Genomic DNA, 115,343 nt, shown 5'->3' on the forward strand with positions numbered 1-115,343 from the left:
AACAGGAAGTACAGGAGCAACAGGTTCACAGGGAATAACAGGGGCGACAGGAGTCCAAGGCGTAACAGGAAGCACAGGAGCGACTGGCGCAAGAGGGACTACAGGTGTTACTGGAACAACAGGTCCAAGTGGTTCAGGTTTGATGGAAGTTTTCCTCTCTACAGATCAATCAGTTGGTAATAATGATTTTCTTGGTACTGGTAATTCGTCAGCTTCATTCGTGAGAAGTTCAATTGTTATTCCTGAAAATGCTACAATTAGAAGCTTAACATTGAATATTCGCGACCATGCTCTCATCGCAGGTCAAACCGCTTCAGCACAAATATTTATCAGCACAAATTGCGGATTTACTAGCGTTGCTACAGGTATCATTGCGAGCGTATCAGGTCCAAATTCATCTACAACACCCAATTGTTGTGCAAAAGTGATTGCAAATTACCCAGTTAATAGTTGTACACTTCTTTCTGTACAAGTAAGTACAACGGGAGGAGCATTTTCAAACGGTGTTTCAGCAACGATACTTTTTAATACAGTTTAATTAAGCGTTTTAACTTTTGAGTTTTGGAGGGGAAGTTAATAAGGGAAAATATGCAATTTATTATTCTGGTTGATTGTTGCCAATAGGACATCCTTTACATCAATGTTATAAGTTGATAGTTGGTCTTTTAACCAACTCTCGGTTAGCGTTGTTTTATTCAACTCATGGTAATCAATTTTTCCCTCTTTAATAAGAACCGTGGGAAGAAAAAAAGGATTAGACTGTACACTTATATCTGCTCGTGTTGGTGTTTGGTAGGGTGTATGCAAAAAACTAGAGATCGATCCGTCTGGTTCCCATAAAGCGAGTGCTACATTTTGAACTTCTTCAATTTTTTCTTTTCTTAACTCTGATAAAAGTAAATCAACAGATATTCTAGCCTTTTGTAAGTTGGCGCTAATAATTTGCCCATTTTTAATCAGGGGAATCGGCGGGGAGTCTATCAAATGACGAAAGGCAACCCATTTTAGGCTCAAAAAAACACCGATGAGGTAGAGCGCAACTAAAACGGCCATGGTAATCATGGAACCCTTCATTCCTAAACCTTCACCAGATAAGGGATGTGCGATAATATTCCCAAGTGTGATAGCCATTGCAAAATCCAGCATTCTTAACTAAGAAATAGAGCGCTGTCCCATAATTTTTGTTGCGAAAAGTAGGAAGAAAAAAGCGACAATGGCTCGGAGAATCCATTGAGTAGCAGTAAGTGATTCTTGACTATGAAAAAATTCCACAGCGACACATCTCCTTTTTTCTTATTGTTTCCTTCCGTTACATGATTATGCGGATCTTCTGGATTGAAACGAAATAGACTTGTAAAAATATGTTCAAAACGATATTGTTAAAATAAAAAAGCTATTATTTAGTAATTTTAAGAAAATCAGGAGAATATCTATGCAAACAAAATTACAAAATATTCTTATCGACATACAAGAGAAGGTTAATTTTTCAGGAACGGTGCTAGTGGAAAATCAGGAGAAGGTTGCCTTAGTCAGCCAAAGTTTTGGCTATGCGAATCGCTCAGAACAAATCGACAATCATGCCAAAACTCGTTTTGGCATTGCCTCTGGCTGTAAAATTTTTACTGCAGTCGCTATTTGTCAGCTTATCGAAAAAGGGAAGATAGCATTTGATACGAAATTATGCGATTGTCTGCCTCAACTATTTAAGCACTTCGATGAGCAAGTAACCATCGCTCATCTGCTAACACATACGTCAGGAATACCCGATTATTTTGATGAGGAAGAAATGGAGAATTTTGAAGCGTTATGGGTTGAAAATCCGATGTACCAGCTTCGAACATTGCGAGATTTTTTACCATTATTTCAGAATCGTCCAATGAAGTATAAAGTTGGTGAGCGATTTCACTATAATAATGCAGGATATATTGTATTAGGGTTAATTGTAGAGAATGCAACTGGTATGGATTTTTCCGCTTACATTCAACAACATCTTTTCGATCGGGTGAATATGACGGAATCAGGCTATTTTTCGTTAGATTCTTTGCCAGCTAATACAGCATTAGGGTACATAGACAACCCAGATGGAACTTGGAAAACAAATATTTATTCTTTACCTGTAAAAGGGGGTTCCGATGGGGGAGCATTCGTAACAGGGAAGGATATGGCAAAGTTCTGGAGTGCACTTATGAATTTCGAACTTTTAAATGAAGAGTTAACGAATCAACTGCTAATGCCTCATGTCGAACTGAATGAAAATGATAGTTATGGCTATGGTGTATGGATTAAGAAGAATAGTGAACAAGCAATATTAAAATACCATGTGATGGGGTATGATCCTGGCGTGTGCTTTCATTCAGCCTATTATCCTGCTTCTTCCATCAAAGTTGTCGTATGTTCCAATAAATCTAAGGGCGCTCTTGATATGATGAAAGGAATAGAGGCTATCCTATAAAAGAATAAGGCTTGTCTGTGAAAAAGATTACAGGCAAGCCTATTGCTAGTTATTAAGTAATGCCACCATGTATATTACAATAATACTCGATCTCAATAATATGAGGTGAGGATACACCATTATATGAATAGTAACCACCGATTGCAATATTGTAAGCACTGCCATGATCTTTAATGGAAGGGTCATACCCCGTTTGCGTCCAGTAGCCTTTACCCTGTTCAATTTTAGAAGACAAGGAATGCATAACCGAAAATAACTGTCTTCCACCAGGAATGTCCATGCTTAGTTGGGTGTCAAATGAACCATCAACACGAATGATTGTTCGATGTGCCCCCATATGTAATTCAACGAATTTTGGTACTTTAACTGGAGAAAAAACTTCCTTATTATCGGCCACGACATAAGAAGTGTCTATTCTGCCTTTTAACATGTCTTCAAAATCTTTTAATTCAAGCCAATAATTTGCTGAAAATGTTGTAATGGGATCTAGCTTAAAGCCTGTACCATATTCTTCATTTAGTTTATTGACAATAGCCGAATATTCTTTATAGTAGTATTCTTTCTGTGGTAGCGTTAAAACTAATGGAACAGGTGCCATGACAGATTCCATTGCTATTATTTGTTTATCTACTGATGTAGATAGTGGTGAGGCTGCTTTGTCATCCTTTTCACAGCCTGTTAGGAAGATGGCTCCTACTACAATGCTTGTCAACAAATATCTTTTCAACACCTTCACCTCCCAAAAATGAATAAAATCTATTATACCATACATAAATATGTATAATTTCGTTTTTTTTGGTAAAATGATAATTTCCTAGTATATTGTAGATAGAACAACGATTAAGCAAGTGTAAGGGGCGGTATAGTGGCAATTTTAAAAGATGATTCGAGTCATCCGAGTTGTGAGGTAGAGCTAGATATTTTAATGGTGAACGAGGAAAGTGTAAAGTTTCGTATTGAATTTCGCTTTGGGCCAGCTTTCCCAGCGATAAATACTGAGATTTATTGTTTAAAAAGAGATTTCCTTCAATTATTAGAAGACATAACACAATTGGAGCCTGCTTATTTAAGTATGCTGGAGCCGCATGATCCTGGCCTATGCATCTATCATATCCCTCATTATGGTGAATATTTTTTTCCTGGATACGGTATCTTTCAAATTCCTGAAGAGGAGAGGGAGGAAGCAGAGCAACGTTATAAATTAGTGTTTGTACTAGATGCTTATGAGAAGAATCATCATGGTGCAAGAGAATGTGGGCCTGCATTATGTATTATTGTGAAGATGGAACAAATCCGAGTCTTCATTACCACTTTGCGAGAACAAGTAAAGAAATTCAAAAGTAAAAGGTGATACAACGGTCATTCATTCTCTTCTACAACGATGCTATAGGATAGGTTGAGACGATCACATACCCAATTTTTAAATAGATGATCAATTTGTTTTTTTATTTCATCGCTAGGTAATTGCTCATTAATCCCTAATTGTTCAAACGAAAATGTTTCCTGAATTTGATCGGTATATTTCGTATTAAAGGTAAACGTAATGAGTTTAGACACGTTGATTTTCCTCCGTTTTCTAGCGTGTACATTTATGAGCCAATTATTAGAAATTGAATGTCGTTGATATTTGTAAATAAATTTTTTATCTTTGGGTAAAAAGAATAGAAAATGCTGTCGGCTGAATCATCATGAATAGAGACAGTGTAAGTAGCATAATTTTCTAGCAATTGTTTTAACGGTTAGATTATTTGTTCATTCGGTGTTTCAGCTTTTGTTCTTTTGCTAGTTCAAGAGTGATTGCTGCCGTCATATTTAGTATATCTAATTGTCAAAAGGTAATGTAACAAGTATGAAATTTATAAAGTATTTTTGTTAAAATTTAGTATAAACTTTTGTGCATGTAGGTGCAATAGTTACCATTAAGGAGCAGTATACTTCTGTTTTCTTCTCTTCTTTTGCTTATAGGTAAGATAAGAAGTTTTTAAGGAGGCATAACTTCCAATTGCTGCATAGCCATAAAACCAGCCCATGAATAGTCCTGCAAGAAGATTATGTCGGTGGCTGATGAAAATAGAAATGAATAAGCCGACAACTAGTGCAATGGTTGGAACCCAAAAAGGCTTTATATGACACATTTTCTTAATGAGTTGGGTAATCATCATAACTACAGGGACTGCAACGACGGCATCCCCAAAATTTGTATGTATGAGTGGAAAGTGTTCCATTCTGTTCACCTCTCATTGACTATTTTGAACTTATTGTGGACATATAGGGAAATTTTATACAGTAGTGTAGTGTGCAACATTGGGGATTTGTAGAGAGAGTGTATAGATAGCTCTGGTAGACTTACACTGTCGGGATGCACAAGCAAACTAACACGCACAAAAAGGACAGGGCAACTAGCCTTGTCCTTTTAACAAAGTGGCATCAAATGGAAATAGGGATTGCAATAGCTAGTTGACAAATGTAAAATTTGATTAATAAATCTACAATAAAAGAGGTATATGATGTTTCCAATTTTACATACTGAACGATTAGTGTTAAGGGAATTGACGAGTTCTGATGGACAAGTTCTTCTTGCGTGCTTTTCGAATCCTGAAGTTTTGCGCCATTATGGACAACAACCTTTAACCAGCTTAGTTCAAGTGCAGCAAATCATTCAAAATTTTGCCAACAATTTTGCCGAAAAACGTGGTATTAAATGGGGCATTGCATTAAAGGATCAAGAAGGAATTATTGGTACAATCGGCTTTCAAGAGTGGTCAATAGAGCATCGAAGAGCGGAAATCAGCTACGCCCTTTTTCCTGAATATTGGGGAAATGGCTATGCTCAGGAAGCTGTTAAACGAGCTATTTCCTATGGTTTTGAAGAAATGGATTTAGTACGTATTGGAGCCATTGTATTTAAAGAAAATGAAGCTTCCAATCTACTATTGCAAAAAATAGGCTTCGAACAAGAAGGATTATTAAAAAAATATATGCATCAACATAATGTGCCCCATGATACTTATATATACTCACTTATAAAATAATAGGGAGACCAGATTCCTATGAGGACATCTGGTCATTTTTTTATTGTTTCTGTAAAAGTTTTTCGACCTGGATTGATTTTGGCTACATCCACATCAATTTTACTAATTGAATCCTCTGATAATGGGATTTTTCCATCTTTCTCAAGCTTTTTCCAAGCCTTGACGTTATCGCGGTAGAGATATTCTGACAATCGATAGATATCCACATCTAATTTTAGACCTTCTTTATAGGTTTCCTGAATTTCCTTTTTCACTTCTTTTACAATAAGCTCTCTCAGCTCCTGTTCGGTTACTTTTCCTTTAAAACCATTGATGGTCGCATTGATTCTCAATTTGACTTCAAATGTAACAGCCTCTTGTTTGACAAGTGGTTCCACATCGACATGTATTTTCTCAATACTGACCGTTAGTTCTTCCTGGTCACTTGTGTTTAATTGAAAGGTAATCTCCCCACGATTTGTATAGTTATGCATCCATTGACTGCCGCGAGCCGCAGTGTCTTGCACGAACCCCTTAAAGCCATCTTTCGATAGGACACCAACCCCTGAAAAATAGGTTTCCTCAACTTGCTCCTCATCTGTTTCCCAATCGTCTTTAATGGACACATAAGGAATTGTTACTTCATAACTTGGCTCATTTAAGCCAATGACAACATCTCTTAAGTCTTTTGGTTCGATAAATGTTTCTTGTTCTGTTGGGTTGATTGGGTTACTTAATTTTGATGAGGATAACGAATTTCTTAAGATTGGTGTGACAAGCAATATGTCTTCAACTGGGTTTTTTGTACAATACACCCAGATTTGATACCTAGTATCACGAAAGCGTATGAATGTATCGATGACAGGAATAATGTGTTCATTTTCCATAGCCTGCTCTGAAAAAATCATATATCGCATATGCCCCCAAAAAATTTCTTGATCCGAGGAGCGATATAATTTGTAAATTGCCTCTTCTATTGTTTTACCAGTGGCACGTCCTACTTCAGCAGGCGCCACCGTTGCGCTAGGTTGTATAGATTTCGCGACATCAGCGAAATTAATCACTTGTAAATAGACAATATACTCGTCGTTTTCGTAGTCTACACCTACTGCATTTATATAGTACATTCTTTGCGGCTCCGTAATATCCCAGCATCCTGCGAGTAATGTCGTCAATCCGATGATCAATAAAAATTTGAAATAAGTTTTCATGGTTTCTCCACTCGAATTGCTCTTCAGTTGTATTTTATAGTGTTAGCTTAGACAAAAGATGGCTTTTTTATAAAGTGCTAGCTGAGGAAATAGTATTTGGAAAATTATATCCAATGAAACAATTTTCAGGTATGATGAGGCAAGGAGGGGAGAACGGTGACTAGTATTTCATATTGGCTAATTAATACATTTACGAATGAGCTATATAAAGGGAATCCTGCAGCAATATGTCTATTAGATGAAGAAGTTTCTGAGGAGACCATGCAAAAAATTGCACAGGAGATACCTGTCCCGACAACAGCCTTTATTGAAAAAAGACAGGTTGAATTTACGCTGAAATGGTTTACGCCAAATAGGCAAATACCCATTTGTGGTCACGGCACCCTTGCTAGTGCCTTTGTCCTTTGGCAACAAGGAATTGTGCCAAAGGAGCACACAATTACATTTCATACAGCAAGTGGTCCTTTACATGCCAAGTGGCAACATGAACGAGTGGAAATCGCCATCAAAACGTATCCAATTGCTGAAATGGAATGTCCTTCAGCATTGGAGGACTGGTTAGGATGTAAGCCCATCTTTGTAGGGAGGACCGAATTGGATTATATCGTGGAAGTAGGCAATGAAGACCTAATTGTACAGTTTGAACCTGACTTTTCTGCGATGAAGCAGTTTCCTGTTCGAGGTATATGTCTAACTAGTCAAGCGAAGGAAGAAGACATCGATATCGTATCTCGCTTTTTTTCTCCAGCACAAGGCATTGATGAGGATCAGGTAAATGGATCAAGTCATGGCGCACTAGGCCCTTATTGGTGTGAGAAATTATCTAAACAACAACTTGTCAGCAAGCAGCTTTCTAAACGTGGAGGTGTAATCTATGTGGCTCCTCATCACAACAAGGTATTGATCGCAGGCGCAGCAGTTACAGCATTGCAAGGAGAATTAAACATCTAGATACGGTTTAGAAGGAGATTTGTATTCAAAGTATACAGTTCGTTTTCTATATTTCGCCTTATTTTGGTAACTGCTAAAAAGTGAGAAAAAAATTCGAAATTTGTTGTAACCTTTTTCAATGTTAAACGACTACTCTATTAGTAGAATACAAAAGAACTAAAGCAAGTAGTAACATTCACTTTTCACAAAATGACCAGGGCTCAATTTTGAGTGCCTGGTTATTTTGTTGCCATAATAAAAAGAGGGCACGCACATATGGCATGCCCTCTTCCATTTTATTCGCTCAGCATAGCTTTTAATGTTCGTTTTTGCCAGCCTAGCTTGAAGTATGCATATTGCATAATGAAGTGGACGCAGAAGGTGATTGGATAGGCTAACCAAACGCCATTTAGTTCTAGTGACGTATGGTGAGATAATAGGAACGCTAATGGTACCTGTACAACCCAAATCGTAATGACTAAGAAGATAGTTGGCCATAATACGACACCAGTGGCACGCATTGTAGCAGAAACAGTTTGTGTGTGTCCGAAAATTAAATAGCTCCAAAAGGCGATATATAAATAATTCTTGGCAATAAGCACAGTCTCATGTGAATCGATAAAGAAAGCCAAAATAGGCTCTGCAAACAGATACATAATGAGTATGATCGCGCCACCTAGAAGATAATTAATGCGCACACCCATTTGACGGATTTTTTTAATCATCTCTGTAGAATTAGCCCCTAACGCCTGTGCTACAAAGACAGATGTTGCAATGGCAATACTCATTGCTGGGACTTGTGCATAGCTAGCTACCTGATTGACAACGCCATAAGCGGCAGTAGCATCCGAACCATAGCCATTCACAAAGCCAATAACGGCAATTTCGGCTACTGAAATGGCAACCATGCTAATACTGGATGGAATGGCTAGCTTTAATAAGGACGATAAAATATCTTTCTTTAATTTAAAATGCTGTAAGATTGTTTTATCAAAACGTAGTAAATGCTTTGTCTTATGCAAATAGGCTAACAACAGAATCATTGTCACCAGGTTTGATAACACAGAAGCATAGGCAGCCCCATTTAAGCCGAACGCAGGCAACCCCAACCATCCGAATACTAAAGGGGGGAGGAAGGCGATATTTAACACAACACTAATTACTAAAAATAGAAAAGGTGTTTTGGAATCGCCGACTCCTCGCATAAAGGTTGTATACACCAAATACCAAAACATAATCGGTAACGTGAAGAAAAGTATTTGGGCATAACTAATACTCATGTCTAAAATATTCGCAGGTGTCTGCATAAAACGTAAAATCCATTCGATGAAAAAGCCACCAAAAATCGCGACAGCGATGGATAAAATAGTTGTAAAGGCGAGTGTTACACCAACAACCTCTTTCATTTTGGCATGATTACCAGCCCCAAATGTTTGCCCGACTAAAATAGAGCTTCCTGAACCAATGCCAATTGCAAAGGCCATTAAAAAGAAGAAAAATGGAAAAAATGCCGAAATGGCTGCTAGGGCATCGACCCCTAAATTGCGTCCGACGATAAACATAGCAAAAACTTGGCCAACAGATTGCAGCACATTCGCTAGCATCACGGGAATTAAGAAATTTAAAAAAGCTTTGCGTAGCTGTTGATCATCCTGTAACATTTGTTCGTTCATCATTAAGTTCCTCTTGAGTTTTAATAACCCATTTCTTTTAAGATTCTTGAAAGTGTGCGTAGGCGTTCACCAATTAGCTCACCATCATTATTAAGTGCTTGCTGAAAAAGCTGAATATCCTCTTTAATCTGTTCATTTTCTGTGCAAACTTCCACTGTCATGGCATCTCCCTGTAAGCCTACACGATTAATTACAGGGTTTTCTTCATCATATAAATGCTCATGACGATAAGCCTCCTTAAAATAAAGTTCCGTTTCACACACTAAAATAGCGAGATCAAGTACGCGGTGTAGGGGAAGTTCTTCTGATTGGCGAGACCACTTGCCACCTGTATGCCGCCAAACCTTCGCAGAAATATCAACCTTTCCTCGATCATTCCATTGTGCCAGACCAAGGGAAAGCCCTTGTGCATCTGTTTGATAAGCCGTGCGCCCATCAATATTGGCATAATTTTCTGCCACGATGACAGGTTTATGTTTTAAATGTGTTGGAATTTTCATGTATCCGTACTCCTTATCATTTCGAATTTAGTAATTTAGTAAATTACTGCTTTAGTAAATTTAACATTAAACGTTTCTATAAGTCAATCCAAAAGAGCAAAGTTTGAACCCTTTCTTTTAAGACCAGCTAAAGATGGGCTTAGAGTAAGGGATTCATTACAATAAACGTTCAAAATCTGCCGTGGTTTTTACAAAATAGTAAGTTATAATTTATAGAAGTATGATTGATTGGAGAGAAATAGGATGGAAACAGCTAAATATCACCGAATGGTTTATACACGTATATGTGAAAATTTACAAAAATGGGATAATAGTGACTTTGTTAGAGAAGACGAGCTCTATTCATTTTTACATACGTTAAAAGGCACCGCTGGATCAATCGGTTTACATGAATTAACGTCGATTGCTCGTGAAAAGCTAGAGCTTTTGAATGAAGATAGTAACAAGCAATGGACCCAATCAGAATGGAAAAAGTTTCTTGCTCCATTTATTGAAAGCGTTCATTTTTATAAAGAAAATGATTCAATGACACAACATATGGAACATCCTACAACCATCATTAAAAATCCAGCAAAACAAGATTTTATTCTGATAATAGATGATGATGTTGTATTTATTTCCTATTTAAAAAATGTTTTAGAGAAAAAGGGCTACTCTGTCATTGCAGCTCATAATGGTAAACGAGGATTAGCGTTAATTTATGAATTGCAACCATCCATCGTATTTCTAGATATCATGCTTCCAGATTCTAATGGCTTTTCTATTTTAGACAATATTAAAAAGACGAAAAAAGAGCTCATGTTTGTGACAGTGATTAGTAGTAATGATTGTAAAGAAAATCGTATTCGCACATTGGAAATGGGTGCTATGGATTTTATGGCAAAGCCCATTGATGAAGAGCTATTAATCGCTTATGTTTCCAATCGCTTAGCCTATAAAAGAGAATTAGAACAGGCTATCGTCATTGACGAATTAACCCAAATTTATAATCGTAAATTTATGGAATCGCAAATGAAGCTTTTCATTAAACACCATCAGCAAAACAAAGAACATTTTTCAATTGCGATTATCGATTTAGATTATTTTAAAAAAGTAAATGATACATATGGTCACCTAGTGGGGGATGAGGTGCTTAAGGGTTTCGCTTCATTGGTGAAGGAGCTAAAAGGAGCTGAAGAAATTGCTTGTCGCTATGGTGGAGAAGAATTTGTAATTTTAATGCCTCGTACAACTAAAAAAGAGGCATTTATTTTTATTGAAAAACTTCGTACCTCCATGGAGAAAAAGACATTTACAGCAAATGGAACTAGCTTCCATGTTACATTTTCGAGTGGAATTGCGGAAGCCACTTCTACTAATTTACATCCTAAAAAGATGCTAGAAGAGGCAGATCAAGCACTTTATACGGCCAAGCAATTAGGGAGAAATCAAACGATCATCTTTGATAACGTAGCTGCTGTGGAGAAAAGAAAGGTGAAAATTAAGATCGTTGTCATTGATGATGTGTATATTATTCGTGATCTGATTACCAATCATTTTAAGCATTTGGAGGAAAATGACGATTATAGGATTGAAACATTATCATTTCCTGATGGCATTAGTTTTCTGGAATCCAATTGGTATGACCCTGCATGCAAATACATTATCTTATTAGATTGGATATTGCCGCAAATGGACGGCATCGAGGTGCTGAGTAAGATAAGAGAGCAGCATGCTTCAAGTAATGTAATCGTCTCCATGCTAACTTCACGTGTGGGGGAAGAATACGTCATGAAGGCTTTCATTAATGGGGCGGATGATTATATTGTGAAGCCGTTTAATGTGGCTGAAGTATCGGAACGTATTGTTCGTTTAATTCATCAAATGTTTCTTTAATGGGAAAGGGAGAAAAAGACAGGATGGCTAGAATTTTAGTAGTAGATGATGAAGAAATATTACGCATGTTAATACGTGAAACATTAGAAGATTTAGAATTTGATATTGATGAGGCAGAGGATGGCGAAGAAGCCCTAAAAAAAATGATGGAAAGCTCCTATGATTTAATGATACTCGACTATATGATGCCGAATTTAACAGGAATTGAGGTGATCGAGCTTCTCCCACAAGAGATTAAAATGTCGATGCCTATTCTCATGCTGACAGCAAAATCACAGGAAAGTGATCGTCAAAAGGTATTTGACTTAGGGGTAGATTACTTTATGTCCAAACCGTTTAGTCCCATTAAGCTAATGAACCTGGTGGAGGACATCTTAAATGATTAAGTCGACACCCTTGCTGAATAAAAGTATACGCAGCCAATTCTTTAAAATGCTGCTTTTTCTAGTTGTTAGCTTTTTAATCATCATTGCTGCCTTTCTTGTCGTAGTTAATGCAAGTCAAAATGCCTTACAGCAGAAGAGAGAGCAAATGTATGAAAAATCAATGCTTGTGGATGAATTGGAAGAAAATTTTAATGGCATATTTTTTCGAGCAAGGGGCTACTATGCCTTTCAAAATGAGCAGGAATTAAAGCTATTGTATGAAAATTTGGAGAAGTTCGAAGTTCTATTACAGCAGTTTTCGCAACTGGATTTAACGGAAGAAGAACGAGGGCTCTATAATGAGCTAGTTGATTTTCATTATAATTATAAAACGGTTACTCTCCCAAAAGGGTTAAGCTTTGCGAAGATGGGGGATTATGAGGCTTTGCGAGAGCTTTCGAATAGTGGCGCAAATGACCTTGTCAATAAATTTATTGCCTATACAAAATCCTATAAGAAAAAAACAGACCACTCCTTAAACCAAATTTTTAGCAAGACAGTGGAGCAGGGGCAATTATTTACTTTTATTTCGCTCATGATTAGCGGTCTCATTTTACTATTTGTTGGGGTCATTTTACGAAGAGTGCTGAATAATATGATTCGACCAATTGAACAATTAACACTTGCGACAAACGCTTTGGCGTCAGGGAAATCTATTGATTTAGGTAATCTTGTACAAAAGGAGGATGAGTTAGGCATTCTAGCGAACTCATTTCTTAAAATGATACTCTCCATTCAGGATAAGGAAGAGGTACTGACTACTCAAAATGAGGAGCTTTTAGCGCAGCAGGACGAGCTTCAAGAAAATCAGCTACAATTACAAAATTCATTAAATTATTTAGAAAAGTATAATCAATTAAATCATGTACTAACCTTTACGTTAAATAAACAGAAACTAATCGATAATCTCCATAATTATTTAAACGACATTTATCAATATGATACGAGTGTGCTGTATTGGATGGAGGGCAATGTTTATGCGACAAAAGGTTTATCACACCAATCTGCTGCAGCCCTAGTTGAAAATTTTGGCATGGATAAACAAGCACGATTAAAGCAGGAAAAATCCTTTGTTATTACACGTCAATTGACAGCAAATGAAAAAGGAATTGCACAAGAGTCTTATTATGCCTATGACTTGTATTCTTCCGTGTTTAATTCTAAACGGGAGCTAGTCGCTATTTTAATGGCGACACGAGAGGGGCATCCCCATAATGATCGGGATATAGATAGTTTAAACGGATTATTAAATCGTGTGTCCATCGCATTTGAACGTATTCTTATGTATGAAGAGGTAGAAAAATCGAGGACGTTAAATCAAACGATTATTGATAATGTCAACGAAGGAATCCAGTTAGTTTCTGCTACAGGCGATACCGTTCTTATCAATAGAGCGCTATGTGGTATTGTCAACCTCCTTAACTTGACAACAGAATCAAGTATCCCTAAAAAGGATTGGCTACAGCATTTTCAAAAATGTAGTGCCCAACCTGATGAATTAATTGAATTTTTAGAGGCATCTATTATGGAGAGCTTTGAGGAGACACGAAAATGCCGCTATTGTATGACGGCTGAACATGAAATCTTTGTCGAGGTGTATGCAACTTGTCTTTTTGATGGACAGGAAAAAGTAGGCACCATTTTTGTGCATCGTGATATTACAAGAGAATATGAAGTAGATCAAATGAAATCGGAATTAGTGAGTACGGTAAGTCATGAACTGCGAACGCCTTTATCGAGCGTACTTGGCTTTACAGAGCTTCTGTTAACGAAAAATATAAAACCCGAACGACAAAATAAATATATCGATACAATTCATAGAGAAGCGGTACGACTAACCAATCTTATAAATGACTTCTTGGATTTACAGCGAATGGAGTCAGGCAAGCAGCAATATAACATGGAGACACTACAATTAAATGAAATAGCCTTTGAAATTGTCAATCGCTTCCGACATGAGCAAAAGCATAATGTCCATCTAATTGATAAAGCAAGAGAGGTCTATGTCAATGCAGATCAAGATAGACTCGTCCAATTATTTATTAATTTAATAGGAAATGCGATTAAATTTTCTCCACAAGGTGGGGATGTGGAGATTTTGTTAGAAAACAAAAATAATAGCATCCAAGTGAGTATAAAAGATGAGGGGATTGGCATATCTAAACAGGATATTGCTCAGTTGTTCCAAAAATTCAAACGAATCGATAATAGTTTAAGACGTAAAATAGGAGGAACTGGACTGGGTCTTTCCATTTGTAGAGAAATCATCTTAAAGCATGAGGGAGAAATATGGATAGAGTCAGAAGAGGGACAAGGTACTACTGTGTACTTTACTTTACCACTCGCAAATAACACTATCACCTTCGATGAAGAGGATGTAATGGAGGATAGCAACGGCTTAAACATTATGCTTGTTGAGGATGACTTAAGCTTAGCTCTATTGTTGTCTGAAGAGCTAAAAAGCAAGGGCTTTACCGTGATTCATCATCATGACCCAAAAAAAGCTTTTGAAGATACACTCAATACGCCTTTACTTGGTATTGTGATTGACATAATGCTGGGCGAAGAAATGAGCGGCTGGGATTTAGTCCGTGCACTAAGGGAAAGAGAGCATACAAAAGAGATACCGATTATTATATCCTCAGCATTAGATGAGGTAAAAGAAATGGTGGACCAATTTCAAATTAAAAAATACTTAACCAAACCATATCCACCTGAAGAAATATCAAAACTGTTTGTGAAATAATAGGATAGCTTGATTCATTGTCCGTAGCATTATATTGTAAGGAAAATGTGAGCAGTAGCTTAAATTCATAAAAACTATAATAGGTGAAGCCAAAGCGTATGTCGAAAGTTGCCCCATTCAACCAGGCATTAACCGAGTCTCTATCAATTCATTTTTGAAGGCGAACAACTTAAAACTAGAAAAATAAGTTTCGTGAATTTTTCTTCAAAAATGTGTAACCTTTGCCAAGCTGGCACGACTACTGTACTAGTAGAATACAAAACACTAAAGCAAACTAGTAGGTTTCACTTTTCACAAAAAGACCAGGGCTCAAATTTTTTGAGAACACCTGGTCTTTTTGCGTGCTGGCAACAAAGTGGAAGTAATGCTAAAATAAGATAAATACTTTAGAATTTTCATGAAATTTAATCAAAATCACGCATAGAAATTTGAAAAAAATGAAATCCCCCATCGTTTTTTCAACTAGGCGTAAAAAGGAGTTCAGACATGCAGGTTCGTCCAATTTAAAAATCTCCCAAGAAAAAATAAAATCTTAATTTTGGGGGATAAAACGTGTTTAAAAACCGATCTTTTTTACTTTTATTGACAGGTCAATCTTTAGCGGATATTGGTGATATTCTCTATATAGTAAGCGTGATTAGTATAATTTATCGTTTCACCAACTCGGCGATTGCTACTTCCTTCGTACCGTTTATTATTACTACTTGTATGTTGATTTCCAGTCTGCTAACACCTCTTATTACGACAAAAGTGTCGTTGAATCAATTGCTAACTATTTCTCAAGGCTTTAAAACCGCTGTCATTTTGGGCCTTGCCTTGTATGTACAATGGGTAGGCGACCAGCCGATGATTGGCTTTGTGTTTTTATTGATTGCGATGGTTGCGTTTTTGGATGGTTGTGCCAATCCTATTCGTCAATCCTTGCTGCCTCATTATGTGGAAGAAAAGGATTTATTGCGAGCAAATAGTATTGCAGAAACGGTTATCCAATCCATTCAGGTGGGTTCTTGGTTTGTTGGCAGTTCCTTGCTGCTTCTCTTTACAACCTCACAGCTTATATGGGGCGTTGTCGTCCTGTTTTTCATGGCAACATTGCTTTTAAAGCTTTTACCAGATGTGGCACGTATGGAACGTCCACAAAAAAAGAAATGGGTGTTATTTATGCAAGGGTGGCAATCCATCCATCAAACACCTGTACTAAAGGTAGCTGCACGAATGGATTTACTGGAATCAATGGCAGGTGCAGTGTGGGTCGCAGCGATTTTACTTGTTTTTGTAGAAGAAGCATTGCAGGCTTCTTCTCAATGGTGGGGTTATCTCAACGGCATTTTTTTTATTGGCATGATTATAGGGAGTATGATTTGTTTAAAATGGACCAAATTTATTGAGCGTAAGAAAGCTATATTCATAAGTGGAGGTGCGCTGTTGTCCGCTATTTTTACATTATTCTTTGCGGTTAGTATCACACCATTGATGGCTTTACTCTGTTCTTTGCTGATTGGCTTATGTGGACAATTAAAAAACATTCCACAGCAAACCATCATTCAAACAAGTGTCTCAAAGGAGAAATTACCAACGGTGTATACATCGTTGAATGTCATTGTGACAGGGGTATTCGGCCTTTCATCTTTAATGATGGGCATGTTGTCAGAATGGTATGGGATACGAGTTGTTTTTTTGCTTTCAGCTAGTATGCTACTTCTCGTAAGTGTGATTGCCTATAAAAATAAAACATCATTCACGTAAGAAAGAGTAGCCCTTACTTTTAGAGTAGGGGCTATTTTTTATAAAAAGTTCATATCCTGTTAGTTGATAGTATGGTAAAATATACAAATATTTGTATATTTTAAAAGGAGAGTTAGTATGAATCGTAAAAAAATAAGTTTCATTATCTCTGCACTTATCATAGCAATCTTTATTGGTGTGGTATTAAAAAATGTTTTTTTCCAAGCATCTCTTACACCATCTATGACTGTTTTGGAGGATGGCACCAAACAAATTAATTATGAAACTGCTTTAACAAAGCTAGATCAATCCTCCACAACGTTTGAAGCATATAAGGGCAAAATAGTAGTAGTGAATTTTTGGGCGTCCTGGTGTGGGCCTTGTCAACAGGAAGCACCTGAACTAGAGGCATTCTATCAACAAAAATCAAAGGATGTCGAGCTGCTAGCCATCAATGCCACAGCCTATGATAGCTATAAGAAGGCGGCAGCATTTAAGGATACTTATGCTTTATCATTTCCTATCTTCCTAGACGAAGAGGGAGTACTACAGAAAACGTTTGAAGTGGTGAATTATCCTAGTACCTTTATCTTTGATAAAGAAGGAAAATTACAGCACAGCGTGAAAGGCGAACTCACTCAACAACAATTAATACAATTGATTGATGATCTCTAAGAACAAAATAAGTCTTATAGACAATATATTTAGAAAAATGAAACTTTTTCTAAAAAGATGCGTAGAAGTAGCTAAAGAAAAAAGGAAGGGGCTCCTTTAATGCCACGGAAACACATGATTATTATCATCATTGCATGGATTGTAGAAATATCGTTGACGTACTGGGTTGCCACAATATTCTCTGTGCGATTTATCGAAGTGATGTTTTTCACGGGCATTGCCTTTACCTTAGGAACGTTTTACTTTTCGAGTAGCGGTGGAGCGATGTCAAGGCTTTATACATCCCAAGTGAGTGCACAAACAGGGATCATTCATGAGCGAGAACGGTTCAAGGTTAAACTTGGGCCCGTATTTATAGCGTCACTGATATTTTTCCTTATTGGATTGGTATTCTTTATTTTACTTGTAACAGGCATTATTCCACCACAAAAGGTGTGAAAGTTATTGGCTTCCACCTGCAAAAAATCAAGATGGCTAGGTGCTCATTTTGATTTTTTTGCGTTGTATAGAATTTGTAGAGTGCGATATTATAAAATAGGCTTCGATAATTGTATTTTTACAATTACAAAGGAATAAAAAGGTAACTATTATACTATAATTACCCTTCGTTATTAGTAATTTGTCATGCAAAATATGTATATCTATGGAGGTATACAAGATGTTAAAGGAGCTATCAAACCGCAGTGCCCCAAAATCGAAACCAACAAAATAGAGAGAAGAGTAGACCTCAAGAACCTGACGTTCAGTATAATGCTATGCTAGAGATTCAAACAATGGAAAGTAGCATAAAAAGATACATAACAGTGCATGGTGATCACTTGAATGCAGCTGAATATCATTCTTTACTGCAAATGATTAAGAGTTTAGAGGAATTGAAAACAGCGATTAAAGAGGTCTCATTAGATTAGGCACATTCTTTTAAATTGGATGATCTGACAATACGGTTTGTCAGATCATCCTAGGAATTAATCCACCGGTAATAAGTAAAAGTGAAGTTTTGACCATTCATTTCAAATGATTCTCCGCTTCTATCCAATTGTTTAAAACCGTTTTTTTCTAATACTTTTTGAGAGGCTATATTGTTTGTTGTTGTTTGTGCCTCAATGATGAGCATGCCTTGCTGGCGCATAAGGTCTAATATTAATTCTAAGGCTGTATGGGCAACCCCTTTCCCACTAAATTCTTGTCCTACTCTATAACCGATATGGCCTAATCGTTGATCCTTATCAATATCGATTACATTGATTCTTCCTATAATTTCTTCAAGTTCATTTTTTATTAGATAGAAATAGGATAGCTGTTGTGCTTGTTCCTCTAAAAGCATGTCATTTTTTCTTATGAAATTTGGTAATTCGTAATAGTCATCCCCTCGACTTGGGACTGTTTTTTCAAAATAGGCCCTATTTTTAACCTCAAATGCATATAAGTTTTCAAAATCACCCTGTGTTAATGTTTCTAATCGAATTTTCATGGCATCTCCAATCAATTTTGGTTTTTCTTTCATTATACCTGTAGTCTAGGGTTAATCTCACCAGTTTTTTGATTGTTCAGATTTTGTAGATGTGTGGATAGACATGAGTACTGGTTTGCTTTTTCAGCCATCCACTAAAAAAGGACCGTCATTAAAAAGACCCACTTCCTGTCGGGTTTAGTGAATTAAATAGTGAGCGGACAAGTAAATTAGTAGAGGCATTGAGATTTTTTAAGAGAGTCCAGTAATTTTCAAAATGTGGAAGCACTTGTTCTACTAGAAAATGAACTTAGGTTGGTTCAAGTCTACCTCTATATACAGTAGGAGCGTTTTGGCAAGCGTATTCAGGTTGTATGGCAACTAAAGTCGGAGACAACTGTCCTCATCCCATCACTGACTAACCAGCCATTAATTGAAAATGCATTAAAGCATGGAATGTTAAAGCGTTCTGACGGGGGAACGATACATATTCGTATTATCAATTTTGATACCCATCTCGAAATCACCGAAGCGGATAATCGTTGGAATGGATGAAGACAATTGGCAAAACTACTGCAGCCTCAAGAACGCTCATCCAGCAGTAATCAATATCCATATAAGATTGCAACACCATTATGGGCAAGGTTTACGTATGACAAGCAAGCTTCACGAAGGAACGGTGTTTCACTTGTGGTAGTAGCAAAAAACATCTACATCATAAGATGCATTGCCTCTCGATGAGTTTTAAGAGGTGGAATGCATCTTTTATTATTTGCAAGTTTGAAAAATAGAAATTTAGAGCACAGCCTGAGGCGTCTTCGTTTTAAAATGTGTGAATAAGTAGCATCCCAAAATCACGATGATTCCCCCAATGCCTTGCAGCCAGCTTAGCTGTTCACCGATAAATAAAAAGGCGAGCAATGCTGTGAAAATAGGATTAAAGTTTAGAAAAATACCAGAGGTTGTGGCACCTAATTGTTGAACGCCAATATTCCAAAATACCATACAAACTACTGTAGAGATGACCCCTGTATAAAGAAGCGAAAGGATGAAGGAGGAGTCGATTTCGGAGAAGGTAAAATCCGTAATTGTGAATGGGACTAGGATGAGTACCCCAAACAAACCTGCATACAATGTCGCCATTAACGGAGAGGTTGTTTGCATAGCCCACTTACTACATACAGAATAAAGTCCCCATACGCAAACGGCTGCCACCATCCATAAATCTCCTGTATTCAATTGGAAGTGCCATAACAGCTGCCAATCTCCTTTCGAAAGGACAAGAAAAACACCAATTAAAGAGAGTACCATCGCCAGAAGTTGCAAGCCATTTATTTTTTCTTTCAGAAAGGCGAAGGAAAAAAGTGCGATGGACATGGTATTCATTGTAGAAATAAGACCAGCATTCGTGGATGTTGTTCGTTCCAACGCTAAAAATTGAAATATATTAAATAAGGCAACACCTGTAATGCCCATCAGGAATAATGGCACAAGAGCGGCTTTAGCAGGAACCAATCTCTTCTCTTTCCACCAAACTAACGGTAGCAGGACGATCACTGCGATCAGCCATCTGACCAACGTTAAGGTCATTGGAGAGGCATGAGCCACTAGCGTCTTAGCCACAACAAAATTGCCTCCCCATAGTAAGCTCGTGACAAGCATTAAGCCCATATAAAATTTAACCACAGTATAGGTACACTCCTTTTGCTTTTATGTATAATAAGAATCATAGCACTATTAGTGATTTATCAGTATAATATTTTGTATAATTGAATAAAATCAAAATAATCGAAAGTTATTTAATGAATATCAAAATAATATTTTGATATTCATTAAAAACTTCCTTGTCTAAAAATAATCAAAAGAGGAGAAAACAATGGAGGATATAAAAAATAAAGGATTAGATAATGTCGATCTGCAAATATTAGCGATTTTGCAGCGAGAGGTTCAGATTAGCAATGCGGAATTAGCTAGACGGGTGAATTTGTCCCCACCAGCAACCCATACAAGGGTGAAACGTCTAGAAAATGAAGGCTATATTGATCAACAAGTCGCAATTTTAAATCAGGAGAAACTAGGGTTTGATTTATTGTGCTATATATTTATGAGCACAAATATTCATCAGGAGAAGGAAATAGAGGAGTTAGAAAACAGCTTGAAAACAATGACCGAAATTATGGAATGTCATTGCTTAACAGGTGCCTATGATTATTTGTTAAAGGTCGTAATTCGAGACCGCCAAGACTTAGATCAATTTATTCGAAAATTAAATAAGCTTGGCGTTTCTAGAATTCAAACGAATTTATCCTTACGAGAAATTAAATATTCTACAGTGTTACCGATCGAAGAAAAACAGCAAGTCTGAGTAAGCTAACTCAGGCTTGCTGTTTTTTACTCATGATAGGTAAGCAGCCGCTCCAAATGAGTAGAGAAGCGCTCGAAAAAGGTAAGCAGCCGCTCTAAATGAGTAGCACTCCGCTCACGAGGGATTATCCCAGCTCCAAATAAAGAGATCACATGTGCAAAAATATACAACCGACAAGTCGCTTATAGTTGACATGCAACCATAGAGTTGCCTATAATCGAGCTATGAATTGGGATAAAGACGCTGTTTTTAAAGCACTAGGGGACTCGACTCGGAGACTTATATTAGATGAACTGGCTGAGTGTGATGAGATGACGTTGTATGAATTGACGGTGCGTCTTCTAATGAAACATGAACTTTCCATTTCGAGGCAGGGGATTGCTAAGCATCTGTCTGTCTTAGAGAGTGCTGGACTCGTCCTATCACAGCGAAAGGGAAAATATCGAGTCATTCTTTTCAATAAGGAACCACTTAAAGATTTACTGAAAGGATGGGTAGAGTAAAGTTTACGTGTGAAGGATGCTTCTTAAACGACTAAAAAGGAGGAAAAGCAATTGAATATTATTGTCAACAGTATCTTTGTACATGATCAGGAAAAGGCACTGGCATTTTATACGGAAAAGCTAGGGTTTGTAAAAAAGGAGGATGTCCCAGTAGGAAAACATAGATGGCTAACGCTTGTGTCGCCTGATGATTTAGAGGGCACTGAGCTATTACTTGAGCCAGATGAGCATCCTGCAGCAAAGGACTATCAAAGGAGGATTTTCGCTGAAGGCATTCCAGCAACAATGTTTGGAGTTGCTGATTTAGAAAAGGAGTATAGCCGTTTATTGGAGAAAGGCGTTGAATTTACACTTAAGCCGACAAAAGCGGGAGAAGTCACAATAGCAGTTTTTAATGATACATGTGGCAACCTTATTCAGATTATACAAAAACAGTGTAGAAAAGCGTGTTTGATAAAAAATATCAAAACACGCTTTTCTCATTACTCAGCCATTACCCAACCTTTATCATCGTTCAAAACGTTTAGATTTTCTTTTGGCTGCGCATTTACGGTCTGTTCTTTGGCTTCTGCTTCCTCGCTGGGCGGAGCTTCTTCCGACGAACAAGCAGATAAAAGGAATAGTAGCGCTATACTTAATGATAGGAATTTCTGCATGAGGCAAACCTCCATCAATCAATCGTTGGTATGAATATTTTGCACATCTTTTTACAGAATATGTTGTGTATAGCTGCCATTAATAATTTTTTTAAGCGACTGTATTACTAATTATTTTGCTAAAGCCATTATTATATGCACTATTAATCAGCTGCTGTATTGACTTCACTGCATGCTCAGAGAAAATATACCAGTTATCGCCATCGAAATCATGGAGTAAATACTCAGGATAGCCTTGTAATAATTCCTCTGGGAAAGGTTGATTTAATGTATAGATATCATATTGTTGAACACTGTTTTGATCATAGCTCATAAAATCAAATTGACCAAGCTTGTAATAAGATCCAGGAGTTTCTAGATTGAGGTGCCAATAATAATCTTTCGGAGCCTCTACTTTGTCGCCTTTCTTTTCTTGGAAAATTTTGAAAAGTGCTTGGTGATAGGCATTGCCCTTGATGTCCTGAATGACACCACCCATTGTCATATGGTATTCATAGCGTAGTACTTTGATTTTTTCATCTTCAATTAGCAATGGTTCAGTCGTAATATTCACTGTGCCATCATTATAATGCACTTGGCTGCCGAATGTTTCAGCAATAAAGCGAATTGGTACATAGGTGCGATTGTTTTTCATGTATGGTTGTACATCCAATTGCTCTTTTTGACCATTTTTAATGACTGTTCGGTTATTAAGATTCAATTTAATGGTTGTTTGATCCATTGAAAGGGTGATTTGTGAATCCTGCCAATGAACTTGCGCACCAAGATTTTCACTGATCACTCGTAATGGCACCATTGTTCGATTGTTTTTTTGCTCGGGTGCTGTATCAGATTTTACCACAACATCGTCGATTTTGATTTGTGTCGTTGCGGCATCAGCAGGTGTTGCTACAAATAATGTAGATGTTAAAAATAGCCCTGTAAAAAATTTTTTCATGGTATATAACCTCCTTATACTTTAACACTTACCACCATCGGAAATTTTACCATAATATTCTTATGTATATAATAAAAACTTTACTATTTTTTCTTTTGGCTGGAAAAGGTTGTGTAATATTGGACTTGTTTTTGCAGTGTGTCATTTAGATTAAAACCATCGTGTTGCTAGATATCAAAGTAAAGAAGTTGAAATACAAATTATACAAAGTCACCACCGCTATTAGCAACTTTTTGACAGCGTATATTCTGTATTTGTTCTCGAATACTAATGCTGAAAGGAGGTTTTTTAAATGAAGTTTTTGACATGGGGCATTGTTGGTGCAGCATTATTTGCTGTGATGAAAGGCTACGGAAAATCGAATCAAGGACAAAAGGATAGCTTTCAACAAACAACCACACCTGTACAATTAGTTGCCAATGCGAATCCGCTGACAGCCAATACACCGAAACAGTAGAACAAAAGCTTATAGATTATAGGGATCTATAAGCTTGCTATAATTTTACATAAATATCCTATCATTGGTATAATAAATTGCGAGAAAAGGGGTGTATAGATGCTTCATTTTACAAACTATCATGACGATGATTTAGAAGAAATTCTGCAATTATTTTACGAAACCGTACATAGTGTAAACGCAAAAGATTATTCACAGGCCCAATTGGAGGCTTGGGCACCGTTAGCCATACAGCCAGTTAAAGTAGCGACTTGGCAAAAGACTTTAAGACATAATAAGACCTATGTCGCACGGAAGCATCATCAAATTGTTGGCTTTGGGGATATGACAATGGAGGGGTATTTAGATCGACTTTATGTCCATAAGGATTTTCAAGGACAGGGGATTGCATCAGCCATCGTAGATTTACTAGAAGCAGACGCAAGAAAACTTGCCCTTACCCATATTTACACGGATGCTAGTCTTACAGCGAGACCATTTTTTGAACGGAAAGGATACCAAATCATGCAAACACAAACAGTCGAGCGACAGGGCATATCGTTAATGAACGTTAGCATGGTTAAATTATTTCCTGATGAAAAGGACGGATGAAAAGGATGAATTGTGTAAAGGGTTTTATCGTATTAATGATGTTATGCTTCATACTTAGTGCCTGTGCACAAACAGAAAAGCCTTCTCATGAGAAACCAGATGTAGAAAATATCACGGTTTCATTCGAACATCCTGAAACAAAGCAACCATTTAAAATTATTCATGCTTATGAGCTTTTTCAAAACTATACGGAAAAGGTAGAAAGTGACCCAGATCGTTCGCCATTGGACATCTATCGAGAAGAGGTTGTTGATCCAGTTTATAGTGCATGTTTTGAGAATGGTGAATATATAAACTTGGCTGAGTTGGTGCTAAACATAACGCCTAAACAAATAAAAGATAATCAATTATTAAGTGAAAATATTGAAAGGGAAGCAACGGAAAGGAGCATTAAAGAAGCTCTTTTCAAAGCTTCTGATTTTCTTCCTACAAAAAATGAAACAACCGTATGTGTTTTTCCTGCTACAGATGTAGGGATTGGCATGGTGGCTATAGGGTCAGGTAAAATAACTGTTCTATACAATAAATATTATAATGATGAATATATAAGATATACAATACCTCATGAATATCATCATAGTGTTTTGACTGAAAACCGCCCAAGAACTGAAGGAACCGTATTGGACCATATGGTGTTTGAAGGAAAAGCAGTTATGTTTGAAAAATTAGTCAATCCCGAAATGGATTTAAGGAAAATTGATTTCAATTCCAAAGACTTTTATTGGTCAAAAATTGTAGGAGATCTCGAAAAGAGGGACTTGAATCGTGCATCTGAAATCAATTTAGGTGGAAATGGTTTACCCTATGAATATGGCTACAGTGAGGGCTATAAAATGGTAAAATCCTATCTGGATTTGCATCCCAATGTATCGATAGAGGAATGGACCGCCTTAAGTCCGAAAGAAATTTTTGACAAAGGCAACTATCTTGAAAACTACCAATAAACAAGTAAGCAACAGACCCAGTATCAAACTCGGTCTGTTGCTTCGTTTAGGCATCGATAAATGGTTAAAATCGCTTGTAAATGCATACCTTCATGAAAGATGGTGCGTAACAGTACTTGTTCAATGGTTTGCATACCCATATCAATAGGAGGGAATTCCTCTGACAATCGATGGCCATACTGTTCCTTTAATTGTTCAGGCTGCTGAGCTAAATACTTCTTTAATTCCTCGAAGGATGGCGTTTCGTCGTCAAAATGCTTTGGCGATGTACCAAAGCCAAACCATTTCTTGAGAGCTTCTAAATCTGTATCCTTTTCCTTTGTTAATGCCTCTATCCATAAATATTGATCGAGATAAACATGACCCATATTCCAGCGAATATTATTATGAAATCCAGCTGGGATGATGTTCGCTTTTTCTTCTGATACATGCTCGAGTAAGTGAAGCAGCTCGCCACGATAATTGGCTAGCTGCTGAAATAGATTTTCTTGACGTTGATTCAAATGTAACCCTCCTTTTTAATATTATTGGCTATTAAAACTCCATTTTCCTGCAAAAAAAGAAGAACACTTTTTGTGTTCTTCTCCAATTTATCTACTTTGTGTCTGTAATGCTAAACGGACACCGAGACCGATATAAACGAAGCCAACTGTCTTTTCGAGCCAGCGTGAGCTACCGCTTGTTTTTGTAAAGATTTTTTCGCCAATGAAGCTTGTAATTACTGCGAGTATGATTGTATATAAAGCACTCATCACGACAAATGTTATACCGAGTGTTAGCAATTGGCTTGTGACAGATTGCTCGTTATGCTGAACAAATTGCGGTAGGAAGGCTAGGAAAAACAGTGCCGTCTTTGGATTGAGGATTTCTGCTAAAAAGCCTTGACGGAATGAAGTACTAGCAGGACTTTGTTCAACAGTCGGTTGCTCAATTTTCTTTGGCTTTGTGAGGAGCATCTGAATGCCTAAGTAAACAAGGTATGCCACGCCAATATATTTCACCACTTCAAAGGCAGTGGCTGATTTCATTAAAATAGCAGAGAGACCTAAAACAGCCGCTAATGTATGAACCAAGTCACCAAGACCGATACCTAAAGCTGTATAAATACCATTCTTTTTTCCGCTTTTTAATGTTTGTGTAATGGTAATAATAACTGCAGGACCTGGAATTAAAAATAATAAAAGAACTATTGCGATAAAAGATAACATGCGAAACCATCCTATTCTAATAAACTAATCATTCTAGGGTGAATGCATGGAATATTATATTCTAGCTATTGTGTGGCTGTCGATAAAGAAATATTGAAAAAATAATGAAAAATAATTCAGAAAACTAATGAATAATACTTATTAAATTTTATTACCTAGTACTAATATTTAGTGTTAGAATAAGATTATAAAAAATACGTTGGAGGAATTCATATGTTAACAAGTCAACAATTACAAGCTATTTTGCCACACCGATATCCATTTCTTTTGGTAGACCGTATTGTGGAGTTAGAAGAGGGCAAGCGCGCAATGGGGTTGAAAAATGTAACGATTAATGAAGAGTTTTTTAAAGGTCATTTTCCACAGTATCCTGTGATGCCAGGTGTGCTAATTGTTGAAGCATTAGCACAGGTTAGTGCAGTGATTATGCTGACAAAGGCTGGGAATGAGGGAAGATTAGGTTTATTGGCAGGAATCGATCATTGTCGCTTTAAAAAGCAAGTAAAGCCTGGTGATCAGCTACATCTAGAAGTGGAGATTACGCGTGTGAAGGGCGCTGTTGGGAAAGGCAGAGGGATTGCAATGGTAGATGGAGAAATAGTTTGCGAGACGGATCTTGTTTTCGCTTTTGGATCTTAGAAAATGGAGGTTCTCGGTTAAATTACACATTTATGCTTTATATCGCCGTTTGTATCATGCAAATAGCGCTATTAGCGAATATTACGATTGCTAAAGGCGCTTGGAATGGGGTGACAATGTGGCTTTGTACTGTAGTTTTTGTTTTCGCAACAGCTATTTTTGGATTAAGTAGAGCGCGGCAAAAAGACACTCAAAAATAAACGACTTTGCTTCAATTCGTACTACACGGCTCTCTTTCCTTCATATAGTAAATAGAGTGAAAGTTTTAATATGAGAGGGTGAGGAGGTTTGAGGGTCGCTTTTATAGAACATAAAGAAGAACAGCTACAGCCAGAGCAAGCGTTGGCGCACGATTTCTGTGATCAATTTGTGCAAAAGATGCATAAAAATATATTGCATAAAAAGCTTGATGAGGATGTGTATCAGTCCTATTTTGTTATCCTTCAGCAACAATATACAAGGCAAGAGCTGCGATTTATTGTCCATCTGTTAAAGGTACAGGCAAGTGAGATAATACGCATGAAGCCCATGTTTATTACCATGAGTGGTGTTATTTTATCCGTGTTTACATTGCTTGCTACAACCATGAATAGCAAACTCATGATCGGCATGTCGCTTGTCCAAATCGTTGCATTAGCCGTCTTGAGTTTTAATGTCGCCATTATATGGATTTCCTTTAAAATTGAAATCGAACATAAGCGGGTGCAGGAAGTGATTGCATTATTAGATTATTACGTAACAATTGTTTCAGAAGGGAGTGACCTTCGTGCAAAAGACAGTTGAACAATTACATTATTGGCTTATAAAAGTACCAGAAGTATTTCGTGTGATGACGGAAGCGGAAATAACACAACGACCTGCTCCAAAAAAATGGTCCAAAAAAGAAGTAATCGGTCATTTATGTGATTCGGCTATTGTCAATCTTGAACGATTTCTTCAAATTCAGAATGAAGCTTCACCCTATGTAGTGACTACATACGACCAAGTACAATGGGTCGCGTTACAGGGCTATCAGGAATTACCAATAGAAGATATTTTAATGTTGTGGACAAGCATCAACAAAAAAATCATGTATGTACTGAACCACCTTGATGAAGAGACATTGGCCCAGCCATGTGTGTTGAATCAACAACAAAGGACATTGGGATGGTTGATAGAGGAGTATATGCAACATCTGGCACATCATATCCACCACCAAATTTTAATGAATGAATGTGAAACATAAGCATTTTTTTAGGAAATCCTCAAATAATAAAGTACGAAAATAATTATTTGGGGACGTGAAAATGTGAAAAAGTTTTTATTGCTTTTACTACCACTTAGTCTAATCACGGTATCGCTTTTTTATGTAAAAGTGAGTTCTTCTGAAAATAAAGGAAGAAAGTATTATGAGGAAGCAGGTCAAATTCTTTGGGAAATTCAGACAGATGAAAAAATCATTGCCTTAACATTTGATGATGGGCCACATCCCAAATATACAGCGGATATCCTTGATGTATTGGAAAAATATAATGCAAAAGCAACCTTTTTTATTGTCGGTCAAAATGCAGAAAAAAATCCTGAGCTGATTACAAGAATGTACGAAGAAGGACATGAATTGGCCAATCATACCTATACACACCCTTTAAGAACAAATGTTACCAATTTAATGAAAGAAATACAGCAAACAGATGAAGTGATTGCAGGGATTACAGGCTATCAGCCAACATTATTTAGACCAGTTGAAGGACAATATACCGATGCGATGATTGATGCAATTTCAAAAAAAGGCTATAAGGTTGTTATGTGGTCTTGGCATTTAGATACGCTTGACTGGAAAAGCCCAGGTGTTCATCGCATCGTGAATACCGTTTTAAAAGGTGTGAAAGCAGGCAATATTGTCCTATTTCATGACGGTGGGGGAAATCGAGCACAAACGGTTCAGGCAATGGAACAAATCATACCGGAGCTTGAAAAACAGGGCTATCAGTTTGTGACGGTTTCTGAATTATTGGAAATCCAAAGGACACATAAGAAAATGGAAAAAAAACAGTAGTGTTGAAGCAGAAACGTCTTCAACACTTTTCTTTATGTAAAGGTTATTTAAACATTTTTTTGATGTGTTTAAGCTCAGCAATTAAATAATCAATTTGTTTCTGCATATTATCTATTTTAACTGTTTGATGCCCATTTCCATTGCCATTATTCGTTTGAGAAGAATCATTGTTCGCGTTTTGGAGCGCTTCTAATGCGAGTCCCGCTGCAATGGTTTGTAAACCATCCCCTAATGTTGAAATGGCTGTGCCAATATAGGATAGCTTAGCCGCATAAATTTCTATGGATTCATTGCCTTGGCTCGGTTTATTATTTCTCCCCATTGTTTTTCCTCCTTACATTTGTCATTACTTGCATCATATGCGACAACAAGTGAAAAGGCGATTCCGATGATCGTTGAATGATTCACTAAAAATGGTAAAATTAGTACAATCAACGGATGGGGGGACTAGCATTGACACACCATGTAGAGCTGATTGAAATGAATAGTGAGCTGTTAGAGGGGAAGGGCAGCTTTTGTTTACGAAGCAAGAAAAAAACAGAGGGCTATCAGAACAAAAACAAATGGCTTAATCAACAATTTGAAAAGGGCTTACATTACATACAAGTACTTGAAAATCAAAAACAAGTAGGTTTTATAGAATATACAGACGCGGAATACTCTTCAAGAGTTGTACATGCAGATGGCTATGTGGTGATTCACTGTTTATGGGTAAGTGCAGTGGGTAAGGGCTATGGTACACAATTACTGAAGAGGTGCTTAAAGGATGCCAAGGAACGTGGGAAAAAGGGAGTGGTGGTCATTACAAATGACCAAACTTCCTGGACGCCAAGCAAGGATTTATTTTTACAGCATCAGTTTCAGCATATGGCAACAGCACTCAATGATTTTGAATTATGGGCCTTTCCATTTCATGAAAGCGTTGAACGGCCATACTTTCCTGATAATTGGCAGGAACGATTAACGAGATTTCCTCATTTAACGATTTTACGTTCCTTTCAATGTCCATATGTAGACGTCGCCACGGAAAATATTCAATTAGCTGCCGAAAAATTAGGATTGCAGCCAGTGCTGGTGGATCTTCAAACGAGAGAAGAGCTGATGGAGAAATCACCGACACCATATGGTATTTTTTCAGTAGTTTATAAAGGACAATTGATTGCCTTTCATCGATTAACCGTGCATTCCGTATATAAAAAACTGCAAAAACTCATGAATAATTTCTGATAGGATGCAACTTTTTTGGACACTGGCACGTTATATTCTTATAGCATTTCTATGATTCTTTGAGTTTTTTGTTGACTGCTACTAGGAAATGAGTAAAATTAAAAGGCAGTACCATAATATGCCTAAACTTAGTAGTATGATGGCTGAATAGGTGCTGGAATGCTAGTTATAATGAAGCATGATCGGACAAGGTCTGTCATGAAATTTTGACAGTCTTTTTCTTTTCGTCTTCTGGATAACCTGTTAAGATGGTAGTAGTGTGACAACAAGTTAGTGTAAATGAGAGTGGTGACAATCAAGATGGATGAACAGAAAAAAGAAAGTACAGAACAGCAGCAGGAGCCGACTCCAGCTGAAATAAAGCCGGCAGGACAATTTATACAACTGAAACCGTTTAAATTTATCATGCTAATGTTCTTTACAATTCTTATTACGGCAGGTTTAACAATATTTGCGTTAACCTTTGGTGATAAGAAAGTAGTAGAAGTGAAAGTTCCGATTGAACGAGAGGAATTTACAAAATTATATGAAGCATTTGATTTACTGAAAAATAACTATTACCAAGATATTGACGATGAAAAAGTGGTCGATGGTGCGATCAATGGTATGTTTGATGCATTAGGCGATCCTTATTCCGATTTCATGGTAAAGGAAGAAGCGGATCAATTTAATTCTGGCTTATCTTCAAGCTTCCAAGGAATTGGTGCAGAAATCCAAGAACGTAATGGTTATATTACAGTTGTGTCACCTATCAAAAATTCTCCTGCTGAAAAGGCAGGCTTATTACCAAAAGATATTATCTTAACAGTTGATGGGAAAAGTATTCAGGGCTTAAGTGCAACAGAGGCAGTTGCACTGATTCGTGGCGAAAAAGGAACACCCGTAAAATTAACGGTAAAACGTGGCGAAAATACGGAACCTATTCAAATGACGATTGTTCGTGATGACATCCCAGTCGAAACCGTTTATGGTGAAATGCTGGATGGCAATATTGCCCATATTCAAGTTACATCATTTAGTGAACAAACTGCCCAAGAGCTTGAAAAAATCCTTACTGAGTATGAAGGCAAAGGAATGAAGGGCATTGTATTAGATTTACGTCAAAATCCTGGTGGCTACCTAAAGGCTGCAGTCGATATCTCTAATTTCTTTGTACCAGAAGGAAAGGCGATTGTGCAGGTACAAGAAAAAGATGCGGAGCCTCAAATTACAAATGCCATTGCAGGTAAAAAATATAACCTACCGATTACAGTACTAGTTGATAGTGGCAGTGCTTCAGCCTCTGAGATTTTGGCAGGAGCATTAAAAGAGTCAGTTGGTGCTAAAGTTGTTGGTGAAACATCATTCGGTAAAGGAACTGTCCAAAATGTTACACCATTAAAAGACGGCTCTAATTTGAAATTTACGACAGGTAAATGGTTAACACCGAAGGGCAACTGGATTAATGAAAAAGGAATTGAGCCTGATGTCAAAGTTGCGTATCCATCCTATGCCTCTTTACCATACTTGAATGCCTCTTTAGAAATGAAGACAGGCCTACAATCTGACTCTGTGAAAGCAGCAGAGGAGATGCTTCAGGTGCTAGGGTATGAGCCTGGTGAAGTAGATGGGATCTTTGATGACAATACCGCACAGGCAGTAGAAAAACTACAAGCAGCGAACAACCTTGAAGAAACAGGCATTCTAACAGGTAATACAACGTATGCTTTAATGGATGCATTACGTGCAAAAATGAAAGCAGATGATCCTCAGTTACTAAAAGCGAAAGAGCTTCTTGTAGGAACAGCCGAAAAAACAGAGGAAACAACAAACTAACAATGTAGCTGTCGCAACAGTTGTCTTTCACGGCATCTGCGACAGCTTTTTTTATGGGAGGAACTAATATGAAAGATGTGTACCTATTTAGTGGCTTTTTAGGGAGTGGCAAAACATCCATGCTGACAGATGTCATTCGCCAGCTAAAAGAAAAGAAATTAAAGCCTGCTGTTATTATGAATGAGCTCGGGAAGCTGCCATTTGACTCGCAGGCAGTGGAAAAGGATATCCCGCTAAAGGAGATGCTAGAGGGCTGTATTTGCTGTTCGGGTGCTGAAAAAACAGAGGCACAAATTCAATCTCTTCTATTAGATAGTGATTTTGATGTGCTCATTATCGAAACAACAGGTGCAGCACATCCTGTAGAAGCTTTGGATGCCGTTTTTTCACCGCTTTTTGCAGATCAGCTCAATGTGAAAGGCATTATCACGGTGGCGGATTCTAAGCTCTGGCTACACCGTGATACATTAACACCACAAGTGCGCTCTTTATTTCTGGAGCAAATTCGCCATGCACATCTATTGTTAGCAAATAAAACAGACTTATTAACAGAGGCAGAGCAAGGTCAGGTCGTCTATGAACTACAGGGCTTGAACCCTCATGCCTTTATATTGCAAACGACAAATGGACGCGTACCACTCAGCTTATTAGAGGGGCTGAAGGCAACAACACAGGTCGATAAAGCAGATATAGTTAAAGCGCCAATAGCCTCAATGCAGCTGGGCTCTCGCTTAGTAGATTTTACAGATCAGGAATTTACACAGGAGCAGTTTGAAGATTGGGTGCGTGCATTACCTGAAACGATTTATCGTATGAAAGGCTATGTACCAATTAAGGGCATCAAAAACCCAATGTTGTTCCAATATGCTTATGGAATGGTGCAATGGCTCCCAGAATATATAAAAATGCCAGCAAAACTTGTTATTATTGGAGAGAATGTTAGTGCTTTACCTATTATTGGGGCGAATTGAAGAATAAAGCAACCAGTGAATTTCTGCACGTGAACAACCTGTGTAGCTTTACACAGGTTGTTTTATTTTTATGTAAATGAAATGTAACGCTCTTGTAACACAATTGTAATATTAGGCTAACATGAGGCTACGACACTAGCCATCTCTAGGGTGATGCAAAGAAAATAATGAAGAAAGGCGATTAAAAAATGAGTGTATAAAACATACATTTTTTATTCATATCAGCTGTTTATTTTCTAAAATATTTAAGAGTTTAGGAGGGGTGTCAACCCTCTTTCAAACGTAAGTATTTCATAGATTGGTGAAACCTGCTAAAAAATAACGCGAAAAAAACGTGATTTTTCGCGCATTTTCTTCTTCGTTGGCGTAGTTAGCAGATGTTGGTAAGATTTTAATGAAAATCATCCCTTACGATTAGTGGCAGAGAAGGAGGAATTGCAAACATGAAAAAAACACTAACTGCAATTTGTGCAACATTTCTTTTAGCAGCTCCAATTCAAATAGCTTCTGCTGCTGCAAATACAACAGAGGGGAATTCCGTACAGCAATCAACAAACTGTAATGTTTATTATTATAAATGGTCAAACAATAATCATAAGTGGACGATTAAACTTCCACAGGCATCTACACCATCTAATGAGACGCCAACAACAAATAATACAACACCAACAAAGCCAAATAATAATCAATCATCACAAAATGAAAAGCCAGCAACACCACCAACTACTTCAACACCATCAACAACAACTTCAGATGTGGACGCATTTGAACAAGAAGTAGTAAAATTAACAAACGCTGAGCGTACAAAAGCTGGTTTATCACCACTTCAAACAGATGCAAAATTAATGGCTGCAGCTCGTGAAAAATCACAAGATATGCAAACAAATAAATATTTCTCACATACGAGCCCAACATTTGGTTCACCATTTGATCGTATGAAAGCTTTAGGTATCGCTTATAAAGCTGCAGGTGAAAACATTGCTCAAGGTCAACGTTCACCACAAGAAGTAGTACAAGCGTGGATGGACTCACCAGGACACCGTGCGAACATTTTAAACGGTAAATTTACACACATCGGTGTAGGTTATGTGAAATCAGGTAACTACTGGACACAACAATTTATCCAAAAATAATCATTTATTAATAGAAAGATGCTCTATAAGTCTATAAAGGCTTATAGAGCATCTTTTTTTATTGAATTAATGGTAAAATTTGATGAGAAAGGGAGGATAGAATTGAAACAATATAGCATAGCAATGGCGATTTTCTCATTAGCCGTGTCGTTTTTAATAGGAAGCTGGCTCATCGCCACTAGTTTAAAAGAGCAGCCAAAGGAATCCGTGCAACACCAGCTATTGTCACAACAAGAGGCAGCTGATTATTTAGGAATCAGTGTAGTGGAAGTGCTAAAATTAACAGAAGTGCCAGACGGATCTAATAGTTACATAAGCGAAATCCCTCATGTAAAGGTAGGGGACAAAGTCTATTATCCAAAGCAAGCCATTGATCGCTGGCTATTGGATATGGAATTAATCGTAGTACCTTAAGAAAAACATATGAACTATTTCTTTGGATAGGGGCATCACTTAATAAAAAAGAGCGCTCCCTCCAGCGAAAAACGGTCGATGAGACTTTTCTTTCTCTTTTATAAATAGTAGTTTTTAAACTGTATTTTGGGGGAATTGATAAATAAGTAGTGGGTAAAAAGTAGGGAGAGGTGAGATGGATGAAAAAGCCGAATCTATTAAAGCAGTTTTTTACAAAAGAAGAAAGACCGCATACGTTTGCGCTGGCAACAGCTCAAGACCATCGTTTATTTTCATATGCCATGTCCTTTGCCAAGTATCACCCCGATATGATGATTGTGTTTTCGGCAGATGGCGAAATTATTTACGTCAATCAAGAAGCACTCTATGAGCTATTACAATATCGACCTAGTCATGCAGAAGATTTCAAGAAAATTCTGACTGATGTAGATTATAAACGATTAAAAAGAGCGTTCAATCGAACATTACGAGGAAAGTCGGTCAAGATTGATATTGGAAAACTACAGCATCAAGGACAAAACCTAAGCCTCGTACTGACGTTTATACCAATCAAAAATGATGACAATCAGGCGGAGGGGCTCTATTTAATCATTGAAGATATGTCCACGTATTCAGCCATGAAGCATCAGTTAATGCTACATGAGAAGCATTTAAATTACGCCCAGCATATTGCGGCAGTTGGGAGCTGGGAGTATTTTATTCAGCATGACAAACTGTTTTGCTCAGATAACTTTTATCATATTTTTGGCTTTGCACGTTCAGATAACGATGGTATTGATCACGTTTTCCAGTTCATTCATCCAGATGATTATGAAAGGACATATGATGCATTTAATCATGCTCGAAAAGGGACTAATTTTGACAGTGACTTCCGAATTTATCACGGTAAAACCAATGAACTGCGTTTTCTACAGGCAGCCGCCGAAGTCATATGGAAGGATGACAAGCCCTTTAAGATGATTGGGGTTGTCAAAGACGAAACGGCTTTCAAACTACTTGAGAAAACACTAAATGATACATTAGCCAACTATCATTCTATCTTTGACAATTTAGATGCAGGGATTTGGATGCGAGATTCCATTCGTGGCAATATGCTGTTCGCCTCTAAAGGGTTGGAAGGAATTCTTGGTATTCCATTAGCTAAGCTTTATGATGACTCAGAAGTATGGATTAATATGATTCATCCTGCACATCGTGAGGAGGTATTAGCGTATACTGATCATCTCGCTTCAGGCAAAAGCTATCAAGTGATTTATCGTATCCTAACGGGGGAGAATCAGACAAAGTGGTTGCTGGAGCAAATTGTGCCGAGACTAGATCAGCAAGGGGAGGTCAACCATATTTTCGGCTTAGTAACTGATATTACAAAGGAGATTGAACGAGAAAAGAAGCTTAATTATTTAGTGTATTATGATGAATTGACAGGTTTACCAAATCGCTTGAGCTTACATGATAAAGTTGATACCTTATGCTTAGCTGGCGAACCCTTCGCACTATTATATATTTCGATTAACCGCTTTCATATCTTAAATAATGCGCTAGGTACGAAAATCGGTGATGAGCTTCTGCGCACGGTGACTAACTACTTTTCAACACTAACAGATGATCACAGTTACATGGCACGTTTAGACAATCAGCATTTTATCATTGTCATTAAAAAATATGTGAGCAAGCAACATATTTACGCGCTGGCTAGCCGTATACTGAAAACCTTTGATACACCTTTTTCGATAAAAGACTATCGCTTGCACCTATCTGCTAGCATTGGTATTGCTTTTTACCCAGAGGAGGGCTTAACGAGAAACATTTTATTAGAAAATGCATATTCAGCTTTATGCTATGCCCAACAGCAGGGAAGGAATCGTTTTCATATTTATGCCTTTACAGAGGATATTACTTCCTATAAACAGTATGTGTTAGACCGAGATATGCGACAAGCCATGTTAAATGAGGAATTCGAATTATATTTCCAACCATTGGTGGAGCCGCAAAAGGGGGTTATCAACGGTGCAGAAGCGTTAATTCGTTGGCATCATAAAGAATGGGGCCTTGTGTCACCTGGTGAATTTATTCCATTAGCGGAAGAAAACCATATGATTCACATCATTACAGATTGGGTGATTAAAAAAGCATGTGCGTTGTTACAGCACTGGAAGCAGCAAGGGCATGTGCTGCGAACAATTAGTATTAAGATATCGCCAATCCGTCTGATGAAAAAGGGCTTTATTCAGTTTGTCCAAGAGCAATTACAGGTAAATTCGATTGACGCTCATTATATACAGTTCGAGATTAGCGAAAGTACCATCTTAAAAAATAGTACAAGTGTGATGACCGTTCTTAAAGAATTACAAGACATCGGTGTCAAAATTGCTATTGGTGATTTTGGAACAGGCTACTCATCCTTAGAATCATTGCGAACATTCCAACCAACGACACTCCATATCTATGAAGCGTTTATCCGTGAAATTCGTCATGACCGTCCGATTGAAAATGGACTCATTTCAGCAACGATTTATTTAGCCAAAATGCTTGGTATTCAGGTTGTGGCAAAAGGAGTTGAAAGTTACGAACAATTTATCTTTTTAAAGCAGCAACAATGTGATTATTTGCAAGGTAGTATTTATACGAAGGCTGTTCCCGCGAAAGCTTTTGAAAAAATGCTGGCACAAGGCATTTTAACACCACAAAAAGCGATTGTTCATAAAAAACCTGTGGTGGAGCGACGCAAATATTATCGTTTTCAATTCCCGGCCTATGTGAAGGGCTTCATGACAATTATCGAAATGAATGAGCAAAAAATTAATATCGGTCATACCCCGATCATCATTGAAAATATTAGCTTAGGCGGCATGAAGATTCGCTCTTCTTTGAAGCTACCCGTTAATCAAACGATGAAATTTAAATTTAGCTTTATTTTAATGAATCAATCATTTAACCTAGAGGGTACTTTTAGATGGACCTTAGAAGAAAAATACCAAATCTATTCTTATGGCGTCGCCTTTAATTTGACGCAGGAGGATGAAGGAAAATTAGCCCCGATCATCAATCGAATGACAGCCTTGCATAATCACCATGAAAAAATAGAGGGAACGCCCTTTATGTATGAGGATATTGAAGCTTATTTTAAAAAATAGCTGATCATGAAGATGCCCAAATGTTCTAGAGGGCATCTTTTTTTCATGGCGTGGAATCACACGAACTAAGCGTTTGAAATACACGAAAAATGCTTATACTCTCCAGTAGAGGAGGCGTTTTATGGATAAAGTGGAGTATATGATCAAAAGCCTACAAAAAGCATTCTACCATTCCTCGGATTTGACCGTCAGACAAATAGATTGGCATGAAGGGGACACGGCTATTTTATGCTTTTACGCTTCTCTTGTTGATGCGAAGGAAGTCCAAAAAATACTGGATACCATTTATGCACGTTTAGATACAGAAAAACCTTTTTGGAGTGAAACCCTACTTACAACACTCGATAATTTTGCGCTACCGCAAGCGATTGAACGGGTTTGCCAAGGTGAAACGCTCGTGATTTTGCCTGATACGGGAAAAATGCTGACGTTAGCGATTACCAATGAAGTTCGTCGTAATCTTGAGGAGCCAAACAATGAACATATTCTGCGAGGCTCCCATGAAGGTCTTGTGGAGCGGGCGGATACCAATTTAACATTGATACGAAAGCGAGTGAATAATCCCGCTCTTGTGGTCAAATCTTTTACAATTGGACAACAAACTAACACTAAAGCTTATTATCTCTATATGGATGGGGTTATACGGCCTGAAACCTTACAAGAGATGGAAAAGCGGATTGCAGACATTAAAATCGACTATTTTTATAGTATTGGCCAGTTAAGTGATGCACTAGAGGATTCCGTGTTATCGCCATTTCCACAATTGTTAAATACAGAGCATCCAGATCGTGTGGTAGCCCACTTAGTGGAGGGTAAAATTGTGGTCATGACCAATATTTCGCCGTCTGCCTTGATTGGCCCTGTGACATTTTTCTCTTTCTATCAAACACCTGATGACTATAATAGTCGGGTAGTGGTTGGCTCTTTTTATAAAATAGTGCGTTTACTGTCGTTTGTAACGGCGGTTTTTTTACCAGCATTTTATATTGCTGTGATTAGCTTTCACTTTGAGGTATTACCCTTAGAATTAAGTAATCAAGTAAAAAATGATGTTAATGATATACCTTATCGACCGTTAATTGAAGCACTGATACTTGAGATTATTATGGAGCTCATTCGAGAATCAAGTATTCGTTTACCACAATCAGTAGGGCAAACGATTGGGATCGTAGGGGGATTAGTGATAGGAGATGCCATTGTAAGTGCGGGACTCGTGTCGAACTTAATGGTCATTGTTGTCGCCTTAACGGCCATTTCAAGCTATGTTGTCCCGTCCGTTGAATTGAATAGCACGATTCGCATGATCCGTTTTCCGTTTATGCTACTTGCCTCATTATTTGGGTTTTTAGGCATTGTGGTAGGAGTTGTCATCCTATTAATTCATTTAATTAGTTTAACGTCATTGAAACAGCCGTATTTTTCACCTATCGTACCATTTCAACCGAAAGCTGTTTATAAAATTTTTTTACGCTGGCCATTTATTAGACCGACAGTCCAAGTTACTTCCTTTCAACCACCGAAGGATGAAAAGGGAAAAAATGAGGATACACCATGAATTTTTCTCTATCAAAGGCACAATTTTTTTTACTACTCTTTATCATTCAGACAGGTGTTGTCTACATTGCCTTTCAAACACCGTTAATCATATACAGTCAACATAGTGCATGGTATGTCTTCTTCCTTGCTAGCATCTTCCATTACGGCTTGCTGTTATTTTTTGAACGCTATTATCAATTTTTCTTTTTAAATGGGTTCTTTCGCTGGGTCTATCTGATCTATTGGTTATTAATAACAGCTGTATTAATTGCCTATATGGGGTATGTTCTGGCCTCATGGGTCTTGCCCCGAACACCTGAATGGATTGTTGTCATGATGATTGTAGGGCTATCTTTGTATGCCAATTTAGTTAGACCAGAAACCATCATCAATATTGGTGTCATGCTAATTCCTATCATTTTCCTCTTTGTCATTTTTTTAATGCTGGCTATTCCAGATTTAACATGGAGTAATCTTTTTCCAGTTGAGTGGAACAATACTAGGCAAATCATGGCGGGCATGATTCATAGCATGTATGCCTTTTTTGGGATTGAAATGTACCTCCTTTATCGTCCATTTCTCAAACAGGATTTACAGGTGAAGGGAAAGCCCTTATTGATTTATCAACTCGTCATTTTTTTCTTTTATTTTATTTCGGTTGTCTTTACACAAATGTTCTTTGCTTTGGAGGAGGTTCAACTAATACCAGAGCCTATTATGTATATTTTAAAATCACAGGAAGTGAATTTTGTAAAACGGCTGGATATTTTTTTCATCTATATTTGGCTTTCTTGGTCCATTGTTACGGTCATGATCTACGGTTTGTCCCTTCGTGTGCTTTATTTGTCAAAAAAACGGAAGCATCCGAAACGAAGTATTGTTTTTTTTCATCTTCTCTTAGCCATCCTGCCGCTATTTGTCATGCAATTTCAGCGCATTGAGTTTATCAAAAATTCTATACACTACGTACTCATTGTGTTTACGATTCTACTACCAATGATGATAATTTGTTGGAATAAATGGAGGGGAAAACGTGTATCGTAAAGGGATTATGCTCCTCTTGTCTATGTTACTTTTAGCTGGCTGTTGGGATGAACGACTTTATAAAAACGCTTCCGTTGTGACGCTCGTTGGGGTGGACGGATATATAGGGGCATACAAGGGATATTATGCCTATCCGAATACAGCAGCTCAGCAAAATGAAGTGATTGAAGCGGACGGCATTTCACCAAGAGATGTACGGAATCAAGCCAATTTAAAAGTAGAACAAACACTTGATTTATCTGAGTTATCGACCATCCTTGTATCGGACCAAACGGTAAGAGAGCCTCTTTATGATATTTTGGATATTTATTTTCGTGATCCCCAAAACCCGATTTCGATAAAAATTGCTGTAACAGAAGGGGATGTCAAGCCGTTTATAGAGCTAACAAAGGATTTAGCAGGGGGGGCAGGAGGCTATTATGAACGTTTTATGGAAAGCACAGAGGAAAATACAATTTTTCCGAAATTAGATTTACAGACGGTTGGCTCCATGCTATTTGAACAGACAATTGATATAGCACTTCCGTATATTCAGTTAAGTGAGGATAAAAAGCATGCTGTTGCGGCAGGTGTCGCTTTGTTCTCAGGTCAAACGTTTACGGGTACAATATTAACACCAAAACAATCTCTCACGATGCTTCTCTTAATGAATCAACCTAGCAAACAAGCGCGGATGAGCTATATGTGGAAGCATGATGGAAAATCGATGCCAATCACGGCTGATGTTATTCATATCAAGCGTCAATGGACGGTGAATGAGGAATTAAAAAGAATAGACATGGATTATCTCATAGAGGTAGAAATTGAGGAATTTGCACATGACCATTTATATAAAGACCCCGTTTTCAAGGAGGTTCAGCAGTTGATTCAAGATCATGTGCAGGCAGAGTTTGAGGAGGTTTTGCGGATTCTTCAAGGTCAGCAATCGGATACGTTGGGGATTGGTCGATATATTCGTGCTTATCACCCCAAAATGTTTCAGAAGGATTGGCATGCTGTCTATGCATCCTTACAGCTAGTGCCGTCTGTTCAAGTGAAAATCATTCGCACAGGTGTTTTACGCTAAAAAAATCGCCTTTCTCAAGTTAGAGAAAAGCGATTTTTTGTTGTTAAACAGTGACTCTTTTTTGAACAACCAATAGACGAATTAAAAGAGTAATTGCGCCCATTGTTAAACCTGCCACAAGGCCAATCCAATAGCCAAATGGGCCGAAATCCGTATGTGTGGCAAGGGTATACCCAACTGGCAAGCCAATTACCCAATAAGATATAATGGCCATGATAAACGTGATCATAACATCTTTATAGCCTCTCAATGCGCCTTGTACTGGTGCTTGTATTGCATCAGATAGCTGGAAAATGGCTGCGTAGACTAAAAATTGTACGGCATACTCAAGTACCATCTGATCTGTCGTATACATATGTGCTACAGGTTCACGTAAAATAAACAAGATGCAAGCTGATATAAAGCTAAATAAAATGGCTGTGCCGACACATAGATAACTATACATACGAGCATCTCGCATGCGACCAGCGCCGATCTCAAAACCTACTAATATTGTGACACCCATAGAAATACTGAGCGGAACCATGTATAACAGAGAAGTGAAATTGATGGCAATCTGATGGGCTGCTATGATTTCTGTGCTAAAATTACTCATCATCATGGTCACAGCAGAAAAAATACTTGTTTCTGCAAATAGGGAAATACCGATCGGAACCCCAATCAATAAAATTTCCTTCCATCGAAGCCATTCAAGCTTAGGCCAATCATGAAACAGACGGAATCGTTCGAACGGTACTCGTTTAGCGATGATCCATACTGTAATCATGAATATTAGCCAGTACGTTATTGCTGTCGCTACACCAGCTCCGACGCCGCCAAGCTCAGGCGCACCAAATTTGCCGAAAATAAAGATATAGTTCAGCACGATATTAATGGGTGTTGTCATTAAGGTAATGATCATCGTGACCCGTGTCTGACCAAGGGCGTCAATAAAGCAACGCATAACAAAAAATAAGAAAAGTGGCAAAAGACCCGCACACATCGCATAGATGTAGCCTTTTGCAATGCTATGTACAGCAGACTCTAAGTTCATCTTACTAAGTATCCAATCAATGCCAAAGAAGAGTCCTGTAAAAATAAGGATCGCCAGCAATATGGCGACATAAATGCCTTGCTGGACTGCCTTTTTTGCATCCATCTCTTTTTTCGCTCCCACAAGCTGTGAGACAATTGGCGTAATAGCTAGGAGTATACCTGAAAGTCCAGTATAAATCGGCATCCAGATAGAGGAACCAATCGAAACACCTGCTAAATCAACCGTCCCGTAACGACTGGACATTAAAATATCAAAAAATGAAATAAGATAAATAGCTACCTGTGTCACTAAAATAGGGACAATCATTTTTAAGAGTAGCACGTATTTTTCCTTAATTGTGGATGTTTGATACATATTTTCTACTTCCTTCATGAACATAATGAACAAGTATAGCATATGTAAAGAGAGAAAAGCTGAAATTTTCATGCTTCATCTATATCTTTTCGTCAGCATATAGTAAAATAGAACACTGTAAACAAAAAGTAGTGCTAACTACAATGGTTTTTAAGGAATAGGAGAATTTGTGTGAAACAACAAACAATCATTTTAACCGGTGGTGGGACAGCTGGCCATGTATCGTTAAATCAGGCGATACTCCCGTCTTTACTAGAACTTGGTTATGATGTCCACTATATTGGCTCAGAGCAAGGTATTGAAAAAGAATTAATTGGCGACGCGTTCCCCGATGTTCCGTTTTATGGCATTGCGAGTGGTAAATTGCGTCGTTATTTCTCCATGAAAAATTTTACAGATCCATTTAAAGTGCTTGCTGGAATGATGCAGGCTTTTCGTATTATTAAAAAAGTGAAGCCACAGGTTGTCTTTTCAAAGGGAGGGTTTGTCTCTGTACCCGTTGTGATGGCAGCGAAATTAGCAGGTGTGCCAGTCGTCATCCATGAATCTGATGTAACACCTGGTCTTGCTAATAAAATAGCCTTACCTTTTGCTTCGCATGTATTCACAATTTTTGAAGAAACTCTGAAGCATTTACCTCAAGAGAAGGCTACTTGCACAGGCTCCATTATTCGTCCTGAGTTATTTGAGGGAGAAAGAGCAAGGGGGCTAGCTTTCTGCGGCTTTTCTACTTTAAAGCCTGTTTTACTTGTTATGGGAGGGAGTTTAGGCTCTGTTGTCTTAAATGAGGCACTACGTAAAAACTTACCAGAGCTCCTCAAGCAATTTCACATCATTCATTTATGTGGGAAGGGGAATTATGATGAAGCACTGGAGGCAATGCCAGGCTACAAGCAATTTGAGTATGTGACAACTGAGTTACCTGATTTATTGCATGCTGCAGACTTTATTGTGTCACGAGCAGGCTCTAACTCCATTTTTGAATTTTTAGCGCTTCACAAGCCGATGCTATTAGTACCTCTCTCAGCGCAAAAAAGCCGTGGAGATCAAATTCTAAATGCCAACTTGTTTAAAAAACAAGGTTACGCAGAAGTGTTACAGGAAGACGAGTTGACAAAGGAATCTTTTATGAAGTCTGTTCATACACTAACAGAGCGTAAAGTGGAAATGGTGGAGACAATGGCAAAAACGCAAAAACCAAAAACACCAGATGAAATGGCGTCATTAATTTTACGGTACAAGAAATAAGTGCTATTTGAAAAAAGAAAAGAAGCTATGAGGTAGGTCGAAATGACAAAACCTTATAGCTTCTCTTTTATATATACACACTACATTGCTTGCTCTTCGCCTTCTTGCATTTGATGTGCAGTTGTTAGGTAGAATAAATCTTTTGGAATTTTAAATAAATTAAATTGTGCCTCACCGCTATTAACCTGCGCTAATAATGTTGGATGACTTTCATTGGCACTCACCACATAGGGAAGCTTTAAAGCAGCACGCTGTGATTTTAAATTTTCAACACGTATACGGAGAAAGACCGTATGAAAATTATAGTCAAAAAATAACTCGTTCAAAAATAACATTTTTGCTTTTTGATTATAACCTTTACCTTGGTAAGGGAGTCCAATCCACGTTCCTAGAAAGCCTGCACCGTCCTCCACATCGTGAATACTAATGGTGCCGATTGGTTGACCCCAATCATCAGTTATGGTCCTCGAGATAGCGAGTCCTCTCGCTTCCTCTTCAATCAGTTGTTTTGTCATAAACCAATATTCATCAGCGGATGTGGCTTTTTGACGGACAAAAGGGAATACAGAAGGGTGTGATAATAGCTCATAAAGCTCTGTACATTCATGCAGGTCTCGATGTTTAAGCATACGAAACGCCTCCTTTACTAGGGTAGTTAAAACAATTCCGTTGAAGCATAAAGAAGAAAACTAAAATTCGTACTGGAATTAAAACCCAAAGAACTAGACGTTATAACTATGATATTCCATAATCTCCCGCTGTCTTACTGATTTCGACCATACCGAAAAAAGGCTAGTTTTTTAAATATAATATAACATATAATCTGCTTGATGCAATCATTTTGCTCGTATAAAAACAAAATTTGAGTTTAATAGTCAGTAAATTCTGATAAATGAAATGTGATTATCCATAATATTGTTGTTTTTTAGCATTAAGTCTAACCTATCAATTTTATCTAATATTAATCATTTATCTGCATCTTTAGTAGTATTGTTGGCTTGTTATAATAGGTAATATATCAAATATTATCCTTAAAAGGATATAATTTTTATGATTCTAGAAAGGTAATTTTTTATTTTTATGTTATAATAGTAGTATTATTTTCAATCTAACAACACATACATACGAACATTTCTATCATGATGGCAATGGCTTTTCTGGAGGTGACAGCATGGAGTATATTTTAAGCGAAGATTTCTTTAACTCATTATTTATTGGCAAGGATTTTGTTTTTCTCGTGAAAAAAGTAGGGGACGATTATCAATATATTCGCTTAAATCAAGCAGCTCAGGATCTGTTATCGAATGAGGCGATTGGCAAAATGATTTCGACCGTTACCTCAAAGCGTAATTTTTTGATCATTCAGAAAAATTACCATGAGGCCATTAGAGAACATAAACAGGTTGACTATGTAGATTATGCATATGTTCAGTCGGAGGTTCGTAAATATGAAACATCCGTCAGACCGTTGAAATATAAGAACGAAGACTATATTTTAGCCATCACGAAGGAAATACTTTATGACCGCAGTATTGAAGATAAATTTTTATTTATGCGGTCCATGTTTGACCATGCCTTTTTCTCAACAGTCATTTTATCGGCTGAAGGAATGATATACGAAGTGAATTCAAGCTTTATGGAAGATTTTCAATTAGATAATGAAACCGTCAAACAGAAAATGTTTGTGGATTTACCGATTATTCCAAAGGAAGAAGTTGAACAAATAAAAATTTGTTTGCAAAAAGCTGCAAGAGGGGAAAACGTTGGCGAGAAGTTTATTAAATTGCATACATTGGACCAGCAGGAACGCATGTATTTACTGTCACTATCACCAGTGATGCAGGGTGATAATTCCTTTGCCATATTTCTTATCATGCAAGATTTTACACAATTTACTTTACAAAAAGCAGAATTACGCTCGAAGTCTCACGGGCTAGAAGTATTTAAATCTGCACTAAATTCAGCTACAGCCATTGCTGTATTAGATCATAATTGTAACATTACCGAAGTGAGTGAGATGTTTTTACAGGCTTCTGGCTACACGGCGGAGGAGTTAATCGGTCAGCCCTACGCATTGATTGAACCACGATTCCGTGGGCAAGACCTTTTTCAAATAATTGAAGATAAGCTGGACACGATGGGAATGTGGCGTGGAGAACTTTGCTATCGAACGAAATATCATGCCGATTACTGGGTAGAAACTACCATCGTTCCATTAAAAGATGAGTTTGGTCAAATCGAACAAATTTTAACCATTAACTATGATATTACGGATAAGAAAAGAATGTTCACAGAATTAAAAAATATTGAACGTACTTTCAGACTCATCACAGAAAATACAAATGATTTAATTGTGATTACAAATGAGGATGGCATCATTATTTATGCTTCCCCGTCCTATGGTATTTATTTAGGTTATGAAAATGTAGAGCTACAAGGACAGTTTTACAGTGACATTATTGATCGAGAAAGTAAAGGCGAATGGCAAACATTCTTGAATAATTATACAGGGCAAACAGATTCACAGTTTGAGCTTTTACTGAAGGCGAAAGATGGAACACCGATATGGACAGAAGGAAATGTCACGGTTGTGCACGACCCTGAACGTGAAAAAGTTTCTCAAATTATGATGGTGTCTCGTGAAATTACACATCGCAAAGAAAGGGAAAATGATTTGCTGTATTTAGCCTATCACGACGCTTTAACACAGCTACCTAATCGGCGTTTTTTAGAAAAGGAGTTTCCTAAAATCCTAGCAAAAGCAAATGAAAATCAAACCTGTGTGGCGATGCTCTATATAGATGGTGATGATTTTAAAGAAGTAAATGATCGCTTTGGCCATGAGACGGGCGATGCGTTTATTCAGCGATTCGGCAGTTCCTTGAACAAAACAGTTCGAAGCCATGATATGGTTATTCGAATAGGTGGCGATGAATTTATTGTCATCTTAACTGGCTTAACAAGAGATCAGGAAAAAAGACATCATCAAATTATGCATATTATTCGACGGATTCGCGATGAATTAGCAGAAGGCTGGATGATAGAGGACCATCTTTTTACACCAACTGCTTCAATTGGCATTGCCTATTACCCAGACCATGCTCGAACATTGGATGAGCTAATGGATTTAGCTGACCAAGCATTATATAAATCAAAAGAGTCGGGGAAAAACAACCTCTCCATTTCAGATATACACTAAAAAGTCTGTCCACAAGGTTTTCCTTGTGAGACAGACTTTTTATTTGATGTTATGCTATAACAGTATAGGGATAAAAATCCTACATCGTTATTTTGGAATAGAAGGTGATATGATGCCTAAGAAGATATTGTTGGTAGAAGATGAAAAGCATATCGCTCGCTTTGTCGAACTTGAATTACAACACGAAGGCTATGAAGTAAAAACTGCCTTTGATGGTCGAGAAGGATTGGCTTTGGCAACATCGGAAAATTTTGATGTACTTTTACTGGATGTGATGTTACCAAGTATTAATGGGATTGAGATTTGCCGTCGCATCCGAACACAATCACAAGTACCGATCATTTTATTAACGGCACGAGATGCTGTGATGGATCGTGTAGCAGGACTCGATGCAGGGGCTGATGACTATATCGTCAAACCTTTTGCGATTGAAGAGCTGCTGGCTAGGATACGGACGATTTTACGTCGTGTCACGCCAGAGCAGACAAGCAGTGAATCTTTATGCCTACGGGATATTGAAATAGATGTAGCTGCCTATGAAGTTTTCGTTCAGGGGAATAAACTTGATCTAACAAAGACAGAATATGACTTATTGAAACTATTAATTGAGCACAAAAATAGAGTATGTACACGAGAGCATATTTTAACATCCGTTTGGGGCTATGATACGGATATCGAGACCAACGTGGTAGATGTTTATATCAGACATTTACGTACAAAGCTCCCTGGGGCGATGAATGATTATATTGAAACCGTTCGCGGTGTTGGGTATGTGATGCGAGAATGAATAAGTTAAGAAATTATTTACGTCAGCAGTCCCTGCAAAAAAAATGGATGCTGACCTCAAGCAGTGTCATCTTTATTAGCTTTACGATTATTTGTGTAGTCGTCTATGTTTCTCTGCATACATGGTTATTAAATGATGAGGAGAGTAAGGTCAATCGGACAAGTAAGGATATCATCTCTTTTTTAGAGTCCCAAGGTCCTACAATTACCATTCAGCAAATTCAGCAAAATACAGGCTTGCTCAAATCGATTGCTGATCGTGATGAGACGGTCCGAATATTTAATGCTGATGGGGTGGATATTTTACGAATCAATGATACCTCTGCTGCAGCACCACTTAATTCGTTGCAAGAAATTTTTGAGATGACCATTGATAAGCAGGATGTGCTGGTCATCAATGAACCGATTCGGATGGGCTTTTTCCAAGGCTATATTCAGGTGATTCATCCGTTAACTAGTTTTCAATCTCTCATGCATTATCTTTTGACAGCCATGCTGATTGCAGGGTTAGGAGCCTTAGTGTTATCTGGCTCTATTGGCTATTATCTAGCGAACTATTTAATGAAGCCACTACACGAATTGCGTGCATCCATGAAAACTGTGATGGATCAAGGATTTAAGGAGCCTATACAGCTAACCTATACATCACATGACGAAATTGGTGATTTACTGAAGATGTATAATGCCATGATGAATGAGCTGCAAATCTCATTTACCCAGCAGCAGCAATTTGTCGCCGATGCTTCTCATGAGCTGCGTACACCGATTCAAGCAATTGAAGGGCATCTTTCTCTTTTAAAAAGATGGGGCAAACATGATCCTGCCATATTAGAGGAATCCATTGATACCTCCTTAACAGAAATTGCTCGTATGCGCAAAATGATTGAGGAATTATTAGAGCTTGCACGGCGTGAGGAAAAAGATGAAACAAGTGAGGCCAATGCATTAGTGGTCATCGAAGCAGTGATGGATGAGGTAAAGCTTGTTCATCCACAAGCGCGAATATCGCTGTCGAAACATGGTGAAATTGGTCCGTTATTTATCACCGAAAATGCACTAAGTCAAATCGTTCGTAATATAATAGAGAATGCCATTCGTTATTGTGAAAAAATTCCTGAGATACAAATTTCTATTTCTGTTGCTGGAAATTATGCATGTTTAGAAATTACTGATAATGGTATAGGAATAGCACAAGACAATATTCCGTTTATCTTTGATCGTTTTTATCGAGTGGATGAAGCAAGAAATCGCCAAATTGGTGGAACAGGCTTAGGGCTTAGTATTTCGAAGATGTTACTTGAAAAATACAATGCCACAGTAGAAGTCAAGAGTGAGGTTAATATTGGAACCGTTTTCTCGCTGAAAATCCCGCTAAAATATTAAGAAAAATACACGCTTTATTTCATTATTCTATCCTTTGCGAAAAAAATTGCTTAATTTGCTAAAAAGAGTTGTATTTTTTGTGAAGAGTAGTAAGATTGAGATGGAAAAAACGTTCTTTAAAATATGGAAAAGTAGTGAGAAACATTCTTTTAAAGAACGGCTAAATATTATATAATTAATTGCAATTTAATTAATGGAACTGCCGAAAGGCAAAATTTGGAGGTCATTTTTCATGTCGAACAACGTTACAACTGTAAGTTCTCCATGGTCAGCTTTCTCTGGTCCTAACCTAGGATATGTGATGGAGCAATACGACTTATTCTTACAGTCTCCTGAAGAAGTAGAACCGGAGTTAGTTTCTTTATTCCAACAATTTGGTGCACCAGTAGTAGTAGAAGGTGAAGTAGCTGTAGCTAGTCATACAGCAGCGGCTCCTGCTGGCGATTACAAAAAAGTGTTAGCCGCTGTAAAACTAGCAGATGCAATTCGTTCACGCGGTCATTTAGCAGCAGATATCTATCCTCTGAAAAACCGTGAACTACAAACAGCTCAAATTGAAGAAAGCGCGTTCAACTTAAGCGCTGCAGATTTAGCTGAAATTCCTGCAGCAATCTTCTTCAAAGATGTGCCAGCAAACGTGAAAAATGGTAAGGATGCAATCGACTATTTAAAAGCTATTTATACAGATAAAGTAGCATTTGAATATGGTCACGTAGTAGCTACTGAAGAACGTGATTGGATTCAAGCGCAAATCGAATCAGGCTCATTCAAACAAGCATTATCTGCGGATGAGAAGAAAGCCTTATTAGATCGTTTAACTCGCGTTGAAAATTTCGAGAAATTTATTCATAAAACTTTTGTAGGACAAAAGCGTTTCTCAGGTGAGGGCTTAGATACGCAAATCGTTCTATTTGATGAAATTATTAAAACGGCAGAAGCAAAAAATGTGGAAAACGTACGTATTGGTATGGCACACCGTGGTCGCTTAAACGTTTTAACACACATTTTAAATAAACCTTATGACATGATGTTCTCTGATTTTGCACATGTTTCCAATGATTTATTTATGCCAGAGCATGGCCGCCTTGAAATTACAAAAGGTTGGACAGGTGATGTGAAATACCACATGGGTGCTTCTTACAACCGTGAATCCGGTATGAATGTGAAATTGGCTTACAACCCATCTCACTTAGAAGTGGGCAATCCAGTAGTACTTGGTGCTACTCGTGCAACACAAGATGATACATCTAAACCAGGGCAACCTATTTTTGACCGTACAAAGGGCTTAGGCATTCTTGTACACGGTGATGCTGCATTCCCAGGTCAAGGGATTGTAACAGAAGTGTTAAACTTCGCTAAAACAGAAGGCTTTACAACAGGTGGAACAATCCATATTATCGCAAACAATATGATTGGATTCACAACAGAACATTATGATTCTCGTTCTTCTGTGTATTCTTCTGACCCTGCAAAAGGCTATGAAGTACCAGTAATCCATGTCAACGCAGATAGCCCAGAGGCAGTAGTGCAAGTTGGACGTTTTGCGGCAAACTACCGTCAAACATTTGGCAAAGACATTATTGTGGACTTAGTAGGTTACCGTCGCCATGGTCATAATGAAACAGATGACCCAACAGTGACAAACCCAGAAACATACAAATTAGTGTCTAAACATGAAACAGTGCGTGCATTATATGGTGCACAATTAGTGGCAGAAGGTCTTGTAACTGCTGATGATGTAGCTGCACTAGATACAGCTATCTATGCAGAAATGCAAGCAGCCTATGACCACGTCAAAGAAATGGCAGAAAAAGATGATCATCATCATTTAGAAATGCCAGAAGAATTAAAAGTAGAGTTCCCACAAATTGATACAGCAGTAGGTGCGGAACGTTTAGAAAAAATCAATGAAGAGCTTTTAGTGTTTGAAGAAAACTTTGAACCACAGAAAAAGCTTGGTAAAATCTTAGAAAAACGCCGTGATGCTTATGCGTCTGCAAAAGTTGACTGGGGTCATGCTGAAACTTTAGCGTATGCAACGATTATTCAAGATGGCACACCAGTACGCTTTACAGGTCAAGATGCACAACGTGGTACATTCTCTCAACGTCACTTAGTACTGCATGATAAAAACAATGGCAATGTCTTCACACCACTACACCATATTTCTGGTGCGAACGCATCCTTTACAGTACACAACTCTCCACTGACTGAAGCTGGGGTGGTAGGCTTTGAGTATGGTTACAACCTAGAAAATAGCCATGTACTAACAGTATGGGAAGCACAATTCGGTGACTTTGCGAATATGGCACAAGTGATGTTTGATAACTTTATTTCAGGGGCACGCTCAAAATGGGGTCAAAAATCTGGTCTAGTTATCCTTTTACCTCATGGTTATGAAGGTCAAGGTCCAGAGCACTCTTCAAGCCGTATGGAACGCTATTTACAAATGTCAGCTGAAAATAACTGGTTTGTAGCGAACTGTTCAAATGCAGGAAACTACTACCACTTATTACGCCGTCAAGCAGCATTATTAGGTACAGAAGGGGTACGTCCACTTGTAGTCGTATCACCAAAATCATTATTACGTCACCCATTAGCTGCGGCGAATGCTGAGCAATTAGCAAATGGTTCATTCCAAGAAGTGATTGAACAACCAGGCTTAGGGGCTAAACCAGAAGCTGTAGAGCGTATCGTTTTAGGTACAGGTAAAGTGATGATCGACTTAGCAGAGCGCGTGAAAGACGGCGAAGGCTTCGATCACCTACACATTATTCGTGTAGAACAACTTTACCCATTCCCAAAAGAGCAAGTAGCTGGTATCATTGCTAAGTATCCTAATGCAAAAGAGATTGTTTGGGTACAAGAAGAACCTAAAAACCAAGGCTCATGGAATTATGCATTAGAAACATTATATGAACTTTCAGAAGGTAAAAAACTTCGCTATGTAGGCCGTCCTGCAATGAGCTCAACTTCTGAAGGGGATGCAGATTCTCATAAAGCAGCACAAGCAGCTCTTATTGAAGAAGCGGTTGCTGAGCCAGTAAAGGTTAAATAACATATATCAATTTTTGAAACCGGGCTACTTGCCCTTAAGCAGTAGCCCTTCTATGTGCGTCATGCACGTTAATCAAAGGAGGAAATGAAAGTGGCTGAAATTAAAGTCCCTGAATTAGCAGAATCGATTACAGAAGGTAGTATCGCACAGTGGGTAAAAAAAGTGGGCGATCGCGTTGAAAAAGGTGAATTCATCGTTGAACTTGAAACAGATAAAGTAAACGCTGAGATCATTTCTGAAGAAGCAGGTGTATTAACACAAATTTTAGCTGAAGAAGGCGATACTGTACTAGTTGGTCAAGTTATCGCAGTAGTAGAAGCAGGCGAAGGCGCAGCAGCAGCTCCAGCAGCGGCAGCACCAACTGAGGCAGCACCTGCACCAGCAGCGCCACAAGCAGCACCTGCACCAGTTGCAGCAGCTCCAGTAGTAGAAGAAACTTCTGGTGAGCGTGTAGTTGCATCTCCAGCAGCACGTCGTCTTGCACGTGAAAAAGGTATTGACCTTGCAGCGGTATCTCCAGTAGATCCACAAGGACGTGTACGTGTACAAGATGTAGCAGCTCATGGTACAGCACCAGCTGTAGCACCAGCAGCAGCACCTACATCCGTAGCAACTTCAGGTGGCCCAGTAGTATTCACACCAGCAGCTAATTCTGACCGTGTAACAATTGAAAAAATGAGCCGTCGTCGCCAAACAATTGCAAAACGTTTATTAGAAGTTAAACAATCAACAGCAATGTTAACAACATTCAACGAAATTGACATGACAAACATCATGGCACTTCGTAAACGTAAACAAGAAGAGTTTGTAAAAGCAAACGACATCAAACTTGGTTTCATGTCATTCTTCACTAAAGCTGTTGTTGCAGCACTGAAAAAATACCCATACGTAAACGCTCAAATCTCTGGCGATGAAATTCATTTAAATAACTTCTTTGATATCGGTATTGCTGTATCGACTGAAGAAGGTTTAGTCGTACCAGTTGTACGCGATGCAAATAGCAAAAACTTTGCAGAAATCGAAAAAGATATTGCTAACTTAGCGACAAAAGCTCGTGATAAAAAATTAGGCTTAAATGACATGGCTGGTGGATCATTCACAATCACAAATGGTGGTGTATTCGGTTCATTAATGTCAACACCAATTATGAACGGTACGCAAGCTGGTATTTTAGGTATGCACTCAATTGTAAACCGTCCAGTTGCAGTAAATGGTGAAGTTCAAATCCGTCCAATGATGTATGTAGCACTTTCATACGATCACCGTATCATCGATGGTAAAGATTCTGTAGGATTCTTAAAAACAGTTAAAGAATTAATCGAAAATCCTGAAGATTTATTATTAAATTCATAATTCCATTAAACCCTGCGAACAATGTTCAGCAGGGTTTTTTGTATGACGAAAGGTATTGACCGATTCTATGCTTGAAAGAGTACGAATGGTACATCGTTTAGAGGAGCAAAGAAAGAAAAAAACGCAACTTTTCTCATATATAGAACATACTCTATAATAAATATTTGTTGTAATTTTCAGAAATATCAATAAAAGTTCAACGATTTAAAGTGGAAGCAGAACGCACAATATCCTAATATTGTCATTAGTCAGAAAAATGTTAAAATCGTCTTGACGAACATATTAGTTTTATAGTAGTATCTAAATATCAATTAAATAAACAAACCTCACGAATTGTTACCAGTGAGGTAGAGGCGCGGTATTTATTAGTTCATTGTTGAGTAAAAGCAAGCGAAGACGCAATGAAGAAGGAAATATCGCCGAAGTATAAAAGGAGCTCGTACTTTTATACTGGGTCTGCAGTGAATAAGTGCAGGACTGTCCTAGTAAATGGATTTCCAGATTTACTAGGTTGTGCTATCTCGGAAACATGGAAATTATAGTGAGGATTTGGGCAACTGTCATAAAAGGTAAGACCTAAGTTCAATAAACTTAGGTCTTTTTTAGTACAGTTGTCTTATTTTTTTACAGAAAAGGGGAGTTTTTCATGAAAAGAAAATGGTTGTTAGTAATGATCTCTATCATGACGGCAATTGTGCTAGCTGCATGTGGCACAAGTGACAAAAAAGAGGGCGGTTCAAGTGATGCTGGAACTGACAAAGAAGAAGGTGGCGGTGAATTCCGAATTGGAATGGAGGCTGGCTACCCACCGTTCAACTGGACACAGCAAGACGATGCAAATGGCGCAGTGAAAATTGCGGATAATGCAGAGTACGCAGGTGGCTATGATGTACAAATGGCAAAGAAAATCGCTGAAGGTCTAGGCAAAGAGTTAGTCATTGTTAAAATGGAGTGGGACGGTTTAGTTCCAGCGCTACAATCAAACAAAATTGATGCAATTATTGCAGGTATGTCACCAACAGAAGAACGTAAGAAAACAATTGATTTTACAGAAAACTATTATACTTCTGATTTTGTTATGGTTATTAAAAAAGGTAGCAAATATGAAGGCGCAAAATCGATTCAAGACTTCTCAGGTGCTAAAATTACATCACAATTAAATACATCAAACTACACAGTTATCGATCAAATTAAAGGCGTAGAAAAGCAAACAGCAATGGAGAGCTTCCCAGCAATGCGTGTGGCGTTAGAAGCAGGTAAAATTGATGGCTATGTAGCTGAACGTCCAGAGGGCATTTCCGCTTCTGCTGCCAACGATAAATTCACCTATGTAGCATTTGAAGAAGGCTTTGATACAGACCTATCAAATACTTCAATTGCTGTAGGCTTACGTAAAGATGACGCAAATCGTGAAAAAATCAATGAAATCCTAAAAGGCATTTCAGAAGATGATCGTCAAGCGATTATGGAAGAAGCTATTTCTCAACAACCCGCAGCACAATAATGACATGGCACGGACTAGCAATTAGTCCGTGCATGATCATTTCATCATTATCAAAATGAGAACCTCTCTACATAATGATAATGTCCTAGCGTGACAGATCATAGAATGGTAGAAAGAGCTAGGACACAAAAGAAATAAGCGAGCAAGATGACATTGTTAGGAGGAACATCATGAGTCTTGAATGGATACTTTCAATTATTGAAAACAACTGGCAAATGTTTTTACGAGGTGCGTATTATACGTTACTGATTTCGAGTATTAGTACAATTATTGGTGCATTTATCGGATTTTTCATCGGAATTATGCATACGATTCCAGTTCGTAAAAAAGGTGTGAAATTTTATAGCTTAAAGCTCATTAATTTTATGCTAACATGCTATGTTGAATTTTTCCGTGGTACACCAATGATTGTACAAGCTATGGTTGTCTACTACGGATTAGATATCGCATTCGGTATCGATATGCACTTTATTACAGCAGGTATTTTAGTCGTTTCCCTCAATACTGGGGCATATATGGCAGAAATTGTTCGTGGCGGTATTGTATCCATTGATAATGGTCAATACGAGGCAGCATCAGCAATTGGCATGAACCACTTCCAAATTATGCTTCATGTTGTCTTACCACAAGTAGCGCGTAATGTTTTACCAGCGACAGGTAACCAATTAATCATGAATATTAAAGATACAGCCGTATTAAATGTCATTGGAGTAACGGAATTATTCTTCCAAACAAAATCAATTTCGGGTAACAACTTCCGTTATTTCGAATCATTCTTCGTTGCATGTGTTCTTTATTTCATCATGACATTTACCGCATCTCGCATCCTTCTGTATGTTGAAAAACGTCTAGATGGTCCTGATGCCTATCAAAAAGAACAAAAAGAAGCCGTATAGGGGGACGCACAAATGGCAGTCATTAAAATCGAGCATTTAAGTAAATCATTTGGACGTAACCAAGTGTTAAAAGATGTGAATTTCCAAGTGGAAAAAGGGGAGGTAGTTTGTTTAATTGGCTCCTCTGGCTCTGGTAAATCCACATTGCTTCGTTGCATAAATTTATTAGAAACGCCAAGTGGCGGTCAAATTATTTATAAAGGGGAAGACATCCTAGATGAAAAGCACAATATTCAAGAATATCGCACACATTTAGGCATGGTGTTCCAGCAGTTCAATTTATTTAACAACCACAATGTCATAAGTAATTGCACAGTGGGCCAAATCAAAGTGTTAAAACGTTCGAAAAAAGAAGCAGAAGAAACGGCGCTTAAATATTTGAAAATCGTTGGCATGGATCAATATGTGAATGCCAAGCCCCGTCAACTCTCAGGCGGACAAAAGCAGCGTGTGGCCATCGCTCGTGCCTTATCAATGAATCCTGATGTAATGCTATTCGATGAGCCAACATCCGCATTAGACCCAGAAATGGTGGGTGAGGTATTAAAGGTAATGCGTCAGCTAGCAAACGAGGGCAATACGATGCTCATCGTGACACATGAGATGGAATTTGCCAAAGAAGTAGCAGATCGTGTTGTCTTTATGGATAAAGGTGTAATTGTGGAAGAAGGCCCTCCAGCACAAGTATTAGTCAATCCACAACATGAACGTACGAAGGAATTTTTAAAGCGTACATTAAAATAAGCACAAAAAAGTGAGTCCAACCTGTTGGACTCACTTATTTTCTAGAATTCCATTCTGCATAAAGTACAAAGCAGATTGCGAATGCTACAGCAATGATAAAAAACCATTGCGGTACACCACCAAAACTCATCATAACACCTCAAATATTCATTTTTTTTGGATAGAATAGGTATAGTATTTCTTTTTTCTCCACAAAAGACCAAAAATATTATAAAATAAGCAATAGACATTAGCTTTTGCTAGTAAAGAGAGGTAGAGAGAATATGTTACATTTAAAATGGAAAGATGCGCCAACATTACGAACGGTTACTTGCAAACATACAAATGCATCGAAATACTTAGTATCAAACGTATTAACAGTAGGAAAAGAGTATGAAGTGAAAAATGAAACAGAAGAGTTCGTTTTTATCATCGACAACACAGGTAATGTCGGTGGCTACTATAAAGATTATTTTGAATAAAAACAAACAGGGTGGTTCAGAACATTTGCTGAGCCACCCATTTTTTTGTTAATCTCGCTGATAGCTGCTAGCACCCGCCACATCCTGTAGCTGTTGTTTCTCTTGTTCAGTTGCGGTATGCAGGGCAAAGACATCTTTAATTGCTGTTTGCAGCTCTTGCTGTGTTTCTTTAAACTTCGAAACTTGCTGTTCAAACGTGGGACTTGAGAAGCGATCATGAGCCCTTGATAATCGCTCCTCTAAACGTGCATAATGATGATCCATATGCATCGATAGCATCATCGCCAGTTGGTTTTTCCAGAGCGGAATCAAGGTAACGATAGAAAACTCAATTTTTTCAGCTAATGTTTGATTGGCCTGCTGAATCATACGGATTTGAGGAGCTGTTTGCAGAGCGACTTGCTGTGATACTTGTAAATCATAAATACGTTGATCGAGTCTTTCGATTTGAGCAGCAAAGTCATTTAATTGCTGGATCGCAAGTGGCTGTTTGGTAGCTTGGACACTCGTTATTTGTGCAGGTAGCTCTACCTCAATGGCTTGCTGCTTTTTCATTTGTCCTGCGGCAATCGCCGTTGCCAATTCCTCAAAAAATCCTCGATTATGGGCATAAAGCGCCTCTAAGTTTTCAACATCTTTTATCAGCTGAAGCTGTGCACGTTCTAGCTGAACGCCAATGCGTTCCACCTGTATACTAATACGTTCAAATTCTGTGAGTGTTTGCTTCACATTAGGCTCGGTTTTGCCAAAGATTTTTTTGAAAAAGGTTTGCTTTTTTGGTTCCAAAGCAGTTGGATCTACTCGATCTAACGTCTGCATTAAAGAATCCAGCATTTGACCAATTTTAGTGACATCCTTTTGCTTTACTTGAGCAAGCATGCGGTCGGCAAATTGAGACAGAGCTCGCTGTGAATCTTGCCCAAGGGACAGCAATGATTCAAAATCAGTCAAATCGATTTGACTGGCATACAGTAATGCACGACTTTGTGCAAGAGGCGATAGCGTTTCATAAGTCGCCATCGCCTCGTTTTGCGGAGTTGTTTCTAAATAGGATTGGACTAGTGGAGAAAGCCCTGGTATGGTATTTAGTTGAAATGCGTGTTCGTTTGCTGTCATTTATCATCGCCTCGCCAGTCCAATTGTTCTCTACGTCTAAGATTGGAACGATTTGCGAATTCAATCTCCATTTGCAGATGATCGATATCATTTGCAAGCGCATCCTTCAAATCAATTTGAATTGTGTCATTCAAATCAGTTAGGGTTTCACGTGTTTTGGATAAAGTTAATTGAATTTCCTTATCCTTCACTGGCTGCTTGGAAAGCATTGTATATTTATCCGTTAATTCTACAGCAGAAGGTAAGTGTGCATAGAAAAATGGTTCCACATTATAAAATTTACGTGGGTCTGTCTTGACGATTTTGACGATATTTTTGGAGATACGCGTCATTTCAAGTAGTTGTTTAAACGCTGAAACAGAACGTACACGTAAATAGTTTTGACTCAATGTTTGAATATGCTTATTAGCTGTTAATACTTGTGTTTCAATGTGTTTGAATTCTTCTTTTGTGATGCCTGCTATTTGCATGACTTTCTTTTTTTGTCTATGTTTCAGCAACGCTGTACTCGTCGCATAGGAACCCGCAAACAGTAAACCACCAAGGAAGAATCCAGGATTTGCCGCAATTGCTGCGATAGAAACAGTTGTGAGCGAAATAAGAAAGCTGGCACTATGTCTAGAGAAAAACTGTCCGACACTAAGCATTGTTTCATCCTCCTTGCTTTTCAATATGTCTATCTTCTTATACGAAATAATCGACATAAAGTTTCATTGAAAATTAATCCCTTACATAAATTTTACTGCTATTTGTGAACTTTCTCAATGATAATACATAGAATAAGTGAGTTGTTTCGATGAATAAGTCGGTTTTGTTATCCTAAGGAGCCATTCTGGCATCGGAATGAGCGATTTTTTGCATCTCGGTCACTGAATAGAGGAGCGTAATTTGATTCAAGAGCGGCTTCTGCCTCAAAGCGAGCGGTTAAGTGAGATCCATGAGCGGCTCCAACTCGAAAAGGAGCGGTTTATTTTCTAAGAAGAGCATCTTCATCCAAAATGAATGAGTCTTGTATGAAACTTTTTCCAAATGAATTCGTAACTGATACAAAGGGGGATATAGGATGACGAAAATTTTTCTGGTGTCTATTACAAAAAATAGGGATGAACCAGTAAGTGAACAGAAAGTGAAAGAAAAAGTCTTTGAGAAAAAATCAAAATTAAAAGCCTATTTAAACAAAGAAGGCTATATGAAGGAATCTAAAAATCAATATGTGAAAATCACTGATGAATCAATATTAGTTGCTGCCATTCAAAAAATAAAAATCAAAAAATGACGATAGGTCATGTTCTTAAGAGCATGACTTTTTTGATTTCAATAACTAGGAGAGGAGGCATCATTCAAAGAACCCATAGCCCAGTGTCAGCTCTCTAGAAAAACGGCTTCCAATTTGAATCTTTTTCGTCTTTTTCGTTTGGTTTTCTTACAAACGCAATACATCGTTCTTCGCATGCACCAAATATATTAAAATTTTTCTGTGCTTGCCTTAAGGATAGCGTATTAGCTCCACCTCCAAAGTCATAATCATAAAATTGAACGCCGTCATCTTCCCAAAAACAAATTTCACATATCTCGTATGTACCTGGTGGTTTTCCTTTCATTGTCTTATATCCGCAACAAGGACAAGTAAATTTCATTATAATCACTCCCAAATATTTTTCGATAATTTTATCATACTTCCTTTATGACAAAATGCAGTGTTAAGATTAAAAATTGTTGAACCCCTCTCTAAAACAACACTACAAAAAAGCCAGACATTAAACAATGTCTGACTCCATACGTATATAGCCTTTTAAATCATCGTATAATTCTAAAGAAAATGAATTGGAATCGGCTTGGGGACTAACGCCTTTTTGTACAAAAAGGAGAAATTCATTGAGTGCCTTTTCTGAGCCCTCCACTTCCACCTCAATTTGCTCTGCGTCATTCAATCGACAGTATCCTTTTAACCCTAATTCAATAGCTTTTTGCTTGATGAAGAATCGGTAGCCTGTGCCATAGACATCACCAAAAAATTTTATACTTGCTCGTTTGTTCAAGGGAATACCTCCTACTTAATAGAGGAGAGGGGCGAACCTCTCCTTTTATTGCATGACACGTTCTTTTTCTAAATAGGCAATTAAGTTATTAATGTGATAAAGTACATGCTTAGATGCCTCATCGACTTCTTTTAGATGAACATCAGCTTGTTCGATATAACCCGCTTTATGGGCTTCAGCCGCAAGCTTCGCTGATTCATGGACGCGTAAATGATAGCCATCTAATTCATGATAGTCCTGTAAATGACCGAAACGTTCGACTGTACGAGGCGCAGTGTACCATTTGCCAAGTCGACAGTCTCTATGAGAAGAAACATCGCTTGGATCAACGTTTTCTAGGCCAAGGAACATGTTATAAATGCGCCATTTCCATAAAATATGATCCGCCTTCGATAATTGTAGTAGGGCAATAGATGAAAGCTGTACATTATTGTTAGCAATAAGATCATTACGGAAACGGTTAATTTCTTTCCCTAATAAATGAATATCGCTGGATGTATTATGACTATAATCACGAATATCTTCCTGCAAGCTTGAAATTTCAATCATTCTTGCTGAAACTTCATCAATCGCGGCTGCTTGTTCCTGGGAAATGGCAGCCGTATTTGTCACATCTAAATTAATACCCTCAATCGCTTGAACAATGGCATTTAATAATGGTAACGAATCTTTTGCTTCAACGGTTGCTTCTTTAATAATAGCTGTCGTATCGGTAATTGAGTTAGAAACATCATTCGAATAACTCTTTAAATGATGAACATTTGCGGATACTTCACTTAGCGCAGCTACCGTGTTTTCAGCAAGCTTTCGTACTTCCTGTGCAACGACCGCAAAGCCTTTCCCATGTTCACCTGCACGCGCTGCTTCAATGGAGGCATTAAGTGCGAGTAGATTCGTTTGATCGGCGATTTGATTGATTAATGTGACAACCTGCTCAATATCATTTACCCTTTTTTGTAATTCCGAAAATGAGTCAACAATGGATGTAAAGGTCTCTTCTGTTTTAAAAATCTCCGATAGGGCATGCTCAATAGCGTTTTTACCTTTTGTAGCATGGTCAACAGATTCAGTTGTTTTCTCTGATATATGAGAAGACATGCGTGCAACCTCATTGATAGAAGCTGCAATCTGTTCTGTTGCAGCAGTAGAGGATTGAATTTCTTCATTTTGCTTATCTAGGCTAAAAACTAAATCTTTCATGTACATAATTTTGGCATTGACATCCATTAAAGAAGATACTTCTCCTACCACATTTTCAATAATGCGTTCTGTTAACACTTCCACTAATAATTCTTGATCGACATTGACAGCGGATTGGAATGATTTCATATATTGAAATGCTTTATTTGGCTTGATACCAAAATTGTATAAAATATATGTAGTAATATAGAAGGCAAATTGGTTGAAGACAACAATTAATTTACCAGGCTCGTATTGATGCTTGCGGAATAGATTGAAAAATTTGACAGTTTCATCTACATAATGATCATCACGAGTTGCTAAGAAAAACTGTGTTAAGTATTGATTAATATTTTCTTCACTAATGATTAATTGAGAGGTAGGGGATATCTCGCTTAAATAATGATGAAAAATGGCATTCATGGAAGGGGTAATGTCTTTGAGCTTTTGATAGAGTGCCTTTAAGTGCTCCTCATCTTGTGAAGTGAAATGATTGAATGCCAGTGTTTGGTAAAATCGGCCTGTTGCATGTAAATCTGTACCACGTTTGAGTAGTTCTTCTAGCTCTGCTTTAGGTCGAATACTTGAAAACATAAAAATACCTCCAAAAAGTATGTATAATAAGGTAATAATAGCATAATTCAGGTGGTTTTAATAGACATTTCAATTGTGTTTGCTAAAATGAAACTATCTTATGACAGCAAGGAATGGGCAAATATGTATACAATTATTTACATGAAAGCGGACTATGAGCCTTGGTGGAAATTTGAAGGCTGGGAAGCTTATATTCAAACTGAAGATACATTTGACACGAAGGAGCTCTTTGAACGTGCATTACAGCAAAAATTAGCGCATTTTCGTTCCTCTTACGATAATGAGGCAACGAAAGAGGAGCAGTATTGGGCTTTTTGGTCTGAGGATGAAAGCTTTTACTGTGAGGCTTGCGATGATGATGCACAAGTATATCATGGAATAATTGCGTGTAAAATAGAAGAGAAGTAAAAAAATTTTGAAAAAAAGTAAAAAAGATTTTTTCTTTATTTGACAAAATTATGGATGGCAGTTATACTTAACTTAACAATTTAATTGCTTCACCGGAAACATGAATTCACATATTACAAAAAGTGATCGCGTTAGTTCGGTACTCTTTGTAATATGTGAATTTTTTTCAATCGCTGAAGAAATTACATATTGTTCACTTTTATTTTTTGGAGGTTTTCTTAAATGAAACAAGGTACAGTAAAATGGTTTAACTCAGAAAAAGGTTTTGGATTCATCGAAGTTGAAGGTGAAAACGACGTATTCGTACACTTCTCAGCTATCCAAGGCGAAGGTTTCAAAACTCTTGACGAAGGTCAAAAAGTGGAATTCGAAGTTGTAGATGGCAACCGCGGACCACAAGCTGCTAACGTAACTAAACTTTAATTCTCAGTAATTAAAATTACTTTCGTTAAACCCAAGACATCCTATGCAAATAGGATGTCTTTTTTGTATCATTTGCAAGTTTAAGGATTACAAACCCTATTTTAGGTTAAATATATAGTAGTGGCGGATAGCCATGCAAAAGTAAAGGATAGCGCTATAAAAGCAGCGGATAGCCATGTGAAACTGGAGGATAGCTGCACAAAAGTAGCGGATAACCCCATAAAATGGAGGGTAGCCCCGCCAAAATAGCGCATAGCTGTAAAGAAGGAGGCAGATGAATGTGAATAATGAAGAAAAATTGCCTGAAGAACAGGAGCAAAAGGATTTTTATCAGAAACTACGTACAAAATTAGTAGCTTTCCTTGGGTCGAAAAAGGGAAAAAGTAACAAGTTTACTCCGTATTTAATGTTTGTGCCTGATTTATTTCATTTGTTAATTAAAACAGTAACCGATGCGGGTGTAGATAAAAAGAGTCGTGCATTAATTGGGGCATCCATTGCGTATTTTGTATTACCGATGGATTTAATGCCAGAAGGACTGCTAGGCTTTGGTGGCTATTTAGATGATGTTGTACTAGCAACTTTTGTGGTAAATACCATTATTAATAAGTTGGGTCCAGATGTAGTGGAAAAGCATTGGACAGGGGATGACAAGCTTTTACATGTGCTACAAAAGGTTGCAGAAGTGAGTGATGAGGTTGTCAGTAAAATTCCTGTAAAATCGCCAATTGCTCAGTTCGTCAAGCAAGAAAGTAAAGATAAATAATAATATTATGTAAACCTAAGACGCCCTATAAAAATGAACCTGCTTATTACAGGTTCATTTTTTATTGCTCTTCTAATAAATTTCGGAGTTGTTGTACAGGTACAAATAGGCCAACATTTCCAATGGGCTCATATTTCATCGTGGCAAAGATAACCCCAATGACCTCGCCATGTTGATCGATTACAGGGCTACCACTATTGCCCCGATAAACAGGAGCTTTTAGCATCCTAACTGGCTCCTGCCAATCTTCTAATTGAATGGCTTCTAGCAATGTTCCTTCATTAGCGATGCCGGTGAAAGCAAGTGGATTTCCAATAAAATAGACATGTTCATTAACAGTGTAAGGTGGATCTTCTGCAAGAGGTAGATAGGGAAGTTGCTCAGCTTGCACCTGTACAAAGGCTAAATCTACGGCTGGATAGCTCTCGATTAATGTTGCTTCCATCAGTCCCTCATCAGGAAAGACGACTGATAATGTTGTGGCATGTTCGACAACATGGGCGTTGGTGACAATCAGACCATCTGGTGAGATGGCAAAACCAGTGCCTTTACTGGAGCCTGTTGAAATTTCAACGACTGCCTTTTTATAGGTTTGTATATCTTCTTGTGCAGAGAGCCGCGTTGAAACCTTGATAAATTCAAGCGCAGGTATGGAGTAGATTTGAAAAATGAGGGCAAATGTATTGAAAAACAGCACTAGTGCCATACCCCACACGATCCAGCGTACAAGAGGCTTTTGTTTTTTTTGCTTTTTTCCATAAATGCGTTCTTCTCGCGCCTGTGCTAATGCTTTTTGCTGTTCCTCGAGTACAAGTTCAATAAATTCTTCTTCCGTTAATTCATCTTGCTTTGGTGTTGCATTATGTATATCACTCATTGATTGGCCTCCTTTGCTAAAAAACAGACGCCCAAGCAGGACGCCTCTTTTCTTTCAATTATTCTATTTTTTGCAAGGTTGATGTCACAACAAATGGCTCATCTTGCTCTGTTTCCATCGTATCCTCTTTGCGAATTAGACCAATGTCCTTTGCAAAATATTTGGTTGTGGTCATTTGATCTTCAGAGCGACTTAGCTGGATGACATCTTGATAGACCGTTGTACCAGTATCAACAGTAGCGGTCGTTGATTCAATGGTCCAACCTTGAAAGCTTGTCCCGACTTGTAAAGGCTTTTGAAGTACGGTTTCCAGGACAGGATAAGAAGCTGCCTCAGCTGCACTTGGCATGCTTGGATTACTGTCAACAGGTTCTCGATAGACAAGATCAATACTTGTATCCGTTATGCGGTAGATTTTTAATAGTGTCACACCACCATTATCCTCTATTTGTACGATATGCTGTGTATCGAGGTAGGTAGTTTTTAGTGTGAAGCTAGCAAATTCATTTCCTTCCCCTTGAAAAGAAGCAACAGATCCATCAGGTGGAAAATAGGAGAGAAGTGACGTTTGATCTTGTTCCACTGCTTGCTTGTCTTCCACAGATGGTGTTGGAGCTGGCACAGGCTCTTCCTGAACTTCTTCACGACAGCCAGCCAGTAAAAATACTACAGAAAGTACTAGAACAGGGTATCTCATGGGCACACTCCTTCGCTATTTTCTTTCATTATACGTGAACGAGGAGTGTTATACGAATAATATGAGATTATATAAATAATATTATTATGTAAACTATTTAATGAAAACTTGTAACAGCATGGAAAATTATCTATGATAGAAATGAAGTGAAAAAATGGGGGGCAAAGACATGTATAGACATGTAGATGATTTCTTACAAGAATGGTCAAATGCATCAAACGGGACACTACAGGTATTACAGGCTTTAACAGATGACAAGCTTCAACAAAGCATTGTAGAGGGTCACAGTACACTTGGTTGGTTAGGCTGGCATTTAGTTGGAGCAGCAGGATATTTTAGCTATCTAGCAGGGTTAAAAGTACCAATGATTCGTCAAGAAGATCCTGTGCCAACGACTGCGGCTGAGATCGTGACAGCCTATGAAAGCGTAGCAAATGGTATTAAAGAGGAAGTGGCTAAGCTTTCGAATGAAGAGTTACTAGAGGTAGTAACAGGCTTTAAAGCGCCGATGCCAAAAGGGGCTTTATTACGTGTATTAATTGACCATCAAACACATCATCGTGGACAAATGACGGTCCTACTACGTCAAGCAGGTTTACCAGTACCTGGCGTGATGGGACCAACAAAGGAAATGCAATAATTACGCGAGCAGCAGATAAACGATTTATCTGCTGCATTTTTTAGATTGACACTTACCTACTAGTAAGTTAGTATAAAGCCATGACAAATAGAAAAATGCAAATTATAGAATTAACATTGAAGAATATTCAGGAAAAAGGATTCACATCATTTAGTTATGAGCATTTAGCAAAGGAGCTTGGCGTCACGAAAGCCAGTATTCACTATCATTTCGAGAAGAAGGGAGACTTAGGGATTGCTGTTTGCGAAAGAATTCAACAAGGATTAGAGAGAACTTTTACATTGATGAAGGAGTCCACTTTGCCAGCTGAGGAAAAGCCATTTGCCTTTATTATGCAGCGAATAAAATTTCTAGAGCAAGACGGCATTTGCCCTATATCAGCTTTACAGGCGGATTATCAAGAATTACCGCAACCAATGCAAGAAAAGCTTCAGCAGCTTAGTCAAATGGAAATCGATGTCTTTGTTGAGCTATTGAAAGATGCTAAACAACAAGGCGCACTCCAAGCTACTAATGATTTGGAGGCTCTAGCTGTATTACTTATTTCAAGTACGAAAGGGGCATTACAATATAAACGTGTTGTAGGAGAAGCGTTCTTTCAAAAGATGCTGGAGCAATTAAAGGAACTGTTAAAGTAAGACATGATACGAGAAGGAGCGATGTGCATGGTACGAAGAGTCGTTGTTACTGGATATGGTGTTGTTTCCCCGTTAGGTAATTCGGTATCAGCCTTATGGGAGAATATTAAGGCAGGAAAATCAGGGATTCAAAAAATTCAAGGGGAGGCATTCAGCGGCATTAATACGCAAATTGCTGGGACGAGTAAGGATTTCGATGCAACGCTGTATATGGATAAAAAAGAAATCAGTAAATATGATCTATTTGTGCAATATGCTGTTGCCGCTGCCCAGCAAGCTCTGACACAAGCCAATTTAAATATGGAACAGGTAGATAAGGAGCGTTTAGGCGTTTACATCGGCTCTGGCATTGGGGGCATTGAAACGATTTTAGAAAATCATCAAGCGATGCTCAATCAAGGGCCTAGGAAGGTGTCACCATTTATGGTGCCGATGATGATTAGCAATATGGCTGCAGGAATACTAGCAATCAAAACGGGCTTTAAAGGACCAAGCTTTTCACCTGTTTCTGCCTGTGCGACAGGAAACCAGGCGATTGGAGAAGCTTTCTTAGCGATTCGACATGGCTATGCGGATGGCATTTTAGCAGGCGGAGCGGAGGCACCGATCAATCCACTTAGCTTTGCAGGATTCTCCCGCATGAAAGCCATGTCCACTAGGAATGAAGAGCCAACAAAGGCCAGTCGACCATTCGATAGCGAGCGGGATGGCTTTGTCATGTCTGAAGGAGCTGGCATTATATTCCTAGAGGAGTATGAACACGCCAAACAAAGGGGTGCTACGATTCTGGGTGAGATTGTTGGCTATGGTGTGACAACAGATGCTTATCATATTACAGCTCCTGATTTTACGGGTGCTGCCAATGCCATGAAGCTGGCATTAAAAATGGGTGCTATCGATGGGGCAGCTATCGATTATATCAACGCACACGGCACAAGTACTCCAGAGGGAGATAAATCTGAAACAAAGGCTATTAAACACGTTTTTGGTGACCATGCCTATCAACTAAAGGTTAGCTCCACAAAATCGATGACAGGACATCTCTTTGGCGCGGCCGGTGGAATTGAAGCCATTATTACATTGAAAAGTATAATGGATGGCATTATTCCACCAACCATCAATTATGAAACACCAGATCCCGAATGTGATTTAAACTATGTTCCTAATGAGGCGCTTCATCAAGACGTTAACTTTGCGCTATCGAATGGGTTTGGCTTTGGTGGTCATAATGCTGTGCTAGCATTTAAAAAATTTGAGGAATAAGGCATTAGCTACTAGCTAAAAAGAGTGGTATGAATTTAATTGTTCATACCATTTTTTACGTTTGTTTTATCAACTTGAAAAGAGAAGAGGGAACTTAAGCTATTGCAAGTCAATAAGTTTTCCTTATGATAAATAGCTAGAAATTCGTATTATAACTTATAGTTAGAGTATGGTAAATTCAAAGGAAAAGGGGGATAAATGATGCGAATCTTTGATGCACACTTTCATATCATTGACTTTAATTTTCCGATTATCGAAAATCAAGGTTATACGCCACCAAGCTATGTAGTAGAGGGTTATCAAAAGGACACAGTGAGTCTCCAGATAGCGGGGGGCGCCATTGTATCAGAATCTTTTCAAGGATTTGACCAAGCCTATCTTTTAAAAGCATTGAAACAACTTGGTCCCACGTTTTGTGGGGTAACGCAATTACCTAATACGGTCACGGATGATGAAATTATACATTTACATAACAATGGGGTACGGGCATTACGCTTTAATAGTAGACGAGGTGGTTCAGAGGATTTATCACAGCTAGAAACCTTTGCACGACGGGTTTATGATTTGGTGGGCTGGCATAGTGAATTATATATCGATGCGAAGGAAATACCGGAGATAGCCTCGACAATTGAAGCATTACCAGCCATCTCCATCGATCATTTAGGGTTGTCGGAAGAAGGGCTGCCACATTTATTAAAGCTTGTTGATAAGGGAGTACGTGTCAAGGCGACTGGCTTTGGTCGTGTGGAGCTGGATGTGAAGCATGCTTTACAAGCGATTTATAATGCTAATCCAGATGCCCTCATGTTTGGAACAGATTGCCCGTCTACAAGAGCTAAACGACCTTTTAATTATGGGGATGTGGAATTGATTCAACAGCTATTTGATCAACAGGCTGCTGATAAAATCCTCTACAAGAATGCGCTGCAATGGTATTTTCAGCGTTGAATATAAAAAAGAATCCATGTTGGCATGAAAATGGATTCTTTTTTAATTATGACGGTACTAAGCATTTCGATAGTTGGCAAACATTATTTCATTATAATACTGATCTAATTGAGGCATACCCAGCTCTTTTGCGATCATTAGCTCAGCCTCTCGGTCATATGCTACTCTAATAAATTGGATGGCATTGTTTGACTGTGTTCCATCTAGAATGGCATAGGAAGCAGAAGTTAGGTCAAGTGAATTACCAACACTCCCTACATTACAAAGAATTCCTTGTTTATATGTATGTAAAAAAGTTGTATGGATATCGCCATAGAACACAATATCAGGATGTTTCTTGTAATGGCTTGAATTGGTTACTGCCGTATTCTCAAACATAGATAAACGCTTTTCAAGTGGATGATTTGGTAGGATACGTTCAAATTCACTTCTTGGAGACGCATGGAAAAATCTTATGAGCTGTTCATTTAATTCAAGATCAATATGGAAGGGTAATGACCCGAGATATTGATAGTCTTTTGCTGTTAATCGATCTTTAAACCATTGGAGAAAATCATTGTCAGTAGGGGATTGAATAAATACGTCCCAATTGCCTCGTACGACTTGTTCACAATTCTGTTGGATAAGTTCTATACAGGCAGAACCTTGAGGGCCCTTGCCGATTAAATCACCTAAACAAAAAATTCTGTCAATCTTTCTTAAGCGAATGTCTTTTAATACGGCCTCTAATGCCGTTTTATTCCCATGAATATCTGATATAATTGCAATTTTCTTCACGAAGATTACCCCCTCATTAATGCTATACTATATAATTCAATAAAAATCCTTTTAATCCTTTAAAAACCATATAAACACTAAAGACAAAAAAATCCTCTACCCACTATGGGTAGAGGATTTTTGTAAAGCTTAGCTTAAGCCTTGGCTATCTTTCCACTCTAGGAATTCATCATATGTTAACTGCTTATCTAAAATAGAGCCGTCTTCACGGATTTCGATGACACGGTTAGCAATTGTTTGGATGAACTGATGGTCATGTGATGTGAAAATCATTGCGCCTTTGAAACGAATTAAGCCCTCGTTCAATGCTTGAATAGATTCAAGGTCAAGGTGGTTCGTAGGTTCATCTAATAAAATAACATTTGCTGTCGCAAGCATCATTTTCGATAGCATACAACGTACCTTTTCGCCCCCAGAAAGAACAGCAGGGGATTTCTTCACTTCTTCACCAGAGAACAGCATACGTCCTAGGAAACCACGTAGGAAGCTTTCTGTTTCATCGTCTGGAGAATATTGACGTAACCATTCTACTAATGTTTTTTCAGAACCTTCGAAGTACTTGTCATGATCGTTTTCGAAGTAGCTTTGAGATGTCGTTACACCCCATTTAAATGTGCCAGCATCCGCTTCTTTTTCTTCCATTAAAATATCAAGAAGTGCTGTTTTCGCCATTGGGCTACCAAGTAAAACAATTTTATCTTCTTTGTTCATCGAGAAGCGCATGTCCTTGAATAGCGTTTCGCCTTCATGACTTGCTGTTAGACCGTCTACTGTTAGGACATCGTTCCCAATTTCACGGCCGATTTGGAAGTTGATGAATGGATATTTACGGCTTGATGGCTTAATATCATCCAGTTCAATTTTATCCAGCATTTTTTTACGAGATGTTGCTTGCTTCGATTTAGAAGCATTGGCAGAGAAACGTGCGATAAACGCTTGTAATTCTTTAATTTTCTCTTCTTTTTTCGCATTTTGATCTTGTGCCATTTTTTGTGCTAATTGAGAAGATTCATACCAGAAATCATAGTTCCCTACATATAATTGGATTTTAGAGAAGTCCAAATCCGCAATATGTGTACATACTTTATTTAAGAAGTGACGGTCATGGGATACAACAATAACTGTATTCTCAAAGTTAATCAGGAACTCTTCCAGCCACTGAATTGCCTTTAAGTCAAGGTGGTTGGTAGGCTCATCGAGTAATAGTACATCAGGCTGACCAAACAGTGCCTGTGCCAGTAATACTTTAACTTTGTCAGAACCTTCAAGATCGCCCATTAGCATGTAATGAAGATCATCGGAGATACCTAAACCGTTTAATAGTGTAGCCGCTTCTGAATCAGCTTCCCAACCGTTTAGCTCTGCAAATTCACCTTCTAACTCTGCAGCACGCATGCCATCCTCATCTGAGAAATCTTCCTTTGCATAGATAGCGTCTTTTTCTGTTTTCACGTCATATAGGCGTTTATTCCCCATAATAACTGTGTCGAGCACTGTATGCTCATCGTATTCGAAGTGGTTTTGTTTCAGGACAGATAAACGTTCGTCCTTACCCATCGATACATTTCCTTCCTGCGCTTCGATTTCACCAGAAAGGATTTTTAAAAATGTTGATTTACCAGCACCATTTGCCCCAATTAAACCGTAGCAATTGCCTGGTGTGAATTTTATATTTACGTCTTCAAATAGTTTACGATCGCCATAGCGAAGACCTACATTACTAACTTGAATCATGCAAGTTCCTCCTTTTTTTCACAATGGCTCTAGTATAGCATGAAATATGTTCCATAGTCTATAAACATTATTAAATCAAGGTTTGGCGTTCTTTCCACATTTTTTGTTAAACATAAACTGAATAAAGATACAATAAAAAATTTAAATTTGGTGTAACTTTCTTTGAGAGTGAGGCGTCTATATTGTAGTGTGATTAACTATTTTTGAAAAAGAATAGAAAAATGACATCATTTACCACGGGGATTTTAGTTGCTTATTCACAAAGGTTTCGTCTAAAATGATTCTGACTGTTTATATATCAAGTAAATCATCACTGGTGCCCACAAGCCCATCCCCGTTTTGAATGCCAGCTATTCGTGGCTCTTTCATTTATACTAGATAGATGTTGCTAAAGTTAGACTAAAAACATCACAATCCTCATAAATGATTTCATTCATTTATCTTAATGATAATTTCATATAAGAATGCTGTAAGCTAAAGAATTATTCGTTTGTGGTAATGATATGCTATGCCTGCGTTCAACTAGGACATTCAGCCCTTGTGGCGGGAATGATGATTAAATAAACACATCGATGGAAATTTTAACAATTGGAGGTATATTATGGGTAAGGGCTTATTATGGACAGCCACTTGTGTAATAGTAGTTTTAGTTGGGTTTGGTAGCTACTATTTTATTAAAGAAATAACAAACTCTATGGCATACGATAAATTAGTAGATGAGTATAAAAAGCCAGAACCAATTGAACATATAGAGGAAGAATATGATGTTATTGTCATCGGTGGTGAGCCAGAGGGAGTGGCTGCGGCTGTGGCTGCTGCTCGAAATGGTGCGAAAACATTGCTGGTCGAAAAACGACAAGAGTTAGGTGGATTATTTACATATGGTATGCTGAATTTCCTCGACATTCCTCGTGATGGCCATAACAACTCGATTAGTGAGGGAATATTTAAGGAATGGCATGAGCTTGTTAGAGGGAATGACGCTTTTGGCATTGTAGGTGCTAAGGCAGCCTTTAAAAAGCTAATCGATGAAGAGCCCAACTTAACGTTATCCGTGCAAACCGAGGTTGTGAAAGCAAATGTCAAACAACAACAATTAACGTCTGTGGAATTAAAAAATGAGTACGGTACATATGTTGTGACGGGGAAATCATTCATAGATGCTACACAGGATGCTGATTTTGCTGCCTTGTCGGGCGTTCCTTTCTTTGTGGGCGGAGAAGATATTGGCATAAAGGATAAGCGTATGGCTGTGACTTTAATGCTACATTTAAAAAATGTCAATTGGGATGAAGTCAAAAAAGCGGCTAATTCCGGTGTATTTGGCGGTGCTAATTTAAATCATACGGTGATGTGGGGCTTTACAAAGCTACATGATGAATACAAGCCATTACAAGAGGGTACAAGATTACGAGGGTTAAACTTAGCTCGTGTAGATGATGAATATTTCATCAATGCCTTACAGATTTTTGGTATTGATGGCTTGAATGAATCCTCAAAACAAGCGGCGATTGTCGCTGGGAAGAAAGAAACGTTACACATTCTAAAATATTTACAAACAAACTTCCCAGGGTTTGAAAAGGCTGAAATTGTCAGCTATCCAGAAGAACTCTACGTCCGAGAAACGAGACATATTTGGGCAGAGTATCAATTACCAATGGCAGACCTGTGGAAAAATAGTGATCAGTGGGATAGCATTGGCATTGCTTCTTATCCAGTCGATGTGCAAGCGCAAACGCCTCATGATTATGGCTATGTGATCGCTGCACCAAAGCAATATGCTATTCCTTTCCGGTCTTTAGTACCGAAGGATATTGATGGCTTACTGGTTGTCGGACGCTCTGCTGGTTATTCATCACTTGCAGCTGGTAGTGCACGTATTGTTCCAACAGGGATGGTGACAGGTGAAGCGGCTGGGACTGCGGCTGCTCTTGCACAGAAGCACGATGTAACTTTTAGAGACATGAGTAAGGATAAATCATTAATCGCTACATTACGAAAGCAATTAGCTAAACAAGGTGCCTATGTTGATTCATTTTCAATTGAGTATCCATATCAAGGAGAATGGTATGATGAAGCCATTCAAACCCTCATTAATTACGGCCTTGTTGTGGGCGGCTATGATAATGACCTAAAAGTAGACAGTAAGGCGACGAAAATAAAGTTTGCTAAAATGTTAAAAGAGAGCATGCTACGTGCTGGTGGAGAAAGTGCAGCAGGAATGAAGGACCAGCTCGAAATTGTCATCAATAAAGTTTATAATCAAGGCGATGAAGCTATTGAGCGAGATGAGTTAGCTCAATATTTGGCTGACGTCCTCATCGGTGAATCCAATGCGACTAGCTGGGATACATTGGTAGAAAAAGGAATTGTCACGGAGAAAGTAGCGAAGAAAGTCTCTGATAATAAGAAATTAAAATTAAAAGAGATGTATGCGATTATGGCTGATGTGATTCATTATGTAGAAAAAAAACGTTCCTCCTTGTGAGGAGCGTTTTTTGCTGAAACGGCAACGTAAAAAAGGGTTGACGCCAATTAGAAAGTCCTGTAATATATGTCAAAATCATAAAAAATTCGATGAAAAAGAGAGTAATTGATGGAATGACTGGCAAGCGAGTTAGGGATGGTGGGAGCCTAATGCAGGAACCATGAATGAAGCGCACTTTGGAGAAGATTCTCGAACAAATAGTAGAGAATAGCGGGGCGTCACCTCGTTAACAATGGAAAGTGGTCATGTGACATGGCAACTAGAGTGGTACCACGGGATTATGATGCTCTCGTCTCTAATTATAGAGGCGAGGGCTTTTTTATTTGAACAGGAGGAGGAGCAAAATGAATCAACAAATCGCCGACAGTATAGCAGTCACATTAAAGCAGCAAATAATAGGAGAGGACATATTGTCATTATTAGAAAAGCCCAAAAGCTTGGAGCTAGGGGACGTAGCCTTTCCATGCTTTACTCTAGCAAAAGTGTGGAAAAAATCACCACAGAGTATCGCAGCACAGATAGCAAGTCAATTAAATCATGACAGTATCGAGCGTGTGCAAGCTGTTGGTGGCTATGTCAATATTTTTCTTGATCAACAAAAGGTGACGCAACAGGTGTTACGCAAGATTCTGCGCGACAAGCAACAATATGGTACTACGCCAACAAAGATGGGAACGGTCGTCTTGGATTTTTCCTCTCCTAATATCGCCAAGCCTTTCTCGATGGGACATTTACGTTCAACGGTCATCGGTAATGCCTTAGCAAATATTGCAGAAAAAAATGGCTATCAAGCCATTCGTATCAATCATTTAGGGGACTGGGGTACACAATTTGGCAAGCTTATTGTTGCTTATCAGCTTTGGGGTGATAAACAAGCTATTTCAGCGTCACCAATAGAGGAGTTATTAAAGATTTATGTGAAGTTTCATGAAGAGGCCGAGCAAGACCCAACGCTCAATGAACAGGCTCGTGCCGCCTTTAAAGCATTGGAGGACGGTAATGAAGAGGCACAGGCATTATGGCAATGGTTCCGAGATGTGTCATTCATAGAATTTCAAACAATATATGAGCTATTAGGAATTCATTTTGATGCCTTTATAGGTGAAGCCTTTTACAATGACAAAATGCCGTCCGTTGTAACAGAATTAAAAGAAAAAGGCCTCCTTGTGGAATCAGAAGGTGCGTATGTTGTGGAGATGGAGGAGATGCCTCCATGTTTAATAACGAAAACGGATGGAGCCACGCTTTATGCGACGCGTGATTTAGCAGCAGCCCTGTATCGCCAACAGCACTACCAGCCCCAAAAGATGTTCTACGTTGTTGGCAATGAGCAGTCCCTCCACTTTAAACAACTTTTTCAGGTCATCGAAAAAATGGGCTATCCTTGGGCAAAGAATCTGCAACATGTGTCATTTGGCATGATGCTGAAGGATGGCAAAAAAATGTCGACTCGTAAAGGTAAAGTGGTGTTATTAGCTGATGTACTAGCAGAAGCTATAACGACGGCACAGCGTAATATGGAGCAGAAAAACCCTTCTCTACCTAACAAAGAGCAAGTCGCAAAGCAAGTGGGGGTTGGAGCGGTAATTTTTAATGATTTAAAATCCCATCGTCTCAACGATATTGAATTTTCAATCGAGCAAATGATGAATTTTGAAGGCGAAACAGGGCCATATGTACAGTATACATATGCACGTATTTGCTCTATTTTAGATAAAAAGAAAGCTCCGACTCAAGATATGCTATTCAAATCTTTAGGAGAGCAGGCTTGGCCGATTATTTTATTACTAGAACAGTTTCCTAAAACGGTAGCTATGGCTTTTGAGCAGGCTGATCCGTCCCAAATAGCGAAATATGCCTTACAACTGGCACGTTTATTTAATAAATATTATGCACAGTACAAAATATTAGTAGAAGATGAACAGCAAGCATCCCGTCTTGCATTATGTCAGAGTGTTGCTATTGTTTTAAAAGAGTCATTAGCCTTATTAGGTATTGAATCACCTGAAAATATGTAAGAAGCCTTAGCCATGTAAAGGGTAAACTGTCCAATCATTGACCAACCATCGAAAACATGATAAAAGGATAGAGGAATCCATGCAAGCTTTTCATAAATGAAGGCTGCGTAATAACAGAGGGGATCAAACAATTGGCTAAAAAACATTGGACATTATCACTCACCTTCGTGGTCATTAGTATATTTTTTGTCGCTCTTAATATGAGGCCAGCTGTCACGGGAATAGGACCGCTTTTTAATGTCCTCATGACATCCTTACAAGTCTCGAATACAAGCATGAGCTTTCTCACAGCTATCCCCGTTTTTTGTATGGGATTATTCGCACCTTTGGCTGTCCCGCTTCAGCGAAAAATGGGCACGAAATCAGCTATCACCCTTTTAGTGGCCATCCTTGTCGTCGCGAATGGGCTACGCTTTTTCCAAGCAAGCTATCTCTTGCTCATCGTGACAAGCTTTGCGGCAGGCTTAGCGATTGCAATGATTGGTCCTATCCTAAATGCTTATATTAAGAAAAAGTTTCCAGAACGCTTTACGACAATAGTCGGTATCTATTCATTCGGTATAGGCGTAGGGGCAACTTTAAGTGCAGCCTTAACCGTGACTTTTTATCAGAGTTTTAGTAATAGCTGGACAATCGCCCTTGGTATGTGGTCAATCCTTGCTATAGTTGCTCTCGTTATCTGGCTAGCGGCAATTCCATCCGAACACAACGAGCAGCTCCAACAAGTAACTACGTCAGAAGAAGTCCGTAATCCGTGGACATCTAGACGTGCCTGGGTAATTTTACTGTACTTTGGTTTACAAACATCACTCTTTTTCTCAATCATGTCATGGCTTACACCGCTATTGCAGGATAAAGGCCTGTCATTAGAGGCATCCAGTGCTATGCTAACAATTATGTCTATTGTACAAATGATAGGGAATATGGCGGTACCAATTCTCATGGAAAAATGGCCAAGTCGAATGGCCTGGCTACTAGTGTTTAGCTTTGTCGGCGTGATTGGATTTATGCTACTATGGCTGACAGCGGGTATTTACCTATGGCTGGCTGTTTTATTAATTGGCATTGTGCTAAGCGGGCTATTTCCAATCGGACTATTGCTGCCTCTTGATGAAGCCAAAAATGATCAGGAGGCCACTAGTTGGTCATCTATGGTGCTGGCAGGTGGCTTTATGGTAAGTGCCATTATCCCCATTCTAATAGGCATTTGCTATGACCTAACGGGCAACCATACATGGACGTATCTGATCTTTGTATTATTAATGCTCGGCATTCTAGTAACGACAGGACTATTAAGAAAAAAATGATTGTAAGAGACATGTGTGAGGTTGCACATGTCTTTTTATGTGAAAATTATTTTGAGGGTATAATATCCTTCCATCCTCACAGCAAATTTTGTCTTCCATCAATATTAATGGGTAGAAAGAAATGACTTTAGGGAAGTTGCTGCATTTTTCTAATATTAATTTTCCAATAATAATATTATGTAAACTTGAAACATTACTAGTCCTTGATTATGATAGAGAAGAGAGAATGTAGAATAGAAAGTTTTGGTGAAGGTATGTATAAAAAAGTGCTCATTTTAGGAGCGGCAGCTTTTCTGGTAGCAGGCTGTGACAGTCAAATAGGGACAGGATGGTTTCAAAATAAAAAGGCAGAGGTGGAAACAGAGGGAGCTGTGACGAAGCAACAGGAAAAAATTGTCCCAGAGGTCAAAGTGATTGGAGAGTATGGTGTTGGAGCAGGCATTATTATCAGGCAGCAGGATGATCAACTGTATATTTTAACGAATGGCGCACTAGTGGCTTCCAAACCAACTGCCCTCGTTCAATTTGGTCAGGACAAGCTGGTAGCAGCGACTATTCATGTCATGTCAACAGCCTATAATATGGCCCTGCTACGAGTAACCTATAAAGCGGATGTGCAAGTGCCTAATTTATATGAAGGTGAGCTAAATCAACTGGCTGTTTATGTGAATGGCTTACCCCATACAATTCAAAAATACCAAGATAAAGTAGCGGCTTATTATATAAAAGCGGAACAATCGATACCACTAGGAAGCCCTGTCATGGAGGCTGAAAACGGAGCCATTGTCGGGTTATATGTTAATCGACAACAGCAAGGAGCATCGCAGCCATACATATTGCCTATAAAGGAATTCCAAGCATCCATCGATGAATGGATTGAGGAGGGCATGACAGCCAGTGTACGACTTTCCCAATCGAAAAACTTATACCCCTATATTGAACAAGGGGATAAAGAAGCTGTACAGCAAGCAATCGAACAATATGGAGAAAATATATTTGCGTATAATACCGATGAAATTATGCTATTTTTAGATATGTTTCACAAGTATTTAAAGGGGGCTGTGACAACCCAGGATGCAAGTGTTTTGAAACCGATTGTCGGGACAGAGGCTATACAGGAAACCTTGGCTAGTATGGTTGCCTATTATGCTTCCAAGCAAGCCAAAATTCATTTCTCAGACACGGATATTCAGGCAATTCGTGTAGAGGGACAGCGTCTTATCGTACAGGCTAAAACGGAATATATCCTGACGAATGCTGCTGGACAAGAGGCACTTGCCTACTCCAACATGTTGTATGAGTTAGAAAAAAATGAACAGGGCGAGTACAAGCTACTTGGTCTCACAAACAAGGAGTGAATTTTGCATGGAGCAAGCTAGACAAATGCTACAGCATCATTTTGGCTATGATACCTTTCGCCAAGGACAAGCCCAGATTATTGAACAAACATTACGAGGGCAGTCAAGTCTTTGTGTCATGCCAACAGGTGGAGGGAAATCTATTTGCTATCAAATTCCAGCGCTAATGCTTGAGGGGTTAACCATCGTGATTTCGCCACTGATTTCACTGATGCAAGATCAGGTGGAGGCTTTACGTACAGCAAATATTCCAGCAGCCTATATTAATAGTACGCTGACGGCACAGGAAGTGGATGAAACCATGCAGCTTGCTAGTGCGGGTTATTTAAAGCTCCTCTATATTGCACCTGAACGACTGGAAAGTACTACGTTTCTTCAAGCATTGTCGTATTTATCTGTCCCATTACTTGCGATTGACGAGGCTCATTGTATATCGCAATGGGGGCATGATTTTAGACCAAGCTATCGTTCGATCCACAAGCTTTTTACGCTATGGCCCCAAAAACCCACTGTTTTAGCGCTGACAGCTACTGCAACGCCAACGGTTTGTGATGATATTCGTCAATTGTTAGCGATTGATGAGCAGGCAACGGTCATGACAGGCTTTTCACGTGAGAATTTGGCACTTTCGGTGTTAATTGGTGAAAATAAAGAACGCTATGTAAAAAATTATGTACAACAAAATAAACAGGAAGTGGGCATCATTTATGCAGCTACTCGAAAAGCTGTGGATGCCATTTATGATGTGCTGAGTCGCTCTGGTGAAGACGTTGCGAAATATCATGCAGGTTTATCAGAGAATTTAAGAATGGCTGAGCAGGAGCGGTTTTTAAAAGATGAGGCACGTATCATGGTGGCAACGAATGCTTTTGGTATGGGTATTGATAAAAGTAATGTGCGCTTTGTGTTGCATTATCAAATGCCTCGTAATATGGAGAGCTATTACCAGGAAGCGGGCCGTGCTGGCCGAGATGGCCTGCCAAGTGCTTGTATTTTATTGTATGCTTCAGGGGACGTTCAAACACAGCGTTTTCTTATCGAACAGTCACAGGATGAGGCTCGTATTACACAGGAGCTAGCTAAACTACAAACAATGGTCGATTATTGCCATACTGAGGGCTGCCTACAGAATGCGATTTTAGCGTATTTTGGAGAAGTTGAGGAGGAGCCATGTGGGCGTTGTAGTAACTGTATTGACGGGCGAGCAGTGACAGATGTGACAGAGGATGCGCAAAAGGTGCTGGCCTGTGTTGTGCGTATGGGACAAAAATTCGGGAAGACCATGGTGGCACAGGTGCTAATTGGCTCTAAAAATCAAAAGATCGCTGAATTTGGCTTTGCCCGTTTATCGACCTATGGCATTTTAAAAGGACAATACACCTCAAAGGATGTCTCCAACTTTATCGAATTTTTAATTGCAGAGGGCTTGCTGGCCGTGAAGCACGGTACATTCCCTACAATTTATGTATCTGCTGAAGGCAAGGAAGTGCTGCTTGGCAATCGACAGGTCATGCGTAAGGAAGCTGTCACAGTGAAGAAGCTGGTGGATAATGATCCATTATTTGAACACTTACGGGTATTACGCAAAGAGATTGCCGACGAAGAAAAGGTCCCACCATTTGTTGTATTTTCTGATAAAACGTTACGTGAATTATGTGATAAGAGACCAACTGTACTGGAGGATTTACGACAGGTGAGTGGTATAGGCGAAGTAAAATATGAGAAGTATGGTCAACGCTTCTTTGACGCACTACAATCGTTTTTAGAAGCCTCTGTTTAATAAATTTGTTGCTATTGTATAAAAGAGAGGTGTCCCACAAGCTGGAGACACCTCTTTTATATTATTTTTCCCAATGCTTTGCAATGAACGTATCACGCCCAGAAACGGCACGGTCTTGCTGATAGTGTGCTGTCTCTTTTTTATAATAATCCTGGTGATAATCCTCTGCTGGATAAAAGCGTTCAGCATCGCGAATTTTGGTTACAATAGGTTTATCAAAGCGTCCGCTATTGGCAAGCTTTTCTTTCGATGCCTCTGCGATTTGCTTTTGCTCATCTGTATAGGTAAAGATTGCTGTAGTATAGGATTCACCACGGTCATGGAACTGTCCATACGCATCCGTCGGGTCAATTTGCATCCAATAAATATCAAGGAGCTGCTCATAACTAAAAATAGCAGGGTCGAATTCGATTTCGACTACTTCTAAATGACCTGACGTTCCTTTTTTGACATCTTCATAGGTTGGGTTTTCTAAGTGGCCACCCATATAGCCTGAAGTGACTTTATGTATACCGTCCCACTCGACAAATGGCTTGACCATACACCAAAAACAGCCGCCAGCAAATGTCGCTTTTTCTATCATTTGAATCATCCTTTCTTTTGTGAAAATATTATAGCATTGTTTTACGCCAAACTGTGCAAATGGGTGTAAAATAACGTTTAGATAGAAAAACATGGAATAGATCCTTTTTATAATGAAACTTTCTAGCTAATCAATCGTTACATTAACTATATCAAAATAGAGGAGTTAGTTGTTATGGAAGAGCAAGATTATACGAGACGCTCCCAACGTCCTAAAAAGCGTCGATTACGTAAAGGGAGAGCATTTTTTACACTATTACTATTGTGTATCATTGTGATTGTCGGCTATTCGGTCATGCAATATCGCAGCGGGCTTGAGCTAGCCAACGACACCAAAGTTGCACAGGAAGATTTTACGGGTGATAGCATCAAAGGGGATATCGAAAACTATTTGATTTTAGGGGTCGATACACGTGGAGAGGAAAAATCACGGACTGATACAATGATGGTATTATCCTGGAATAAAGCAAACAACGACATTAAACTCGTATCCTTTATGCGCGATATTTACGCGGATATTCCAGGCTATCAATCCTATAAGCTTAATACAGCTTACTACCTAGACGGTGTTCAGCTATTAAAGGATACATTGACAAATATGTTTGGCCTACCGATTCATCACTATGCACTAATTGATTTTAAAAACTTTGAATCCTTAGTGGATATTTTAGCGCCAAATGGTGTGGAAATGGATGTTGAAAAGGACATGTCTGAAAATATTGGGGTAGAGTTAAAGCAAGGTGTTCATCGTTTAAATGGACAGGAGTTACTAGGTTATGCGCGTTTCCGTCATGATGCAGAAGGAGATTTTGGGCGTGTTGCACGTCAGCAAAAAGTGATTGAGGCATTAAAAACAGAGTTATTAACGCCTACGAATATGTTGCATTTACCAAAATTTGTTGGTGCGGCACAGGGCTATATCACAACAGATTATTCATCTACTGAGGAAATGCAGCAAGTACTTAAATTGCTATCAAAGGGCAAGGTAAACATTGAGAAAGCAACCATCCCTATCGAGGGTAGCTATCAATTCCAAAACTTTAGCCATGCGGGCGATTCTATTGTCATCGATGTGGAGCAAAACAAAGCCTTTTTAAGTAATTTTTTAGGTATTTCACTAGAGTGATGTTTCGCAAAAACCAGCATTATCCTGTAATATAAAGGGAGAGCATTTGGATTGGGGTGGATATATGGAAAAAGAGAGACCAAAAGAGCGTTCAAGCCTGTTAGCAACCAAGTTTATTCGTTTTTTAGGTGGTAGAAACCTATTATTTACACTGGTAATTTTATTACTGGTGGCATGTGTTATTTTTATGTTTAATCAAGTTTCCTTTATCTTTACCCCGCTACAAGTTTTATTTGAAGTAGTCATTTTACCAGGGGTACTAGCCGTCATTGGTTACTATTTATTACGCCCACTGCTGGCGATTCTAGTACGATGGCGCATTCCAAGAATATGGGGTATTTTAATCCTCTATATTGCGGTCATTGGTGTCATTACGTTACTTGTTGTGCTAGTCTATCCGTTTTTACGCGATCAGTTCACGAATTTAGCACAGGAATTCCCAGAGTACTTCATGGCATTTACACAAAACATTGTAGAATTCCTAAATCATTCACGTTTTAATGAGTACTTAGATAAAATTAGTTTTAATTTTGATGAAGTTTTGAATAACTTCACAACGGATATGGTAAAAACAGTGAAGGATATGGCGACCAATGTAGCACAGGGTGTGGCATCTGGTATTACCGGCTTCCTTTCAACGTTAACAGGTATTGTGCTATCACTTGTAACGGTGCCATTCATCCTGTTTTATTTACTAAAAGAGGGCGAAAAATTACCGAAATTTATGCTGAAAGTGTGCCCACCACGTATGCGTAAAGAGGTAACTGACATTTTCCATGACATGGACAAGCAAATTAGTTCGTACATACAGGGACAGATTTTAGTATCCATGTGTATTGGGGCAATGGTAACGATTGGCTTCTTAATTATTGGCATGAAGTATGCTTTATTGCTCGGCTTCCTTGCCATGATTACAAGTGTGGTGCCCTATTTAGGACCCGTTATTGCGATCACACCAGCAGTAATTATCGCTCTTGTTACATCACCATTGATGCTCATTAAGCTGGCAATTGTATGGACAATTGTTCAGTTAATCGAAGGAAAGTTCATTTCACCGCAAATTATGGGTAAATCACTCAGTATTCACCCGATTACGATTATCTTTGTACTATTAACGGCAGGCTCGTTATTTGGTGTCCCAGGCGTTATTTTAGGGATTCCGGGCTATGCAATCTTTAAGGTACTTGTCACGCATTTATTCAAGCTCTTTAAGCAGCGCTATAATCGCTACGAAGATGACGTTCATCAAAAATATGATATCTAATAAACGACCAGCTACTGCTAGCAACGCAGTAGCTGGTTTTTGCTGTAGAAAACGGCATTATGCTATTCTAGTAGTAGAGTCAAAGCAAGGGGGAAAAGGAAATGGCATACATACCGATTAATTTTCAAGAGAAACTGGCTAAATTTCAAGAGCATTGGTCTCCAAAGGTCATTGCTGAAATGAATGATTATCAATTCAAACTCGTCAAAGTTCAGGGGGATTTTGTTTGGCATAAGCATGAGGATACGGATGAGGTATTTATCGTCCTTGAGGGGCAATTAATCATCGAATTCCGAGATGGCCAGGTAAGCTTGCGTGCAGGAGAGATGTTTGTTGTCCCACGCAATGTGGAACATAAACCCTTTGCAGCTTCGGAGTGTAAAATTCTCCTTGTAGAGCCAATGGGTGTCGTGAATACAGGTGAGGAGCAATCAGAGCTTACCGCTGAAAATGATGTGTGGATTTAACCATCATAGAAAAACCCTTCCAACAAAATGTTAGAAGGGTTTTTACATTGACTAATTATTGCTTTGCTAATAATTGTACTTTTGCTAAGCGATCCACGGCTTCTTGCAGAAGTTCCTTTGGTTGAACTAATGCTAAACGTAAATAGCCTTGTCCTGCTGTACCAAATACGGTTCCTGGAACTGTGACAACGCCTACTTGTTCAATCAATTGAAAGGCTAATTCTGTGCAATCGATAGCATAGGGATATTTAGCCCATACGAACATTCCACCATCAGAGGGTGCGGCTTCCCAGCCTAAAGCTTGTAAGCCATTCATCAGCGTTTTATGGCGCTCTGAGAAAGTGGCACGTAAGCTTTCCGTAATTTCCTCTGCGTTATCCAGTGCTACGACAGCCGCATCCTGAATAGGCTCGAAAATACCGAAATCTAAATTTGATTTTAATTGCTTAATAACAGCGATCATTTCTGCATTTCCTGCGATATAGGCAATACGCGTTCCAGCAAGGCTAAAGCTTTTAGAGAGGGAGTTAATCTCCATACCGACCTCTTTTGCTCCTGGTGCAGCTAGGAAGCTAATAGGGCCATCTCCCGTAAAATAGAACTCTGAATAGGCAGCATCATGGAGGACGATGATATTATACTTTTTAGCAAAGGCGATGACTTTTTCAAAGTATGCTAATGACGGCATCGCTGGTACAGGATTTCCTGGTAAGTTTAAAATCAATAACTTTGCTTTCTGTGCAATTTCTTCTGGTACAGCGTCTAAATCAGGTAAATAATCGTTGTCGGCTGTTTGAGGCATGTAATAAGGTGTTGCGCCAGCTAAGTGAATCCCTGCGTCATACGCTACATAAGCTGGGTTTGTGGATAAGACGATGTCTCCTGGATCACAAAAGGCAATTGGTAAATGCACTAAGCCTTCTTGCGAACCAATTGTTTGAATAATTTCTGTCGCGGGATCTAGATCCACATTACTACGACGCTTATAGTAGCGACTCACCGCGTCATAAAAACGCTGTGTGCCAGTCAGTGTATAGCCATAAGACTCGGCTAAACCTGCACGATAGGAAAGATGCTCACGTATTTTGGCATGTGGAGGAAGATCAGGGCTGCCTAAGCTTAAGTCAATTAAGGTCATACCCTTTGCTTGCTGCTCTCGAGCAAAATTTTTCAAATCTCCGAAAATTGCTGGTGTAAATAATGACATTTTTTTAGATGGTACGATTTTCAAAACTAGTACACTCCTTGTAGTTGTATAACAGAATAGTAGTTCACATTTTATCATACTGAAGCGCAGAAAGGGACAGATATTCTGAAAAAAGAAAATATTTATATAATGGAGAGGATGTGTGCATAGACTAGCGAAAAAAGATTTTCTGCCATTGGGAGATGCTACTATAAATTCCTTCAAAGAGGAAAGTGTATTATACTGAGTATAAAGCTTTTCAGGTGGGGTGAGTCTTATGAGAACAGAGCAAGAAATGTATGATTTAATCCTAGCCACTGCACAACAGGACACTAGAATTCGTGCTGTTTACCTAAATGGCTCAAGAGCAAATCCGAATGTACCAAGGGATATGTTTCAGGATTTTGATGTTGTGTATGTCGTAACAGATATAGCCTCTTTCTTACAAGATGATAAATGGATTCAAGTATTTGGTGAGCAGCTGATGGTGCAGGAGCCTGATCGATTGGATAAGGGGCTTGGCTTGGACAAAGACTTTTCTTATAGCTATACATATTTAATGTTATTAAAGGATGGGCATCGCATTGACCTTCGCTTATTATCGACACAAGCTATGCTGGATGAATATGGACAAGACAAGCTGACAGTCCCTTTACTCGATAAGGATCAGCTTTTGCCATCTATCTCTCCATCTTCAGATTGTGGCTATCATATTAGTCCACCGACTGTGGGGCAATTTGCCAGCTGTACCAATGATTTTTGGTGGTGCTTACAAAATATAGCCAAGGGCATTTGGCGAGACGAACTCCCATATGCCAAGCAAATGTTTGAGGAAACGACAAGGCAGTCCTTACATCAAATGCTTAATTGGTGGATTGGTCAGCATCATCATTTTCAGATATCTACAGGCAAAATGGGAAAGTATTTAAAAAACTATGTGCCAGCTAATTATTGGGCATTGTACGTAAAAACCTATGCCGACGCTGATTATGCTAACATGTGGAATGCCCTGTTTGCGGCATGTACACTCTTTCGAAGCATCGCAAAGGAGGTTGCCCATCACTTCCAGTTCTCGTACCCTCACGAGGATGATGCTCGTATGTCAGCCTATTTGAAGCATGTACGTACATTACCACCAGATGCGAAAACGATTTTGTAAGGGGGAAGAGGGCATTGAAGGTTTATTCATTAAGTGGACCAAGCGGCACAGGCAAAAGTACAAGTGCGCTGGCCTTTGCCCATAAATTAGGGGTGGAGGCCATTGTTGATGATGGATTACTCATTGTGAATGGCGTCAGAGTGGCAGGTCTTTCTGCTAAATTCGAAAAGAATACAATTACTGCTGTACGACGTGCCATTTTTACAGATCCAGCTCATCGTGAGGCTGTCCAAAAGGCGCTAGCTCATCATCAGGTACAATCTATTTTACTGATAGGTACATCGACTAAAATGACGAATAGTATTGCCAAGCAGCTAGAGCTGGGTCCGATTGAACACTATTATAATGTAGAAGATGTCCGTTCATTGAAAGAAATTCAAAAAGCACGCTTTATCCGTCAAACACAGGGCAAGCATGTTATGCCGATTCCATATAGACAAGTGGAGCAAAATTTCTTTAAACGATTGGTGCAAAAGGGCATGGAGATTTTTTCTTCGAAACGAGAAAAAATCGGGGAAACGACGATTGTACGTCCTGATTTTCAGCGGGAATATATAGAAATCAGCAAGCATGTTTATGTACAGCTACTGACATACTGCTGTAGCCAACAGGCAATTGTACAAAAGGTCGAGCAAGCACAATTTGTGCTAGGGGATCAGGTTCAAGCTATCCTCACTATTCAAGTAAAGCTGCCGATCGATTATCCATTAGCAGCGCGTTTAGTGGAATTACAACAAGCTGTGCAACAAGATTTTTATCTACATTTTGGCTATGAATTAGATGCTATTCATGTACATGTAAAAACGGCTTTGCAAAAGAAAAAAGCGTAAAAAACAGGTACTCCGCTCGCACGTTGGCGTTAAGAGTACCTGTTTTTTATTTAGGCTGGCGAGTGAACTGTGGCTGGCGTTTTTCCACAAAGGCACTACAACCCTCTGCGAAATCACTGCCTACAAATGGTGAAGAGCCTTGCCATAAGGTCGGCGCACTATCGAGACATTCTTGAACAGATTGCTTCACGGCAAGTAAGGATTCAGGCGACATTCCTGCAACCAGCTTACCCATTCGAATCATGTATTTATTTAAATCTTTTTCAGCTACTAGGTAGTTAAGCATTCCAAGCTTGAAGGCTTCCTCTGCTTTAAACATTCGTCCTGTAAAGACTAAATCCTTGGTTGTGGCAGGGCCAACAAGCTGAACTAAACGCTGTGCAAATTTGTTATTTAAGGTGATTCCTAATTTACCGACAGGAATGCCGAGCTTGGCCTTTTCAGAGCCAATGCGGATATCGCAGGCTAAGGCTAATTCCAAGCCAGCGCCCATCGCAGGCCCATTGATGACGCCAATCGTTGGAATCGGGAGGCGCTCAATGGTAGAAATGGTTTTTTCCATATGTACAAAGGCTTCTTCAGCTTGTTCAAGAGAAATGGCATTGAACTCTTTAATATCGGAGCCCGCTGTAAAGTTTTGGCCAGAGCCTCGTAAAATTAGTACTTTATTTTTCGGATTATCTAATACTTGTAGGGCAATTTTGGCTAATTGATCCCACATGTTTGCGGTTAATGCATTTTTTGCTTGTGGTCGATGAATCGTAATAATCGCTAGTCCAGCTGTTTCTTGATAAATAATTTTCGCATCTTCTGCTTCCAGTCGAGTCGTTTTTACTTGCATATCGGAAAGCCTCCTACATGTTAGTGTCTATCTTTATTATATAACACAATTAACCATAAACACGAAATGATACGAATTTTCACATAAAATTGCATTGTTATACAAGAATGTAGGGAATAGTAAGCATTTATTGTACTACAACAGGGGAGCGGAATTTACTATTGTAAGAAAGCAAAAATTATGAGAAACTACTTTAGGAACATATGTTTCTTCATTACGTAAAGGGCATTTGAATGGTAGAAGCGGGTTCCTGTTATAGAAATACAGATTATCCGACATTACAATATGATAAAATGCAGTTGAACCTACGCACCCAAAATATAGTAAAATATAAATAACTCACGCAAAGTAGACAAGGAGGGACGATTTGATTACACTCAGAGATGCATGGAATAGCTACTATTTATTGCTACAATCTTTGAAAAAAAGTGCTGCTACAAAAAAACAATACAATATGGACGGACAGCAATTTTTAACTTTCGCCCATAAGCAAAACTACTTGTATGTAGATCATCAATTGAAAAATTTATTACAGCTCTACTGTGACTATTTAAAGGAAACCTACAGTAATATCAATACTTTTAACCATAAAATAGCGACATTACGAGGCTTTATTGACTTTATTTTTTTACGAGAATGGATGGAGCCTTTTGATTATCAGCATCTTTTACAGCCGAAAAAAAGACAAAAAGAAGCACTGCAAGCACTGACAAATAAGCAGATCATGCAAATTGCAAACGTATGGCCCACTTATTTTCAATATGCTAAGACAAAGGAACATGCATGGCTGGCAAGACGCAATGGCTGTATCGTTCAAGTGTTGATGGAAACAGGTTGTAAGCCTGCCGAGCTCGTTCGCATGAAATGGACACACTTTAATGAAGAAAAAGCGACTCTTTTTATAGCCAACCGAAATGGACGTCGAGAAATAAAGTGTTCACCGATCCTCATGGACATGCTTGCACAGTATAAAAAAGAGACGACCAATTTACATGAGCAAGAGGTAGGGGAATGGGTTTGGGTAAGCGAGGCAAGTTTAGCGAAGCCGATTACTACGAAAACAGTTGAACGCATTTTTCAAACGATGTCACAAGATATAGGGAAGAATGTAAGAGCCACTGACTTGCGTTATACTGTGATGCAACGGGCGTTTCAACAGGCAAAAACGCTGGAGCACATTCAACAAGAAATGGGCTATGTACGGAAATGGGTGCTAACAGAAAGACAGCAGCGCCTAGAATAAAAGCGTGCAGTAATCGCGATTTATCACCATTACTGCACGCCTTTTATAAATGATTCAATGCTTTGACATTTACTTTGACTGTTAAATCATGCTTGCCTCCTGTATATACCCCTTCCACAGGGCTAATGTCACTATAATCGCGTCCAATACATAAAATAATATGGTTTTCTAATACTTCCACATTATTTGTGGGATCAAGACCGATCCAGCCAATACCTGGAATCATGACTTCTACCCAGGCATGTGTAGCGATATCTCCGATGAGGGCTGAGTTTTCATCGACATATAGATAGCCACTGACATAGCGAGCTGGTATTCCTTTCGCCCGTAAAACAGCAAGCATGACATGGGTGAAATCCTGACAAACACCCCGTTTTAATGCAAATGCCTCACTTGCTATTGTAGTTACATTGGTCGCTGTCGGGTCATACTCAAAGCTAGAATATAAATACTGCATTAAATTAAGCGAAAAGAGCACAGGATTTTCAGCATGACCGATCGCATGATAAACTTCCTCTAGCTGCTGCTCTGTCATAAATGTAAAATGTGTTGCTTTTAAATACGGTAAATAATGCTCATAGAATAGCTGTGAGTGAAAGATGGTCTGCATTTCTGGCGAATATTGAATACGATGAATAAATGGTGCACGCTGAATACTTACAATTGAAGATGTATGAATTTCTAGTATTTGATGTTGCTCTGGTATATAAAAGGAACCAACAGTATTGCCCCAAATATCCGTATGCTCACGGGTTAGGGAGGATGGCGTTATGGCAATTCGATAAGATAATAATCGCTGACGCTCATCGCTACGCGGCTTTAAACGAATAGTATTCAAGCTTTGATCGACTTCAGACTCATATTGAAAAATATTTGTATGCTGAATTTCAAATTTCATCGTGTCCGCTTCCTTCTGCTTACTGACTTGCCTGTTGAAAGGGAGCTGTGGTGAATTCCTTTCAAGGTTGTACGCTGGGTTCATATAAATGATAGATTGTCGAAAAGGCATCACTAAAAGCCATACATTGAGACAATCTTTCCTCCATCATTTTTAGGGTTTCCTCAATAGTCATTTGCCAAAAATCGATATGATGGATTGCAAGAACCAGGCTACTAATATCCGACTGAAGCGTTAAAAATCGTGGGGATAAAGAATCATGTTCAATAGCCGTTATGGCTTCTTCTATTTTCTTTACACAGAACATCACAGAACATGGGAAATGCGCATCTTGGACTAAATACCGAATGACCGTTAGTAAATTGGTCTGGCGATGCTTCCGCATGAAAGATTCTCTAGCTGCGGAAAGATCCAATAAAAAGGTACCATCATCCTCTAACAGTGACGTACCTGTTCGCTGCTGTTGTTCTACGATTATCACGATCATCCGAATGGTTTTTTCTGCTCGTTCAAGCCATTTGCCGACCTGCATAAAATAGAAGGGAAGATCGCGATCCATCGAGCCCTCAATTAACCCTGTCTCCATCCATAAAGTCTTTCGTACATCCTGTAAAAAATCTTGAAGGGCAATGAGTGGAATCGGTCGTTCTCTTTTTAGTATGGACTGTTGCTTTGTTAAATAAAAGGAATTTTGAATTTCCCAAAGTTCCGTTGGCATACTATCACGTGTAACTCGTGCATTTTCCCGAATAGCACGCAATGTGGCATGAAGGGCATTGCCGTTTTTCTCAGAAAACAGAAGATAATCAATCAAAGGGTTAACACGAATCGTTGTGTAATTTGCTAAATACTCCTCCTTAGAGGCACAAATATTTAAAACAGCCTCCCAATGATCAATATAATCATGTTCTTGCCCAGATTGCTCCAACATATTCAACAGCTGTACCTGTAATATATGTGCATTTGTCTGTGTACGTTCACTATAACGTGCCATCCAGTACAACGCGTCGGCTACTCGACTTAGCATGCTGCAATTCCTCCTTTAAAATCCACGTATCCTTTGCACCGCCCCCTTGAGAGGAATTCACCACAAGAGACCCTTCTTGTAGTGCCACTCTGGATAAACCACCAGGCAACACATAGCATTCCTCACCTTTCATGACATAGACACGTAAATCAACATGGCAAGGATAAAATCGCCCATTCTGGAAGGCAGGTGCTCTGGACAATTTAATCGTTGGTTGGGCAATGTATTGATAGGGCTGTTCAACAATTTTTTGCTTAAATAAAGCAATCTCTTCCTTACTCGCATGTGGACCAATTAACATGTCATAGCCGCCAGAGGCTCCTACATTTTTAATAACGAGCTCGTGTATATGCTCTAGCACCCATTCACGCTGACTGTCATCTCCTAGATGATAGGTTTTCACATTCGGTAGAATAGGTTCTTCCTGTAAATAATAGCGAATCATCTCAGGCACATAGGCATACATTGCTTTATCATCTGCCACTCCATTCCCAACAGCATTCAGGATGGATACATGACCTGCTTGATAAGCAGCCATTAAATGTGGAACACCTAATAAAGAATCCTCACGAAAGACAGTAGGATCTAGAAAGTCATCATCAATCCGCCGATAAATAATATCGATTTGCTGTAGGCCATAAATGGTTTTCATATAGACCTTCAAATCCTGTACAACTAAATCACGGCCCTCGACGAGCTGGATGTTTAAATGCTGGGCTAAAAAAACATGATCGTAATAAGCAGAATTGTACATGCCTGCTGTCAGAAGTACAGCTTTAGGCTCTCTTTCTGCTTGCATGGAAGGTGGACGATGGGCAAGAAGTGCTTTTTTCATATAAGCCATTTGTTTATCAAGAGGTCGAATCGTATGCTTGGAGAAAAATTCAGGGTATACTTCCTTCATCACATCCCGATTTTCAAAGACATAGGAAATGCCGGAAGGGTTGCGTAAATTATCTTCGAGTACATGATAATCACCTTTTTCATCCCGAATTAAATCAATCCCTGCTAAAAATATATGATTCGCAATTGGTACTTGAAGTCCTCTCATGGTTGGTTTGAAATAAGGATTATTTTCAACAAGCTGCCTCGGAATAAGACCGTCCTGAAAGATCTTTTGCTGTCCATAAACATCCTGTAAAAATTTGTTGAGTGCCTCCACGCGCTGCTTGACACCTGCTTCAATCATGGCCCATTTGGTTTGAGGAATAATGATTGGGACACAATCAAAAGGCATGGTACGTTCTGTTCCATCTTGTGCACCATATATCGTAAAAGTAATCCCTTGTCTGAGAAAGCTCGCCTGCGCTTGTCGGTATTTTTCTTCAAGTTGCTCCCGCGAAAAAAAGGTTAGCTTATGATGAAAAGATCGATAATGAGGCTTTGGCTTATTGCCATCAAACATTTCATCGAAAAACAGACTAGAATCATATAAATTCATCATATGGATCGCCTCCGAATTCAAGTAGTAGTGAAAACATGTTACACTGTGAATAAATACATAAAAGGAGCTAACAACCATGACCATCATTAATTTAATGCAAGCGTATGAATTAGATAAACTATCCAAATTAAATTTATCAGACGAGGAAATTTTACGAGCTTTGCGTTCGGGGGATGTATCAGCTTGGCAAGAACAAGTGCCAAACTATGAATTTAGCGAGACAATGGCTCTATATCAGGAAGGGGAACAACAGTTCTTAAATGCATACCATGGCCATTATCGAATCAAGTATGTAACATTACCAGGCATCCAACGTTTATTGCAGCTACGCTTTCAATTAGAAGAAGGGAAGGATTACCAACTATTAGAAACGGGTATCCAGCATTTAACGTGTGATGAGGAAACAGTCACAAGACTTCAGCAAATGTTATCGACAAACTGGTCACTAACAAAACAAGAGGATGGGAATTATTCAGTTTTTGTAAAATAATCCCATGCGCGTTGTGAGACGAATCGACATGGACAGTTACCCATCTATTGTTTTTTCGAAGCGTCTCACACAGCAAATAAAGTCTACTAGATTTTAATATTCATTTACCGAGAACTTTATGCCTAAAATCCTATAACTGTCACAAAATAGTTGTAACAAAAATCCTCTTTTTAAAAAGGGTTTTTTTTATTACCTTCGAACAGAACATTTGTTCTAACGTACGAAAAAGGGCATTTTTTTTAATAAAGTTCCCAAATTTATATTTGGGAACGTTTTTTCATGGTAAAATAGAGCAAATAGAGGTGATGAGCATGCAAAAAACAAAACAACCAAAATTTATGAAGGATTTTCTTGTCTATTTAACAACCATCAAAGGAAAGTCTCAGCGCACAAGAAAAGAATATGAATATGATCTGACCTTATTTTTCCGCTTCCACAAAGCTGTCCAGGAGGATTTGGATATAGAGAATTTATCCACCATTGATATTGGCACTATTACAATAGAAGAAATACGCGAAATGACATTAGAGGATCTTTATTTATTCATGGAATATTGCGAAGTACAGCGAGGTAATTCTGCTGCTGCCCGAGCACGAAAAGTGGCCACATTAAAATCCTTTTTTAAATATTTAAAAGGCAAACGTCGACTTATCGAGGAAAATCCTGCAGATGAATTAGAGACACCAAAGATAGGCAGAAAAAGACCCATTTATATGAACCTACAAGAAGCTACACAATTTATAGATGGGATTAAAAGCAATCAGGCATCCCCGAGAAATTATTGCATGATGATGTTTTTCTTAAATTTAGGAATACGTGTCACCGAGCTATGTCAGCTTAATAAGACATCCATTCAAGGACGTTATTTAACGGTAATTGGGAAGGGCAACAAAGAGCGCACCGTCTATTTAAATGATAGCTGTATGCAGGCACTTGCTGACTATGAAAACAGTGGGAAGACACCCTATAAAGGCGAAGGCGAGGAGCCACTTTTTGTGTCACAAAAGGGAACACGCTTCACAAGACAAACCGTTGCCAAAATTGTTAAACGTATTAATCAGCAGTCAGGTCTTCAAAAAGAACGACTTACACCACACAAGCTACGCCATACATCCGCAACGATGATGTATAAAACAGGGGCAGATATCCGTAGTTTGCAGCACATTTTAGGGCATTCTAGCGTCGCAACCACGCAAATTTATACACATATTGAAGATGAGCAGCTACAGCATGTGTTAGAGAATAATCCATTTAATATTGTTCGGGAAAGATGATTTTCCCCTCTCCATATCGAATATATAGTAGAAGACCTAATGAAAGGGGAGCCAAGGATGTCAAACGTCAAAGAACATCTCGATACCACAAGAACACAATTGCTTCAGGAAATTCACTTATTGGACGATACAACCTTTAATAAGAAACCAGATGCACAAAGCTGGAGTGTGGCACAAATCTGTCATCATCTCGTATTAGTAGAGGAAGCAACAAAGAAAGCCATTACATGGGGATTAAAGGCAGAGGAACAGTCAACACCCGCTCGAAAAAATGTTCAGCTCATCTTAGATCGAACAAGAAAGTTCCAAGCACCGCCTATAGTAGAGCCAGCAGAAGAGCCTTTCACTGTTCAAGCGATGCTGGATTTACTAGCTACAACAAGAAAGAACCTCCTCGCCTTTTTGCAAACAATCGAGGAACCTGAAGCATTAACTAAGCGCGCTGTGAAGCACCCAGCCTTAGGAGAATTACCACTCGACCAATGGATTGAAATGGTCTATATGCACGAGCAGCGTCATATCAAGCAATTACAAGAAATCGTTAGAGAATAACATATATGAAAGGAATTTGGCACAGGAGACGAGCTAAATTCCTTTTATTGTTATTCAATTTTTCTGTTATAATCTCTTGACGTGCTACATAATCTGTTATATATTAAATAAAAATAATAACAACTGTTATAAAACAGATTTAGTTAGAGGAGGAAATTTAAATGTCAAAGTATCGTGATGGTTATGAATTTTATTGTGAAATGTGTGAGCGCTATGGATTGGAGCCAATTTCTTTCCGTTACTATGTATTACAATTATCACAGCAACAACTTTCGGCTTACAATATGCAAGCAAAACAATTAGGAATTTAAAAGGAGTGATTATGACGGAAGCCGCCGTGAATATTTTATGAAAAGCCCAGCCATACTAAATAAAATGGTCTGGGCTTTCGTGATTTCAGCAAGAAATTTCAGATAATTCATTGACAAGTATAGTAGACTGTTATATATTTTTAAACAAATAATATTTCTGTTATATAACAAAAAACCAGACGTAAAATAGGGAATGTGAAAGGAAGTTATGAGGATGACAGATTATCGAGAAGGTTATGAATTTTATCGTCAAGTATGTGAGGAGCATGGGCTAGAGCCTATTAATTTTCACTATTACATTTCAAGTTTATCCCAAGAGCAATTAGATGCCTACAACATGCAGGCGAAATCGATAGGGGGTTCAATAGAATATGAGGTCTCTTAACATTTAAAATGCCTTACTTCCTATGTGGGACAGTAAGGCATTTTACTTTAACAAAAATTTTACAAGACATTCAAACATATTATATAAAACTTTTATATTTTGTATTAAAAAGATAAATAGCCTAAACAAACTATTTAATATAGTTCAAAAGTATTGAATAACAATATATTTAGACAATTACAAGGAGGTTATATCCACTAATTTTTGTCTATTTTATTAAAAACTATCAAATGCAGCTTTGAATGTTTTTGAGATTTGGGTTGAATTAACTGCTTTTCTAAGACTATAATATAATTACATAAAAAAGGGCGATATACCACAACTTTATACCTCGCTGTAAGATAAAGCAAAAGTACCAAACCCTTCATATTTTAATGAATGGAGAATGAAAATGATGAATATCACGCCTAGTAGTGTTAATCAAATGAACTACAGTCTAAAAGAATTACAAGATATCTTTTCCGCCATGAATAGTTCCATCATTGTAGCGATTACAGATCGTACCGGAAAAATTACTTTTGTTAATGATCATTTTTGTAAAATTTCGAAGTATACGCGTGAAGAATTAGTTGGTCAAGATCACCGTTTACTAAATTCAGGCTTTCATCCCAAATCTTTCTTTAGAGAGATGTGGAAAACAATCGGTAATGGCGATATGTGGAATGGCGAGGTGTGCAATCGTGCAAAGGATGGCAGTTTATATTGGGTGAAAACAACGATTTTTCCGTTCCTAGATGAACGAGGAAAGCCTTATCAATATATTGCCATTCGCGTAGATATTACAGCGCAAAAGGACATTAAAAAAATTACTCATATTGCCTATCACGATGAACTAACAGGGCTACCAAATCGTCGCAAATTAGAACAGCGTTTAGAAAATGAATTTCATCAATCTCGACGTACAGGAGAGAAGTTTGCGTTATTTTTCATTGATGTAAATCGTTTCAAACACATTAACGACGGACTTGGTCATATTATTGGTGATATGTTTTTAGTGGAAATGTCCAATCGTCTGCGCAATATTGATCATACTTCGAATTCTTTTTATCGCCACAATAGCGATGAATTTGTCATGATTCTAAATGATGTCAATCGCATTGATGAAATGGCTAAGGAAATTATTGGCGTCTTCAATGAAAGCTTTATTGTCGATACCTATGAATTTTATGCGAGTATTAGTATCGGCATCAGTGTATTCCCAGATCATGCAAACTCTGTGGAAGAATTATTGAAAAATGCGGATATTGCTATGTATGCTGCAAAATCTACACGAGGTAATCAATATCGACTATATCGTGATAATATGGACGAGGCCAATGATAAATGGCTTTTGCTGGAAACGAAATTACATCAAGCATTAAAGCAAGATCGTCTAGAATTACATTATCAGCCTAAGATCGACTTAAAAACGGATTCTGTTATTGGTATGGAGGCATTGCTACGCTGGTATGATCCTGAATTAGGTCATATTCCGCCAGATCGTTTTATTCCATTTGCAGAGGATTGTGGATTGATTAATGATATTGGTGTATGGGTTTTACGTAAAGCCTGTGCTCAAGCTCGTCAGTGGAATGAATCACATGATTTATCATTGCGGGTAGCTGTAAATATTTCACCAATTCATATTAGTACGGGTGGCTTTGTAGATATGGTGCGTAGTGTCATTGCAGAAACAGGCATTGACCCTAATTTATTAGAAATTGAAATTACCGAGATGAGTATGCTTGATTATACGGAAGATTTAATTGATACTATCAAGCAATTACGAGAACTAGGTATAACTATTTCATTAGATGATTTTGGGACAGGCTATTCATCGTTAAATTATTTAAAAAAATTCCCAGTGGATGTACTTAAAATTGATCGTGCCTTTGTCCGTGATATCGTACCTGAGAAGTCTGGAATCGCTATGATTTCAGCCATGATTTCATTAGCACATGCCTTAAATCTCCAAGTAGTAGCTGAAGGTGTAGAGGAGGAAGCTGAATTAAATGTTCTGCGTGAGCATGGATGTGAGTATGTGCAGGGCTATTATTTTAGTAAGCCTTTATCTGTAGAAGATTTTACGAATCTCATTGTTAATACTGTCACAAATAAATCCAGTTATTAATTGCTATTCCTGAATGATTTTGCTAAAGTGGGATAAAGTAAAACTGTTAACATGATAAACCATTTGATGATGTGGCCAAGTAAGTAAGAATTGTGAAACAGAAAATATAGCACCTGCTGAGAGCTATATCACCGCTTCTTGACTGAACACCTACCACGGAGATGTTATGCAAACATAACCGAGTCGTTTTCGTTACCAAACGTGAGAGGGCTTTATAATCTACGTAAAGCTAAATCAAGGTGGTACCACGTCATTCCAGCACAAAGACGTCCTTATTCAGAGGACAGCTTTGTGCTTTTTTTCTTGCTTCAGCTAAATCTTTATACGGGTTGAACAAGTATTCATTTAACAAAATTGGAGGAGAAAACATGTCAAAACAACTAGAAGATTTTTCGAAATGGTATATCGAGACCATCCAAAAAGCCGATTTAATGGATTATACACCTGTTCGAGGCTGTATCGCCTTTAAGCCAGACGGCTATGAAATTTGGGAGCATATTCAGGAGGAAATGGATCGTCGCTTTAAAGAGACAGGACATCGTAATGCCTATTTCCCAATGCTTATCCCTGAATCCTTCTTTCAAAAGGAAAAGGATCATATCGAAGGTTTCTCACCTGAGCTTCCTTGGGTAACCGAGGCAGCAGGGGAACAATTAGAAGAACGGCTAGCCCTTCGTCCAACATCTGAGACGATGATTGGTCATCTTTACTCTAATTGGATTAAAAGCTACCGTGACCTACCAGTGCTAATCAACCAATGGGCAAATGTCTTCCGTTGGGAAAAGAAAACACTGCCTTTTATCCGGACATCAGAATTTTTATGGCAAGAAGGGCATACAGCGCACGTGGATGAAGCAGATGCTCGGCAGGAAACAATGCAAATGCTAGACATTTATAAAGAAGTAGTAGAACAGGTGCTAGCAATTCCTGTCTATGATGGACAAAAAACACCTTCTGAACGTTTCGCAGGTGCTGTCGATACGTACTCTATTGAGGCAATGATGAAAAATGGCAAGGCTGTGCAAGCAGGAACATCGCATTATTTAGGAACAAAATTTGCTGAAGCCTTTAATATCAAGTATTTAAATAAAGCGAACCAGCACGAATACGTACACACAACATCTTGGGGTACATCTACACGCTTAATTGGTTCAGTTATTATGGTGCATGGTGATGAGCAGGGACTTGTTTTACCTCCACGCATCGCACCAACGCAAGTCGTTTTAATTCCAGTAGGACCATGGAAAAAGAACCCTCAAATCATGGAGCATTTAGATGAGATTTTTGCAGCCTTAAAAGCGAAGGGTATTCGAGTACGTTTGGATGATTCAGACCAATCGCCAGGCTATAAGTTCAATGAATGGGAGCTAAAAGGCGTGCCTGTGCGTGTTGAATTAGGGCCACGTGACCTAGAAAACAAGCAAGCTTTACTGAAAGCGCGTGATGAAGAAGAAAAACGAACTGTTGATTTAGCTACAATCATCACAGCTATTGAAGAAGAATTAACAACCATGCAAACGCGCTTATTAGAAAAAGCTCGTCAATTCCGTGAAGCAAATGCTCACACAACAATTGACACACTTCCACAATTACAACAGCACATTGACACAGCAAAAGACAATGGCACAATCCCAGGCTGGGTGCTTGCTGGCTGGTGTGGCGAGGATGCATGTGAGGAAAAAGTGAAGGAAGAAACAAAATACACATCTCGCAATATTCCATTTAATCCACCAACAACGAAAACCACATGTATTGGCTGTGGAAACGAAGCAAAACATACAGTTTGGTTTGCACAAGCTTATTAAATAAACAAAGCATGAACAGAACGCCCGAACAATTATGAAGCACACTAGGTTGTTTTATAATTTAGTTCGGGTTTTTGATGCTCTGCTAAAAAGACTTTATTTCTATTTAGATAGTCAAAATTCTCACTCTTGTTTCTCCATGGCTCCTCCAGATAACCTCCAAATAGGCATTGATCCAACGAGCTGTCTTAATCACTCATAATGGTGTTCCACCTTAGCATCTATCGCCAAGTTCTCATCATGATTGTGATAAAATGAAGGGACGTTCTGAAAAATCCTAAAGAAATGGGGATATGAATGACAGTATTACAAGAAGTATTTGATCACTACCTAAATATCAAGTTTAATCGGGGATTACCAGCTCTTCAAATGAAGGACTTCGAATATGTTTTATTAGAAGATACTAGCGCAGAGCTCTTTTTTATTGATCACGAACAGGGGACATTTTTGGAATGGGCAGAGGCATTTCAACCACAAAATCCACATTATGTTCAAAAGCCAGACTGGCAGCCTATGCTTACATCTTGTTTCAAGCAGCTAGATGTTTATGATGAGCAAGTTTGCTATTATTTGCTCTACACAATAAATGCAACGACTAGAATAATTCCACGGAACCCGTATAACAAAATGAATGATTTTATGAAAAACTATTGCTTCTTTCAACTTGCTCAATTAGAGCATGTTACGATACTCAGCAAAGAGCAGAAACAACAGTTAAAGGACTTTTTATTCTTTTTCTATCTGTATAGCCATCCAGTGAACGAGGAAACGCTTTATGCTTTTTCGTTCAAAGAAGGAACATTAATTCATGCTAAAACGAATATCAATATGGAGCAATATTTTTCTCATTATCATGATTATATTTGTCAGCATAAGCATGACAGAGCATTGTTAACACCACATGAGATAAATGCTTGCAAGAAGCTGACAATCGAACTTTTGAGAAGCATCGAAGGAAAATCAAAAAGACTCGTTATGCCTTTTGAAGATGGCATAGAGTACCTACATCTAATTAATAATGTAGATGATTTTTTACATATGTTTAATCAAAATAATAAGGCATTCTATCAATTGCTTCATAGCTTTTTATTCGATCATCAATCGAATCCTTATCGTGAGCATTGCTTTAGTATGCTATTACAGAATTATGTCACTTATATTTTGACTTTTCACTTTGATGACCTTATTCAGTTAATAGCGTATTTCCATGACTTACCATCAATAGGTAGGATGATTATCAATAAAATTTTTGTCGATACCATCTTTATGCAAAAAATATTGAAAGAGGCCAATATTAACCTTAATAATTATCCAACGATCATAGAGTTTTTTGACGAGGATGCTAGAAGCATATATCTTGATGAACAGTAAAAGGAGACAAGGAAATGACCAACACAACTGGCTGGAAACAGAATGCACAAAATCGCACATTTATTGCTTCATTTAGTGGTGGCAAGGATAGTGTTTTAGCTTTATATAAAGCATCACAGGTGGGCCAAGCAATGGGTCTCATAGTGATGCTAGAGGAAGAAGGGAAACGTTCAAGGTCCCACGGGATGCCACCTGCGCTTATCCAGGCACAAGCTGACTCTATTGGGCTGCCAGTCTATACTGCTGCAGCAAGCTGGGCGGATTATGAAGAAGTATTTGTAGGTTTATTAGTAAATGCAAAGCAACAGGGAGCTGAAGTATTAGTAACAGGAGACTTAGATATGCCTGCACATGGCTGCTGGCACGATAAAGTCACTAAAAAGGTAGGTTTAAAGCTAGGCATGCCATTGTGGGAGATGAACCATCGTGAGGCTGTCGATGAATTTATTCACTTAGGATTTATTACAATGATTGTCACGGTCAACCTATCCTTGGGCATGACGGAGGAAGATTTAGGGCGAGTGCTTACCCCTGAATATGTAAAGGAGCTTGAAGCCCGTAGCATTGACCCATGCGGAGAAGGCGGCGAATTCCATACGACCGTCATTGATGGCCCTCTATTCAAGCAGTCAATTGCGGTGCGTAAAGGTTCCGTTATAAGAGATGGAGACTACGCCTTTTTACCCTTAGAGCTAGCATAAATTCACATCAGAAAACCTTTATTGGGATGCGCAATTCATGTCAATAAGGGTTTTTCTTTTAAGGCGTATTGTTATTCTGTTACATGAATCCATAACAACTGAAGTTAACAAATGAATAATTACTCGAAAGTACATAGGCTCCTCCTCTGTACTTTTTTGTATTTTAGCTAGTTTTCCTTGTAGGTATAGAACTCCTACCACTTTGACCAAAATAGTATTTGACTGGACACTATTTGGTGTCATATAATTAAGACACCAATCAGTGTCCTATTAGAAAGGGTGGTGGTTTTGAATAACAATCATCAAGAGCGTGACGTTTATGTAGCCATTGCTGACCCAACAAGACGAAAGTTGATCCGTTTATTGGCAGAGGTAGATGAGTTACCGCTTCACGAATTAACCGCTCAATTTGATATGGGGCGTACTGCTGTCTCGAAACATTTAGCCATTCTAAAAGATGCAGGCCTTGTTCTTGCACGCAAGGAAGGTAGAGAGACGAGATATCGATTGAATGCAGCTCCATTGAAAGAAATACAAGATTGGGTATCGTTTTATGAAGGTTTTTGGAAAGAAAGAATCGCGAAATTACATCTATTATTGGAGGAAAAAAAATGAAACCAGATGTATCATTAGATTTTAAATTTACAAGTTCCATCGAACAAGTATGGCATGCTTTAACAGACTCAGATACACTAGCAAAATGGATCTGGAACAATGACTTCCAACCAATCGTAGGACATAAATTCCAATTCCGTGCTGAACCAAATGAATGGTGGGACGGTATTGTAGACTGTGAGGTACTGGAAGTGGAAGAGCCTCACAAATTATCTTATACTTGGACAAGTGCTGGCGAAACAACAACAGTTACATGGACATTAACACAGGTAGCAGATGGTACGACTCAGCTTCATCTTGATCAAGGTGGCTTCAGCGAAGAAACAAAGGCACGTCAAGGTGCAATCGAGGGAGCAAAATATGCTTGGACAAATATGAGTGCACAGCTTGAAAAAGTATTAGCGTAGAATAAATTAAATAACAGCAAGAAGAGCGCAATTCCGTAGCAAGAATTGTGTTCTTTCATGTTCAGTCCCATCTTTTAATTTTCTTAAATGGAAGGATAACTAAATGAAAATTAATGAACTAATTGCCAATAATATTAACCGTCTAGATGTCGTTTTATCCGACGATCAATCTTTAGCCATAGCAGGTTTATCTGGCTCAGGGAAGACGACATTTTGTCAAACGATTGGAGAAGAATCCAAAAAACGTCTTGTTTCTTTATTGCCAAAGGCTGAATATCAATATTTGTTTCCAAACATTATGGAAACGAACTTCAGTGCCATCAAAATGGAGGACATGCCCCTTGTACTTTTTCTAGGAAAATCCTCAATCTCTAGCAATCCACGTTCCACAATTGGTACACATACAGGTGTTTTTAAAGAAATTCGTAATCGACTGGCAGATGAGTTTCAGCTATCGCCAGAGATGTTTTCCTTTAACAATGCGTTAGGTTGGTGTCCTGCATGTAAGGGGCGAGGCACGACAAAAAATGTAGAATGTAAAAAATGTTTGGGTAAGCGCTATAGTCCAGAAGTGGAGCAGTATAAAATCACTTTATGGAATGAACTCTATAGTATTTCTGATATTCATCATTTAAGTATAGAAGCCATCTATTCCTTATCAAAAGAATTAAATATCAGTGAAGAAAAACAGCATATTCTGCATAATATTATGCAAATGAATATTGGCTACTTAACCTTAAATCGTATTATGGGGACTTTATCAGGTGGAGAATTAACAAGGCTGTACTTAGCAGAATTCATGGCAACAAGCGAAAACACCGTGATTATTGTTGATGAAATTTCTGTGGGTCTGGACCATAACACCTTACTAAAAATTTTAGAGCAAATACAACAGCTAGGCGCTAAAAACCAAATTTGGTTGATTGATCATTCTGATACTGTGTTAGACACGGCAGACGAGCATCTATTCTTTGGACCAGGTAGTGGAAAATACGGAGGAAAAATCGTTGAAGAATCTCCACGACCAAAGCCTATTTATTGGGAACGAAATCCAGCAGCACCAACATCCTATTATCAATTCGGAGATTTATATTGCCGTAATATCCAAATGGATGCAATAGACATTCCACAAAATCGACTTGTTACCTTTACAGGAGAGTCTGGTTGTGGGAAATCAACGCTTGTTAATGAGTGTATTGCTAAAGATTTTATCAAACGCTATCCCAAGGATAAACTTGTGATGGTTGGGCAAGATCGTAACCAATCCATTACGAGTCGTTCCACTGTCGCGACATTCCTTGATATTAAAAAGAAACTAACAAAATATAGTGAGGACATTGATGATATTTTCCAACGCTCGATTGAAGATATAATCGATGAACTACCTAATGAGGATATCGCACATAAACGCTTAAGCTTATTGATTAAGCTTGGACTAGGCTACTTAACGCTTGAGAGAAAAACGCAATCTCTATCGACTGGTGAATTCCAATGTGTGCATCTAGTCTCAGAGTTATTTGCCAACGCTCGTAATCCCCATACATTATTTATTTTTGATGAGCCTTCTAAAGGGCTATCTCAGAACATTTTAAACCAATTCATCGATAGTGTCAGGGACATCCTAGAGGATGAATCTATCTCCATCATCATGATTGAGCATAATGCCTATATGCTGGAAAGCTCTGATTTTGTTGTTGACTTCGGTAAAAGACAGCAGGAGCCTGTAACACATCTAAATGTAGTTAGCCATGAAGATTATTTTAATCAGGATAATCATTCAATGGGTTCAACTCCATTACAAATCACATCTACACTCGCATTAAGGCAGGGCATTCAATACTTAGAAGACAACCATATTAGCTATTTCAAAAATGCGGAAAATATATATAAGGGTGGCATCTTAAAAAGCTTATCTTCCATGGCTCGTCTGATTTACGGTGAATATGAATCGAACAAAATTGCCCCAGTTGTTGCCATTGATTTGGAAAGACATTTATATAGCCAATATAGCTTCCTGTATGAAATAGGTGGTCTAATCAATCATATTGTGGCTGCTCATCCAACAAATAAGGATACGAGAAGCTTCGATTTTTATAGCCAAGAAAATCATTGCCCTAGCTGCTCTGGTCGATTGGAAATTGAAAAATTCGATTTTGATCTTGTGGTACAAGACAAAAACGTGCCATTTTGGGACGGCCTACTACATCCCGATATAATGGAGGTTTTAAAATACTATCAACATTCTAAATTAGAATTTCTCTTTGAGCAGATTAAAATAGAGCTGGGTCAGGACATTAGTAAAAGCTATCATGATATGACTGAGGAAGAAAAGCATACATTTTTATATGGTTATTGGGACAAGTCCTTTTATGATAAGGCAACAAAATCCTCGAAAAAGTGGGAGGGCTTTAATTTTATCATTGGTCGTTATATCGTGATTTCAAAATCCATTATTAAAGAGCAAATGAAGGAAACAAGAGAAATGGTACCATGCCCAATTTGTCATGGGACTGTGCTCAACCACCAAAAGAAATTACGATTTGGGGACACAGATATTCGTGACGTAATTCGCCAGCCGCTTGATGAAGTCATCAACATTGTAGGCAACTTACCACAATTAGAAAAAATCAAAGCCATCGTGGGCGGAGACATGTCACTGCTACAGGATGTTTCCTTATTGCCAAGGGAAACACAGGTATCCCTAAAAATGCTGGAATTAGAGCTAGCAAGCTTTGTCGGCTATGAAATCGTACTACAAAACGCTTTTCCTTTTTGGGCCAAAATCAAAGATAATCTAGAGCGCATCAGCCATAAAAATCAAGTGACCATCTGTGATTTTGCCAATATACAGGAGACAAGAGAAACCATCATCGATCAATATTTTACGAATGGTAAATATAAAAAACTAACATATGTATATGAAGCATTTGGCTACAAGAAAATCGTAACCCAAATCAATAAAGTCAAAGCCAGTCATTCCTGTCCATTCTGTAAAGGGAAAAAGGTGCTCTCTGAAGATGGACTGCATGATGGAGTCCATAAATTAACCGTGCCCTGTGTAAGCTGTGGCGCAAGTGGCATTAATGAGGAGGGACGCCAGCAAATCGTTGATGGCATTGATGTGGAAACATGGCTAACTGGTACTGTAAGCGATGTTGTTACAGAGGGCTCCCATCTTGAAGCCGTTGCCAATATTCCTATTTTTAATCGTATACGCGAATTGAATAAGCAGGAAATGATGGCAGTCTATCAGTTCCTCCAATCAAATCACTAAATCATCAAACCCATGTGCTTCGGCATATGGGTTTCTTTCGTTGGACTAGAATTACTCACTCATTTTTCCACAAAAATTCATAATTCGTGTCATCTTTGATTACTATAAAGATAACAGTAATGGTAGTAAAAGGGAGGACATGGTTTGGTAAAAAAAGTGCTGTTATTCGGGGATATTGGCATTGATGATACGGTGGCATTGATCTATGCACGGCTTAATCAAGAAATAGAAATTGTGGGACTCGTTGCAGATTATGGCAATGTATCGCGAGAGGATGCGGTATCCAATATTTATTATGTCATGAAATTGTTCGACTTCCCTCAAGGAATTCCTGTGATTTTAGGAGCAGAAGTACCCTTAACAGGAGAGCAGCCGACCTATTACCCAGAAATTCATGGTGAACGAGGACTTGGACCCATCATTCCAAATGATAATCACGAATTAAAAATTGAGAACTTTTTTGAAATCGTCAACATTATTGAAAAGTATAAGCATGATGAGCTAATTATTGTCAATATTGGGCGATTAACCTCACTAGCCACGATGTTTATCCTTTATAAAGAGCTTATGAAAAATATCAAGGAATTTTATATTATGGGTGGAGCATTTTGGGTGCCAGGTAATGTAACGACAGTGGCTGAAGCGAATTTCCATGGTGATCCCTTTGCCGTTAATATTGTGCTTACCTATGCAACGAATGTGACAATCATCCCTTTAAATGCGACACAAAAGGCCATTGTCACACCTGGGATGGTGGACTATATTGACTCCTTTGGCAAAACAAAAATTCTAAAGCCCTTAATGGAATACTATACACGTTTTTATAAAGAACGGGACCCCTCACTTCTAGGAAGTCCCGTGCATGATGCGTTAACACTAATGGCAGTTATTTATCCTGACATGTTTATTTATGAGTCCTATCCTGTAACCGTTGTCGACAAGTTAGAAGGACCTGCAAGGGGGCAAAGTATTGCCGAGACAAGACCTTATGAAAATAATAATGGCGAAAAAAAGCATCGTATTGCCTTTGATATTCATTATGAACATTTTTTCCAAAACTTTTTATCGGTTATGACAGGGCAACCATTTCACTAGTTATTCAAAAACACCATCTCTTAAAATTGTAAAATCAACATGGACATTTACCTTCATGTCTTTATATATTTTTTGCCATTTATCCTTTGTTAGCTTAGAATGTCTTACTTCGCTTCGATATTTCTCACCAAAGCCAAAGATATCAGACTCAACTTCCTGACTATGAGCAATCACTCTACGTATTTCCTTTGACAATTTTTTCTCGATTGCTTTTTCCAGTGCCGCCACACTTTTTGGGTCCCCTTGATTGATATCAGGGTACACCTCTAATACTCTCGATTTGATTTTGATGTTCAGGTCAAATGTTGGCGTATCCGCATCAACTAACATCATTTCTCGTTTCGACTGGATTGCATCAAAAGCTACCGTTATTTTATTGGCAGGCTTTTGAAGAATTTCGGAAGGTACATCTTCGTTTTCCAGAACGGTTTCATATAAACCTACTTTAAAGGTATCTCTGACAATCTTTACGTAAAAGCTATCTTTTGCTGGAAGGGTACTGACCATTTTGCTGCCTTTAAAAAGTGCTATCCCACTTAATTCCACCAGCTCGTCATCTCTTTTAATAATAGGCATGGCAAATTCTTTTCCAGATGAATAATAATCATGGGCAATTTGATGAAGTGTAGAGGAAATCATATATTCCTGCTTGACATTTTGTTCAATCAACCTAAAAATATGCTGCCCAATATCCTCAATATTTTGATATTCGTATTTCAGTAATGTTTCTGTTTCACCTTCCACAATAGCCATAAAGATTCCATTGCTGACACTAGCATTTTCTAGGTTTGTATCAATATAATAGCGAAGGTCTTTTTTTGCCAATTCCTCTCCAAATAGGATGACTCTCATTTGACCAACCATGATTTTTTTCGAAAGCTTACGATTGGCTTCCATCCGATTTCCTTTACTCGTATCGTTTTCTGTAGACAGAACTTCCACATTGCTTTGAAATTCGGGGTTTACTTCACGAATAACAGCTGTTGTCTTTATTTTATCCTCTGTTCCTACATCATAGCCGACTAAAGTAGTTAATCCAACTTTATCCAAAATATTGGTTTGTGCACATCCATATAAAAAAACAAAGGATAGAAGAATCATCCATCTTCCTCTAAGTTTATTCATTCTTTTTCACCTTCTTTGATGCGAAGTTCTTCTTTAGTCGTGCTATTGGCCAAAGTAAAATAGGGTAGACAAAGATTACGTAAAATGCAATCTGTCCAAACACCGTGTTAATTGTATTAATCTGTGTCCGTGTTTGAACCAATAATGTTCCAATTAAAACGATGAATGAAAAGAGCCAAACAAATGTCTTTTCACTTATCGGGAATAAACGAATTGCTCCGCGGTACGCAGCCCATAAGTATAGACATAGATTCGGTAAAATGATTAGCATCCAAAAACAAACCGCTACAAATTCAAAGCGTTCCATAAAGGGGAAGCTAATAAAACTAAATAATGTCAAGGTTGCCCATATCGTTTTCAATAGCTTGCCCTCACTATAATAAGCAATGGACACCAGCATCACGGCTAAATAGATGATGGTTGTAACTAATAGTCCTAAATGGACAGGTTTTCTGATTTTTTTCTTGTCTTTTACAAAGGGGTAAATCACGTTTAGAATTTCAAAGCCGATAATCGTAAAGGTCATTGATTGTGCCCCTTTTAAAATGGAGCGAATATCATTTTCTAAAATAGGGAGAAGACTATCTACTGTAGCGTATTCCATCGGAAATACTAGCATTGGGAAAATCCATAAGGAGAGAATGATACTAAAAAAAGACACGCCTACAATGACACGAAGCCCTCCCGTAAAGGCATAAATAATAATAATTAATAAAGTTGCGGACAGGAACCAGGTCTCGATGCTAGGAAAAATCCATGCTTGTATAACTTCAATATAATTTCGTAAAACAGAAAAGAACGCTACGGAGCAATAGATGACATAAATTGCATTTAAAAAATTGCCAATCCATTTGCCAAAAATATCAATTTGAATTCCGTAAAGATCATCAGAGCCGTAAATTTCTAACGTTTTAATCATACAAAACGTAACAAGATGTGTGGCAATCCCAGCCAGTAGAACAGAAATCCATGCATCCTGTCTAGCATCCTGATAGATAATGCGTTGAAATCCCTGTATACCAACCCCAATTTGAGCACCGTGTACCACAAAAAAAAGCAAATAAGCATTAATCATATCTTTAGGGCTAAGTTGTATAGGTTTTGCCATTTATTTCACCTTCAGTTCAACTTTTATCAGGTTTCACTGGCTCTGGCACAAATTTATGTTCATCCTTTGGTCTTGTCAAAGCAGGTCTTTTTGATGTTAATGGGACAGGCATTCTAATAATACTATCCCGCATTTCCTTCAACCTCGGTGGATAGAAGGGAGACATATACGGAGCACCCAAGCTTGACTGACGTAACAAATGAATCAGAATAAAACAAAAAGCCAACATGATACCATAAAAACCCCAAAATCCTGCAAGTATAATAATAGGGAAGCGAATAAGACGAATCACATTGCCCATCATATAACTTGGCGACGTAAAAGAGGCTAGAGCACTTAACGCAATGATAATCAGCAATATATTACTGGTAATCCCTGCCTGTACAGCTGCTGTTCCAATAACGATACCACCAACGATACCGATTGTTTGTCCAATTTTAGTTGGTAATCTGGCTCCTGCTTCTCTCAGTAGTTCAATAATAAATTCCAGCAGCAAAGCCTCAAATATGGGCGGGAAAGGAACTAAAGCCCTTGATTCACTTAATGGTACGAGAAAGGCTTGTGGAATCACTTCATAATGAAAGGTAAGAGCTGCCACATAAAATGGTGTTAAATAAACAGATAAAAAGAAGGCAGCCAGTCGTAATAAACGAAGAAAAGTAGCAATTTGCCATCTTAAATTTTGATCTTCTTGACTTTGAAAAAACTCAGTAAATCCTTGAGGGGAAACGATAGCCATTGAACTACCATCTACGAGAACCCCAATTTTCCCATCTAAAATGCCATCACAAAATCTGTCAGGTCTTTCTGTCAATAGCATTTGTGGAAAGACAGATAGTGAATTATCATCAATCATTTCAGCTAATACGGCACTATCGATAAGCTCATCGATATAAAGATCTTTGATTCGTTGACGCATTGTTTGAACCATTTGATCATTGGCAATGCCACGCATATATAGAAGAGAAACAGAGGTACTTGTCCGTGTACCAATTTTTACTTTTTCATTACAAAGATTAGGACTCACTATGTAGCGACGAATCAAGGAAATATTGGTAGATAGACTCTCATTAAATCCAACCTGTGTACCAATTACCTGCGATTCATTCTCAGGCGCTGACAATGCTCTAGACTCTCTGCTAGCGATATTGGCTAAAATAGTCTGCGGGAAGCCACCTATGTGAATCACAACATGACCATTGACCATCAATTCTACGGTTTCCCTTAGTAGACTGGATTGACTGACTTCTGCAATAGAAAGGGCCATTTCAATTGCCTCGGGTGTATCGTGAGGCTTGCTCTGTAAATTAGCAATAATATCATTATTTAAAGTCTGATCATCGATCAAATTATCGATGTAAATAAGGGTGACGTTTGGTGGAAGATATTTAACGATTAAATCTGCCGGATTATTAGTAGCATTTTTAATCGATTGAATAAAATGATCTGTGGCATGTGCAACTCTCACAAGATTTTCTTTAGGCGCCTCTTGAACTGGTTGTTGTTGTTGTTTGTTGAAAGGTAGTTTAAATTTCATAGTAAATGGTAGGCTCCCTTCATTGCTAACTTCGTTTATAGAATAGGCTTTAAAGGGGCATTCTATACTTATTTCAGTTATTTTCATCATGTAGACATATCTAACAAATAACGGTAATATAATAGTAATCTTAAAAACAGAAGGGAGATTAGCTTTTTTATGCTAAAACTAATTATCGCAAATTAAATTCAATGAATTTAATAAAGGGGTTATTCTATAATTTTTTTAAAAATTATAGGGTCTATTTAGTAATGCCCTTTTGCGATAAAAGAGAAGCATAATGATGTCTAATCCACAGTTATATTTTATATAACAAAGGACTCTATGAGCTTGTTCTCATAGGGTCTTTTTCTGTTTTTAGGAGGTGATGATGCCCACAAAAATTAGCGATTGAAACATAAAATAGGAGGGAATAGACGTGGAAAAATATGAATTAGTTAGTGATTATCGTCACAATGAAAAATTAAAGGCAAGTTTTAATGAATTAGCAATGAAAACATTTGGTTTGGATTTTCGAGGCTGGTATAACAAAGGCTATTGGAATGACCAATATATTCCTTACTCATTTGTACAAGCAGGAAAAGTAATTGCGAATGCTTCTATTTATAAGATGTCGATTCGCGTAAATGATGAGCGATTAAAGGGAATTCAGATTGGTACAGTGATGACGGATGAACATTATCGTCATCAAGGCTTGGCAAAGCAGTTGATGCTGCATCTCATGAAAGAGTACGAAGATGCCTGTGATTTCATGTATCTCTTTGCCAATGAAACAGTACTAGATTTTTATCCGAAGTTTGGCTTTACGCGAATCCATGAAAGTGAATACAGCTTAGATCTTACCACAAGACCTATTCAACCAAAGCAGACCAGCGTCCAACAGCTGACAATTGAGCAGAATCTAGCACTTCTTGAAGAGTATGCAAAAAATCGTTATATCCATTCTAGTATGATTGCTGTTGAGGAAAATGAAAGTTTATTAATGTTTTATTTTACGTTAGTTTTCCCTCATGCTATTTACTATTTAGAAGAATTTGACACAATAGTATTAATGGAGGAGGAGGAAGGGGTATTAAATATTTATGATATCATCTCTTTACAGGCAACCAATGCAGAGACTGTATTAGCAAGCATTATTAAGGATACAACAAAAAAAGTAGTATTCTATTTTACACCTGACTTTACAATCGAAGGCTTGACAGCCACCATCACCACAAATGATGACGATGCCTTATTTATTCTCTCGAAAAAGCCCTTCTTTCAAGGGCACTTTATGTTTCCTTTAACATCCCATTGCTAGGTTGGTTTTCCGAAGGCTGTCTCGGAGCGTTGTGAATTAAAGAATGAGCGCGCTTTTGGATAAAATATGTGCGACTTCTGTCACCTTGTCCTTTACCAAAACAGACTTTTTTAATTGACACTATAAATATTGGGCAATTCTCTATAGAATGGTATATATAAAGTAATTTTACTAGGAGGAAATAATGTATACAGTTGGAGTCATTGGCCCTAATTCATCTGTAGAGCGCATCATTCAATTAGGCAAAGAATACGAAATGACTATGAATTTCGTAGCATTTCCCTATCATGATTTTCATGAAACCGTAAATATCGTAAAGGATAATCATCACGCTGTTGATGCATGGTTTTTTTCTGGCCAAATTTCGTATATGGTTGCGAAAAATACGTTACAATCAGGTGAAAACTTAGTTTATATTCAACATACTGAATCCGGCATTTATAAATGTCTATTGCATATGGGCTTTTATCAGGGAGAATTTTTGAACAAGGTAAGCATTGATGAAATCACGACTTCACACTTGGAGCAAGCCGTCAAACAGCTAGATTTTGCGCCTAAAGAAATCTATGTGAAAACCTTTGATGTAAATACCAGTACAAAAGAATTAATGGATTTTCATATCGACTTATGGAATCAACAAAAAACAGCAGGTGCTTTGACTTGCTTTGAAGCTGTTTATCGCGGGCTGAAAGAGGCAGGTGTCCCTGCTTATCACATTTCCACTACAGATATGGAAATCCGCCAAACATTACGAATACTGGAAGAAAAACTCAGAGCCTTCTATTTTAAGGATACACAGATCGGTGTGCAAATTATCGAAATCGAACATTTTGATAAAATCTCTGAAAAAGCGAAGAGCTCCTATCATTTACAGTATTTAGAATTAAAATTGAAGGAAACGTTATTGCGATTTTGTGAGCAACTAGATGGCTCCTTGTTAGAAAAAGGAAATGGCCGCTATATCATTTTTAGTTCGAGAGGAGCCATTGAACGAAAAATCAAGGATTTACAGGATACCATCTATCAGCTATCACATGAATCCCATACAACAGTCACTGTCGGAATTGGCTATGGGGTAACTGTTCACTCTGCGGAAATCAATGCGCAGCGAGCCATCCAGCTCTCCAAGGAGAAATCGGAGCAACCAATCGTGATTGTCCAAGAAAATGGAACGATTACTGAATCGGCTGGTGAAGAAGATGAAGTGAGTTTTTCATACCGTATTAATGATGACATTTTATTAGAGAAATTAAAAAAAGCAAAAATTAGTTTAAAAAATTACAGTAAATTATACACACTTATTAAAAAAATGAATTGGCAGGAATTCACCATTAAAGATTTAGCAGCACATCTCTATTGGGATGAAAGTAATGCTAGACGCATTTTAGCTAGTTTATGTGAGGTTGATCTCGTCGAATACACAGGGAAAGACGCACAAATATCCAGAGGACGACCAAGTAAAATTTATCGTTTGAAATAACCATCTAAGTGAGATGGTTATTTTTTTTGTAAAAAAGTGTTGAAAAATTCAAACGATTAAAATAAAATCATTTTAAGGTAAACACCTTTTAATAACCTTTAATTAATGGTGCATGAAAAATGTGTGCAATGTTTCATCATCTAGAAAGGAGCACAATCTATATTAGTCACCTACACTACATTGCACTGCAGAGTAAAATATGTAAATTTTTTCTGTCAAAACGTCATTTTATTGAAGCATCCAAATTAAAAGGGTCATACCAATATTCTCTTTTCAGAGAGGGGAACATTCATGAGTCAAGAACAATATTTGAAAAAGAAAATGGGGTTTTGGTCACTTACAACATTATCTCTAGGGGGAATAATAGGATCTAGTTGGCTCTTTGGACCATGGGTAGCTGCTAAATTAGCAGGCCCGGCAGCCATACTTTCTTGGATTATTGGTGCGTTTGTTATCACACTCATAGCGCTTGTTTATGCTGAATTAGGAAGAGTAAAACCTGAAACAGGAGGCCTAGCAAGATATCCGCTTTATTCTCACGGAAAAATGCTTGCTACCGTTACTAGTTATTCAATCTGGTTTGGCTATTGTGCTACAGCTCCCGTAGAATCATCCGGTGTTATTCAATATGCCAATCAGTTTTGGCCAGGGTTATATGATGTAGCAAAAGAACAACTAACAACATCAGGTATTCTTGCAGCGATGGTTTTAATGATATTCTTTGTTGTTTTCAATTATTTTGGGGTGAAATTATTCGCAGTCACGAACAATATCATTACAACAATTAAGTTTATAGTCCCTGTACTAACAATCATTGCATTTTTTATGACAGGCTTTCATCCAGAGAATTTTTCAAGCCAAGGATTTGCACCAAGTGGCTATAGCGCTGGTTTAAGTGCCATTTTAACAACCGGAATATTTTTTGCTTATACTGGGTTTGGCAACGTCATCATGATGAGTGGGGAAGTCGTCAACCCTAGAAGAAATATTCCACTTGCCCTCATTACATCATTAGGTGTTGCGGCAGTATTATATGTGTTACTTCAAATTACATTTATCGGCGCAGTTCCAACAGAAATGTTAGCGAATGGTTGGAGTGGCATTAAATTTGATTCACCATTTGCTAATTTAGCAATGATGGCTAATATGGTTTGGCTATCTTGGATTATTACAGCTGATGCGATGGTTTCGCCAACAGGTTCAGCTCTTACTTATACAGCTGGTACGTCAAGACATGTATTTGGTATGGCGAAAAGTGGATTCCTACCATCTTATTTTGGAACAATTAATAAAAAATTCGGTGTTCCAACACGTGCACTTGCACTCAATTTCCTAGTAGGATTATTATTTTTATTCCCACTGAAAAGCTGGACAGCTATCGTTGCGATTGTAGGAGCTATCGGTATTTTTAAATATGCTTCAGCATGTGTAACGGTTATGGTTTTCCGTAGAGTAGGTCTGACAAAAAATAATGGGCTACCTGGTATGCAATTCATTGCACCAATGGCATTCGTTTTTGCCACACTGCTTATTTATTGGACAAATTGGAGTAAGGTACAGCTAGCCATTACTGGATTAATAATAGGTATTGTTTGTTATTTAGTAATTTTCTTTATTCAAAAACACCAATCAGTTGAATTTTTTGGTGGTATCTACATTATTATTTATATTTTAATGCTTGTATTGATGTCTTTCTTAGGGAATTTCGGTGGGAAAGGTATCATTCCTGACCCTTATATGTCCGTAATTGTCGCTATATTTGGCTTAGCCTTTTACTATTTTGCTGTTTACAATGGTGTCTGGTATATGCGTAAAAGAGGAAATATTGAGGAATTACAGGAAAGCATTTCTGAAATATCATAACGTTTAATAGATTGATTGAAGGAGAATGAATGATGAAGCTTTGGGGCGGTCGC

The 115,343-nt window shown here is 38.3% G+C and carries 109 protein-coding genes, 2 pseudogenes, 1 riboswitch and 1 other annotated feature (1 of these 113 running past the window's edge); of the genes and pseudogenes, 78 read left to right on the plus strand and 33 right to left on the minus strand.

The genetic code is table 11. From position 1 onward, the window contains the following. The coding region (locus C7B89_RS23420) for a hypothetical protein (RefSeq protein WP_115673547.1) at positions 1–538 on the plus strand (538 nt) is incomplete at its 5' end. A gap of 35 nt (positions 539–573) precedes the next feature. Here C7B89_RS23420 and C7B89_RS09145 read toward each other — a convergent pair. Beyond that, a pseudogene (locus C7B89_RS09145) lies at positions 574–1,272 on the minus strand (DUF421 domain-containing protein). Between the two features lie 160 nt (positions 1,273–1,432). Here C7B89_RS09145 and C7B89_RS09150 point away from each other — a divergent pair. Beyond that, entirely contained in the window at positions 1,433–2,452 is a 1,020-nt protein-coding gene (locus C7B89_RS09150) for a serine hydrolase domain-containing protein (protein WP_115673548.1), read from the plus strand. Positions 2,453–2,504: 52 nt separating this feature from the next. Here the strand turns inward: C7B89_RS09150 and C7B89_RS09155 are convergent, their stop codons facing one another. After that, positions 2,505–3,182: a hypothetical protein gene (locus C7B89_RS09155; RefSeq protein ID WP_244205612.1), complete on the minus strand. Its 678-nt coding sequence runs from the start codon at positions 3,180–3,182 to the stop codon at positions 2,505–2,507. A 135-nt stretch (positions 3,183–3,317) separates the two neighbouring features. Here C7B89_RS09155 and C7B89_RS09160 point away from each other — a divergent pair, with 135 nt between their 5' ends. Further along, the gene (locus C7B89_RS09160; RefSeq protein ID WP_115673550.1) at positions 3,318–3,803 is read left to right on the plus strand and encodes a hypothetical protein; all 486 of its coding nucleotides are present in this window, start codon (positions 3,318–3,320) and stop codon (positions 3,801–3,803) included. A gap of 8 nt (positions 3,804–3,811) precedes the next feature. On the opposite strand, the gene C7B89_RS09165 is transcribed toward C7B89_RS09160, so the two are convergent. Both C7B89_RS09165 and C7B89_RS09175 read right to left on the minus strand, forming a co-directional pair. Continuing rightward, entirely contained in the window at positions 3,812–4,009 is a 198-nt protein-coding gene (locus tag C7B89_RS09165; protein WP_009371305.1) for a hypothetical protein, read from the minus strand. A gap of 362 nt (positions 4,010–4,371) precedes the next feature. Next, on the minus strand, positions 4,372–4,677 hold the full coding sequence (locus C7B89_RS09175; protein ID WP_115673551.1) for a hypothetical protein: 306 nt from the start codon (positions 4,675–4,677) through the stop codon (positions 4,372–4,374). Between the two features lie 282 nt (positions 4,678–4,959). Between C7B89_RS09175 and C7B89_RS09180 the strand changes: the two genes are divergently transcribed. Next, positions 4,960–5,484: a GNAT family N-acetyltransferase gene (locus C7B89_RS09180; protein ID WP_048392959.1), complete on the plus strand. Its 525-nt coding sequence runs from the start codon at positions 4,960–4,962 to the stop codon at positions 5,482–5,484. Between the two features lie 32 nt (positions 5,485–5,516). Here the strand turns inward: C7B89_RS09180 and C7B89_RS09185 are convergent, their stop codons facing one another. Beyond that, positions 5,517–6,674, minus strand: a complete 1,158-nt coding sequence (locus C7B89_RS09185; RefSeq protein ID WP_115673552.1) for a Ger(x)C family spore germination protein — start codon at positions 6,672–6,674, stop codon at positions 5,517–5,519. Positions 6,675–6,830: 156 nt separating this feature from the next. Between C7B89_RS09185 and C7B89_RS09190 the strand changes: the two genes are divergently transcribed. Continuing rightward, positions 6,831–7,625: a PhzF family phenazine biosynthesis protein gene (locus C7B89_RS09190; protein ID WP_115673553.1), complete on the plus strand. Its 795-nt coding sequence runs from the start codon at positions 6,831–6,833 to the stop codon at positions 7,623–7,625. A gap of 275 nt (positions 7,626–7,900) precedes the next feature. Here the strand turns inward: C7B89_RS09190 and C7B89_RS09195 are convergent, their stop codons facing one another. Both C7B89_RS09195 and C7B89_RS09200 read right to left on the minus strand, forming a co-directional pair. Then, a complete protein-coding gene (locus tag C7B89_RS09195) occupies positions 7,901–9,280 on the minus strand; it encodes an MATE family efflux transporter (RefSeq protein ID WP_115673554.1) in 1,380 nt (459 codons plus the stop codon). A 17-nt stretch (positions 9,281–9,297) separates the two neighbouring features. After that, a complete protein-coding gene (locus C7B89_RS09200; RefSeq protein WP_016994140.1) occupies positions 9,298–9,777 on the minus strand; it encodes a DUF6530 family protein in 480 nt (159 codons plus the stop codon). A gap of 243 nt (positions 9,778–10,020) precedes the next feature. Here C7B89_RS09200 and C7B89_RS09205 point away from each other — a divergent pair, with 243 nt between their 5' ends. The 7 genes from C7B89_RS09205 (at position 10,021) to C7B89_RS09235 (ending at position 18,131) form a co-directional block, all read left to right on the plus strand. Beyond that, the gene (locus tag C7B89_RS09205) at positions 10,021–11,652 is read left to right on the plus strand and encodes a diguanylate cyclase (RefSeq protein ID WP_066036814.1); all 1,632 of its coding nucleotides are present in this window, start codon (positions 10,021–10,023) and stop codon (positions 11,650–11,652) included. Between the two features lie 23 nt (positions 11,653–11,675). Further along, positions 11,676–12,038 carry a response regulator transcription factor gene (locus C7B89_RS09210; RefSeq protein ID WP_054548630.1) on the plus strand — a complete coding sequence of 121 codons (363 nt, stop codon included), beginning with the start codon at positions 11,676–11,678 and terminating at the stop codon, positions 12,036–12,038. Continuing rightward, the gene (locus C7B89_RS09215; RefSeq protein ID WP_115673555.1) at positions 12,031–14,823 is read left to right on the plus strand and encodes an ATP-binding protein; all 2,793 of its coding nucleotides are present in this window, start codon (positions 12,031–12,033) and stop codon (positions 14,821–14,823) included. The genes C7B89_RS09210 and C7B89_RS09215 overlap by 8 nt, the downstream gene beginning before the upstream one ends. Before the next feature lie 552 nt (positions 14,824–15,375). After that, the gene (locus tag C7B89_RS09220; RefSeq protein WP_115673556.1) at positions 15,376–16,569 is read left to right on the plus strand and encodes an MFS transporter; all 1,194 of its coding nucleotides are present in this window, start codon (positions 15,376–15,378) and stop codon (positions 16,567–16,569) included. Between the two features lie 117 nt (positions 16,570–16,686). Then, entirely contained in the window at positions 16,687–17,223 is a 537-nt protein-coding gene (locus C7B89_RS09225; protein ID WP_115673557.1) for a TlpA family protein disulfide reductase, read from the plus strand. Positions 17,224–17,322: 99 nt separating this feature from the next. Then, positions 17,323–17,661: a hypothetical protein gene (locus tag C7B89_RS09230; RefSeq protein WP_048392945.1), complete on the plus strand. Its 339-nt coding sequence runs from the start codon at positions 17,323–17,325 to the stop codon at positions 17,659–17,661. A gap of 245 nt (positions 17,662–17,906) precedes the next feature. Beyond that, positions 17,907–18,131, plus strand: a complete 225-nt coding sequence (locus C7B89_RS09235) for a hypothetical protein (RefSeq protein WP_115673558.1) — start codon at positions 17,907–17,909, stop codon at positions 18,129–18,131. A 50-nt stretch (positions 18,132–18,181) separates the two neighbouring features. On the opposite strand, the gene C7B89_RS09240 is transcribed toward C7B89_RS09235, so the two are convergent. After that, positions 18,182–18,694, minus strand: coding sequence for a GNAT family N-acetyltransferase (locus C7B89_RS09240; protein ID WP_115673700.1), 513 nt, complete (start codon positions 18,692–18,694; stop codon positions 18,182–18,184). Between the two features lie 540 nt (positions 18,695–19,234). On the opposite strand from C7B89_RS09240, the gene C7B89_RS22875 reads away from it, so the two are divergent. Then, entirely contained in the window at positions 19,235–19,414 is a 180-nt protein-coding gene (locus C7B89_RS22875; protein WP_146750732.1) for a hypothetical protein, read from the plus strand. A gap of 54 nt (positions 19,415–19,468) precedes the next feature. On the opposite strand, the gene C7B89_RS09245 is transcribed toward C7B89_RS22875, so the two are convergent. After that, entirely contained in the window at positions 19,469–20,344 is an 876-nt protein-coding gene (locus tag C7B89_RS09245) for a DMT family transporter (protein WP_233436422.1), read from the minus strand. 205 nt (positions 20,345–20,549) lie between these two features. On the opposite strand from C7B89_RS09245, the gene C7B89_RS09250 reads away from it, so the two are divergent. From C7B89_RS09250 to C7B89_RS09260, 3 genes and pseudogenes are all read left to right on the plus strand, one after another. After that, complete coding sequence (locus C7B89_RS09250; protein WP_103118092.1) at positions 20,550–21,038, plus strand: Lrp/AsnC family transcriptional regulator; 489 nt, start codon at positions 20,550–20,552, stop codon at positions 21,036–21,038. Between the two features lie 224 nt (positions 21,039–21,262). Continuing rightward, positions 21,263–21,541: an ArsR/SmtB family transcription factor gene (locus C7B89_RS09255; RefSeq protein WP_054548639.1), complete on the plus strand. Its 279-nt coding sequence runs from the start codon at positions 21,263–21,265 to the stop codon at positions 21,539–21,541. Positions 21,542–21,592: 51 nt separating this feature from the next. Further along, a pseudogene (locus tag C7B89_RS09260) lies at positions 21,593–21,973 on the plus strand (VOC family protein); the annotation flags it as partial. A gap of 315 nt (positions 21,974–22,288) precedes the next feature. Here C7B89_RS09260 and C7B89_RS09265 read toward each other — a convergent pair. Further along, positions 22,289–23,134 (minus strand): copper amine oxidase N-terminal domain-containing protein, encoded by an 846-nt coding sequence (locus tag C7B89_RS09265; protein WP_115673559.1) that lies wholly within the window; start codon positions 23,132–23,134, stop codon positions 22,289–22,291. A gap of 292 nt (positions 23,135–23,426) precedes the next feature. On the opposite strand from C7B89_RS09265, the gene C7B89_RS23035 reads away from it, so the two are divergent. The 3 genes from C7B89_RS23035 (at position 23,427) to C7B89_RS09275 (ending at position 25,126) form a co-directional block, all read left to right on the plus strand. Next, positions 23,427–23,591 carry a hypothetical protein gene (locus C7B89_RS23035; protein WP_004230164.1) on the plus strand — a complete coding sequence of 55 codons (165 nt, stop codon included), beginning with the start codon at positions 23,427–23,429 and terminating at the stop codon, positions 23,589–23,591. Between the two features lie 99 nt (positions 23,592–23,690). Then, complete coding sequence (locus C7B89_RS09270) at positions 23,691–24,182, plus strand: GNAT family N-acetyltransferase (protein ID WP_048392934.1); 492 nt, start codon at positions 23,691–23,693, stop codon at positions 24,180–24,182. Between the two features lie 5 nt (positions 24,183–24,187). Continuing rightward, positions 24,188–25,126, plus strand: a complete 939-nt coding sequence (locus tag C7B89_RS09275; protein ID WP_115673560.1) for a DUF2268 domain-containing putative Zn-dependent protease — start codon at positions 24,188–24,190, stop codon at positions 25,124–25,126. A gap of 23 nt (positions 25,127–25,149) precedes the next feature. Here C7B89_RS09275 and C7B89_RS09280 read toward each other — a convergent pair whose 3' ends face one another. Together C7B89_RS09280 and C7B89_RS09285 are read right to left on the minus strand one after the other, a co-directional pair. Beyond that, positions 25,150–25,629 (minus strand): DinB family protein, encoded by a 480-nt coding sequence (locus C7B89_RS09280; protein ID WP_054548622.1) that lies wholly within the window; start codon positions 25,627–25,629, stop codon positions 25,150–25,152. Between the two features lie 87 nt (positions 25,630–25,716). Beyond that, positions 25,717–26,334 carry a LysE family translocator gene (locus C7B89_RS09285; protein WP_115673561.1) on the minus strand — a complete coding sequence of 206 codons (618 nt, stop codon included), beginning with the start codon at positions 26,332–26,334 and terminating at the stop codon, positions 25,717–25,719. A gap of 213 nt (positions 26,335–26,547) precedes the next feature. Between C7B89_RS09285 and fabZ the strand changes: the two genes are divergently transcribed. From fabZ to C7B89_RS09305, 4 genes are all read left to right on the plus strand, one after another. Then, positions 26,548–26,973, plus strand: a complete 426-nt coding sequence (gene fabZ / locus C7B89_RS09290) for a 3-hydroxyacyl-ACP dehydratase FabZ (RefSeq protein WP_004230156.1) — start codon at positions 26,548–26,550, stop codon at positions 26,971–26,973. A 288-nt stretch (positions 26,974–27,261) separates the two neighbouring features. Further along, positions 27,262–27,756 (plus strand): hydroxymyristoyl-ACP dehydratase, encoded by a 495-nt coding sequence (locus C7B89_RS09295; RefSeq protein WP_115673562.1) that lies wholly within the window; start codon positions 27,262–27,264, stop codon positions 27,754–27,756. Then, entirely contained in the window at positions 27,740–28,198 is a 459-nt protein-coding gene (locus tag C7B89_RS09300; protein ID WP_054548619.1) for a DinB family protein, read from the plus strand. The genes C7B89_RS09295 and C7B89_RS09300 overlap by 17 nt, the downstream gene beginning before the upstream one ends. Positions 28,199–28,261: 63 nt before the next feature. Beyond that, positions 28,262–29,008 (plus strand): polysaccharide deacetylase family protein, encoded by a 747-nt coding sequence (locus C7B89_RS09305; RefSeq protein ID WP_054548618.1) that lies wholly within the window; start codon positions 28,262–28,264, stop codon positions 29,006–29,008. Between the two features lie 43 nt (positions 29,009–29,051). Here the strand turns inward: C7B89_RS09305 and C7B89_RS09310 are convergent, their stop codons facing one another. Next, the gene (locus C7B89_RS09310) at positions 29,052–29,330 is read right to left on the minus strand and encodes a hypothetical protein (protein WP_048392921.1); all 279 of its coding nucleotides are present in this window, start codon (positions 29,328–29,330) and stop codon (positions 29,052–29,054) included. A 131-nt stretch (positions 29,331–29,461) separates the two neighbouring features. On the opposite strand from C7B89_RS09310, the gene C7B89_RS09315 reads away from it, so the two are divergent. The 9 genes from C7B89_RS09315 to C7B89_RS09355 all read left to right on the plus strand — a co-directional run bounded on the left by C7B89_RS09315 (position 29,462) and on the right by C7B89_RS09355 (position 41,348). Further along, positions 29,462–30,235, plus strand: coding sequence for a GNAT family N-acetyltransferase (locus tag C7B89_RS09315; protein WP_115673563.1), 774 nt, complete (start codon positions 29,462–29,464; stop codon positions 30,233–30,235). Between the two features lie 300 nt (positions 30,236–30,535). Then, entirely contained in the window at positions 30,536–32,050 is a 1,515-nt protein-coding gene (locus tag C7B89_RS09320; protein ID WP_048392917.1) for a lmo1851 family serine protease, read from the plus strand. Between the two features lie 68 nt (positions 32,051–32,118). Next, the gene (locus C7B89_RS09325) at positions 32,119–33,021 is read left to right on the plus strand and encodes a CobW family GTP-binding protein (protein ID WP_103118099.1); all 903 of its coding nucleotides are present in this window, start codon (positions 32,119–32,121) and stop codon (positions 33,019–33,021) included. A gap of 443 nt (positions 33,022–33,464) precedes the next feature. Beyond that, complete coding sequence (locus tag C7B89_RS09330) at positions 33,465–34,154, plus strand: CAP domain-containing protein (protein ID WP_048392912.1); 690 nt, start codon at positions 33,465–33,467, stop codon at positions 34,152–34,154. Positions 34,155–34,256: 102 nt separating this feature from the next. Continuing rightward, on the plus strand, positions 34,257–34,568 hold the full coding sequence (locus C7B89_RS09335; RefSeq protein ID WP_054548614.1) for a helix-turn-helix domain-containing protein: 312 nt from the start codon (positions 34,257–34,259) through the stop codon (positions 34,566–34,568). Between the two features lie 179 nt (positions 34,569–34,747). After that, positions 34,748–37,702 (plus strand): EAL domain-containing protein, encoded by a 2,955-nt coding sequence (locus C7B89_RS09340; RefSeq protein ID WP_115673564.1) that lies wholly within the window; start codon positions 34,748–34,750, stop codon positions 37,700–37,702. A gap of 121 nt (positions 37,703–37,823) precedes the next feature. Continuing rightward, positions 37,824–39,257, plus strand: a complete 1,434-nt coding sequence (locus C7B89_RS09345; RefSeq protein ID WP_115673565.1) for a spore germination protein — start codon at positions 37,824–37,826, stop codon at positions 39,255–39,257. Continuing rightward, the gene (locus C7B89_RS09350; RefSeq protein ID WP_115673566.1) at positions 39,254–40,282 is read left to right on the plus strand and encodes a GerAB/ArcD/ProY family transporter; all 1,029 of its coding nucleotides are present in this window, start codon (positions 39,254–39,256) and stop codon (positions 40,280–40,282) included. Before C7B89_RS09345 ends, C7B89_RS09350 begins: the two co-directional genes overlap by 4 nt. Continuing rightward, positions 40,272–41,348, plus strand: a complete 1,077-nt coding sequence (locus tag C7B89_RS09355; protein ID WP_115673567.1) for a Ger(x)C family spore germination protein — start codon at positions 40,272–40,274, stop codon at positions 41,346–41,348. The genes C7B89_RS09350 and C7B89_RS09355 overlap by 11 nt, the downstream gene beginning before the upstream one ends. 43 nt (positions 41,349–41,391) lie before the next feature. Here the strand turns inward: C7B89_RS09355 and C7B89_RS09360 are convergent, their stop codons facing one another. Next, positions 41,392–42,738, minus strand: a complete 1,347-nt coding sequence (locus C7B89_RS09360; protein ID WP_048392901.1) for an MATE family efflux transporter — start codon at positions 42,736–42,738, stop codon at positions 41,392–41,394. Positions 42,739–42,909: 171 nt separating this feature from the next. On the opposite strand from C7B89_RS09360, the gene C7B89_RS09365 reads away from it, so the two are divergent. Then, positions 42,910–43,986, plus strand: a complete 1,077-nt coding sequence (locus tag C7B89_RS09365; RefSeq protein ID WP_115673568.1) for an undecaprenyldiphospho-muramoylpentapeptide beta-N-acetylglucosaminyltransferase — start codon at positions 42,910–42,912, stop codon at positions 43,984–43,986. Between the two features lie 80 nt (positions 43,987–44,066). Here C7B89_RS09365 and C7B89_RS09370 read toward each other — a convergent pair whose 3' ends face one another. Next, entirely contained in the window at positions 44,067–44,615 is a 549-nt protein-coding gene (locus C7B89_RS09370; protein WP_004230128.1) for a GNAT family N-acetyltransferase, read from the minus strand. 542 nt (positions 44,616–45,157) lie between these two features. Between C7B89_RS09370 and C7B89_RS09375 the strand changes: the two genes are divergently transcribed. The 9 genes from C7B89_RS09375 to C7B89_RS09415 all read left to right on the plus strand — a co-directional run bounded on the left by C7B89_RS09375 (position 45,158) and on the right by C7B89_RS09415 (position 57,370). Continuing rightward, on the plus strand, positions 45,158–47,185 hold the full coding sequence (locus C7B89_RS09375) for a diguanylate cyclase domain-containing protein (RefSeq protein WP_115673569.1): 2,028 nt from the start codon (positions 45,158–45,160) through the stop codon (positions 47,183–47,185). A gap of 112 nt (positions 47,186–47,297) precedes the next feature. Beyond that, on the plus strand, positions 47,298–47,972 hold the full coding sequence (locus C7B89_RS09380) for a response regulator transcription factor (protein ID WP_048392894.1): 675 nt from the start codon (positions 47,298–47,300) through the stop codon (positions 47,970–47,972). Next, positions 47,969–49,354 carry a HAMP domain-containing sensor histidine kinase gene (locus C7B89_RS09385; RefSeq protein WP_115673570.1) on the plus strand — a complete coding sequence of 462 codons (1,386 nt, stop codon included), beginning with the start codon at positions 47,969–47,971 and terminating at the stop codon, positions 49,352–49,354. Before C7B89_RS09380 ends, C7B89_RS09385 begins: the two co-directional genes overlap by 4 nt. A gap of 232 nt (positions 49,355–49,586) precedes the next feature. Further along, positions 49,587–52,412 carry a 2-oxoglutarate dehydrogenase E1 component gene (locus C7B89_RS09390; protein ID WP_048392890.1) on the plus strand — a complete coding sequence of 942 codons (2,826 nt, stop codon included), beginning with the start codon at positions 49,587–49,589 and terminating at the stop codon, positions 52,410–52,412. Between the two features lie 90 nt (positions 52,413–52,502). Then, a complete protein-coding gene (gene odhB / locus C7B89_RS09395) occupies positions 52,503–53,765 on the plus strand; it encodes a 2-oxoglutarate dehydrogenase complex dihydrolipoyllysine-residue succinyltransferase (RefSeq protein WP_048392889.1) in 1,263 nt (420 codons plus the stop codon). A gap of 340 nt (positions 53,766–54,105) precedes the next feature. Beyond that, positions 54,106–54,292, plus strand: a riboswitch (Lysine riboswitch). Between the two features lie 119 nt (positions 54,293–54,411). Further along, positions 54,412–55,269, plus strand: a complete 858-nt coding sequence (locus C7B89_RS09400) for a transporter substrate-binding domain-containing protein (RefSeq protein ID WP_004230114.1) — start codon at positions 54,412–54,414, stop codon at positions 55,267–55,269. A 170-nt stretch (positions 55,270–55,439) separates the two neighbouring features. Next, entirely contained in the window at positions 55,440–56,165 is a 726-nt protein-coding gene (locus tag C7B89_RS09405) for an amino acid ABC transporter permease (protein WP_112118694.1), read from the plus strand. Positions 56,166–56,177: 12 nt separating this feature from the next. Then, positions 56,178–56,909 (plus strand): amino acid ABC transporter ATP-binding protein, encoded by a 732-nt coding sequence (locus tag C7B89_RS09410; RefSeq protein WP_004230107.1) that lies wholly within the window; start codon positions 56,178–56,180, stop codon positions 56,907–56,909. Positions 56,910–57,172: 263 nt separating this feature from the next. Beyond that, positions 57,173–57,370 (plus strand): DUF6501 family protein, encoded by a 198-nt coding sequence (locus tag C7B89_RS09415; protein ID WP_048392887.1) that lies wholly within the window; start codon positions 57,173–57,175, stop codon positions 57,368–57,370. Between the two features lie 48 nt (positions 57,371–57,418). Here the strand turns inward: C7B89_RS09415 and C7B89_RS09420 are convergent, their stop codons facing one another. Beyond that, positions 57,419–58,486: a toxic anion resistance protein gene (locus C7B89_RS09420; RefSeq protein WP_009371332.1), complete on the minus strand. Its 1,068-nt coding sequence runs from the start codon at positions 58,484–58,486 to the stop codon at positions 57,419–57,421. Then, on the minus strand, positions 58,483–59,133 hold the full coding sequence (locus tag C7B89_RS09425; RefSeq protein WP_004230101.1) for a 5-bromo-4-chloroindolyl phosphate hydrolysis family protein: 651 nt from the start codon (positions 59,131–59,133) through the stop codon (positions 58,483–58,485). The genes C7B89_RS09420 and C7B89_RS09425 overlap by 4 nt, the downstream gene beginning before the upstream one ends. Before the next feature lie 416 nt (positions 59,134–59,549). On the opposite strand from C7B89_RS09425, the gene C7B89_RS09430 reads away from it, so the two are divergent. Beyond that, the gene (locus tag C7B89_RS09430) at positions 59,550–59,762 is read left to right on the plus strand and encodes a hypothetical protein (protein ID WP_115673571.1); all 213 of its coding nucleotides are present in this window, start codon (positions 59,550–59,552) and stop codon (positions 59,760–59,762) included. Between the two features lie 94 nt (positions 59,763–59,856). On the opposite strand, the gene C7B89_RS09435 is transcribed toward C7B89_RS09430, so the two are convergent. From C7B89_RS09435 to C7B89_RS09445, 3 genes are all read right to left on the minus strand, one after another. Further along, the gene (locus tag C7B89_RS09435) at positions 59,857–60,123 is read right to left on the minus strand and encodes a CPCC family cysteine-rich protein (protein ID WP_016994024.1); all 267 of its coding nucleotides are present in this window, start codon (positions 60,121–60,123) and stop codon (positions 59,857–59,859) included. Positions 60,124–60,243: 120 nt separating this feature from the next. Then, positions 60,244–60,525, minus strand: a complete 282-nt coding sequence (locus C7B89_RS09440; protein ID WP_016994023.1) for an acylphosphatase — start codon at positions 60,523–60,525, stop codon at positions 60,244–60,246. Positions 60,526–60,570: 45 nt separating this feature from the next. Next, positions 60,571–62,298 carry a globin-coupled sensor protein gene (locus C7B89_RS09445; RefSeq protein WP_115673572.1) on the minus strand — a complete coding sequence of 576 codons (1,728 nt, stop codon included), beginning with the start codon at positions 62,296–62,298 and terminating at the stop codon, positions 60,571–60,573. 123 nt (positions 62,299–62,421) lie between these two features. Between C7B89_RS09445 and C7B89_RS09450 the strand changes: the two genes are divergently transcribed. The 3 genes from C7B89_RS09450 (at position 62,422) to C7B89_RS09460 (ending at position 63,895) form a co-directional block, all read left to right on the plus strand. Continuing rightward, positions 62,422–62,706: a DUF1033 family protein gene (locus C7B89_RS09450; RefSeq protein WP_208644731.1), complete on the plus strand. Its 285-nt coding sequence runs from the start codon at positions 62,422–62,424 to the stop codon at positions 62,704–62,706. Between the two features lie 222 nt (positions 62,707–62,928). Further along, positions 62,929–63,129: a cold-shock protein gene (locus tag C7B89_RS09455; protein WP_004230088.1), complete on the plus strand. Its 201-nt coding sequence runs from the start codon at positions 62,929–62,931 to the stop codon at positions 63,127–63,129. A 274-nt stretch (positions 63,130–63,403) separates the two neighbouring features. Beyond that, the gene (locus C7B89_RS09460; protein WP_103118107.1) at positions 63,404–63,895 is read left to right on the plus strand and encodes a YkvA family protein; all 492 of its coding nucleotides are present in this window, start codon (positions 63,404–63,406) and stop codon (positions 63,893–63,895) included. 61 nt (positions 63,896–63,956) lie between these two features. On the opposite strand, the gene C7B89_RS09465 is transcribed toward C7B89_RS09460, so the two are convergent. Both C7B89_RS09465 and C7B89_RS09470 read right to left on the minus strand, forming a co-directional pair. Further along, on the minus strand, positions 63,957–64,772 hold the full coding sequence (locus C7B89_RS09465) for a S1C family serine protease (RefSeq protein ID WP_115673573.1): 816 nt from the start codon (positions 64,770–64,772) through the stop codon (positions 63,957–63,959). A gap of 58 nt (positions 64,773–64,830) precedes the next feature. Continuing rightward, positions 64,831–65,469, minus strand: a complete 639-nt coding sequence (locus tag C7B89_RS09470; RefSeq protein WP_048392874.1) for a hypothetical protein — start codon at positions 65,467–65,469, stop codon at positions 64,831–64,833. 169 nt (positions 65,470–65,638) lie between these two features. Here C7B89_RS09470 and C7B89_RS09475 point away from each other — a divergent pair, with 169 nt between their 5' ends. The 4 genes from C7B89_RS09475 (at position 65,639) to C7B89_RS09490 (ending at position 68,958) form a co-directional block, all read left to right on the plus strand. Further along, positions 65,639–66,109, plus strand: coding sequence for a DinB family protein (locus C7B89_RS09475; RefSeq protein WP_016993631.1), 471 nt, complete (start codon positions 65,639–65,641; stop codon positions 66,107–66,109). 80 nt (positions 66,110–66,189) lie between these two features. Beyond that, entirely contained in the window at positions 66,190–66,747 is a 558-nt protein-coding gene (locus C7B89_RS09480) for a TetR/AcrR family transcriptional regulator (RefSeq protein WP_016993630.1), read from the plus strand. A gap of 27 nt (positions 66,748–66,774) precedes the next feature. Next, positions 66,775–68,010 carry a beta-ketoacyl-ACP synthase II gene (gene fabF, locus C7B89_RS09485; protein WP_115673574.1) on the plus strand — a complete coding sequence of 412 codons (1,236 nt, stop codon included), beginning with the start codon at positions 66,775–66,777 and terminating at the stop codon, positions 68,008–68,010. A gap of 201 nt (positions 68,011–68,211) precedes the next feature. Continuing rightward, a complete protein-coding gene (locus C7B89_RS09490) occupies positions 68,212–68,958 on the plus strand; it encodes an amidohydrolase family protein (protein WP_115673575.1) in 747 nt (248 codons plus the stop codon). Positions 68,959–69,015: 57 nt separating this feature from the next. On the opposite strand, the gene C7B89_RS09495 is transcribed toward C7B89_RS09490, so the two are convergent. Both C7B89_RS09495 and C7B89_RS09500 read right to left on the minus strand, forming a co-directional pair. Next, a complete protein-coding gene (locus C7B89_RS09495; protein WP_048392870.1) occupies positions 69,016–69,735 on the minus strand; it encodes a metallophosphoesterase family protein in 720 nt (239 codons plus the stop codon). Positions 69,736–69,864: 129 nt separating this feature from the next. After that, a complete protein-coding gene (locus C7B89_RS09500) occupies positions 69,865–71,469 on the minus strand; it encodes an ABC-F family ATP-binding cassette domain-containing protein (RefSeq protein ID WP_004230062.1) in 1,605 nt (534 codons plus the stop codon). Between the two features lie 601 nt (positions 71,470–72,070). Between C7B89_RS09500 and C7B89_RS09505 the strand changes: the two genes are divergently transcribed. The 5 genes from C7B89_RS09505 (at position 72,071) to recQ (ending at position 80,420) form a co-directional block, all read left to right on the plus strand. Then, positions 72,071–73,957 carry an FAD-dependent oxidoreductase gene (locus tag C7B89_RS09505; protein WP_115673576.1) on the plus strand — a complete coding sequence of 629 codons (1,887 nt, stop codon included), beginning with the start codon at positions 72,071–72,073 and terminating at the stop codon, positions 73,955–73,957. An 80-nt stretch (positions 73,958–74,037) separates the two neighbouring features. Further along, positions 74,038–74,257: a binding site (T-box leader), on the plus strand. A 44-nt stretch (positions 74,258–74,301) separates the two neighbouring features. Further along, the gene (argS, locus tag C7B89_RS09510; protein ID WP_115673577.1) at positions 74,302–75,975 is read left to right on the plus strand and encodes an arginine--tRNA ligase; all 1,674 of its coding nucleotides are present in this window, start codon (positions 74,302–74,304) and stop codon (positions 75,973–75,975) included. Between the two features lie 131 nt (positions 75,976–76,106). Beyond that, the gene (locus C7B89_RS09515; protein ID WP_115673578.1) at positions 76,107–77,282 is read left to right on the plus strand and encodes an MFS transporter; all 1,176 of its coding nucleotides are present in this window, start codon (positions 76,107–76,109) and stop codon (positions 77,280–77,282) included. Between the two features lie 254 nt (positions 77,283–77,536). Beyond that, positions 77,537–78,640, plus strand: a complete 1,104-nt coding sequence (locus C7B89_RS09520; RefSeq protein ID WP_196333054.1) for a TcaA NTF2-like domain-containing protein — start codon at positions 77,537–77,539, stop codon at positions 78,638–78,640. 7 nt (positions 78,641–78,647) lie between these two features. Continuing rightward, complete coding sequence (gene recQ / locus C7B89_RS09525) at positions 78,648–80,420, plus strand: DNA helicase RecQ (protein WP_115673579.1); 1,773 nt, start codon at positions 78,648–78,650, stop codon at positions 80,418–80,420. 61 nt (positions 80,421–80,481) lie between these two features. Here recQ and msrA read toward each other — a convergent pair whose 3' ends face one another. Continuing rightward, complete coding sequence (gene msrA / locus C7B89_RS09530) at positions 80,482–81,003, minus strand: peptide-methionine (S)-S-oxide reductase MsrA (protein ID WP_081011039.1); 522 nt, start codon at positions 81,001–81,003, stop codon at positions 80,482–80,484. Between the two features lie 174 nt (positions 81,004–81,177). On the opposite strand from msrA, the gene C7B89_RS09535 reads away from it, so the two are divergent. The 3 genes from C7B89_RS09535 to C7B89_RS09545 all read left to right on the plus strand — a co-directional run bounded on the left by C7B89_RS09535 (position 81,178) and on the right by C7B89_RS09545 (position 83,859). Further along, the gene (locus C7B89_RS09535; protein WP_115673580.1) at positions 81,178–82,128 is read left to right on the plus strand and encodes an LCP family protein; all 951 of its coding nucleotides are present in this window, start codon (positions 81,178–81,180) and stop codon (positions 82,126–82,128) included. Positions 82,129–82,192: 64 nt separating this feature from the next. Beyond that, on the plus strand, positions 82,193–83,392 hold the full coding sequence (locus C7B89_RS09540; protein ID WP_048392857.1) for an AI-2E family transporter: 1,200 nt from the start codon (positions 82,193–82,195) through the stop codon (positions 83,390–83,392). A 101-nt stretch (positions 83,393–83,493) separates the two neighbouring features. Next, entirely contained in the window at positions 83,494–83,859 is a 366-nt protein-coding gene (locus C7B89_RS09545; protein WP_048392856.1) for a cupin domain-containing protein, read from the plus strand. Positions 83,860–83,914: 55 nt separating this feature from the next. On the opposite strand, the gene C7B89_RS09550 is transcribed toward C7B89_RS09545, so the two are convergent. Further along, a complete protein-coding gene (locus tag C7B89_RS09550; protein ID WP_016992684.1) occupies positions 83,915–85,090 on the minus strand; it encodes an aminotransferase class I/II-fold pyridoxal phosphate-dependent enzyme in 1,176 nt (391 codons plus the stop codon). Between the two features lie 232 nt (positions 85,091–85,322). On the opposite strand from C7B89_RS09550, the gene C7B89_RS09555 reads away from it, so the two are divergent. Continuing rightward, positions 85,323–86,204, plus strand: a complete 882-nt coding sequence (locus C7B89_RS09555) for an aminoglycoside 6-adenylyltransferase (RefSeq protein WP_066036780.1) — start codon at positions 85,323–85,325, stop codon at positions 86,202–86,204. 14 nt (positions 86,205–86,218) lie between these two features. Continuing rightward, positions 86,219–87,034, plus strand: coding sequence for an ATP-binding protein (locus tag C7B89_RS09560; protein ID WP_103118118.1), 816 nt, complete (start codon positions 86,219–86,221; stop codon positions 87,032–87,034). A gap of 46 nt (positions 87,035–87,080) precedes the next feature. Here C7B89_RS09560 and C7B89_RS09565 read toward each other — a convergent pair whose 3' ends face one another. Next, entirely contained in the window at positions 87,081–87,875 is a 795-nt protein-coding gene (locus C7B89_RS09565) for an enoyl-CoA hydratase/isomerase family protein (protein ID WP_115673581.1), read from the minus strand. Between the two features lie 367 nt (positions 87,876–88,242). Between C7B89_RS09565 and C7B89_RS09570 the strand changes: the two genes are divergently transcribed. After that, entirely contained in the window at positions 88,243–89,118 is an 876-nt protein-coding gene (locus C7B89_RS09570; protein WP_115673582.1) for a tyrosine-type recombinase/integrase, read from the plus strand. Positions 89,119–89,161: 43 nt separating this feature from the next. On the opposite strand, the gene C7B89_RS09575 is transcribed toward C7B89_RS09570, so the two are convergent. From C7B89_RS09575 to C7B89_RS09585, 3 genes are all read right to left on the minus strand, one after another. After that, positions 89,162–90,016, minus strand: coding sequence for a transglutaminase family protein (locus C7B89_RS09575; protein WP_048392841.1), 855 nt, complete (start codon positions 90,014–90,016; stop codon positions 89,162–89,164). 61 nt (positions 90,017–90,077) lie between these two features. Continuing rightward, the gene (locus C7B89_RS09580) at positions 90,078–91,043 is read right to left on the minus strand and encodes an alpha-E domain-containing protein (protein WP_115673583.1); all 966 of its coding nucleotides are present in this window, start codon (positions 91,041–91,043) and stop codon (positions 90,078–90,080) included. Further along, positions 90,997–92,487 carry a circularly permuted type 2 ATP-grasp protein gene (locus tag C7B89_RS09585; RefSeq protein WP_115673584.1) on the minus strand — a complete coding sequence of 497 codons (1,491 nt, stop codon included), beginning with the start codon at positions 92,485–92,487 and terminating at the stop codon, positions 90,997–90,999. The genes C7B89_RS09580 and C7B89_RS09585 overlap by 47 nt, the downstream gene beginning before the upstream one ends. 76 nt (positions 92,488–92,563) lie before the next feature. On the opposite strand from C7B89_RS09585, the gene C7B89_RS09590 reads away from it, so the two are divergent. The 13 genes from C7B89_RS09590 to C7B89_RS09655 all read left to right on the plus strand — a co-directional run bounded on the left by C7B89_RS09590 (position 92,564) and on the right by C7B89_RS09655 (position 106,877). Further along, the gene (locus C7B89_RS09590; RefSeq protein WP_103118120.1) at positions 92,564–92,977 is read left to right on the plus strand and encodes a hypothetical protein; all 414 of its coding nucleotides are present in this window, start codon (positions 92,564–92,566) and stop codon (positions 92,975–92,977) included. A gap of 311 nt (positions 92,978–93,288) precedes the next feature. Next, positions 93,289–94,251 carry a tyrosine recombinase XerC gene (locus C7B89_RS09595; protein WP_115673585.1) on the plus strand — a complete coding sequence of 321 codons (963 nt, stop codon included), beginning with the start codon at positions 93,289–93,291 and terminating at the stop codon, positions 94,249–94,251. Positions 94,252–94,308: 57 nt separating this feature from the next. Further along, a complete protein-coding gene (locus tag C7B89_RS09600; RefSeq protein WP_048392831.1) occupies positions 94,309–94,803 on the plus strand; it encodes a DinB family protein in 495 nt (164 codons plus the stop codon). Positions 94,804–94,964: 161 nt separating this feature from the next. Then, a complete protein-coding gene (locus C7B89_RS09605) occupies positions 94,965–95,114 on the plus strand; it encodes a hypothetical protein (RefSeq protein WP_004230023.1) in 150 nt (49 codons plus the stop codon). 214 nt (positions 95,115–95,328) lie between these two features. After that, positions 95,329–95,499 carry a hypothetical protein gene (locus C7B89_RS09610; protein WP_048392829.1) on the plus strand — a complete coding sequence of 57 codons (171 nt, stop codon included), beginning with the start codon at positions 95,329–95,331 and terminating at the stop codon, positions 95,497–95,499. A 391-nt stretch (positions 95,500–95,890) separates the two neighbouring features. Next, complete coding sequence (locus tag C7B89_RS09615; RefSeq protein WP_054550129.1) at positions 95,891–97,609, plus strand: putative bifunctional diguanylate cyclase/phosphodiesterase; 1,719 nt, start codon at positions 95,891–95,893, stop codon at positions 97,607–97,609. A gap of 368 nt (positions 97,610–97,977) precedes the next feature. Next, positions 97,978–99,414 carry a proline--tRNA ligase gene (proS, locus tag C7B89_RS09620; RefSeq protein ID WP_048392823.1) on the plus strand — a complete coding sequence of 479 codons (1,437 nt, stop codon included), beginning with the start codon at positions 97,978–97,980 and terminating at the stop codon, positions 99,412–99,414. Between the two features lie 297 nt (positions 99,415–99,711). Beyond that, positions 99,712–100,785, plus strand: a complete 1,074-nt coding sequence (locus C7B89_RS09625) for a hypothetical protein (RefSeq protein WP_115673586.1) — start codon at positions 99,712–99,714, stop codon at positions 100,783–100,785. Between the two features lie 14 nt (positions 100,786–100,799). After that, on the plus strand, positions 100,800–101,486 hold the full coding sequence (locus C7B89_RS09630) for a Dph6-related ATP pyrophosphatase (protein ID WP_115673587.1): 687 nt from the start codon (positions 100,800–100,802) through the stop codon (positions 101,484–101,486). Positions 101,487–101,774: 288 nt separating this feature from the next. Further along, the gene (locus tag C7B89_RS09640; protein ID WP_048392816.1) at positions 101,775–102,101 is read left to right on the plus strand and encodes an ArsR/SmtB family transcription factor; all 327 of its coding nucleotides are present in this window, start codon (positions 101,775–101,777) and stop codon (positions 102,099–102,101) included. Further along, positions 102,098–102,508 (plus strand): SRPBCC family protein, encoded by a 411-nt coding sequence (locus C7B89_RS09645; protein WP_048392814.1) that lies wholly within the window; start codon positions 102,098–102,100, stop codon positions 102,506–102,508. The genes C7B89_RS09640 and C7B89_RS09645 overlap by 4 nt, the downstream gene beginning before the upstream one ends. 103 nt (positions 102,509–102,611) lie before the next feature. Beyond that, on the plus strand, positions 102,612–105,782 hold the full coding sequence (locus C7B89_RS09650; protein ID WP_115673589.1) for an ATP-binding cassette domain-containing protein: 3,171 nt from the start codon (positions 102,612–102,614) through the stop codon (positions 105,780–105,782). A 144-nt stretch (positions 105,783–105,926) separates the two neighbouring features. Next, entirely contained in the window at positions 105,927–106,877 is a 951-nt protein-coding gene (locus tag C7B89_RS09655; RefSeq protein ID WP_115673590.1) for a nucleoside hydrolase, read from the plus strand. Here the strand turns inward: C7B89_RS09655 and C7B89_RS09660 are convergent, their stop codons facing one another. From C7B89_RS09660 to C7B89_RS09670, 3 genes are read right to left on the minus strand one after another with little or no spacing between them, the layout of a single operon-like run. Then, positions 106,878–108,002, minus strand: coding sequence for a Ger(x)C family spore germination protein (locus C7B89_RS09660; RefSeq protein ID WP_051145733.1), 1,125 nt, complete (start codon positions 108,000–108,002; stop codon positions 106,878–106,880). Continuing rightward, positions 107,995–109,110 carry a GerAB/ArcD/ProY family transporter gene (locus C7B89_RS09665; RefSeq protein WP_115673591.1) on the minus strand — a complete coding sequence of 372 codons (1,116 nt, stop codon included), beginning with the start codon at positions 109,108–109,110 and terminating at the stop codon, positions 107,995–107,997. The genes C7B89_RS09660 and C7B89_RS09665 overlap by 8 nt, the downstream gene beginning before the upstream one ends. 16 nt (positions 109,111–109,126) lie before the next feature. After that, the gene (locus C7B89_RS09670; RefSeq protein WP_115673592.1) at positions 109,127–110,647 is read right to left on the minus strand and encodes a spore germination protein; all 1,521 of its coding nucleotides are present in this window, start codon (positions 110,645–110,647) and stop codon (positions 109,127–109,129) included. Between the two features lie 418 nt (positions 110,648–111,065). Here C7B89_RS09670 and C7B89_RS09675 point away from each other — a divergent pair, with 418 nt between their 5' ends. The 4 genes from C7B89_RS09675 to argH all read left to right on the plus strand — a co-directional run. Further along, positions 111,066–111,947, plus strand: coding sequence for a GNAT family N-acetyltransferase (locus tag C7B89_RS09675; RefSeq protein WP_115673593.1), 882 nt, complete (start codon positions 111,066–111,068; stop codon positions 111,945–111,947). 184 nt (positions 111,948–112,131) lie between these two features. Next, positions 112,132–113,427, plus strand: coding sequence for a helix-turn-helix domain-containing protein (locus C7B89_RS09680; protein WP_048392800.1), 1,296 nt, complete (start codon positions 112,132–112,134; stop codon positions 113,425–113,427). Between the two features lie 291 nt (positions 113,428–113,718). Continuing rightward, positions 113,719–115,290 (plus strand): APC family permease, encoded by a 1,572-nt coding sequence (locus tag C7B89_RS09685; protein WP_115673594.1) that lies wholly within the window; start codon positions 113,719–113,721, stop codon positions 115,288–115,290. Between the two features lie 32 nt (positions 115,291–115,322). Then, positions 115,323–115,343, plus strand: the start of a protein-coding gene (gene argH, locus C7B89_RS09690; RefSeq protein WP_048392798.1) for an argininosuccinate lyase. 1,299 nt of this gene lie beyond the right edge of the window; the window shows 21 of its 1,320 coding nt (coding positions 1–21); its start codon is at positions 115,323–115,325; the stop codon falls past the right edge of the window.

It is taken from the genome of Lysinibacillus capsici, assembly GCF_003367505.1.
GTDB lineage: Bacteria > Bacillota > Bacilli > Bacillales_A > Planococcaceae > Lysinibacillus > Lysinibacillus capsici.

Excerpts from the sequence above, each read along its gene's own strand:
- C7B89_RS09150 (WP_115673548.1), top strand. The coding sequence starts at position 1,433 with ATGCAAACAAAATTACAAAATATTCTTATCGACATACAAGAGAAGGTT.
- C7B89_RS09175 (WP_115673551.1), bottom strand. The coding sequence starts at position 4,677 with ATGGAACACTTTCCACTCATACATACAAATTTTGGGGATGCCGTCGTT.
- C7B89_RS09180 (WP_048392959.1), top strand. The coding sequence starts at position 4,960 with ATGTTTCCAATTTTACATACTGAACGATTAGTGTTAAGGGAATTGACG.
- C7B89_RS09185 (WP_115673552.1), bottom strand. The coding sequence starts at position 6,674 with ATGAAAACTTATTTCAAATTTTTATTGATCATCGGATTGACGACATTA.
- C7B89_RS09195 (WP_115673554.1), bottom strand. The coding sequence starts at position 9,280 with ATGATGAACGAACAAATGTTACAGGATGATCAACAGCTACGCAAAGCT.
- C7B89_RS09200 (WP_016994140.1), bottom strand. The coding sequence starts at position 9,777 with ATGAAAATTCCAACACATTTAAAACATAAACCTGTCATCGTGGCAGAA.
- C7B89_RS09205 (WP_066036814.1), top strand. The coding sequence starts at position 10,021 with ATGGAAACAGCTAAATATCACCGAATGGTTTATACACGTATATGTGAA.
- C7B89_RS09210 (WP_054548630.1), top strand. The coding sequence starts at position 11,676 with ATGGCTAGAATTTTAGTAGTAGATGATGAAGAAATATTACGCATGTTA.
- C7B89_RS09215 (WP_115673555.1), top strand. The coding sequence starts at position 12,031 with ATGATTAAGTCGACACCCTTGCTGAATAAAAGTATACGCAGCCAATTC.
- C7B89_RS09225 (WP_115673557.1), top strand. The coding sequence starts at position 16,687 with ATGAATCGTAAAAAAATAAGTTTCATTATCTCTGCACTTATCATAGCA.
- C7B89_RS09230 (WP_048392945.1), top strand. The coding sequence starts at position 17,323 with ATGCCACGGAAACACATGATTATTATCATCATTGCATGGATTGTAGAA.
- C7B89_RS09240 (WP_115673700.1), bottom strand. The coding sequence starts at position 18,694 with ATGAAAATTCGATTAGAAACATTAACACAGGGTGATTTTGAAAACTTA.
- C7B89_RS09245 (WP_233436422.1), bottom strand. The coding sequence starts at position 20,344 with ATGGGCTTAATGCTTGTCACGAGCTTACTATGGGGAGGCAATTTTGTT.
- C7B89_RS09250 (WP_103118092.1), top strand. The coding sequence starts at position 20,550 with ATGGAGGATATAAAAAATAAAGGATTAGATAATGTCGATCTGCAAATA.
- C7B89_RS09255 (WP_054548639.1), top strand. The coding sequence starts at position 21,263 with ATGAATTGGGATAAAGACGCTGTTTTTAAAGCACTAGGGGACTCGACT.
- C7B89_RS09265 (WP_115673559.1), bottom strand. The coding sequence starts at position 23,134 with ATGAAAAAATTTTTTACAGGGCTATTTTTAACATCTACATTATTTGTA.
- C7B89_RS23035 (WP_004230164.1), top strand. The coding sequence starts at position 23,427 with ATGAAGTTTTTGACATGGGGCATTGTTGGTGCAGCATTATTTGCTGTG.
- C7B89_RS09270 (WP_048392934.1), top strand. The coding sequence starts at position 23,691 with ATGCTTCATTTTACAAACTATCATGACGATGATTTAGAAGAAATTCTG.
- C7B89_RS09275 (WP_115673560.1), top strand. The coding sequence starts at position 24,188 with ATGAATTGTGTAAAGGGTTTTATCGTATTAATGATGTTATGCTTCATA.
- C7B89_RS09285 (WP_115673561.1), bottom strand. The coding sequence starts at position 26,334 with ATGTTATCTTTTATCGCAATAGTTCTTTTATTATTTTTAATTCCAGGT.
- fabZ (WP_004230156.1), top strand. The coding sequence starts at position 26,548 with ATGTTAACAAGTCAACAATTACAAGCTATTTTGCCACACCGATATCCA.
- C7B89_RS09310 (WP_048392921.1), bottom strand. The coding sequence starts at position 29,330 with ATGGGGAGAAATAATAAACCGAGCCAAGGCAATGAATCCATAGAAATT.
- C7B89_RS09320 (WP_048392917.1), top strand. The coding sequence starts at position 30,536 with ATGGATGAACAGAAAAAAGAAAGTACAGAACAGCAGCAGGAGCCGACT.
- C7B89_RS09325 (WP_103118099.1), top strand. The coding sequence starts at position 32,119 with ATGAAAGATGTGTACCTATTTAGTGGCTTTTTAGGGAGTGGCAAAACA.
- C7B89_RS09330 (WP_048392912.1), top strand. The coding sequence starts at position 33,465 with ATGAAAAAAACACTAACTGCAATTTGTGCAACATTTCTTTTAGCAGCT.
- C7B89_RS09340 (WP_115673564.1), top strand. The coding sequence starts at position 34,748 with ATGAAAAAGCCGAATCTATTAAAGCAGTTTTTTACAAAAGAAGAAAGA.
- C7B89_RS09345 (WP_115673565.1), top strand. The coding sequence starts at position 37,824 with ATGGATAAAGTGGAGTATATGATCAAAAGCCTACAAAAAGCATTCTAC.
- C7B89_RS09350 (WP_115673566.1), top strand. The coding sequence starts at position 39,254 with ATGAATTTTTCTCTATCAAAGGCACAATTTTTTTTACTACTCTTTATC.
- C7B89_RS09360 (WP_048392901.1), bottom strand. The coding sequence starts at position 42,738 with ATGTATCAAACATCCACAATTAAGGAAAAATACGTGCTACTCTTAAAA.
- C7B89_RS09370 (WP_004230128.1), bottom strand. The coding sequence starts at position 44,615 with ATGCTTAAACATCGAGACCTGCATGAATGTACAGAGCTTTATGAGCTA.
- C7B89_RS09375 (WP_115673569.1), top strand. The coding sequence starts at position 45,158 with ATGGAGTATATTTTAAGCGAAGATTTCTTTAACTCATTATTTATTGGC.
- C7B89_RS09380 (WP_048392894.1), top strand. The coding sequence starts at position 47,298 with ATGCCTAAGAAGATATTGTTGGTAGAAGATGAAAAGCATATCGCTCGC.
- C7B89_RS09385 (WP_115673570.1), top strand. The coding sequence starts at position 47,969 with ATGAATAAGTTAAGAAATTATTTACGTCAGCAGTCCCTGCAAAAAAAA.
- C7B89_RS09390 (WP_048392890.1), top strand. The coding sequence starts at position 49,587 with ATGTCGAACAACGTTACAACTGTAAGTTCTCCATGGTCAGCTTTCTCT.
- C7B89_RS09400 (WP_004230114.1), top strand. The coding sequence starts at position 54,412 with ATGAAAAGAAAATGGTTGTTAGTAATGATCTCTATCATGACGGCAATT.
- C7B89_RS09405 (WP_112118694.1), top strand. The coding sequence starts at position 55,440 with ATGAGTCTTGAATGGATACTTTCAATTATTGAAAACAACTGGCAAATG.
- C7B89_RS09410 (WP_004230107.1), top strand. The coding sequence starts at position 56,178 with ATGGCAGTCATTAAAATCGAGCATTTAAGTAAATCATTTGGACGTAAC.
- C7B89_RS09415 (WP_048392887.1), top strand. The coding sequence starts at position 57,173 with ATGTTACATTTAAAATGGAAAGATGCGCCAACATTACGAACGGTTACT.
- C7B89_RS09420 (WP_009371332.1), bottom strand. The coding sequence starts at position 58,486 with ATGACAGCAAACGAACACGCATTTCAACTAAATACCATACCAGGGCTT.
- C7B89_RS09425 (WP_004230101.1), bottom strand. The coding sequence starts at position 59,133 with ATGCTTAGTGTCGGACAGTTTTTCTCTAGACATAGTGCCAGCTTTCTT.
- C7B89_RS09430 (WP_115673571.1), top strand. The coding sequence starts at position 59,550 with ATGACGAAAATTTTTCTGGTGTCTATTACAAAAAATAGGGATGAACCA.
- C7B89_RS09435 (WP_016994024.1), bottom strand. The coding sequence starts at position 60,123 with ATGAAATTTACTTGTCCTTGTTGCGGATATAAGACAATGAAAGGAAAA.
- C7B89_RS09445 (WP_115673572.1), bottom strand. The coding sequence starts at position 62,298 with ATGTTTTCAAGTATTCGACCTAAAGCAGAGCTAGAAGAACTACTCAAA.
- C7B89_RS09450 (WP_208644731.1), top strand. The coding sequence starts at position 62,422 with ATGTATACAATTATTTACATGAAAGCGGACTATGAGCCTTGGTGGAAA.
- C7B89_RS09455 (WP_004230088.1), top strand. The coding sequence starts at position 62,929 with ATGAAACAAGGTACAGTAAAATGGTTTAACTCAGAAAAAGGTTTTGGA.
- C7B89_RS09460 (WP_103118107.1), top strand. The coding sequence starts at position 63,404 with ATGAATGTGAATAATGAAGAAAAATTGCCTGAAGAACAGGAGCAAAAG.
- C7B89_RS09465 (WP_115673573.1), bottom strand. The coding sequence starts at position 64,772 with ATGAGTGATATACATAATGCAACACCAAAGCAAGATGAATTAACGGAA.
- C7B89_RS09470 (WP_048392874.1), bottom strand. The coding sequence starts at position 65,469 with ATGAGATACCCTGTTCTAGTACTTTCTGTAGTATTTTTACTGGCTGGC.
- C7B89_RS09475 (WP_016993631.1), top strand. The coding sequence starts at position 65,639 with ATGTATAGACATGTAGATGATTTCTTACAAGAATGGTCAAATGCATCA.
- C7B89_RS09480 (WP_016993630.1), top strand. The coding sequence starts at position 66,190 with ATGACAAATAGAAAAATGCAAATTATAGAATTAACATTGAAGAATATT.
- fabF (WP_115673574.1), top strand. The coding sequence starts at position 66,775 with ATGGTACGAAGAGTCGTTGTTACTGGATATGGTGTTGTTTCCCCGTTA.
- C7B89_RS09490 (WP_115673575.1), top strand. The coding sequence starts at position 68,212 with ATGCGAATCTTTGATGCACACTTTCATATCATTGACTTTAATTTTCCG.
- C7B89_RS09500 (WP_004230062.1), bottom strand. The coding sequence starts at position 71,469 with ATGATTCAAGTTAGTAATGTAGGTCTTCGCTATGGCGATCGTAAACTA.
- C7B89_RS09505 (WP_115673576.1), top strand. The coding sequence starts at position 72,071 with ATGGGTAAGGGCTTATTATGGACAGCCACTTGTGTAATAGTAGTTTTA.
- argS (WP_115673577.1), top strand. The coding sequence starts at position 74,302 with ATGAATCAACAAATCGCCGACAGTATAGCAGTCACATTAAAGCAGCAA.
- C7B89_RS09520 (WP_196333054.1), top strand. The coding sequence starts at position 77,537 with ATGTATAAAAAAGTGCTCATTTTAGGAGCGGCAGCTTTTCTGGTAGCA.
- recQ (WP_115673579.1), top strand. The coding sequence starts at position 78,648 with ATGGAGCAAGCTAGACAAATGCTACAGCATCATTTTGGCTATGATACC.
- msrA (WP_081011039.1), bottom strand. The coding sequence starts at position 81,003 with ATGATAGAAAAAGCGACATTTGCTGGCGGCTGTTTTTGGTGTATGGTC.
- C7B89_RS09535 (WP_115673580.1), top strand. The coding sequence starts at position 81,178 with ATGGAAGAGCAAGATTATACGAGACGCTCCCAACGTCCTAAAAAGCGT.
- C7B89_RS09540 (WP_048392857.1), top strand. The coding sequence starts at position 82,193 with ATGGAAAAAGAGAGACCAAAAGAGCGTTCAAGCCTGTTAGCAACCAAG.
- C7B89_RS09545 (WP_048392856.1), top strand. The coding sequence starts at position 83,494 with ATGGCATACATACCGATTAATTTTCAAGAGAAACTGGCTAAATTTCAA.
- C7B89_RS09555 (WP_066036780.1), top strand. The coding sequence starts at position 85,323 with ATGAGAACAGAGCAAGAAATGTATGATTTAATCCTAGCCACTGCACAA.
- C7B89_RS09565 (WP_115673581.1), bottom strand. The coding sequence starts at position 87,875 with ATGCAAGTAAAAACGACTCGACTGGAAGCAGAAGATGCGAAAATTATT.
- C7B89_RS09575 (WP_048392841.1), bottom strand. The coding sequence starts at position 90,016 with ATGAAATTTGAAATTCAGCATACAAATATTTTTCAATATGAGTCTGAA.
- C7B89_RS09580 (WP_115673583.1), bottom strand. The coding sequence starts at position 91,043 with ATGCTAAGTCGAGTAGCCGACGCGTTGTACTGGATGGCACGTTATAGT.
- C7B89_RS09585 (WP_115673584.1), bottom strand. The coding sequence starts at position 92,487 with ATGATGAATTTATATGATTCTAGTCTGTTTTTCGATGAAATGTTTGAT.
- C7B89_RS09590 (WP_103118120.1), top strand. The coding sequence starts at position 92,564 with ATGACCATCATTAATTTAATGCAAGCGTATGAATTAGATAAACTATCC.
- C7B89_RS09595 (WP_115673585.1), top strand. The coding sequence starts at position 93,289 with ATGCAAAAAACAAAACAACCAAAATTTATGAAGGATTTTCTTGTCTAT.
- C7B89_RS09600 (WP_048392831.1), top strand. The coding sequence starts at position 94,309 with ATGTCAAACGTCAAAGAACATCTCGATACCACAAGAACACAATTGCTT.
- C7B89_RS09605 (WP_004230023.1), top strand. The coding sequence starts at position 94,965 with ATGTCAAAGTATCGTGATGGTTATGAATTTTATTGTGAAATGTGTGAG.
- C7B89_RS09610 (WP_048392829.1), top strand. The coding sequence starts at position 95,329 with ATGACAGATTATCGAGAAGGTTATGAATTTTATCGTCAAGTATGTGAG.
- C7B89_RS09615 (WP_054550129.1), top strand. The coding sequence starts at position 95,891 with ATGATGAATATCACGCCTAGTAGTGTTAATCAAATGAACTACAGTCTA.
- proS (WP_048392823.1), top strand. The coding sequence starts at position 97,978 with ATGTCAAAACAACTAGAAGATTTTTCGAAATGGTATATCGAGACCATC.
- C7B89_RS09625 (WP_115673586.1), top strand. The coding sequence starts at position 99,712 with ATGACAGTATTACAAGAAGTATTTGATCACTACCTAAATATCAAGTTT.
- C7B89_RS09630 (WP_115673587.1), top strand. The coding sequence starts at position 100,800 with ATGACCAACACAACTGGCTGGAAACAGAATGCACAAAATCGCACATTT.
- C7B89_RS09645 (WP_048392814.1), top strand. The coding sequence starts at position 102,098 with ATGAAACCAGATGTATCATTAGATTTTAAATTTACAAGTTCCATCGAA.
- C7B89_RS09650 (WP_115673589.1), top strand. The coding sequence starts at position 102,612 with ATGAAAATTAATGAACTAATTGCCAATAATATTAACCGTCTAGATGTC.
- C7B89_RS09660 (WP_051145733.1), bottom strand. The coding sequence starts at position 108,002 with ATGAATAAACTTAGAGGAAGATGGATGATTCTTCTATCCTTTGTTTTT.
- C7B89_RS09665 (WP_115673591.1), bottom strand. The coding sequence starts at position 109,110 with ATGGCAAAACCTATACAACTTAGCCCTAAAGATATGATTAATGCTTAT.
- C7B89_RS09670 (WP_115673592.1), bottom strand. The coding sequence starts at position 110,647 with ATGAAATTTAAACTACCTTTCAACAAACAACAACAACAACCAGTTCAA.
- C7B89_RS09680 (WP_048392800.1), top strand. The coding sequence starts at position 112,132 with ATGTATACAGTTGGAGTCATTGGCCCTAATTCATCTGTAGAGCGCATC.
- C7B89_RS09685 (WP_115673594.1), top strand. The coding sequence starts at position 113,719 with ATGAGTCAAGAACAATATTTGAAAAAGAAAATGGGGTTTTGGTCACTT.